This is a genomic window from Aestuariivita sp., assembly GCF_021404545.1.
Classification (GTDB): domain Bacteria; phylum Pseudomonadota; class Alphaproteobacteria; order Rhodobacterales; family Rhodobacteraceae; genus Aestuariivita.
The window spans coordinates 1-106,146 of the sequence record NZ_JAAWWD010000038.1; the positions used below are offsets into that span (position 1 = coordinate 1).

The window sequence follows — 106,146 nt, forward strand, 5'->3', positions numbered from 1 at the left end:
TCCGTGTTGCCGTTCTCAACAAATACACAGTTCTTGGCATACCTATTGCTGAGGTCGTAGGCTAAATCCGTCCGGGGAAAGGGGAAGTGCAGGCATGCCCCGATTTGTGCAACAAAGCCCTTTGCAGATGCCAAGTACGATGTTCTCGGCCCGGATGATCTCGCCGCCCAAGAAACCAGTGGACAAGTTCTTGATCTCACCGCTGCCCTGCAGGCTGCTGTGGCAAACTCTGAGAATAACGAGCGCCATGCCGAAGAGGAGGAGGTATGAGCACGATCAAAGCCCTTATCTACTGTCGGGTGTCGTCCAAGGGGCAGGAAAACGAAGGCCACCGACTCGAGTCCCAAGAAAGCGCTGCCGCCAGCATGCCGAATCCAAAGGCTATGACGTGGCGGCCGTCTTCCCCGACACCTTTACCGGGGCAGGCAGCTACATGCAGCGCCCTGGTATGGTGGCGTTTCTAAGCTTTATCGATACCCAACCGAGTGAGCAGTTCGTCGACATCTTCGATGATCTCAAGCGTGCGAGCCGGGATACGCGTGCTTTCTTGGATTTGCGCGATGCGTTCCGTGAACGAAACGTCCTCGTCGAGTGTCTTAACTTCAGACTGGAAGACAGCCCGGAAAGCGAATTCCTCGAGACCCTCTTCACCGCACAGGGTGCGCTTGAGCGTAGACAGAACGGTCGGCAAGTCGCACAGAGAATGCGGGCTCGCATGGAAAACGGATATTGGATTCACAATGCGTCCATCGGATATCGGTATGAGACGATCAAAGGTCGCGGCAAAGTGCTTGTGCTCGAAGAGCCCGCTGCCGGGATCATCAGGCAAGCCTTTGAGGGATACGCGTCGGGCCGCTTTGAAACCCAGGCAGAGGTGAAACGCTTTCTTGAGGGTTTCCCTGACCTGTTGAACAAGCGCAAAGGTAAGATCACGCAGCAGCGCGTGACGGATATCCTCACACAGCCCGTCTATACCGGGCACATCTGCTCTGAGGTCTATGATCTCAACTCGCTCAAAGCCGAGCATCAACCGCTCGTGTCGCTGGACGTCTTCGACAAGGTCCAGGACCGCCGCAACGGCACCGCCAAGGCTTCCAAGCGCAAGAACATAGGGGATGCCTTCGCTTTGCGCGGCGTCGTCGTCTGCGCGGGCTGTAACGTGCCTCTGCGGTCTTCCATCACCAAAGGCAATGGTGGAAATTATCATTACTACCTTTGCCAAACGAAAAAATGCGTTCACTACGGAAAATCGATCAAGCGCGACAAGATCGAAGGTGACGTCGGTGAGCTCATTAAGTCACTTCAGCCGTCTGAGGGCCTCATGGCCGCCGCGACGGCCATGTTCCGCCATATCTGGAACGCCAAAGAAGATCAGGCGAAGGACGTTTTACGCATTGGAAAACGCAAGATCGCAGCACTCGACAAAGACATCGACCGTCTGCTCGACACGATCACGTCTGTCAGCAAGGCGTCTGTCATCGCCCGCTACGAAGACAAGATCGATATGCTCGAGCGCGAAAAGACCAAACGTACTCAGGAACTGGCCGAAATGGCCAAACCCAAGGGCAGCTTCGAAGAAAAACTAGAACCCGTCCTCATCTTCCTCGCAAACCCCTTTAAAATATGGGCCTCGGGCAACATCACCCTGCGTAGATTGGTCCTCAAACTAGCCTTCGCAGACCGCATCCGATACGACCGTTTCGAGGGTGCTAGAACCCCGGAAATAGCGTTTCCATTCAAAGCCTTAAGGGGCGTGACAGACCCCAAGCTTTGTTTTGGTGCGGACGGCGGGACTCGAACCCGCACGATCATACGATCGAGAGATTTTCTTACCTGCTACGGCTTTCGCCGCCGGCGCGCATACGCCGTTTGTGGTCTGGACTATCCCTTCACCATCACCGGTCGCCCGGTTTTAGGTGCTGCCCGTCTAGTCTCTACACCTTCTGCCCTGGAGCAGCTTGGCTCGGGATTGGCATAGGCTGTCATATGGGCCGTTAGCTTTCCCCGAATTTGAGCAGTTCTACTCCCGGAGTTTCCCCCGAGGCACTCAAAACATGGCTTAAGTCTCTTGTGTCTACCGATTCCACCACGTCCGCGTATCTAGCGAAATTTGCCTCACACATGCTGTCGGGACCACAACCATTCAGCTGATCGTCCTGCGTAAGCTCGGGTTTGGCATCCGTTTCGCGCGTCTTCCGTTCCTCCTTGCCCTCCTTTCGGCGATCTCGCTGAAACCGCGTCGAAAACTCTCCCCCGACATACCGCGCCCCCTTTTTGCAAACAAAGAGGGTTTCAAGTCAATCAGCTCAGCCATTCCATGCGCGCGGCCGTTCCGCCATCCAAAGCTCCCACCGCATCGCTGTCCTACCGCCGAAAACATCCGAAAACAATGCGCATCACCGACCACAGGATCCGATTTTGGCCGCGCTGCCTCTTTGTTCGGCGGCGCGCGGTCATAGCAACCGATGGGGGCGGATCGGGACCGGCCTAGATATCGTCACCCAACGGTGCAAGCGGCCCACCGGGCGCGGCCAAGCTGCGTTCGGGCAACCAGGGATTCAGCGCCAAGGCCTGCGCCAGAACATCGCGCGCCTCCTCAATCCGACCCAGCGCGTACAACGATAGCGCCTTGCCGGACAGCGCGCCGGTATGGCGCGGCGACCGCTCGAGTGTGAGTTCAAGATCGGTCAGTGCGGCGTCGAAATTCTGGCTGAGATAATGCACAAAGGCGCGCTGATTGTATCCTTCGGCATAATCGGGGCAATATCGCACCAGCCGGTCAAACGCCTCCAGCGCACCCAGAAAATCATAGGTTGAACGCGCCCGCATGCCCCGATCCAGCAGGGCCTGCGCGGCCTCATCGGGGGCCTGGGTCCACAACTCCCACATCCGGTTGGACAGGCCGCGCGCCTCCATTTCCGTGTCCGAGCGCTGTATCTGGTCGGTCAAAGCACCCAACGCGGCGCGGTGATCGGGCGCGGCAGGGCAGGTCTGGGCCCAGCCGGGGGCCGCCAGCAGGATCACTCCGATCCCAGATATCATCCTATTGCGTATCATGGGTCTAGGCTGGCGCAAGATTGTCCTGGGTCAAGGCCTAATCTGGTAGGCCGCCCCTTGACCCGGACCGGCGGCAACGCCAGCTTGTCGGTCATGTTTCCGATCCGCGATCACAACCCGTCTGGCCGCACGCCATATGTCACCTATGGGTTGATGGCGCTCAACATCCTGATTTTTCTAAGCTATCTGCCGCTTCAGGCGGATCAGCGCGCGCTGTTTGAGCTGTATGCGGCCTGGGCCATCGTACCCTATGAGGTCAGCGCGGGGCGGGAACTGCACACGCTCTTTACGTCGATGTTCCTGCATGCCGGTCTGTTGCACCTGGCGGGAAACATGCTGTTTCTTTATATTTTTGGGGACAATATGGAGGACGAGATGGGCCACCTGCCCTTCTTCGTCTTTTACGTGCTGACCGGGCTTGCGGCGGGGATGTTGCAAGTGGTGACAGACCCGTTTTCCAGTGTTCCGACCATCGGCGCCTCTGGCGCGATCGCCGGTGTGATGGGGGGGTATCTGCTGCTTTTTCCAAAGGCAAAGGTCGATATTCTGATTATCTTTCTGGTATTTTTTCGCATCCTGCCAATCCCTGCATGGATCATGCTGGCGCTGTGGTTCGGCATGCAGTTTCTGGGCGGGATTGCCAGCAGCGGTGCAGAGGGCGGCGTGGCCTATTGGGCCCATGCAGGAGGGTTCATCGCGGGCTTTGTCGGCACTGTCCCGCTCTGGCTGAGGCGCGGCGGACCCCAGCATTGGAACCGTACGGAGGGGCGACCGCCGCATCCGGATGCGACATACCGATTTGCAGAAAGCCGGATCCCAAAAATTCGGAAATGAGAATCTGGTTCAACCGCGGATGATCTTGGCGAATCCGTCAAAAAGCGGCTCGTTTGCCGCGATAACCTCGCCATCCTCAACGATATCGCCCGCCGGATCCAAGGGCTGAACCAGCCCCCCGGCCTCGCGCACGATGACCAGGCCCGCCGCCAGATCCCAGGGGTGCAGCCGCCGTTCCCAGAACCCATCATACCGGCCCGCGGCAACATAGGCCAGATCGAGCGCGGCCGAGCCCCAGCGCCGGACACCCGCACAGACCGGCATCAGCCGCGCCAGATCCTGCAGGGTCTCAGGCAGATCGGACCGCCCGCCAAACGGCACTCCCGTGGCAAAGATACTTTCGATCATCTTGGAACGGCCCGACACGCGCAGCCGCGTCTCATTCATCCAGGCGCCCTGCCCCTTTTCCGCTAGAAACAGCTCATCCTTGCTGGGATCATAGATCACACCGGCCACGATCTGGCCCTTGTGTTCCAACCCGATGGAAACTGCCCAATGCGGCAGCCCGTGCAGGAAGTTCGTTGTCCCGTCCAGTGGATCGACGATCCAGCGTCGGGTGGGATCGGTGCCGGGGATCTCCTCCCCTTCCTCGGCCAGCCAGCCATAGGTCGGACGCACGCCAAGCAGGTCTTCCTTCAGGATCTCTTCAGCGCGCAAATCGGCTTTGGACACGAAATCCCCGGCGCCCTTGACCGACACCTGAAGGTTCTCGACCTCGCGGAAATCCTTCGACAGCGCCCGTCCTGCCTTGCGCGCCGCCTTGATCATGATGTTGAGATTTGCGCTGCCGACCATTGCCCTGGCTCCTTGTCATCAGGCCGCGCGTATACGCGCCACGGCATCGGTTGCCAAGGCCCCCACCCCCGCCGCGCTCCTCTTTCTGGATGGGCACGGAAAACCGGTGCCGCCGCAGGCAAAAAATCACAATGGAACGCGCGCTTGCGCGCTCAATTGGATCACATCAGGCGTTTTGCAGGCGTTCTGCTTCGACGCGGGCCAGTGTGATCAACTCCTTCACGAACGGCTTTTCGCAATCATCGCTGCGCACGGCCGCATAAAGCGTTCGGGTGACCCCCGTCTCTGTCAGCGGCCGGGTGACATAGTCCGAACTGTACTTGACCTCGCGCACCACCCAGTCGGGTAACACCGAAACCCCCCGGTTCGACGCGACCAACAGCAAGATGACCGCCGTCAGTTCCACCTGCCGGATCGCCGCCGGTTCCACCTTGGCCGGGATCAGCACCTGGCTGAAGACATCCAGACGGGATCGTTCCACCGGATAGGTGATCAGCGTTTCGCCCCGGAAATCCGCTGCCTCGACAAACGGTTTTGCGGCCAGCGGGTGCTGTGCGGCGGCCACGAAAACGGGTGCATAATCAAACAGTTTGATGAACTCGACGCCAGGCAGGTCCTCGGGATCGGAGGAGACGACAAGATCGACCTGCTCTTTTTGCAGCGCAGGCAGCGCATCAAAGGCGAGGCCGGGCCGAATATCCACATCCACATCCGACCAGGTCTTGCGAAACGCTTCGAGAACCGGAAACAACCATTCAAAACAGGCGTGGCATTCGATGGCGATATGCATCCGCCCCGCATGCCCGTCCCTGAGATTTGAGAACTCCTCCTGAAGTGCCTCGATCTGCGGCAGGATCTGATCGGCCAGCCGCAAAAGGCGCAAACCCGCCGCCGACAGCTTCATCGGCTTGGATCGGCGCACAAAGAGCTCGACACCCGCCTGATCCTCCAACCCTTTGATCTGATGGCTCAGCGCCGATTGGGTGATGTGCAACTGATCCGCCGCCCGGGCCAAACCACCCGCCTGATGAATGGCCTTGATCGTACGCAAATGGCGGAATTCGATGTGCAACTGTTGCCCTGCTCATGTTGTTGTTGAGGATTATGAAATTGTCTCACAATGCTGCACATGCGACAAGAGCGAAACTCAAGAAAGGTCGCGCCGATGCCTGTCCCCTCTGTGTCGTTTGAATTCTTCCCACCGCAATCGCTGGAGGCATCCTTTCGGCTGTGGGATACGGTACAGACACTGGCGCCGCTGGAGCCGCGGTTTGTGTCCGTCACCTATGGTGCAGGCGGCACGACCCGCGATCTGACCCGCGATGCGGTGGCAACGCTGCACAAGTCCTCCGGCCTGCAGGTTGCCGCGCATCTGACCTGTGTGAACGCGTCACGCGCCGAGACACTGCAAATCGCCCGGGATTTCGCCGAGGCGGGCGTGCGCGACATCGTGGCCCTGCGCGGCGACCCGCCGAAGGGCGAAGGGCATTTCACCCCGCATCCCGACGGCTTTGCCGATGCCTGCGAGTTGATCGGCGCGCTGGCCGATATGGGCTGCTTTAACATTCGCGTGGGTGCCTATCCCGACATCCACCCCGAAGCCGCCAGCGCCCAGGCCGATATCGACTGGCTCAAGGCCAAGATCGACGCCGGCGCTGACGAAGCCCTGACCCAGTTCTTTTTCGAGGCCGAAAGCTTCTTCCGGTTCCGCGACGCCTGCGTCAAGGCGGGCATCGACGCGCCGATCACGCCCGGCATCCTGCCGATCGAGAACTGGGCAGGTGCGCGCCGCTTTGCCAAGCGCTGCGGCACGGCCATTCCCAAATGGATCGAAGATGCCTTTGAAAAGGCCACCCGGGACGGGCGCGAGGATCTGCTGGCCACGGCGATCTGCGCCGAGCTGTGCAGTGATCTGATCGATGGCGGGGTCGAGGCGCTGCATTTCTATACGCTCAACCGGCCCGAGCTGACCCGCGATGTCTGCCACGCGCTGGGGGTTCAACCCAAGGTCCGGCTTGAGAACGTCGCGTAACGATTGCGGGCGCGCGACGCGCTGATAGCCTTTGCGTCACCTATGACCGGAGGCTCTCCATGACCATCGCCCATTCGCCGTCTGATCTCCTGAGCCAGGATGAAGTTCTGTCGCTCTCGGGCCTGGAATTCATGACCGGCATTCTGGAAGGGCGCCTGCCCGGCCCGCCCATCGCCCAAACCATGGGCTATACCCTGCACGCGGTCGAGGACGGGCGCGCGGTCTTTCGCGGCGCCCCTGCCTTCGACGTGACCAATCCCATGGGCACCGTGCATGGCGGCTGGTACGGCACCCTTCTGGACAGCGCGATGGCCTGCGCGGTGATGACCAAGGTGCCGCGCGGATCAATCTACACCACGCTGGAATACAAGATCAGCATCATCCGCCCGATCCCGTTGGGGATGCAGATTGATTGCGAAGGGGTGGTCGACCACTCGGGCCGGTCCACCGGCGTCGCCCACGGAGAGATCCGAGGCGTCGAAAACGGCAAGCTTTACGCCACAGGCACCACCACCTGCATCATCATGAAAATCGGCTGACCGCGGCCCGCGGATCTTGAGACCGCGCGGGCACCGACCGATGCGCGGCGAAGCTGCGAACACCTGGGCCCGTCCTCTTGCGTGCATCACGCACTCGTGCCCTGCCAGGGCTCGGGTCATCTCATGAACACCCGGCGTCCGACCGCGTTCATCCTGCGCTGCCGGTTCGGCGGGATTCTCGTCTCAACAGCGTAGCGCAGTGCGCACGCTATATCCAATGGTCCCAATCGCCCCTCGCGACAGTGCGCAACGATCCGGTTAGGGTCGCGTATCGGGCAGACAACACAGCCCATCCGAAAGAGGATACATCCCGATAGGCTCGGGGCGTCGGCACATATGGACGACGAAGGCAAAGCTTGCGTTAACACATTGATATCAAGAAAACTGCATGTCTGGGGCAGCAGACGAACACGCCCGACCCCTAGGGCGCGGGGGACGACTGTCTCGGGGTTCCGACAAACGCGCCGAGTTCGGGGCGGTTCAACGCCGTATCATGCAGCCGCTCGGAGCGGTCTTGTCCGACCAAGCGGCGGCGCCGGAGCAGGAAGATCTTGCCCCAGCCCCGCCAGGTACTGACCGATGGCGCATCGACGTCGCAGTAAAACCGTGCCGACCACCCCACAGGCAGGGGCAGACCACAGGCCTGCGCCTTATCAAGCATCCAGACAAGCGAAATATTGGCCAGCGGGCGCGCCGCCTCGAACCCGGCCAGTTGCCCCCCCACATCCCCATGGGTGCCGGCAAACCAGACCTGTTCCACACGCCGACCCGGCCATCCGTCGGGACAGGTCCACATGACCGGCGTATAGACCTCGCGAGTTTCATCCAACGCCAGCGCGTGAAAACCATGGCGGATACTGTCGCCAAGCTGGTGATTGTGAAACCCGTGACGCGCCTCAGCATGGCGCCACAGGATCGGCAGCCGCAGACCCAGCGCCGCGACCGTATCCCAGACGCCCACCATCTCGATCGGGGTTTGGTCATAACAGAACCGTTCCTCGAAAACTTGGGCGGCCGGGCTTTGCGGCGTGCATTGGTAATGCCGGTAAGCGGTGCGGATGTTGCGTTCTGTCGCATGTTCGGCGCGCAGAAGGCCAACCTGGTCGATCACGCCTGCCAGCGACCGCACCGCATAGGCCCCACGCGAATACCCGATGAGAAAAATCGTGTCGCCTGGCCGGTAGCGGGACGCAAGATAGCCATAAGCGCGCCGGATCTGACGGTTGATCCCGCGCCCCATCATCACGTCGAGGGTGGACCGCCATCCGGGCCATTGCACCCCGGCCTCGTAATAGACCGAGACCTTGGGCCCCATCTCCTGGCATAATCGATAGGTCATGCCGGCATGGGTTTCGTGCCCTGGCTCCAGCGTCGAGAGCGTGCCATCGAGGATGATCACATGGGCCTGCGGCCCGCGCATCGGCACAGCTTTGGAATGGCGGGAGGCGAACCGGCCCCCCAGCCACCCAAAAATCCGTTCACTCAGCCGCGATAGCGTCATCCTGTAAGAGTTCCCAAACTTTCAGCGGGGTGAAAGGCATGTCCGCCTGCCGCACCCCACGATCCCAAAGCGCGTCCTGAACCGCGTTGGCGACAGCGGCCAGCGCACCAACCGTGCCCGCCTCCCCGCAGCCTTTCATGCCCATGACATTGGCGGTGGACGGCACCGGCTCGGACGTGAACCCAATCATGGGTACGTCATCGGCGCGCGGCAAGGCATAGTCCATGAACGATGCGGTGAGCAATTGGCCATCCTCATCGTAAACCACATGTTCGGTGATCGCCTGCCCAATCCCCTGGGCGACGCCGCCATGCACTTGACCTTCGGCGAGCATCGGATTGATAAGGTTACCGAAATCATCGACAACCGTATAGCGATCGACGGTCACCACACCGGTTTCCGGATCAATCACAACCTCCGCCACATGGGCACCATTGGGAAAGCTGCGCGCATCCAGCTTGGCGCGGGCCTCATGGGTCAAAAGATCGTGACGGCCGTCTGCCCGCGCCATCTCTGCCGCCTCGACAAAGGTCGGGGTCAGGTTCGATCCCGGCGCGCGGAACGTCTCATCGTCAAACCGGATCTCTGCCGCCTCGACCCCCATCTTGTCGGCCAGATAGGGGGTGAACGCGTCGATCATCGTGGAGACGGTGGCCAGCGTCGCATTGTTCTGCACCGTGACAGAGCGCGACCCCCCGGTGCCGCCACCCTGCTTGATCAGGTCACTGTCGCCCTGAACAACGGTAATGCGTTCGGCCGGTATGCCGGTATGATCGGACAGAAACTGGCCATAGACGGTTTCGTGCCCCTGACCGTTCGATTGCGTGCCGACAAAGATTGTCACCGTGCCATCCTCGTTAAAGGCCACCTTGGCCCCTTCCGAAGGATCGCCCAAAATACTTTCGATATAGTAACAAAGCCCCTGCCCGCGCAGCAATCCACGCGTCGCATCCGCCTGGACCCGCGCGCCATAGCCGGTCTGATCGGCCTCAACACCGGCGCGCGAAAGCACCTTGTTGAAATCGCCCACGTCATAGGTCTCTCCCGTGGCGGTCTTATAGGGGAACTTGTCCGGCGCGATGAAGTTACGCCGCCGCAGCTCCCACGGGTCCACGCCCAGCTCGCGCGCGGCCCGGTCCATCACCCGTTCGAGCACATAGATCGCCTCGGGCCGCCCCGCCCCCCGATAGGCATCGACCTGAACGGTGTTGGTATAATACCCCTCCACCTGAAGCCAGGTGGTCTGCACATCATAGACCCCCATCAACACACGGCTGAAAAGCTGGGTCTGGATCGGCTGGCCGAATTGCGAGTTGTAAGCCCCCAGATTGCACCGGGTTTTCACGCGATACGCTGTGATCTTGTTGGTCTCGTCAAAGGCAAGCTCGGCCACCGACACCAGATCGCGCCCGCCATTGTCGCTCAGCATCGCCTCGGACCGGTCCGACATCCAGCGCACCGGACGGTCAAGCGCGCGGGCGGCATGGGCCACGGCATAATACTCGGGATAGGCCATCGCCTTCATTCCGAACCCACCGCCGACATCCGGGGTTGTGACGCGCACGGCCCCCGCCTCCAGCCCAAAGGCCTTGGACAGGCGATCCTTCATGCCCCAGACGCCCTGACCATTATACGACAGGTGCAGCCGACCGTCTTCCATCTGGGCCCAGCAGCCACGCGGCTCCATCGAATTGACGATAACCCGATTGTCGCCGACCTCCAGCGAGACGGTGCGCGCAGCAGCGGCAAAGGCCGCCTCGGTTGCCGCCTCATCGCCCAGACCCCAATCAAAGGCGCGGTTTTCGGGCGCCTCGGCATGGATCGTCTCACCCCCCGGCGCGACATCAACTTTCGCCGGTAACTCATTGGTGTCGAAGAGGATCAACTCGGCCGCATCGCGTGCCTGGCCGAGGCTGTCGGCCACGATCATCACAACCGCCTCGCCCACGAACCGCACCCGGTCCTTGGCCAGCATCGGACGCAGCGGGGCCGCGCCATTGCTGCCGTCGCGGTTCTTGACGACCGTGCCGCCCATGGCGATGTCGATACCTGCCGCCTCCAAATCGGCGCAGGTCACCACCAGATGCACGCCATCCGCCCCGCGCGCATCCTCAACGTCCAACTCGGCGATCTCACCATGAGCCACGGGGCTGCGCAGGAAATAGGCATGCAGCGCATCTTGGGGCGCGATATCGTCCACATAGCGCCCGGCCCCGGTCAGGAACCGCACATCTTCAACGCGTTTCACCGGCTGACTTTTTCCGAACTTTTCCATGACCGCCCTCGCATTTGCTTTCGTGCGCGACACTAGCCCTGGCGGCGCCAATGTCCAGCCGTCTAACAGCGCAGGCCAAGCCAGCCGCGACCCAGGCCGAGGATTTGACCAGACCCCGATCCCCGCACCCATCGCAGGGTACAAGAAATCCCCGGCCCTCTCTTTCCCTTGGGCTCATCCTTCGCTAGATGAACGGCCAAGATAAAAGGGATCCACTCAGATGACGATGGACAAGACCTTCGACGCGGCCGAGGCCGAAAGCCGTCTGTATCAGGCCTGGGACGAGGCCGGATGTTTCAAAGCGGGCGCCAATGCATCCCGAGCCGAGACCTTTTGCATCATGATCCCTCCGCCCAACGTCACGGGCTCACTGCATATGGGACATGCGTTCAACAACACGCTCCAAGACATCCTGATCCGCTGGCACCGCATGCGTGGGTTCGACACGCTTTGGCAGCCGGGGACCGATCATGCGGGCATCGCCACCCAGATGGTGACCGAGCGTGAGATGGCTGCCAACCAGGAACCTTCACGCACCGAGATGGGGCGTGAAGCCTTTATCGACCGCGTCTGGCAGCAGAAGGTCAAGTCGCGCGGCACCATCATCGGGCAACTCAAGCGGCTGGGTGCGTCCTGCGATTGGTCGCGCGAAGCCTTTACGATGGGCGGCGCGCCGGGCGACCCGAACAAGGGTCAGGGCCCAGATTTCCACGATGCGGTGATCAAGGTCTTTGTCGATCTGCACGACAAGGGGGTGATCTATCGCGGCAAGCGGCTGGTCAATTGGGATCCGCATTTCGAGACCGCAATCTCGGATCTTGAGGTCGAAAACATCGAAACCGCCGGGCATATGTGGCATTTCAAGTACCCGCTTGCGGGGGGCGAAACCTATACCTATGTCGAGAAAGACGCCGATGGAACGGTCGTGCTGGAAGAACAGCGCGACTATATCTCCATCGCCACGACGCGACCCGAGACCATGCTCGGCGACGGCGCCGTTGCGGTTCATCCATCCGATGAACGATACGCGCCAATCATCGGAAAACTATGTGAAATTCCGGTAGGTCCGAAAGAGCATCGCCGCCTGATCCCGATTATCACTGACGAGTATCCCGATCCCGATTTCGGATCGGGCGCGGTCAAGATCACCGGTGCGCATGACTTCAACGACTATAGCGTGGCCAAACGCAACGCGATCCCCTGTTACAGGCTGATGGATACCAAGGCCGCCATGCGCGCCGATGGCGCCCCCTATGCCGAAGCAGCGGCCATCGCGCAGTCGATCATTGACGGAGCCCAGCTGTCGGAGGCCGAGATCGACATCATCAACCTGGTGCCCGACGCGTATCGCGGGCTCGACCGGTTCGAGGCGCGCAAAAGGGTCGTGGCGGATGTCACCGCCGAGGGGCTTGCGGTGATGGTGCCCAATCCCAAGGCTGACAAAAACGAGGCCGCCCCGCCCACCATAGCCCTGGTTGAGAGCAAGCCGGTCATGCAGCCCTTCGGCGACCGCTCCAAGGTGGTGATCGAGCCGATGCTTACCGATCAGTGGTTCGTCGACACCGCGCAGATCGTCCAGCCCGCCATCGATGCCGTGCGCAACGGCGACACCAAGATCCTGCCCGAGAGGGATGCCAAGGTCTATTTCCACTGGCTGGAGAATATCGAGCCCTGGTGCATTTCGCGCCAGCTGTGGTGGGGGCACCGTATTCCGGTCTGGTATGGTCCGCGTATCGATACAGTGAACGGCAAGCAGACGCTGGACTACACGCCGGGCAACCTGATGCATTTCACCGCCGTCAGCCAGGATGACGCGCGTGCGCAGGCCGCCGCCTATTACGGTGCCGACGACCCCGCGCGCATCCAGTTCGTGCGCACCGCGGACCAAGCCCATTTGGGCAGCCCCGATCCGCTCAGTCGGGCCGCTCAGCTTTCGGGGCGGGAAGGCATCGACGAGACGGCAACCATTCCGATCTGGCGCGATACGGACGTTCTGGATACCTGGTTCTCGTCCGGACTTTGGCCGATTGGCACGCTGGGTTGGCCTGAAGAAACACCCGAGATGAAAAAGTACTTCCCAAGCAGTACCTTGGTGACCGGCTTTGACATCATCTTCTTCTGGGTCGCCCGGATGATGATGATGCAGTACGCGGTGGTCGGGCAAAAGCCCTTTGATACGGTCTATGTCCACGCGCTGGTGCGCGACGAGAAGGGCAAGAAGATGTCCAAATCGCTGGGCAATGTGCTCGACCCGCTTGAACTGATCGATGACTACGGCGCCGATGCGGTGCGGTTCACACTGACGGCCATGGCGGCGATGGGGCGCGACCTCAAGCTTTCGACGCAGCGCATTGCAGGCTATCGGAATTTCGGAACAAAGCTGTGGAACTTCGCGCGCTTCGCCGAGATGAACGGGGTCTTTGACGTCACCGCGGATAGCATTCCACAGTCGGCCCAGACACTGAACAAATGGATCATCGGTGAAACTGCCAAGGCTCGGGCCGAGGTGGATGAAGCGCTGGAGCACTATCGGTTCAATGACGCGGCCAATACACTTTACGCGTTTGTCTGGGGCAAGGTCTGCGATTGGTTCGTTGAGTTCTCAAAACCGCTCTTGCAAGGCGACGATGCCGCCGCGCGGACAGAGACCCGCGAGACCATGAAATGGGTCCTCGATCAGTGTCTGGTCCTGCTGCACCCAATCATGCCCTTTATCACCGAGGAGCTTTGGGCGCTCTCCGGTCGGCGCGCCAAGATGCTGATCCATGCGGACTGGCCCGACTACCTGCCCGCCGATCTGGTGGACCAGAATGCCGATCATGAAATGAACTGGGTCATCGGCTTGATCGAGGCTGTGCGGTCGGCGCGCGCACAAATGCATGTGCCTGCGGGCGTCTACGTGCCCATGTTGGTGGCCGAGATTGACAGCGCGAAACAGGCGGCCTGGGATCGCAACGATGTTCTGATCAAGCGGCTGGCACGCATTGATACGCTGACCGCTGCTCCGGATTTTCCCAAGGGAACGATTACGATTGCCGTGGGCGGCGCCCGCTTCGGCCTCCCGCTTGCCGATGTCATCGACATCGGGGAAGAGAAGGCGCGACTGGAAAAGACGCATGGCAAGCTGATGAAAGAACTTGGCGGGCTGCGCGGCCGGTTGAACAACCCGAAATTCGTGCAAAGCGCACCAGAGGACGTGGTCGAAGAGACCCGGGCCAATCTTGCCGCGCGCGAAGAAGAAGAAACCAAGATCAAGGATGCCTTGAAGCGATTGGCAGAGCTTGGCTGATCTTGATCGCGGATTGGGGCGCGTTGTGCTAGGCTGGCACACTGGCATGGCAATGGCATCGGCTTACCGAACGGCAAATCCACAAGGCGCTGTCGGAAGGCAGGCTTTCGGGTCTTGCGGGCGAGGGCAAACCCCTGCCCGAGCGGAGCGGCGATGCGCTGATTGATCCAGGTCTTGCGGGCGGCCATCGTATCATGGCCGAGGCCGGTGTGCGGCCCGAAGAGTTTGATCTCAAAGAAAAACAGACCGCCGCGCGGCAAGTCTATGGCACGCTGACGGGCCCAGATGAAAACGCTGCGGCGATGGCCCGCATTGCAGAACGGGAGATGCGCTGTAATCTCTCACGAGACGCCAGGCGCGCGTTTTACCGCTGAGCCGGATGGCCCCATTCTGGGCACGATCCCCAGTCACCGGCCAGCAAATTTTTGATCTAAAAATTTGCCAGAATTTGAGTCAAATTCTGCCAGCGCTCACTTGAACACTGGGGCCCGGTTCTGCATCTGCGCGGCAATCACTTCCATCTGGTCGGGTTTGCCCACAAGATTGGCCTGTTCCCGGCTTTCGGCCATCAAGACGTCTTCGCGATCCCCGTTTTCGGCAAGCTCAATCAATCGCTTGGCCGCGCGTACCGCGCTTGGGCTCTTGCCTGCAATCTCTGTCGCCAGATCCAGTGCCGCGGCCAGCGGATCGTCGGCCAGCGAGGTCACCAGCCCCCAGGCCTCGGCCTGTGCGGCCGGGATCGGTCGGGCGGTATAGGTCAGTTGCCGGATCACGTCCGAGCGCGCCAATTGCGGCAACAGGACCATGCCGCCCATATCGGGGATCAGGCCCCATTTCATCTCCATCACCGCCAGCTTGGTTTCAGGTGATGCGATGCGGATATCGGCCCCGACCGCCAATTGAAACCCCGCGCCATAGCACACCCCGTGCAGAGCGGCGATCACCGGCACCGGAACGCGGCGCCAGACCAGTGCCACCTCCTGCCAGCGATTGGTATCGCCGTGACTGCGCGGCAGGATGAGTTCCTGCGGATCCTGACCGGCCATCGCACCAAAGCTCATAACATCAAGCCCCGCGCAGAAGCCCTTGCCTTCACCCGACAAAACCACTGCGCGCGCGTCAGAGGCCGCGACCTCCTGCCCCGCATTGATAATGGCATGCACCATCTCGTCATCGACAGCGTTCATCTTGTCGGCGCGGGTCAAGGTGACCCGGGCGATATGCGCGTCATAGCTTACCGAAACACGGGCCATAGGCACCTCCCTTGCGTATCGGCCTATCTCAACGCATCACCAGCGCAAAAACCAGCGCGACGTGAGGTTACTTGCGTGGCGGCAAGCCCGCGACTGGCATCCGGCCAAAGCCAGCGCTGTCGAGGGTCATGACGTAAAACAGATCCCCCACCACACGGCCACCCGTGGTAATCCCCAGCCGTCCGTCCGGATCCTGCAAGGATCGCAGCACACGGCCCTGCATGTCGATCTCGATCATGTGCCCCTGCTCAATCGGTGCCGGTCGGACCATCGGTCCCAGCCGCCAGATGACCTTGCGCAGAAACGGATAAGGCATCAGCACCTCTGCCGGCACACGCGGGCTGGCAAAGGCGATCCAGAACGTGCCATCGCCCATCGCCTCGATATTGTCGGGATAGCCCGGCAGGTTGTCGAGGAGGATCTCCTGCTCTCCCGCGCGCGCTCCGCTCAACCACAGACGGTGAATGCGTGCGCGCCCTGTCTCAGCGATCAGCAGGAAATCCTCATCCGGGGACAGCGCGACACCGTTGGTATAGACAAACCCGTCGGCGATCCTGGTCACTGTGCCGTCCGGATCGATCCGTCCGACATAGCCGGTGGCGGATTGTTCCCAGATCGTCAGGACCGAGGTTGGCCGCGTACCGCCCATGGTTTCGGGGTCAAACCGGTCAGTTGAGTTTGAAAAGAACACCGTCCCGTCACGCGCCACATCCAGTTGATTGGCATAGAGAATGGGCCCGCCGTCAATCTCTGTCGCGATCGGCTCTGCGCCGCTTTCCGGCGACCAGGCGAAAATCCCGCGAAAGCTGTCGGCGATGTAAAGCCGCCCGTCCGGCCCGGCATCCAGGCCCAGAGGCCGCCCTTCAAGCTGGGCAACGGGCTCGGGCGCGGCCCCGTCGATACGGTAAAGCGTTCCCGCCAGATCAGCGGTATAGATCACGCCACCGGGCATTAAAGCCAGATCTTCCGGTCCCACCGCACCCTGGGGCAGCGGAACAAAGCTTGCCCCGGCCAGCGCGCTGTTTGTGGCGAAGGGCCCTTCTGCTCCGGGAGGCTCCGGCAGGTTCGCGGCCACCGGCTCCACCGGCACCGGCCAGAAGATCAGATAGGCCGCCCAAAGGCCTAGAACCGCCAACAAAAGCCGCATCATGATCTGTGTCCCTCCGCCCGCTCAACCTGCCCCAGTCTCTGCCCCGCTGGCAAGCCTTGCAGCACACCACCGCTTTGGATTATCTCACGGCCATGACCACGCATCCCCGTTACACCCGGCTCGCCCAAACCCTGCCCTCCACCGTGCCCTTTGTCGGCCCCGAGGCGCAGGAGCGCCTGGGCGGTTCCCCCTTCGCCGCGCGCATCGGCGCGAATGAGAATGTCTTTGGCCCATCGCCAGAGGCGATCCGCGCCATGCAAGCCGCATCAGCAGATATCTGGAAATACGGCGATCCGGAAAGCTATGATCTGCGCCATGCGCTTGCCGCGAAACACCGCGTCGCGCCCGAAAACGTTATGGTGGGCGAAGGGATCGACGGTTTGCTGGGCTATCTCGCACGGCTGATCGTGGAACCCGGCGATGCGGTCGTGACCTCTGACGGGGCCTATCCGACGTTCAACTATCATGTCGCGGGTTTTGGGGGCGTGCTGCATAAAGTACCCTATCGCGACGACTACGAAGACCCCAAGGCGCTTTTTGCCAAGGCCGCCGAGGCGGGTGCCAAACTGGTCTACCTCGCCAATCCCGACAATCCGATGGGTAGCTGGCACAGCGGTCGGGCCATTGTCGAGGCGCTGGAGTATTTGCCGACGGGCTGTCTGCTGGTGCTGGACGAGGCTTATGTGGAATGCGCGCCGGAGGGGACGGCTGCCAAGGTCGCGGCTGACGACCCGCGCGTGATCCGGATGCGCACGTTCTCCAAGGTGTACGGCATGGCGGGCGCGCGGGTCGGCTATGCGCTGGGAGCGCCCGATCTGATCGACGCCTTTCACAAGATCCGCAACCATTTCGGCATGAACCGGGCGGCCCAGGCCGGAGCACTCGCGGCGCTGGCCGATGACACCTGGCTGGCGCATGTCAGAGACCTGATTGCGGACTCGCGCAACCGGATCGGCCAGATTGCGCTGGAACATGGGCTCACGCCGCTGCCGTCTGCCACCAACTTCGTCGCCATAGATTGCGGCCGCGACGGTGCCTATGCCAAAGCGGTGCTGGACGGGCTGGTGGCGCGCGGTATTTTCGTGCGCATGCCCTTTGCCGCGCCCCAGAACAGATGCATCCGCGTAAGCTGTGGCACCCCGGCCGATCTGGACGCGTTTGCAGCTGCTCTGCCCGAGGCGCTGACCGAGGCGAGGACCCGCTGAGCAAGAGGATCGCGGGCAATTTACCTGACATTCATCTATGGTGCGTTATACTGTCGCGGGCTAGACAGGAGTACTCAGCTATGGATGATCACCAGATCGGACGCGCGCCGGATTACACCAACGCCGCCATCACCATGATGGGCATCAATTTGATGTGGGTCTTTTTTGTCGTCTGGATGCTTTGGGGTTTTGTCCCCGTCATCCTGCTTGCCCTCATGGTCAACCACTTTGCCGAGCGGGTGGCGGAACGGCGCGGCATTACGCCCGCTTTTGCCCGTATCCGCCTGTCCCGCCCCAGGGGCCACGACGTCTAAGGGTGCATATCTAAGGGTGCATGTCGGCCAGAACGGCGGCAGCGGCCTCAAGCGCGCCATGCCCGTGCGGGATCTCAAGCGCGGTCAGCCCGGCCTCGACCCCGCCGAGCAGGCCCATAATCATCTGCCCGTTCACGTGGCCCATATGGCCAAAGCGAAAATGCCCGTGTGAGGCATAGTCGCCAGGCTCGGCCATTCCCAGACCGATCCCCAGGGTCAGTCCAAGGTGCCCCTCAACCCATTCGCGCAGCGCCGTGCCTTGCGGCGGATCAAGGCTGAGCGATGTGACCGCGCGGGACCGGTGCGCCGGATCGGCGACATTCAATCTCAGCGGGCCCTCGGCCGCCCAGCTATCGCAGGCCGCCCAGATCGCGCGCGCCAGCCGGTCGTGGCGGGCCCAGATCGCCTCAATCCCTTCGGCTTTGATCATGTCGAGCGCTGTGCGCAGCCCATAGAGATGATGGGTCGGCGCGGTTCCACCGAAATAGTGAAAGAAAAGGTCGGGCTTGGCACGCGGCGCCCAGTCCCAATAGCGGCTGACACGTGGCAGCGACTGGCGCACCGCCTCTGCCCGATCATTGAAGTAAACAAACGCGACGCCCGGCGGAACCATCAGCCCCTTCTGGCATCCCGTGACCATCACATCGACACCCCAGCGATCCATCTCGAACCGGTCACAGCCAAGCGACGCGATGCAATCTGCCATCAAGAGCGCGGGATGACCAAGCTCATCAAGAAGCGCCCGCATCGCGGGCACATCGTTCAGGATCGAGGTCGACGTGTCCACATGTACCGCGAGCACCGCCTTGATCCGGTGCCCGGTATCTGCACGCAGGGCGGCGGCGACACGCTCCATATCCCAAGGCGATTGTTTGCCGAAGTCGAGGATTTCCGCGGTGGCGCCTACCCCTTCGGCCATATCAGCCCAGCCATGCGCGAACCGTCCCGTGGCAGGCACCAGCACCCGATCGCCCGGTGTCACTGTATTGGCCAGAGCGGCCTCCCATGCCGCATGTCCATTGCCGATATAGATCGCGACCTGATGATCGGTCCGCGCCACGTATTTCAGATCGGCCACCAGCGCGGGCATCATCTCGACCAGCTCACCGTCATATATGTTGGGTGCGGCGCGATGCATGGCCTGCAAGACCGCATCGGGAATGACCGATGGGCCGGGGATCGCCAGATAGGCGCGTCCGCTGGGGGCTGTCATGTTTATACTCATCTCTCTGGGGCCTTCCGATGGTCTTGGGACGGCACACTATCCTGCGTGCCTGCCGCGTCAATCCGGGCCGACGGCCACGCATACCCTATCGTGACGACACGCTTGCGCAGGCGGGCCCGCCGCACTACACCGCTGCAACGATGATCAAGAAATCCGCCGGAGCCTTGATGCCAACGGACACCGCGTCCCATTCGCCCTTTGCCGAAACGGTCCCCGCCAAATCCAGTGTTCTGCTGGCCTGGTTGTGGCGGTCCTATCTGCACAAGCATATGCGGCTTTTGGGTGTTGCGCTGGTGTTTATGGTCATCGAGGGATCCACACTGGGCGCGATCAGCTACATGATGCAACCGATGTTCGACAACGTGTTTGTCGAACGCAATACCGACGCGCTCGGGATTGTGGCGATGGTCATTCTGGCGATCTTCGTGATCCGCGCGATCTCGGGCGTGATCCAGAAAGTGATCCTGACCCGGATTGCGCTGCTGACGGCGGCCGATCTGCGGCTGAGTCTGCTGGATCATCTGATCAAGCAGGACGGTGCCTTTCATCAATCCCATCCGCCGGGGTTCCTGATCCAGCGGGTCCAGGCGGATGTGGATGCGGTGAATTTCGTCTGGCGCATGCTGATCACCGGCGCGGGGCGCGATACGATCTCATTGATTGTGCTGATGGGTGTCGCAATCAGTATCGATTGGCGTTGGGCCGCGATTGCCTGTATCGGCACGCCGCTGATGCTCGCCCCCGCGTTTGGCGCGCAACGCTATGTCCGCAAGAAAGCCCGCTCCGCACGCGATTTGGGGGCCAAGCTGGCGACCCGCCTCGACGAGGTGTTTCATGGCATCGTGCCCGTCAAGCTGAACCGACTTGAGGGCTATCAATCGCGCCAGTACCGCGCGCGTACCGAAGAATTCATCCATTCCGAGACCCGTGCCGCAATTGGCACCGCGGCCATTCCGGGCATGGTCGATCTGATGGGCGGCATCGGGTTCATGTGTGTCCTTCTGTTCGGTGGGGCCGAGATCATCGCCGGTGAAAAAACCGTCGGCCAGTTCATGGCGTTTTTCACCGCGATGGGGCTGGCCTTCGATCCGATGCGGCGCCTGGGTGCGCTGTCGGGGTACTGGCAATCCGCCGCCGCCGCCATAGAACGGCTCAAAGAGCTGATCGACACGCCGATCCGACTGACCTCTCCGGAAAATCCGGTGGCGCCGCCCACCGGTCTGCCGAAGGTAGAGATTTCCGGTGTCACCTTCTGCTATGGCGAGGACGCTGTCCTGCGCGATCTGAACCTGATCGCCGAGCCAGGCCAGACCACGGCCCTTGTCGGGGCATCCGGGGCGGGCAAATCCACGATTTTCAATCTGCTCACCCGGCTGGTCGATCCCCAGGAGGGATCGGTCAAGATCGGCGGGGTCGAAGCGCGCGAGATGTCATTGGAGGATCTGCGCGATCTTTTCTCGGTCGTCACTCAGGAGGCGCTGCTGTTCGATGAAACGCTGCGCGAGAACATCCTGCTGGGCCGCACCGATGTGAGCGATGCGCGCCTGAGCGAGGTGTTGGATGCCGCCCATGTCTCGGATTTCCTGCCCAAGCTGCAGGATGGTCTTGAGACGAAGGTGGGGCCGCGCGGGTCGGCCTTGTCGGGCGGCCAGCGCCAGCGTGTGGTGATCGCCCGCGCGCTGCTGCGCAACACGCCCATTTTGCTGCTGGACGAGGCGACCAGTGCGCTGGATGCGCAGTCCGAACAGGTGGTGCAGACAGCGCTCGACCGGCTGTCGGGGGGGCGCACCACCCTGGTGATCGCGCATCGTCTGTCGACCGTGCGCAATGCCGACAAAATCATCGTGATGGACCGGGGCGCGGTCGTGGACAGCGGCACCCATGAGGAGCTTCTGCAGCGCGGCGGGACCTATGCGGATCTCTATCGGCTGCAATTCCGAGAGGGAAAGACCGTGATCGATCCGGTCGGGCGCAAGGCGATTTCGGGCGCCACCCCGATCCGCGGAGAGATCAAGCCCGGCTGGTTTCGGCGCATGGGTCAGCGGCTGTTCGGCTAGGCGTCAACGGCGATAGGATTGGGCAAGCCGGTCCGGGCTCACCCCCGCGAAGTACTGGGCAAGCGTCCAGAGGTTGCGTGCTCCGCGCCGCAGCCAGCCTGCGCGCTGATACCGCTCTGCGCTGGTCGTTGCGCAGACCGGCAGACGCGTCAACGGAATTCCGGCGCGGCGCAAGGCCCGGATCAGCGCCACATCCTCCATCAAAGGCTGATCCGCAAATCCGCCCGCGCGCGTGTAGTCCCGGCAGGAGAGGACCAATCCCTGATCCCCATATGGCAATCCAAAGAGCGCCGCGCGCAGATTGGCCCAGCCCGCCACCAGCGCGGGCATCAAGCCCGCCGCCTGGAATCTGAGCCGGAAATAGGCAGCCCCCCGCCCGTGATCGAGATGTGCGGCCAGTGCGGTGCTCCATCCCGGTTCAAGCCGCGTATCTGCATGCAAGACCAAAATCCAGGATCCCCGCGCCTCGGCACAGGCACGGCGCAATTGACCGCCGCGCGACGCAGACCCCTCGATCAGGCGCGCGCCCGCCTCATCTGCGATGCGTGTCGTGGCATCGGTCGAGCCACCGTCGGAGATGATCAATTCGCGGATCAAACCGGCATGCAGCCCTTCCATCAACGCCTCAAGCGTCGCTGGCAGCGATGCGGCGGCGTTAAGCGTGGGAATGATGATGCTGATCTGCGCGCGCATACGTATTGACCCCTGTTTCGTCGGTTCGTGGCATCTATATCTAGGGGCAGATAACAAGGGAGCCAGATCATGACCACCCGCCGCATACTAAAGCTGACAGGAGCTGATGCCGAGACGTTTCTGCAAGGGCTGACCACCAATGATCTGGGCGGACTGGATCTGGGGCTGGTCTATACCGCGATGCTGACGCCGCAAGGCAAGTATCTGGCGGATTTTCTGCTGTCCCGCCGGGAGGGCGCCATTTTGCTGGATGTGGCCGCCGACCTGGCGGATATGCTGATCAAGCGCTTGACGATGTATAAGCTGCGCGCCGATGTGACACTCGAAGAGGCCGGGCTGAACCTACAGCGCGGAACGGGGCCCGCCCCCGAAGGGGCGCTGACAGATCCCCGGCACAAAGCCTTGGGCTGGCGGGCCTATAGCGACGCACCCGAAAGCGATGACGGCAGCGATTGGGACGCGATCCGTGTGGCGCATCTGATCCCAGAAACCGGCATCGAACTGACCCCTGACACGTTCATCCTGGAAGCGCGGTTCGAGGCGCTCAACGGCGTGGATTTCCGCAAAGGCTGCTATGTCGGACAAGAGGTCACCGCCCGGATGAAGCACAAGACCGAGCTGCGCAAGGGTCTGGCACAGGTGCGTATCGACGGGTCCGCGCCTGTGGGCACGCAGATCACCGCAAATGGCAAACCCGCCGGGGTGCTCTATACCCAGTCCGGCGGGCGCGCGATCGCCTATCTGCGATTTGATCGCGCGAACGACCAGATGGAAGCCGCAGATGCTCGCCTCTGGCGCGAGGCTGAGCCGGTCAGTTGAGAGGTTTCACCGCGCAAGGCGCGGCGACCGGGGCTGCGCGGCTGGCGCCGCGCAGCCCTGAGACGGGATGATGAGGCTTGGAAAAAGTGCCGCGCGGAGGCCTTCCCCGGTGCGGATGGCCGTGAAAGCACAGCAATTGCGCCGCTGAATCAGGCATCCAACAGATCCCTCGCATTGGCCGCGCAATATTATTGCGCAAAGGGCTAGACTGTCGGGATTGAGATGCTATGTGTCGCAAACAGAGCGTTTCCCATCGGAAACTCTGGTGAGCCATAGGAGCAGCCCCATGCCACGCTACAACACCTCGTTTGATCTGGATGTTCAGGACCTCGAATTGATCGAGGACGCGTTGCGCGCACGTAAGTCCGACCTGTCGCTGGAGCGCTTGGCGCTGCTGGGCGGTGATGGTGGGGCGCCGGATCCCGAAGCCCTGGCCGCCCTTGATGCCACGATCAGCGCGACCCACGTACTGCTGGGACGGCTGCATAACCAAAAGGTGTTCTACCGGCCCGAGACGGTGCAGAATGCGCCCTATATCAGCGGCTGAAACAGGATAGCGCCCAGCCTCAGAGCTGGGCCATAACCTCGTCGCTGGCGTCGAAATTGGTGGTCACGCGCTGCACGTCGTCATCGTCTTCCAGCGCATCTATCAAACGCATCAGCTTCTCCATACCCTCCAGATCCAGCTCGGTCGTGGTGGTGGGCTTCCACACCAGGCGTGTCGCCTCGCTTTCGCCAAGCGCGCTCTCCAGCGCTGTGGCAACATCGTTGAGATCGGTATCCGCACACCAGATCGTATGGCCCTCGTCCGAGCTTTCGACATCTTCCGCACCGGCTTCGATCGCCGCCATCATAACGGTATCTGCATCGCCTGCGTCGGCGGGATACACCACCTCACCCTTGCGCTCGAACATGAAGGCGACCGATCCCGTCTCACCCAGATTGCCGCCGCTTTTGGTAAAGGTGGAGCGGACGTTCGAGGCGGTGCGATTGCGATTGTCGGTCATCGCCTCGACGATGACGGCGACACCGCCTGGCCCATAGCCCTCATAGCGGATTTCCTCGTAATCGTCCCCCTCGCCGCCGGAGGCCTTCTTGATCGCGCGCTCGATATTGTCCTTGGGCATGGACTGGCCGCGCGCCTCTTTCACGGCAAGACGCAGGCGCGGGTTCTTTTCGGGATCGGGATCGCCCATCTTGGCGGCAACCGTGATCTCTTTGGACAGTTTCGAGAACAGCTTGGCCCGCAGCTTGTCCTGACGCCCTTTACGGTGCTGAATATTCGCCCATTTGGAATGCCCTGCCATTGTGATGCGCCCTTCATCTGCCCCTCTGTCGCGCTCATATAGACGCGGGGGGCGGCAGTGTTCAAGGCGGCGCGGGGTTCACCGGACCTTGAGGGTCACGCTGAACGTGGCGTCGGGGCGTGCGTCCGGCTCCCAGGCCTGTCCGCGCGACAGCGTCAGGTCGGTATCGCCGCCGCGCAGCCGCAGACGAATGACCCGCTCGGACGCGGCCCCGGGTGCATTGGCGCGGGGCTGATCGTTGCGGTCCTCAAGAATGTCGACGCCAGCCTCGCTGTCCAGCATCCAACGCATTCCTGTCGTGGGGTTTTCCGGCAAGCGCAGCTCGATCACCTGACCGGCAGAGACAGGGACCTCACGGCCCCTGTCCTGTTCTGACAAGATCAGATCACCAGACATAGATCTGATGGATTTCATTGTCGGTGCCAATCTCGACATTCACGGTGGCATTGGTCTGTTCGGCATGCGACGCCAGCATCGTCAGAGACAGGAACGTGCTGTCATTCGCGTTCGACAGCCGTTTCCAGCCCAGCCCCGGGATAGCCGCATAGGCGTTGCGGTTCGAGGCGTTGCACCAGGTGGCGGTGATTTTCTTGCCATTGTGCCAGGCGGTGATGCCTTCGGCTTCGGCCTCGACCGTGATGTCGTTGGGCGGTGTCATCGCGGGGCGGTCGATCCGCTCGACGATTGTGTCGCCCAGCAGGGCCGCGACATCCATGGTTGGGGCATCGGCAGGCTGGGCCTGGCTGTCGTCCCGCACCAGGTCCTGCACCTCGCCGGGGGCGTCTTGGGGTTTGCGTTTGGCCATTGGAATGGTCCTTTCTGAAAAAAGTCATTTGATTTGAATGGAAAAATCACGATCAGGTCACATAGACTTCCTTGACCTGATTACCGTCGATCAGGGCGCGCACATTGCGGTTGCCCGACTTGGCTCCGATAAGGCACGACAGCATCGCCTGCTGCTGCACGTCGCTGGTGGTGACCAGCTTGCGCCATCCGGTGCCCTGGAAATGCGCCCAGGCATTGCGCGCGCTGTCATTGGCCCACAGGCCATTGACCTTGAGGTTGTTGGCCCAGGCCTTGAGCGTGACCGAATTGGCGCCGTATGGCCCATACCAAGTGTCGATCTGGCACTGCCCATAGGCAATGCGAAAGAACCCGCCTTCGCCCCAGTTGGCACCCCAGCTGTTCTTGCAGATCCAGCAGCCCTGGGCATCGTTGTAACCGATGATTTCCACGCAATGCCCGCCCGCCGATCCGCCTGACACGTGGCGATAGACACCCGAGCGGTAGCTGAAGAAATCCTGATAGACGATGAAACAGCCGGTGACAGACCCCTTGGTCGCGATCCAGTTCTTGATCGCCGCGCGCCCGGTCAGTTTGGTCTTGCCGGTGACCTTGGCGATGTTGTTCTGCCAGCCGCCGGGAACGGCACACGCCTGTTGGGTCCCGGTATAGGGATAGACCGACTCCAGCGTGACGCCCTTTTGCTTGGCCTTGTCCAGCGCCTGATCGGGGAACCAGCCGTTTTGACAATTACGCCCTTCCTCGCCGCCATGGCAGTAGAACAGATGCGCCTCGGAAAGATCGAGGTTCAGGTTCGGATTGGCGACCGAGCGTTGATAGGTCGTCTCCATCACCGCTGCCACGCCATGCGCCACGCAGGACCCGCACGAGCCCTGGTTCTTGACCGCCGTGGTATAGTTCTTGCCGCTCACGTTGCGGTGGTCAAAGGCCGCAGGCGCGCCAATGCTTTCGGACGCGATTATCTCCGAGGTCACCGCCGGGGCAGCCTTGTCCGCTTTGACGGCCTCTTGCAGCGTCATGGCGCCCGGCGGGGGATTAAAGCCCAGGCGGACCCGGCGTTCATCCTCGGTCATCAACGCCATATCGGTGCCAGGGTCCATTTCCCACGGCTGGCCCGCGTCTTCCAGGTCGGATTTGAGGGTTTTGAGATCAAGTGCATCAGTCATGTGTTGCCTCCTTTGCGCAATTCGACTGGTCCGGGGCCGCAGTAATTGCGACGGGTCCGGCTTTGCAGTGGGGACAGGTGCCCCGGTCTTGGTCTTGAAGCGCGCCCATAAAAATGAAGCGGGCGCTGAGCCGCAGAAAAATACGAGTGCGGCATGGGTTTGAGTGTATCAACGAAACGTGAATTCGCCAAATACACGAAATCCTCCATTGATTTTTGCCAAAGACACAACTTATGGGCGAATCGTACACATGACGACTATTCACATGCGTATCGCTTGCCCCAGCCCGCCCCGTCGTTAGAGTGGCGCGATGACCACCGACCAGATTATCCTCTTCTGCCTCTTTGGCGCCGTTTTCGCTCTGCTGATCTGGGGACGGTTCCGATACGATCTGGTGGCGTTCTCGGCGCTGATGGCCGGCGTGGTGCTGGGCGTCGTGCCCACCGATCAGGCGTTTTCAGGATTTGGGCATCCCGCGACACTGGTGGTGGCACTGGTCCTGGTGGTCTCGGCCGGGCTGGTCCGGTCGGGCGCGGTGTTCCTGATCACGCGGACGCTGGTGGATCAGTCGCGGTCGCTGGGCGCTCACATCACGCTGATGGGCGGGATCGGTGGTGTGCTCTCGGCGTTCATGAACAACGTTGCGGCTCTGGCGCTGTTGATGCCCGTCGATATGCAGACCGCGCGCAAGGCGGGACGCAGCCCGGGCCTCAGCCTGATGCCGCTGTCGTTTGCCACCATCCTCGGGGGCATGGTCACGCTGATCGGCACGCCGCCCAATATTATCATCGCCTCGATTCGCGAGGACGCGCTGGGAGAGCCCTTTGCGATGTTCGATTTCGCCCCCGTGGGCGGGGTCGCCGCGATTGCGGGTCTGGCTTTTGTCGCGCTGGTGGGCTGGCGGTTCATCCCCGCGCGCGAAGACACCGGCGGTACCATGGGCGCGCTCAACGACTATGTGGCCGAACTGACGGTACCAGAGGCCAGCAAACAGATCGGCCGGAGGTTGGCCGAGTTGGAGGAAACGGCCGAAAAAACCGATGTCGCCATTCTGGGACTGATGCGCGACGGAAAGCGCCTCTATGGCCGGGCGCGCCATTCGCGGCTGCGCGCGGGCGACAGTCTGGTGCTTGAGGCTGCACCCGATGCGCTGGATGAGTTTCGCAGCGCGCTCTCGCTGGCCTTTTCCGACCCCTCCCGCCAAGAGGCGCTGACCGCCGAGGGTGACGGCGTCGACGTGATCGAACTGGTGGCCACCGAAACCTCCCGCATCACCGGCAAGACGGCGCAAGGCGTCGGCCTGGCTTGGCGGCAGCGCGCGGTGTTGATGGGGATCTCACGGCAAGGCAGGCAGATCACCAAACAGGTGCGCAAGACCGTCGTCAAACCGGGGGATATCCTGCTGGTGCTGGTGCCGCGCGACACTGCGGGCGATGTGGCAGGATGGCTGGGCTGCCTGCCGTTGGCCGAACGCGGTCTATCGGTGACGGCGGATGAAAAGGTATGGATGGCCATCGGCTTTTTCGCCGCAGCCGTGATCGCGGCCAGCCTTGGACTGCTCTATCTGCCGATTGCACTGGGGCTTGTCGTGGTGGCCTATGCGTTGACCAAGATCGTGCCCCTGTCAGAGCTTTATACCCATATCGAATGGCCGGTGGTGGTGCTTCTGGGCTCCATGATCCCGCTGGGGGCCGCGCTGGAAAGTTCGGGCGGGACCGAGCTGATCGCGGGCAGCCTTCTGGGGTTGACCGATGGGCTGGCACCTTGGGCGATCCTGACCGTGCTGATGGTGGTGACGATGACGCTGTCGGATGTGCTCAACAACACCGCGACCGCAATCGTGGCGGCCCCTGTGGGCATCCAGATGGCGCAAAGCCTTGGCGTATCGCCCGATCCGTTCCTGATGGCGGTCGCGGTCGCGGCCTCGGCCGCGTTCCTCACGCCCATCGGGCACAAGAACAACACGCTGATCCTGGGTCCCGGAGGATACCGCTTCGGGGATTACTGGCGTATGGGCCTGCCGCTGGAAATTCTGGTGATTGCGGTCTCGGTGCCTGCTATCTTGATCTTCTGGCCCCTCTGACGCAAAGGACCCACATGTCTGAAAACCAAGATCCGACCCTGATCAGCCGCACCTTGGGGGCCAGCCGGTTTCTGATCATCCTGGCCGTGCTGGGATCGCTCCTGGCCGCGGCCACGCTTTTGATCTATGGCGTGCTGGAGGCGGGACAGCTGATCCTTGCGACCCTCGAAAAGGCCGAGATTTCGCGCAAGGGCGCCAAGGCGCTGGCGCTGGAATTCATCGAGATCGTCGATCTGTTCCTGCTGGGCACGGTGTTCTACATCATCGCTCTGGGCCTTTACGAGCTGTTTATCGACACCAATATCCGCGTGCCCGAATGGCTGGAAATCAAGACGCTTGACGATCTCAAGAACAAGCTGATCGGCGTGGTGATCGTGGTTCTGGGCGTGCTCTTTCTGGGTCAGGTCGTGGGCTGGGACGGCGAAAGGGACCTGTTGGGATTTGGCGCCGCAATCGCGCTGGTGATCGCCGCGCTGACCTATTTCCTGGGGCTCAAGACCAGCGGGAAAGAGCCCAAGACACCGCCCTCAGGCGACGGCCCCTGAACGGCCTGCATTGCGGCCCGAAAAGATGCAGCCACCCAGAAACGTGCCCTCCAGCGCGTTGTACCCGTGGTATCCGCCGCCGCCGAAGCCCGCAACCTCGCCGGCCGCAAAAAGCCCGGGCACCACCTGTCCGTCCGCGCCCAGCATCTGACTGTCGAGATTGGTCTGCAACCCGCCCAGCGTCTTGCGGGTCAGCACATGCAGGCGCACCGCGATCAGCGGCCCGTTGGCGGGGTCAAGGAATTTATGCGGTTTGGCGGTGCGGATCAGCCGATCGCCACGATAGTTGCGCGCGGCATGGATCGCCATGATCTGCGCATCCTTGGAAAACGGGTTGTCGATCTGGGCATCGCGCGCCTCGATTTGGGCGCGCAGGCGGGCCTCGTCGATCAGCCCGCCGCCCGCGATCTGGTTCATCCCCGCGACCAGCCCGCCCAGATCGCGCGAGACCACGAAATCCTCGCCCTTGTCCTTGAACGCCTCGACCGGACCGGTGGCCTTTGTGCCCGACAGCACCCGCTGCCGGATCACCTCCATCCATTTGGCAGAGGTGAAATCGGGGTTCTGTTCCGACCCCGAGAGCGCGAATTCCTTCTTGATCACTTTCTGGGTCAGCACGAACCAGCTATATTCATAGCCTGTCTCCAGGATCATTTTCAGCGTGGCCAGGCTGTCGAAGCCCGGCAAGGCGGGAGGCGCAAAGCGGTTGCCTTGCGCATCGAACCACATTGAGGACGGCCCCGGCAGGATGCGAATGCCGTGCCCGGGCCAGATCGGATCCCAGTTCTTGACCCCTTCGGTATAGTGCCACATCCGGTCACCATTGATCAGATGCCCGCCCGCCGCGCGCGCGATATCGATCATCCGCCCGTCCACATGGGCGGGCACGCCCGCCACCATCTCCTTGGGCGCGGGTCCCAGCCGGTGCGTCGGCCAGGCTTTGCGCACCATCTCGAAATTGCCGCCGATCCCGCCGGAGGTGACGATAACCGATGGCGCTTGGATCTCGAACTCCCCTGCCGGATCGCGGTTGGTGGCCTGCCCGCGCACCGCCGCGTCCTCGGCCAGCAGTGTCCCAGCGACACCCTTGGCCGCACCGTTTTCCATGAGGATGCGATCCACCTGATGGCGATACCGGATCTCGACCAGGCCGGATTTGATATGCTCGGTGACGCGCGCCTCGAACGGGGCCAGCGTGCCGGGGCCGGTGCCCCAGGTGATGTGAAACCGCGGCACCGAATTACCGTGCCCGTCGGCAAAGGACCCGCCCCTTTCGGCCCAGCCGACCACCGGAAACCAGCGCATCCCCATCCGGTGCAGCCAGCCGCGCATTCCGCCTGCTGCGAAGTCGATATAGGCCTCGGCCCATTTGCGCGGCCAGTGATCCTCGGGCCGGTCAAAGCCCGCACTGCCCATCCAATCGCGCAGCGCCAGCGCCTTGCTGTCGCGGATGCCCATGCGCCGCTGTTCGGGCGTGTCGATCATAAAAAGCCCACCCAGGCTCCAGAACGCCTGACCGCCCAGGTTCTGCGGGCCTTCCTGATCGACGACGATCACCCGTTTGCCACGGTCCCCCAGTTCGGCCGCGGCCACCAAACCGGCCAGACCGCCGCCCACGATGATGGCATCCGCACTGTCCATGTCACCTCCTCCTGAACCAAAGAACGAACGGCAAAGCCACCAGATACATGGTGATGCCGTAGACCGCCGGGGGCAGCTCCATCGCGGTAAAGCCATCGGCCTGACCGGTGATAATCGTGCCCAACGTAATCCCCAGCGTGGCGTTTTGCACACCCGTCTCGACCGAGATCGTCTTGACCTCGGACCAGTGCAGCCCCGCAGCCAGCGCCAGCGCCAGCCCGATCAGCATCAGCGCCGCATTCATCGAAATCAGCGCAGGCCCCAGCGTGGGCAGGTTGGCCACGAAGATATCCCAGTTGGCCGCAAGCGCCGCCAGCACGATGACGATAAAAAGAACCGTGGCCAGCGTCGACAGCAATGGCTCGATCCGGTCGGCGAACCCGGTGGCAAAGTGCCGGATCAACACGCCGGTCAACACCGGCAGCGTGGTGATCAGGAACATCGCCATGGCCAAGGATGCGACCGACACTTCAGGTGCGGCATCGCCCATGAAATGCACCACCGCCCAGGCCGCCAGCACCGGCACGGTCAAGATCGACAAAAGGCTGATCACCGCCGTCAGCGACACCGACAGCGCCACATCCCCCTTGGACAGCTTGGTGATCATATTCGAGGTCACGCCACCGGGACAAAAGCTGAGCAGCATGAACCCCACCGCGATCTCGGGCGGCAGACCAAAGGCGATGACGATCCCATAGGCGGCAACCGGCAGCAGGATCACCTGACTGATCGCGCCGATGGCAAAGGCCTTCGGACGCCTTGCGACACGCCCGAAATCCGCAAAACTCAGCCCGACACCGAGGCTGAGCATGATGACCGCCAGCGACAGCGGCAGCACCACGTTGATCAGGATGTCCATTCGTCGTCTCCCCCTCTTGGCCAAAGCTTAGGCAGGCGGCAGGGGAGCTGGCAATGCCGCGATCACGGCCTTGCCGTGGCGTTACCCATAGCGCGCCGCGAACCGGCGCAGGATTTCCGCGGGCTGTGTCACCTCCGCATCGTGACATTTCTCGATCAGCGCGTCGGCGGCCTCGGGCGGGAAATAGCCGTGGTTCTTGTAGATGTTGATGCGGTTCTCGAAATCACGCGCATCGGCTTCGGGATGGAACTGTGTGGCATAGATGTTCCGGCCATAGCGAACCATCTGGACAGGGCACGCCTCCGAGCGGATCAGATGCACGCAGCTTTCGGGCAGGATTTGAACGGCCTCCTTATGGCCGACAAACGCTTCGAATTCCGGATCCAGCCCTTGGGTGAGCGGATCGGTCTGCCCTGCTTCGGTCAAGGCGCAAAGCGACGGGCCGACCGGTTCTGAATAGCGGCTTTTGTCGACCACGCCGCCCAGATGATGCACCAAGACCCCCAGACCGTAACAGCACCCCATGAACGGGTGATCGCGCGCCACGATCTGCGGCATCAACCCCATCACCTGTGCTTCGATCCGCGCCTCGACCGGGTCCTTGCCTTGCGCGGGATCGCTGACACAGCCCGGCCCGCCGCCAATCAGGGTCCCGGCATAGCGGGCCAGATCGAGAGTGCCAGGCAGATCGTCGCGGTCGAGCCTGATGCGATCAACCCGTTCGGGCGGCAACTGGCATTTGTCCAAAATCGCCGCGAATTCCTGATCCGAGGCGTCGGTCTCGGGGCGGGCTTGCAGGATAAGGAACGGTTTCATCAATGCGGATCCAACCGGTTTTTCGTGTCAGCCATGTCGGCGCGTCGCTTTGGCAGTCTCGGTGCCCCGCTTCGGAACGGCGCCAACAGGCGATACCCGATGAACCAGTCGGTGTCACGGGTGATCGGGCCTGATTTGCCCCCACCCCGGCACCCGCCGGGCCAGGGCCGTTTCGGTCTTGCGCGATGGCACATGTTTGGCCCGAACCCATGCCACAGCACAATCGAAGCGCCCGCCGCCCCCTCCGGCACTGGATCAAACGGATCGCCGCATCGCTTGACCGGGGCATGCGATCGCGCATCGGGCCACGGTTCATGCCTTGCGCAGCGCCGCGGCGATCGGGCAGGTTCGCAAGAGCGGCTCAGGTCTGCCAAGGATTTGGTCCCGCCACATCCTGTTGCGTTCTTACAGAAAGGTACGATCATGGACCGCCCCGCCGCCCCGAACACCCTTGCGATCACCTTCCTTTATTACCGCGACCTCGCTGCGGCCATGCGGTTTTACGAGGATGTTCTGGGCCTGCCGCTGGCCATCGACCAGCATTGGTGCAAGATCTATCGCATCGCCGAGGGCGCCCATGTCGGGCTGGTGGACGAAGCCAAGGGCATGAACAACTGGAGCGCCGACAAGCCGGTGCAGCTGTGCATCCGGGTGCCGGATGTGGAGGCCTGGTATGCCTATGCGCAGCATCATGCGCTGGACGCGCTGTCGGAGCTTTTTGTGAATGACGAGATCGGCATCCGCGCCTTTGTCTTCAACGATCCCGAAGGCTATCAGGTCGAGATCCAGTCGGCGACGCGGCCCGGCGCCTGACCCGCCTCAGAGCGGCCAGATCAGCGGGATCAGCGCCGACGCCAAAAGCCCCACGCTGAGGTTGAGCGGAATGCCGACACGCATGAAATCGGTGAACCGGTATCCGCCAGGGCCATAGACCATCATGTTGGTCTGATATCCGATGGGGGTGGCGAACGAGGCCGACGCCGCCACCATCACCGCCACCACCAGCGGCCGGGGATCAAACCCCAGCGCCGCCGCCAGCCCGATCGCAATCGGGGTCACCACAACGGCCACGGCGTTGTTGGACACAAGCTCGGTCAACACGCTGGTCAAGAGGTAGATCGCCCAGACGATCAGAAACGGCGGCAAGGTGGTGACGTAGGGCGCCAAGGCCTCGACGATCAGACGCACCGCCCCCGAGGCCTCCAACGCGGCGCCGATGGCCAGCATCGAAAAGATCAGCGCCAGCAGTCGCCCGTCGATAAACGAGAACGCCTCGTCAGCATCAATGCAGCGGGTCACCAGCACGACCGCGACAGCCAGCACCGCCAGGAAAAAGATCGGCGCCACGCCCAGCGCCGCCAACAGAACGATCCCGCCCAGTGCAGCGATGGCAATCGGCGCATGACCGCGCCGATACTCCCTCTGGGACGGGTGCGAGACATCGACCATCTCCATCTCGCTGGCCAGCCGCTGAATATCAGCGGGCGCCCCCTCCAGAAGCAGCGTATCGCCGACCCGCACCACCAGATCGTCAAGCTGCCGCCCGATATTCTGATTGCGCCGATGCACCGCCAGGACATAAACGCCATACCGCCGCCGGATCCGTAACGAGCCCAGGCTGCGCCCGATCATCTTGCACCCGGGCGTGATCAGCACCTCGACCGTTGTTGTCTCCACCGCCGAGACCTGATCGACACGTTTCAGCGATTTGTTGCGCTGAAGGCTGAGCAGCTCGGCCATGCGCGTGCGCAGCACCACCCGGTCGCCCACTTGCAGCGCCACCCCCTGCAGGTTGCGCCTGAGCGACATGTCGCCCCGCAGGACGTCGATCAGCCGCACGCCGTCGCGTTTGAAAAGCTGCACACCCAGCACCTCGCGTCCGATCAGGTTCGAGTCGGGCGGGATCACAGCTTCGGTAAAGAACTTCATCTGCGAGCGGTCGCTGAGCAGCATGGCCATGCTGTCGCGATCCGGCAAAAGGCGCGGCGCGATATAGCGCAGATAGATCATCCCCCAGACAACCAGCACGATCGCCAGCGGCGTCACCTCGAAAATACCAAACGCCGCAAGGCCCTGCGCCCGGGCCACACCATCGACCAGCAAGTTGGTCGAGGTGCCGATCAGCGTGAGCGTACCCCCCAGGATCGCGGCATAGCTCAGCGGGATCAAAAGCTTGCTGGCCGAGATCCCCAATGTGCGCGCCAGCTGGACAAAGACCGGGATCATCACCACGACCACAGGCGTGTTCGACACCACGGCCGAGGCCAAGACGACAAAGGCCATCAACAGCGCGATTGCCAGTTTGGGGTTGGTCCCGGCCTGTTTCTCGGCCCTCCGGGTGAAGGAATTGAGCGCGCCTGTGCGCACCAGCGCGCCCATGATGATAAACATCGCCGCAATGGTCCAGGGCGCGGGGTTCGACAACACGGCCAGCCCCGCATCATAGGGCAGCACTCCCAGAACCAGCATCATGGCCACACCGCTGAGCGCCACGACCTCTGTTGGCAAGGTCTCGCGCAGGAACAGCACGAACATGCCCAGCACAATGCCCAGCGTCACCAGCGCGGCGGCGGTTTCGCCCAATTCCAAGATGCCCATCTATGTTCCGATACTGGCCCGTCAGGGTATATTCTTGCTCAAGCGTTGTCTCGCATCAAGCGCATCCTCCCCGCGCGGCTCAACCACAAGCAGGCCAAAAAGCCGCAACCGGCTCATGGACGCGCTTCTTGCAACCGCCCCCCCACCCGGATCATCGAGACGGATTGCGCCAGCCCGGTGCGATCGTCGGTCTCGACAAACACACCCGACAAGGTCGCCTCACCCAAGGCGGGCGCAAAGCGGGCCTTGGGCATCCCGGTGATGAACCGGCGCAGCGGCTCGTCCTTTTGCATGCCGATCACCGAGTTGTAGTCGCCACACATGCCCGCATCGGTCAGATAGGCAGTGCCGCCCGGCAGGATCTGCGCATCCGCGGTCGGCACATGGGTGTGGGTGCCCACCACCAGACTGACGCGCCCGTCGCAATAATGCCCTATCGCCATTTTTTCCGAGGTGGCCTCGCAATGCATGTCGATGATCGCGGCCTGCACCATCCCGCCAGGGGGATGGGCCTTGAGCACCGGATCCAGCGCCGAGAACGGATCGTCAAAGGGCCGCTTCATAAAGACCTGGCCGAGAACCTGTGCGACCAGAACCTTGCGCCCGCCGGGCGCGGCAAACACACGATGCCCGCGCCCTGGCGCGGCCTTGGCAAAATTCAGCGGGCGCAGGATCCGCGTCTCTGCCCCGATCGCCTGCAACATGTCCTTTTGATCGAACGCATGATCGCCCAGCGTCACGCAATCCGCCCCGGCTTCAAAAAGCCCCTTGGCATGATCGGAAGACAAACCCATGCCATTGGTCGCGTTCTCACCGTTCACGACCACGAAATCGAGCCGCCATTCAGCGCGCAATCGCGGAAGATGAACTGCCACCGCATCGCGGCCCGCGCGCCCCATCACATCGCCCAAAAACAATAGTCTCATGTGACCCGTCTAGGCCGCAATCGCCCGACCGACAAGCCGGGAAATCCCGGCCTGCTTCTTCTGGCCAAAAATAGTCCCGGGGGGTCCGGGGGGCTGGCCCCCCGGGAGGCGCGGACCTTACCGCATGCCCAAGGCTTCCTTGTACATGTCCAGAACCGCCTCTTCCTCGGCGATGTCGTCCTGATCGCGCTTGCGCAGCGCAATCACCTTGCGCATCACCTTGGTGTCATAGCCGCGCCCCTTGGCCTCGGCCATGACCTCCTTTTGCTGGTCGGCAATATCCTTTTTCTCGGCCTCCAGTCTCTCGAACCGTTCTATGAACTGGCGCAGCTCATCCGCGGTAACCCGGTAGGTGGCATCGGTCGAGGTGTCGGTCATCAAATAGTCTCCGTCTCGCGGGTTTGGGGAATAACGCCCGTTCGTACCCGCCCCCCCGCTGCCCCGCAAGACGCAGAATGCAGCACGCGCACCGCAATCACATCTTGATCGGCCCGCGCGCGGGGGGTACGCATAAAGCGCTTTGGTTCGACGAGGCGACTCGTCGTTAAAGGGAACGTGGTGCGGTTTTTGTAAGACCAATGCCACGACTGCCCCCGCAACTGTAAGCGGAGAGCGAGGCCGGAATATACCACTGGGCGCCCGGACGGGGCGCACGGGAAGGTCCGGCCAAGCGACGACCCGCAAGTCAGGAGACCTGCCAGAGCGATCACCTTCACCCGGCGCGGGGCGCGCAGGGATGGACGGCGCTTTAGCCCGGAATGGTGACGCAACACGCACCGTTTGGGCAAGGGCGATCCTTTCCAAACATCTCTGAAAAATGTCTGGAAAGGACACCAAAGAACATGAAGGCCTGTCTCAGTTCTGCCTCCGTATTGGCACTCATTCTCTCCGCCCCGACTGTGCTTGCACAAACCTTCGATCTTGGCGAGATCGTCGTCTTTGCCAACCAAACCGAAACCGAAGCGGACCGCGTTGGCGTCACGGTCGAGGTCCTGGACGCGCAGGAAATCGCCACCAGCCCGACCGCCAGCGTCGCGCAAACCCTCAGCCGCCTGCCGGGTGTCGCGACCAACAGCAATGGCGGCCAGGGAAAGCTGACCCAATTGCGCATTCGCGGCCTGAACGATCGCTATATCGGCGTGCGCATCAACGGCTTTGACGTGTCCGATCCTGGAAGCACCCAAACCGCCTATAACTGGGGCGGTCTGTCGGGGGCGGGATTGTCGAGCATCGAGGTGCTCAAGGGCACCCATTCGGCCCTTTACGGCTCCGAAGCCATCGCGGGCGTGATCAATATCACCAGCTACCGGCCGACTGAAAACGGCACGTTTTATCGGTATGGCCTTGAGCTGGGCAGCTTTAACACACGTCGCGCCGATTTCAGCGTCGGTCAAAAAACCGATCGCGCAATGGTTGCCCTGACGCTCTCGCGCGTGGTGACCGACTCCTTTTCATCGGCCGATGAGAACCAGGGCAACACGGAAACCGACCCCTATCGCGGCACAACGGTGCTGTTGTCGGCACGCTATGCGCTCAACGACCAGGTGACCGTCGGCTTTGAGGGGCTCTATGAAGAGCAAGAAACCAATATCGATGCCGGAGGCGGCGTTGGCGGGGATGCCAACCGTCCCTTCTTTACCGACCGTGCGGGCGCCCGGGTCTACGCGGAAATCGACGCCGGGGCCTTCCAGCACGAAGTCGGTATCAGTTACTTCAAGACCAAACGTGCCGATCCGCTCACAACCTTCGGCAGCCCCAATTTCGAAAGCCGCCGCACCGAGGTGCGCTGGACCGCTACCACGGATCTTGACCGCGGCCCCCTGACATTTGGCATCGAGTATTCACACGAGGAGGCCGATTTCTCCAACGGCACGGCCGACTATGACACGATCTCGCTCTTTGCCGAGCATCAGATCGCCCTCTCCGAGCGGCTCGATCTGACGCTGTCCGCGCGGGCCGATGACCACAGCGAGTTCGGGTCGGCGGTGACCGGTCGGATTGCGGCCGCCTGGCGCCCCAGTTCCGACACCGTGATCCGCGGATCGCTGGCGACGGGGTATCGCGCGCCCTCGTTGAACGAGCTTTTTGGCCCCTTCAACACCGCCGTAATCAACCCCCAGCTTGAGCCCGAAGAGAGTAGGAGCGCCGAAGTCAGCATCGAGCGCCGGTTTGCGGGCGGCGGACGTGTCCAAGCGGCGGCGTTTTATACACAGATCGACGATGTCATAGACTACATTTCCAGCCCAACGCCCCCGTTCCAAGGCGCATACACCCAGATCCCCGGCACCACGACCGCCAAGGGTCTCGAGCTTTCGGGTCGTTTTCCCGTGACCGGCGCGGTGTCTGTATTCGGCAGCTATACCTTCACCGATTCCGAACGGCCCGACGGCACCCGCGAGCGCCGCGTGCCCGAGCATGATATCGTGCTCGGCATCGACGCGGATTTCGACAACGGTTGGGGAGGACAGTTCGTGGTGAACCGCGCGATCGGACGCGTAGACGGGTTCTTTCCGGTTGACGTTCCCGATTACACGGTTGCGAGTCTGCAAATCAACTATGACGTGACCGACGCCGCAAATCTCTATCTGCGTGTCGAAAACCTCTTTGATGAGGAGTATCAGACCGCGATCGGTTACGGCACCTCCGACCGGGCGGTCTATTTCGGGGTCCGTGGCAGTTTCTAGGATCATAGCGGCCATGGTGGCGGTGCTTTTGGGCCCCGCTGCCTGGGCAGACCAGAGGCCCGAACGGGTTGTGTCTGTCAATCTGTGTACTGATCAGCTGGGCCTCCTGCTTGCCGATAGCGGCCAGCTGATCTCGGTCAGTCGTCTGGCCCATGAGCCCGACAGTTCGGCCATGGTGGAGGCCGCGCGCGCCCTGCCCGCCAATGGTTCGGGCGCCGAGGAGGTCTATCTGCTCACTCCCGATCTGGTGCTGGCAGGCACTTTCACAGACAGCGCCACGGTTCAGATGCTGCGCGATCTTGGTATCCGGGTCGAACTGTTTGCGCCTGCCCGCTCGCTGGAGGATGTGCCCGCCCGCCTGCGCCAGATGGGCGCCGCACTGGGCCGCACGGCTGTGGCCGAGGAGATGGTGGCCCGGTTCGAGGCAGATCTGGCGGCGCTGACCGTGACGCTGACACCCAGGCCGCGTGCCGCGCTTTACTATGTGAACAGCTACACCTCCGGCGATCGCTCGCTGGCTTCCGACATTCTGGCGGTCGCGGGGTTCGACAATGTCGCGTCTGAGGTGGGGCTGGACTGGGGCGGTGTGCTGCCGCTCGAAAAACTGGTCATGTTGGCACCGGATCTGATCATTCAGGGGCGCGATTATCCCGGGCAGGCCCGCGCCGAGGACACGCTCGATCACCCCGCGCTGCTGGCGCTGTCCGATACGCTGCAAGCCGGACAGTTGACCGACCGGGACTGGATCTGCGGCACGCCGCAGGTTCTGAACGCGATCCGGGCGATGCGTGATCTGCGCCTGTCGATGGAGGCGGACAGGTGAAGCTTGCCGCCCTCCTTGTGGCGCTCTGCGCGGCGCTTTTTGTCGTGTCGCTGACCAGTGGTCAGGTCAACGCATCGGTTGGTGAAAGCCTGGTCGCGCTCTGGCGCGACGATGGTCTGCCTCTCTCGGTCGTGATGCAGGAGATCCGGCTGCCGCGCGCGCTGCTGGCGGTGATGATCGGCGCATCGCTGGGCATGGCGGGTGCCGCGATGCAGGGGTTTCTGCGCAACCCGCTGGCCGAGCCGGGGCTGATCGGCGTCTCGGGCTCGGCGGCATTGGGGGCGGTGCTGGCGATCCAGACCGGGCTGACGCTGTTCTTTCCGCTGGCCTTGCCGCTGGCCGCACTGAGCGGGGCGGTGCTTGCCGTTGTGTTGATCCTGCTGCTGGCCGGTCCACGCGGCGCGTCGATCACGCTGATTCTGGCCGGGATCGCAATATCCGCGCTGGCGGGCGCGCTGACCTCGCTGGTGCTGAACCTCTCTCCCAACCCGTTTGCCGCAGCCGATATCGTCTTTTGGATGATGGGATCGCTGGCGGACCGGTCTTTTGACCATGTCTGGCTGGCGCTGCCCTTCATGATGCTGGGGTGGGCCTTGCTGGCGCTGAGCGCGCGCGGTCTGGATGCATTGACCCTGGGCGAAGATGCGGCCCAAGCGATGGGCATCAATCTGGCACGACTGCGCCTGATGCTGGTGATTGGCACGGCGTCCTGCGTCGGGGCGGCAACCGCGGTGGCCGGAGCCGTCGGCTTTGTCGGTCTGGTGGTGCCGCATCTGCTGCGCGGATTTGTCGGCGCGCGGCCCTCGTCCTTGCTGTGGGCGTCGGCTCTGGGAGGTGCGGCGATGGTACTGGCCGCCGATATCGCGGTGCGTGAAATCCTGCCACAGCGGGATCTCAAGCTGGGCGTTCTGATGGCGCTGGTGGGCGCGCCGCTGTTCCTGCATCTGATATTCAAGACGCGCAAGGAGATGGCATGACCCTTCTTGCGCTGGATCGGTTGACTGTGCGCCGGGGCGATTGCCCGGTGGTGGACGCGGTGACTGTATCGGTCGCGGCGGGCGAATGCGTCGGTCTGATCGGTCCCAACGGCGCAGGCAAAACCACGCTTTTGCGGGGCGCGCTGGGACTTTTGCCACATCAGGGCCAATCGTCGCTGACCAGCATGCCAGGCGCCCAACGCGCACGCCATGCCGCCTGGATGCCGCAATCGCGCGAGATCGCCTGGCCCGTCACGGTCGAGACGCTGATCGCCCTGGGACGGATCCCGCATCTGCCACGGGGTGCCAAACCCCGCCCCGACGATCAGCGGGCCATTGAGGCCGCGATCGCCCGGATGGGGCTGGAGGCGTTTCGCCACCGCACCGCGACCCAGCTTTCGGGGGGCGAACAGGCCCGTGTTCTGATTGCCCGTGCGCTGGCTCAGGACACCCCTCTTTTGCTGGCCGATGAGCCGATTGCCGGTCTGGATCCGGCCAGCCAGATCGCCACCATGCAGGTCTTTGGCCGCTTGGCGCGTGAAGGCCACGCGGTCATCGTCTCGCTTCATGATCTGGGGCTGGCCGCGCGACACTGCACGCGGCTCTTGATGATGAGCGCGGGGCGCCTGATCGCCGATGGCGCACCACGTGACGTGCTTACACCGGATCATATCGCGCAGGTCTTTGGCATCACCGGATTTTGGGCCGACACCGACCATGGCCCGGTGTTTCAGCCGCTGGAGGTGACCGGATGAGGATCACCCTCGACCATCCCTGGCTGACCCTCGATCTGGGAGCACCGCAGCGCATCCTGAGCTGGTCATTGAACCGGCCCGGCTTTGTCGATGCCCAGCAGATCCTGTGGCGCGAAGTGCGCAATGCCGATCTGCCCCAGGATTTCGATGTCGCGGGCTGGCTGTGCCGAGAGCTTGCGGCGCGTGGCGCAAGCGAGGCGGTGACGATGCTCACCTCGCGCGATCTGGATGCCTATGAGGTGGCCCAAGCCACGCTCGACGGGGTCACGGCGCATTGCGTGGCCACAGTGGGGCTGTCGAATGCCGAACGGATCGGTACCCGGTTGGATCGGTCAGGCCACGATTGGGGCACGATCAACATCGCCCTGTGCGTCGACCAGCCGCTGGCCGATGCCGCCCGGGTCGAGCTGGTGTCAATCGCCGCGCAGGCGCGTACCGTGGCGGTGGCCGGGATTGGCCATGACCTGCCGACCGGACGCGCGACCGGCACCGGAACCGACTGCATCGCCATCGCCGCACCGGCAGGCGCCCTTGCGTTTGCCGGGATGCACACGCCGGTGGGCGAAGCCGCCGGACGCGCCGTGCACAGCGCGGTGCAGGCAGGCGCGCGGATCTGGATGGACCGCGTGCGCCGAAAGCCCGGCCCCTGATGCCCTATCCCCCCGAACGCATTGTCTGCCTGACCGAAGAGACGGTCGAAACCCTCTACCTTCTGGGGCAGGATCACCGGATCGTGGGCGTGACCGGCTATGCCGTACGCCCCGCACGGGTCCGCCGGGAAAAACCGCGCGTCGGCGCGTTCACCTCGGCCGACGTGCCCAAAATCCTTGCATTGCAGCCCGATCTGGTGCTGACCTTTTCAGATCTCCAGGCCGATATCGCCGCCGACCTGATCCGCGAGGGCGTCGCGGTGCATGCCTTCAACCAGCGCTCGGTCGGCGAAATCCTGGATATGATCCGCACCCTTGGCGCCCTCACTGGCACACAAGGCAGAGCCGAGGCGCTGGTGCGTCGGTTCGAGGCGCGCGCGGCCGCCCTACGCGCCACAGTGCGCCCCACCCGCCCCGCCGTCTATTTCGAGGAATGGGACGATCCGCCGATCTCCGGTATCCGCTGGGTGTCGGAACTGATCGAGTTGGCGGGCGGGCGCGATGTGTTCGCTGGACTGCGCCGGGAACAGGGCGCCAAGGCGCGGATCCTCGACCCGCAGCAGGTGATCGAGGCGCGCCCTGATGTGATCCTGGCCTCCTGGTGCGGCAAGAAAGTCCGCCCCGAAAAGATCGCCGCGCGCCCAGGGTGGGATGTCATCCCCGCCGTGGCGACGGGACGGATCGTCGAGATCAAGTCGCCCCTCATCCTCCAGCCCGGGCCCGCGGCCCTGACCGATGGGCTCGATGCGATCGAGGCGGCGCTTTGGAAGGTAAGGAAGGACACATGATCCCCCCATTTTGCGCGTCGAACAGTCGCGCTGAAAACGGTGAGGCCTACCGGGCGTCACCCAAGCCCGCCCAAAGACCCAGGTGCCCCCGCAAAACAGTGCGTCCGCCGCCGCTTGCACCCCTGCCTCCGATAGGCTAGCGACGAGCGCGTCTAAGAGGAGCCATGGCCATGATATTCGAGCTGATCATATGGGTCGGAGTCGCGCTTTCCCTCGTCGGTCTGGCGGGGCTGATCTGGTCGATCGTTCGCGTAGCTCGCGCACGGCGCACCCTGACCGAGGACGCCGCCTTGCGCGCGGAGATACAAAAAGCGCTCCCACTGAATTTGGGAGCGCTGCTCTTGTCGGTGCTGGGTTTGATGATGGTTGTCCTGGGGATCTTCCTGGGCTGATCTCAGACCGGTACGTTGTCGAACCGGGCTTCGATCACTTCATCAATCAGTTCCGCATTCAGCTTTTGCAGGCGGCGCGGCACCGCCACGCCATCAGCCTCGAGATGGATCAGGATTTTCTGCAACTGAGGCTGCAAAGACAATCGGCCAGTCGGACTGGCATTCGCGATCTTTGCTTCGAGCGATTCTGCGTGGACTGTAAGTTCATGCGTCGTCATACGGTCATCCTCCCAGATGTGTGAACCTTACTAGACATGCCAACATCACAAAGATAAGACGGACGCCGCCGATTTGGAGAGTGATCTGCCCTTTCGGCAGGACTCTGCCCGAAATTCCCGCACGAACGCTCCGTCCTCCTAAAAATACATCTATCCGAGAATGGCGGATCATGCATTGATATGTGTCAATGCGGTGCATCGGGCCGCAAGCTACGCATCCGGTCGCGGCACAATGCGGCTCCGAAATTCAGGGAGAATCCAATGACCCCACTCGTCAAGGCATTTTTCGATCCGGCCACCAACACGGTATCGTATGTGGTCCGTCCGCCAGAAGGGCACGCGGCTGCGGTGATCGACAGTGTGCTGGATTTTGATCACGCTTCGGGCCGGACCAACACTGCGTCGGCAGATGCAATCGTCGCCTATATCGAGGCCGAGGGCCTCAAGACCGAATGGGTGCTGGAAACCCACGTCCACGCCGATCACCTGTCGGCCGCGCCCTATCTGCAAGAGAGGCTGGGCGGCAAGATCGGCATCGGGCATCAGATCACCGTGGTTCAGGACACCTTTGGCAAGATCTTTAACGAAGGCACCGAGTTTCAGCGCGATGGCTCGCAATTCGATGCGCTGTTCCGCGAAGGCGACATCTTTCATATTGGCCAGATGCGCGCCGATGTCATGCACACGCCCGGCCACACGCCCGCCTGCATGACCTATGTGATCGGCGACGCGGCATTTGTGGGCGACACGCTCTTTATGCCCGATTTCGGCACCGCGCGCTGCGACTTCCCGGGTGGATCCTCCGAGGATCTCTATCGTTCGATCCAGAAAATCCTGGCCCTGCCCGATCAGACTCGGATTTTCGTTGGCCATGACTACAAAGCGCCCGGGCGCGATGAGTTCGCCTGGGAGACCACCGTGGGCGAGCAAAAGGCGTTGAATGTCCATATCGGTCAGGGTCGCCCGATCGAGGATTTCGTGCATATGCGCGACGCGCGCGACGCCACGCTGGGCATGCCGCGGCTGATCCTGCCGTCGTTGCAGGTGAACATGCGCGCAGGCCACATGCCGCCCGCCGATGAACACGGCGATGTCTTTCTCAAGGTGCCGGTCAACAAGCTTTAGACCCAGCCTGGGGCGAACGCGCCCGGGCGAACTGCCCGCCGACAGTCGGCACCTCGGCCATGCGCTGCGCGCTGATATCGGACAGACACACACCCGCCCCTTTGGACGGCACCGAGTTCCCGCTGCGCGGATATCTGGGCGTCGTCCTGGTGACTTTGCGGCCCGGGCGACCGGCGACAGCCGCAGCGATGGCTGGACAGCCTTGCCAGGCCCGCTTAAGAAATGCCCATGGATATACGACCGCTCACCCCCCGTTACGCCGTCTCACCCCAAATCGACCCACAGGATCTGACCGCGATCGCTGAGGCCGGTTTCACCACCGTGATCTGCAATCGGCCCGACGCCGAAGTCCCACCAAGCCATCAGGCTGCGGCCATCGCTGCCGCCGCCCAGGAGGCGGGGCTGACCTTCGAGGTCCTGGAAATCACGCATCAGTCCATGACCCCGGACGCCGTGGCGCGTCAGCGCGACATGATCGCCCAATCGGACGGGCCGGTTCTGGCCTATTGCGCCTCGGGCACCCGCTGTTCCGTGATCTGGGCCCTTGGGGCCGTCGGAGAGATGCCGGTCGATGATGTGATCGAGACCGCCCGACGCGCAGGTTATACGCTCGACAATCTGCGCCCCACGCTGGAGCAAGCGGCCAAGCACGGAACGTAGGGCGACGGCATCGCACGACGCCGAACCTCACCCCGAACCCCGCTCTGGCTGACGCCATGACCTGGCGAAATCGGAGCCCCAAACCCCAATTGCATGCTGGGCGTCATAGGTCTTGTGCAAAGTCGGTATGACCCCCAGGTCTGGCGCGTGCCTGCTGACGACGCACCCCATAACGGGGTCGGCTTTGTTGGCACCGCTGGAACGGACTTTAGGGTCCGGTTGATCATGCGGCATTGGCCGACCTGGACACCTACAGCAGATCTCGGGCCCGCAACAGGGCTCAACAAAGCGGCTGTTCGGAACATGACTGCCCGCCTCCCGGCGTTCAGCCATGTCCGTCCTGTGGCATTTTGCGATCTGCTCTATCCCGTAGAACCCGGATCGGCCTCCGCGCGCGGGATATCGGTGATCAGCCAGCCGTGCCGCCAGCGTGTCAACGACAACTGCCGCCAGTTCCGCGACAGGCATGGGGTGATGAACCAGGTGACTGACCTCTGACCTCTGACCTCTGACCTCTGACCTCTGACCTCTGACCTCTGACCTCTGACCTCTGACCTCTGACCAGCGCAGTATGCGGGTGCTGTCAACTGCCGGCGGAGCGCCACCCCTGCTCATTTCACATCAAGAACTGCGGCCTCTCTCAGCCCTCCCCCGTTTCGTCGGGTGTCGCCAAATCCGCATTCAGATCGAGTGGCGCCGACGCAAACTCCGACATGTCGAGACCGGAGCCCGGGAAATCGGAACCCGGACCCGAGGCCAGATCGTCGGCAGAGAGGCCCGCAAGCTCGGTGATCTGCTCGGCCGCCTCTTGGGGTGAAAGACTGGCCAGGGCGTCGGCGTCAATGTCGCCGTCCAACGGTGGAAAGGCCGCCCCATCCGGCTGGGTGTCCATCATCGGGAATCCGCCATCCGGTTGGGTGTCCATCATCGGGAGTCCGCCATCCGGCTCTGCCAGGTCGGACGGGAGCGGCGCGCCCGCACCTGACGGAGAGGCCAGCGGGTCGAAGGCCAGCTCGCGCGCCTCGGAGGCGGCGCGCGGGATCGACTGGGCCGACATCAGACGCACCGCGCGGCTGCCATTCATCTGGCCCAGCCGTCCACGCGCAACGGGCCGTCCGCCGATTGTGACCAGCGCGGTATCGTCGAGCCTGTCGCGCGGCAATGGCAGGCTGTCACCGACACGCAGCGCGTTGAGTTCGCTGACCGGCAGGCTGATGCGGGCCAGAACCGCCTGAACCTCGGCGGGCACCTCCAGCATGGGGCTTTCGGCGGCGCGCTCCGCATCGGCGTCGGTTCTGGCTCCGGGGGCGGCATGCTCCTCATCCGCGTCCGGCAAAGCCAGCACAATCTCGGCCTGGCGGCGGCCCAGCGCGATGTCCAGCGTCAGCCAAAACAGCCGGTATCGCTGTGCGCGCAGGCCCAGCATCATGCTGCGCACATCCTCCCCACGGGCGCCGAACCGGATTGCACGAAAACAGGTCTGATCGATCTCGGCCTCGGCCAGAGCGGCCGCCCGTGACAGCACCCCTTCAAGGAGCGGCGCGCACATGGCCGCATCGGTATCCGTGAACGGGCGTGGAACCGGAGTGCTGTCGGAAACCATCCCCATCGTCTGTTGCTGGATGAGCGAGGAGACCAGCGGCAGCGAGACGGTCGCCGCACCGGTCTGACCCTCCGGGCAATCCAGCACAATCAGCAAATCGTCATCCGACATCACATCGGCCATATCTTCGGGCACCATCCTCTGCTGACGGATCCCGGCGACACCGAGCGCCATATCAAACAGATCGTCGCCCGCGCGCGCCACCGACAAGCGCAATGCCCTGAGCGCCGTCATCTCGCGACCGGCGCTGTTGCTTTGCGCTTCGGCCAGCTTGCGCTTGAGTGTCGCGGTCACGCCCGTCCGTCCTGCTTTCTGGGTCATACTCATCCGGTCGGCGCCCGCCATCGTCGACGCGCGCACCAGCTCACTTCCGAGAGATAGCGCGGAATTGGTTAAGAATGCCTCTACACCAGAGCGGCCAGACCTGAATTGGGCGCCCATGCCCGCTGCCCCAAGCGGTGCCCGGCCAAAGACTTGAGCGCTGGCGCCGCTATTGCGCGGCCATGGCCCCTTCCATCGGCAGGATCACCCGGAACGCACCGCCGGAATGGCCGTCCAGATAGAGAATATCGCCGCCCAGACGCTCCATGATCTCGCGGCAGATGGCCAATCCCAGCCCAGCGCCCCCGGCCTTGTCACCACTGACCCGGGCGAATTTTTCAAACACTAGCGCACGGGCATCGCGCGGCACACCACTTCCGTTGTCGAGAAAATCCACCGTCAAACGGTCTCCCAGGGCGCGTACGCGAATCGTCAGTTCAGGCTGCGGCGCATCGCAATACTTGCGCGCGTTCGAGATCAGGTTGATGAATACCTGTGCCAATCGGTCGAGATCGGACCGGATGGCGATGCCCTCGTCTTCGGCGCGCCGATGCACCGTGATCCGGTCCGACGATCCCGCAAGTGCCGCCGACAGCGCCCGGTCCAGCACATGGCCCAGAGTGCCGCCCCGGGTGTTGAGGCTGACCTGTCCGCTTTCCAGCACGCTGAGATCCAGCAGATCGTCCAAGAGCCGCGTCAGGCGCAGCGCCTCGTCGTGAATGACACCGGCATAGCGCTCCTTTTCATCGCCGCTCAGCCCCGCCTCGTCGCGCAAAATCTCCGAGAAGGCGCGGATCGAGGTCATCGGTGTGCGCAGCTCATGGCTGACCTGGCTCAGAAACGCATCTTTTTGCAATGAAATCTGGGTGAGTTTTTCATTGGCCTCGCGCAGCTTGGCGGCGGTGCGGGTCAACTCGGCCGATTTGGTCTCAAGCTGGCTGGAATACTCCAGCATCTGGGCGGATTCGTCGGCCACAGCCATAAGGTCCTGGACCGACACTGCCGAGCCGCCGACGATCTGCCCAACCATCGCATGCGCGGTCGCGGTACCGACCGATCCGCTCAACTCCCGCTCCAGCGTATCGACAAAGGACGGCGTCGGTTCGGGCAATTGCCCGCGTGCGCCCTGTTTGGCGGCCTCGCGCTGAAACAGGGCGCGGGCCTCTTCGGGCCCCAGTATCCGCTGCGCCATGATCATCAGATCCTCGCTCTGGGCCACCGATCCGGTCCAGCCGCGCGGCCCCATGGAATGATCGAACACATTCACGAACTGGGCGCCTTGCAGACGCTCGACCGGATTGGGAAAGGTCATCATCGACACCGCGATAAAGGCGGCAGTGTTCAGGCTCAGGCTCCAGAGTGCCGAATGCACGATAGGATCCAGGCCTGTGATGCCGAACAAGCCATAGGGCCTCAACCAGCCAATCCCAAAGGGGCCGTCGGTCATCACCGAGGCGGCCAGCGCCCCATCCGCGCCAAACCCCGGCAGTAAGAGCGTATAGATCCACAAGGCAAACCCGATGCTCAGCCCGGTCAGGGCCCCCGCCCGCGTCGCCCCGCGCCAAAACAGGCCCCCCACCAGTGCAGGCAGGATCTGGGCGATCCCGGCAAAGGCGATCAGACCGATCGCCGCCAGCGCCGCACCGCCGCCGGAGAGGCGATAATAGAAATACCCCAACATCAAGATAACGACGATTGCCACCCGGCGGGAGATCAGCACCACATTGCGGACATCCCCGGAAATCGAGGCCCCACGCCCGACCTTCGTCGACAGATAGATCGGCATCACCAAATGGTTCGACACCATGATCGACAGCGCCATCGCCGCCACGATGACCATCGACGTGGCCGAGGAAAACCCGCCGATAAAGGCCAGCATCGCCAGCCCTTCATTCCCCTGGCTGAGCGGCAGGCTGAGAACAAAGAGATCAGGGTTCGACCCGGCAGGCATCAGATCGAGCCCCACAACCGCAATCGGGATCACAAAGAGGCTGATCAAAAGCAGATAGAGCGGAAAGGCCCAGGCCGCGACGCGCAGATGCCGCTCATCCTCGTTTTCAACCACCATCACCTGGAACATGCGTGGCAAGCAGATAATCGCGGCAGCGGCCAGGAGCGTAATCGCGGTCCAGCGGCCGCCATCGACCTCCCATTGCCCGATTTCCGAGGCGTCTATACGCGCGAGCGTATCGGAAATCCCTCCGGCCAGCCCCCAGACCACAAAGATGCCAACCGCCAAAAGCGCCAAGAGCTTGACCACCGCCTCAAGCGCAATGGCGATGACCACGCCGTGGTGGCGCTCATTCGCGTCCAGGTTTCGGGTGCCGAACAGGATCGCAAAGACACCCAGGCCAATGGCCGCCCAAAACGCGCTCACCGCCTTGGTGCGGGCCACATCGCCTTCGGCAAAGACCGACATCGACAGCGCGATGGATTGCAGTTGCAGCGCGATATAGGGCGTCACGCTCATCACGCACAGAATGGTCACGCCAATGGCCAGTAGGTTGGATTTGCCATAACGCGAGGACAGCAGGTCGGCGATCGAGGTGACCCTTTGACTGCGTCCGATGCGCACCAGTTTGCGCAGCCCCCACCACCAGCCGATCATCACCAGCGTTGGGCCGATATAGATCGTGACATATTCCAGCCCCGAGCGCGCGGCATAACCCACCGCGCCATAAAACGTCCAGCCCGTGCAATAGACCGACAGCGACAGCGTATAGATCAGAGGGGAGCGGAGCCATTGGCCACGCCCCATGGCGGCCGCCCGCTCGGCCAGAGCCGCCACCACGAACAGCAGGGCCACATAGCCCAGGCAAATCGCGACAAGCGTGTTGAGCGACGCCATTTATCCCCCGCCATCCCTCTTGGGCGGCGATTGGGCAGAGGACGCCCGATCAGGCCCCCAGCCGCGGGATTTCAGACCGAACAGGCAGGCCAGCACGATCAGCCCGGCCCAGACCCCAAAGATATAGAGTACCGCAACCGACATGGGCACCGGATCTCCGGCTGTCGCCGGATCACCGGGCTTGGGCCATAAGAGCGGGATTGCAAACAGCGCCACGCCCAGTATCGGTAACAGCCGGGCTGCGTCCATGATACGGCGGCGGCGATAGGTTTCACGCTCAAGAAACACCGATGTGCGCCGCGCGCTCACTCCTGCCGCGCCTCGGCCAGAAGATCGCGCACAGTCTCCAGCACCTCACTGTTGGAAAACGGCTTGGTCATGAAGCGGTTGACCCCGGCCTTTTCAGCCATGTCTCGATCCCGGCTCTGGCCTCGCGCGGTCAGCATCAGCACCGGCAGGTCGGAGGTGGCGGGGGCGGCGCGCAGATCACGCAGGATGTCCATGCCCGACCGCCCCGGCAGCATCATGTCAAGAACCACCAGATCGGGCGCGACGCGGATCACCTCTTCGACCGCATCGGCACCATTGGCATGGGTGTGCACGGTCCATCCATCCCGCGAGAGCAGAAATCGGATGGCTTCGATGATGTTCAGCTCATCTTCGATCAGCAACACCTTGCGGCTCATTCGCGTGGTCCCTCCCCTGTTTTCTGGCTGGTTTGCCGGTCTCCTCCCCGGCGAACCACATCCGTTTCTCGGCTACGGACGGTCAGCAATTTATCTCCAGTTTTCGGTGCCCTGTCAAAACTCTTCGCTCAAGACCGATGGTTCGCGGCGCGCGTCGCAATGGCCACGCGGGCAAACCCGGCAGGTGCTGCCGACTTCTGGTACATCCGTCTGGGCGGGCTGCGCCACCGGCACGATCAACATGGTCGACAGATAGAGCGGATCGCTATCGAACCCTGGCGCGGCACGCGGCTGCGCGACCGCAAAGCAATCGAAATGGGCCACGCTGCGCCCGACCTGCGCCACGGTGCGGCGCAACGGGACATGCGGACGGTTCAGCGCCGCAAAGACCGGCCACAGCGGGCAGGACGCCCCGAACCGGGGCAGCGCAAAACCGGTCACCTGCTTGCGAAAGACGATGCTGCCGGAAGCATCGCAGACCAAAAGGCCAACTTCGGTGCCCAAGGCCGCCTCGGGCATCGCCGCGATCCGGCGCAGAACCATCGGCAGCGCAACGTCAAACCGGTCCGCCAGGGCTGCCGGGTTCAGTCCCCATTCGCTCAGAGCCGCGCTCATCTCGGCCAATGGCAGTGCTGCGGCATCGCGCGCATATTGCTCCAGGACCGTCGTCGCAATGCTGCGGGCGGCGTCGGTGGTCAGACCTGGCTCTCCGCGCACCACCTGTTCCGGGCTCAGCCGGGCATGCTCCAGCACGTCGAAATGATGGTGCCGCCCGGTAAAGAACGCCTCGACCTCTTCCTGCGGGGTGGCGCGGCGTTCGGTCGCCTTCTCGGTATCGTCGAGATAATCGACCAGCAGCTTGGCACTGTCGGCCAGCCGCAGGCTGTCCTCGTTGAGGTTGCGATGAAACCGGGTGCGCCATTCCGGTTCGATCTCGTCGTTTTCCGCCAGGATCGCGGCGGTGGATCGGATCGCCGCCGCCGTGGACAGCACTTCGTGCAGGGAGGCGGCCAGATGCGGATCGTGGGTCAGCCGATCCGACAAGGCCTCGACCGTACGCTCCAGCGAGGCCGTGCGCCGATGCGCCGCCGTAAGCGCCCCGGCCCAGCCGGGAAACCGGCCCGCGAACTCATCGACGCGGTCGATCTCAGCCCCTGCATTGCCCAGATCTGCGGCCGCTTCGCGAAGCGCGGCAATCATCGCGGCCTCGGCCCCATCGGTCAGCAACGAGGGCTCCACCTCCAACACTGCGGCGATATCGACCAGAAGTTTCCCGCCGATTCTGCGGCGATTATGTTCAATCAGGTTGAGATAGGAGGCCGAGATACCCACCTGTCGCGCCAGATCGGCCTGACGCAGCCCGGCAATGGATCGCCGTTCGCGGATGCGGCTGCCGGTCAGAGTATCGCGTACCATTGTCTACGGGCACCTTTTGTCAGTCATATCAACGGCTTTCTGCGGTGCATTGAAACAGAATTTACAAAACCCCCGTTCACGCTTTTCAGTTATTTACAAAATTAATGTGCGCCACAAGGGGCTTATTGCGCAATTTTCCGATCCTCGGCGATAAATGATTTGCACGAAACGTGCCCGCATGCCGCGGAAAAGAGGAGCCGCGGCCATGCCTTTCACGAAATGGGAGGATTTCATGTCCAAATCAGATGTCACACGTCGTGGCGTATTGAGAACCGGTGCTGTCGCTGGCGCCGGTCTGGCCGTTCCGACACTCTTTACGGCGTCATCCGCAGCGGCCTTTACAAACGAACCGACGGGAAGTTCGGTCACGTTGGGCTTTAACGTGCCCCAAACCGGCCCCTATGCCGACGAGGGCGCCGATGAGCTGCGCGCTTATGAACTCGCGGTCGAGCACCTCAATGGCGGTGGCGATGGCGGCATGATGACCACGTTCAGCTCGAAAGCGCTGCAAGGTAACGGCATTCTGGGCAAGAAGGTCGAATACGTCACAGGCGATACCCAGACCAAATCGGACGCCGCGCGCGCCTCGGCCAAATCCATGATCGAAAAGGATGGCGCGGTGATGATCACCGGCGGCTCGTCTTCAGGCGTGGCGGTGGCGGTTCAGGCGCTCTGCCAGGAGGCGGGCATCATCTTCATGGCCGGCCTTACACACTCCAACGACACCACCGGCAAGGACAAGCGGGCCAATGGCTTCCGCCATTTCTTCAACTCCTACATGTCCGGCGCGGCTCTGGCGCCGGTGCTCAAGAACGCCTATGGCACCGACCGCAAGGCATACCATCTGACGGCGGATTACAACTGGGGCTATACCACGGAAGAGGCGGTGAAATCCTCGACCGAGGCGATGGGTTGGGAAACCGTGAACACGGTCCTCACACCGCTGACACAGACGGACTTTTCGTCCTATATCGCGCCGGTGCTGCAATCGGGCGCGGATGTGCTGGTGCTGAACCACTATGGCGGCAACATGGTCAACTCTCTGACCAATGCGGTGCAGTTCGGCCTGCGCGACAAGCAGGTGAACGGCAAGAATTTCGAGATCGTTGTGCCGCTCTACTCGCGGCTGATGGCCAAGGGTGCGGGCGCCAACGTGAAGGGCATCTTCGGGTCCACCAACTGGCACTGGTCGCTTCAGGACGAAGGCTCCAAGGCATTCGTGCGCTCGTTCGGCACCAAATACGGCTTTCCGCCCAGCCAGGCGGCGCATACCTGCTATGTTCAGGCGCTGCTCTATGCGGATGCGGTGGAACGCGCGGGATCGTTCAACCCCTGCGCGGTGGACGAAGCGCTTGCCGATTTCGAGTTCGACGGGATGGGCAATGGACCCACGCTCTACCGGGCCGAGGATCACCAGTGCTTCAAGGACGTTCTGGTGGTGAAAGGCAAGGAGAACCCGAGCTCCGAGTTCGACCTTCTGGAAATCGTCGAGGTCACGCCGGTCGAGCAGGTCACCTATGCGCCCGATCACCCGCAATTCGCGGGCGGAGCACTGGGCACCTGTAACCCCGGCGCCTGATCGCGCGCCCCGAAAGCCTTCGGCGAAGACTTTCACCGACGCTGATTTTTCGACGAAAAATCACCGCAAACTCACGCGTTCCGCCTGATCCCAAGGCGGAGCGCCCTCTCCCAACATCTCCAAGGTGGGCACAATGGAAGCCATCATCCTGCAAATCCTCAACGGGCTCGACAAGGGGTCCGCCTATGCGTTGATCGCCCTTGGCCTGACGCTGATCTTCGGCACGCTGGGCGTTGTCAATTTCGCCCATGGCGCGCTCTTCATGATCGGGGCCTTTTGCGCGGTGACGCTCAGCCGCATCCTGACGCTGAGCCACGAGGTCATCGACCCGACCAGAGTTGATTTTCTGGGCAACCCGCTGAAGGTGGATGTGCCCTATCTCTACGATTGGTTCGGAGTCGAGACCGGAGATATGATCATCGACTGGGCGGTCCCGCTTTCGATCCTGTTCGCTATCCCGGTGATGATCGGCATCGGCGTGATCATGGAACGCGGGCTGATCAAGCATTTTTACAAGCGCCCCCATGCGGATCAGATCCTTGTGACATTCGGCCTGGCCATCGTGCTGCAAGAGATCATCAAGTATTTCTATGGCGCCAACCCGATCCCCACGCCTGCGCCCGATGCCTTTGTCGGCAGCTTCGATTTTGGCGTGTTGATCGGTTTCGAAGCCAACCAGATCATCTATCCCTATTGGCGGCTGGTTTACTTCGCCTTTGCCTGTCTGGTGATTGGCGCCGTCTTTGCCTTTTTGCAATTCACGACCTTCGGGATGGTTGTGCGCGCGGGCATGGCGGATCGCGAAACGGTTGGGCTGCTTGGCATCAATATCGACAAACGCTTTACCATCATGTTCGGACTTGCCGCCGCCGTCGCGGGGCTGGCGGGGGTGATGTACACCCCTATCAACTCGCCCAATTACCATATGGGCATGGACTTTCTGGTGCTCTCCTTCGTGGTGGTGGTCGTGGGCGGCATGGGGTCTTTGCCCGGCGCGGTGCTGGCGGGCTTCCTTCTGGGAATTCTGGAGAGCTTTGCGTCGATGGCGCAGGTCATCGACCTCATTCCCGGCATCAATCAGGTGATCATCTATCTGGTGGCCATCATCATTCTGCTGACGCGTCCACGGGGCCTGATGGGCCGCAAAGGCGTGATGGAGGACTGACCCATGTTCGGATTGAACAAGAAAGACACAACCCTTCTGATCATCGTGGCGGCCCTCTGCGCCTTTGCCCCGTTCCTGCTCAACCCCTTCCCCGAAGGCTCGGACATGGCGCAATTCAATGCCGGCTATCCGGATCTGATGCAGCGGTTCGTGATCTTCGGGATTTTTGCCATCGGCTTTAACATCCTCTTTGGCCTGACCGGGTATCTTTCCTTCGGCCACGCCGCGTTTCTGGGCGTGGGCAGCTATGCCGCCGTGTGGATGTTCAAGCTTTTGAGCATGAACATCATCCCCGCGATTATCCTCGCGGTGGTCGTGTCCGGCCTTTTCGCCCTGCTTATCGGCTTTATCAGCCTGCGGCGGTCAGGCATCTATTTCTCCATCCTCACGCTGGCTTTTGCACAGATGTCCTTTGCGCTGGCCTATTCGGTGCTGACACCGATCACCGGTGGCGAGACCGGGCTGCAACTGGCCCTGGATGACCCGCGTATCCTAGGCATCAGCCAGACCGCCCAAGGCAACATCCCCGTACCGGGCCTTTTCGGAATGGAGATGCGCGACAGCTTTGAATGGGCCGTGGGATCGTGGCTCTTTACCTTTAACTTCGGCTATTACATCTGTGCCCTGATCATGCTGATCAGCTTTTATGTCTCGATCCGTATCTTCCGCTCTCCGTTCGGGATGATGCTGCGCGCGATCAAATCGAACCAGCAACGGCTGAACTATACCGGGCTGAATTCACGCCCCTATACGCTGGCGGCTTTCGTGATCTCGGGCATGTATGCCGGTCTGGCCGGTGGGCTGATGGCGTCGATGGACCCGCTGGCAGGCGCCGAGCGGATGTTCTGGACCGCAAGCGGCGAGGTCGTGCTGATGACAATCCTCGGCGGCGCAGGCACCTTGATCGGTCCGATCCTTGGGGCCGGCATGATCAAATACATGGAGAATATCATCTCCAAAATCAACGAAACCATCCTGCATGAATGGTTCTACTGGATGCCGGACGGGATCGAGGACCTCCTCGTCGCGATGGTCTATCCCTTTATCGGAAAGGGCTGGCACCTGACGCTGGGCATCATCTTCATGCTGGTGGTGATCTTCCTGCCCGGTGGCCTGGTCGAAGGCGGACAGCGCATCGCCAACCTCTTTCGCCGCCGCAAGGCCAAAAAGGACGACACCAAAGGCACAACCGAGCCTGCGGAATAAGGAGAAACGATATGGGTATTCTCGAGGTCAAGAACGTCGGCAAGCGGTTTGGAGGTCTTCAAGCGTTGGGGGATGTGAACCTCAGCGTGGCCGAGAACTCGGTCCATGCGATCATCGGGCCGAACGGGGCGGGCAAGTCCACGCTGCTCAACTGCTTTGTGGGCAAGCTGATCCCCGATACCGGATCGGTGATGTTCGATGGGCAATCGGTACTGGGCCGCTCGCCGCATGAGATCAACCAGATGGGCATCAGCCGCGTCTTCCAAACACCTGAAATCTTCGCCGATCTCAGCGTGATGGAGAATATGATGATCCCCTGCTTTGCCAAGCGGGACGGGGCGTTTGAGATGAACGCGATCAGCTCGATCGGGTCGCAAAAGGACATCCTGGAGCGCGCGGAGCATATGCTGGAGGACATGAACATGGCCGACAAACAGCATATGCATGCCGGATCGCTGTCGCGCGGCGACAAACGGCGGCTGGAGATCGGTATGTGCCTCAGCCAGGAGCCACGCCTGCTGCTGCTCGATGAGCCCACCGCCGGGATGGCGCGGGCCGATACCAACAACACCATCGACCTTCTCAAACAAATCAAGGACACCCGCGACATCACCATCGCGATTATCGAACACGATATGCATGTGGTGTTTTCCCTGGCCGAGCGGATTACCGTTCTGGCCCAGGGCACGCCGCTGGTCGAAGACACGCCCGAGAACATCAAGGGCCATCCGAAGGTCCGCGAAGCTTATCTGGGTGAAAGTGCCTGAACGGGTGGCGGGACAAGTCCCGCCCTACCCCATCGCCCGTAGGGCGGGACTTGTCCCGCCACCCGCCTGAAAAGGACGCATGAGATGAACGTCAAACCCGATTTCTCCAAAAACGCCAATATGGCCTCGACCGCGCCGGCCTTTCTGTCGGTCTGGGACATGCACGCCTATTATGGCGAAAGCTATATCGTGCAGGGCATTAGTTTTAATGTCCATGAGGGCGAGATCCTTGCCCTTCTGGGCCGCAACGGGGCCGGCAAAACCTCGACCCTGCGGTCCATTGCGCGGCTGGGCGATCCGCAGGTCACCCACGGAGAGATCTGGCTCGACCATCAACCGCTGCACAAGATGTCGAGCCACGAGGCCGCCTCCGTGGGCCTCGGTTTGGTAGTTGAGGATCGCCGCATCATCCAGGGGCTCACGGTCGAGGAGAACCTCAAACTCGCCCAGATCGCGCCGCCCGTCGGCTGGTCGCTTGAGCGGATCTATGACCTCTTCCCCCGCCTGGGCGAGCGCAAGAGCCAGGAGGGCACGACGCTTTCGGGCGGCGAGCAGCAGATGCTGTCGATCGCCCGCGCGCTTGCGCGGGATCTCAAGGTCTTGCTGCTGGACGAGCCGTATGAGGGCTTGGCGCCGGTGATCGTGGACGAGATCGAAAAGACCCTCATCCACATCAAGGAACAGGGCATGACCACCGTCATCGTGGAGCAAAACGCCGTGCGCGCGCTGGAACTGGCCGACCGCGCGGTGATCCTTGACACTGGCGGGATCGTGTTCGACGGGACCGCAGCGGAAGTGCTGGAAAACGCCGAGCTGCGCGCGGAGTATCTGGCGATCTGACGGCTGCTGCGGGTCGGTTGCGTTGGGCGACGCGCCGCGCAACCCGGCCCGCAGAGCGAAGAGACCGCTTGCCTATCGCGCGGTCAGGCGGGAAGCTGTGCCAAAGCACCGATCATGAAAGCCCGCTCTGCGAGATGACAACCGATACCCTCAGACAGGTCTGGCTTCAGGATGCGCGGGCGGCGGATTTGGCGTCCTGGCTGATAGATGCGGCCATTGTCGGTCAACCCCAGCTGGCCATCCTCGAGGCCTATTGCGAAAAGCTCGTCGAGATGGGCGTCCCGCTGATGCGCGTGCACGTGACACAGACCGCGCTTCATCCTGTTTACGGCGGCGTCGGCTTTGACTGGCACCAAACCCAGGCCCCGGTGCGCCACGAATATGCCCACACTGAAGAGGCGCCGGAAAACTGGCTTGTCAGCCCTTTCTTTCACATGATGTCAAACGGACTCTCGGTCTATCGCGAGCGGATCGGCGACGCGACCGCGCCCAGCCGGTTTCCCGTGCTCAATGAGATGCGCGCTTTGGGCGCCACGGACTATCTTGCGCTTGCCCGGCTTTTCGACGATTCGGAGGACGGCGAGCCCGTGGGCCTCGACGACCGTCGCGAGGGCGCGATTGTCTCGTGGATGTCACAGGCCGCCGACGGCTTTTCCGAGGCCGATATCCTGCTCATTCGTGCCACCTTTCCGTCGCTGTGCCTGACCTTGAAATCTGGCACACACCAACAAACCGCAGAGGATTTGCTGGGGATCTATCTGGGGCGTGACGCGGGGCGGCGCGTGCTGTCAGGGGAGATCCAGCGCGGCTCCTCGCGGTGGATCGACGCGGTCATCTGCTATTTCGACCTTGAAGGGTTTACCAGCATGTCACGCCGGATCGAAGGTGAGGCGCTGATCGCGATGCTGAATGACTATTTCGGGCTTGTTGTGACCCGCATCGAAGAGCATGGCGGCAATGTCCTGAAATTCATGGGCGACGGGCTGCTGGCGATCTTTGATCGCGAACTGCTGTCGGACGCATCGGACCGCGCTTTGCGGATGGCCACTGCCCTGGATGATAAGATGGCCGGGCACAGCAGCGCCCGCTCGGCCAAGGGGCTGCCCATATTGGGCTATACGATGGCCTTGCATGCAGGCCGTGTGCTTTACGGTAATATCGGCGCGGATGAACGGCTCGACTTTACTGTCATCGGCCCTGAGGTGAACCTGGCCGCCCGTCTCGCCGACATGCATCGCCCGCTGGGACAGCATGTGATCGTGTCCGAAACGCTGGCCCACGACGTCAAGGACCCACCGGTCGATCTGGTCTCTCTGGGGCGCTATATGCTGCGTGGCGTGGATCAGCCCCAAGAGCTGTTTACGATCTACAAGGGCTGAACCCAAACCTCGCTGGCGGGCCGGAGGCAGCTTTTGGGGCCTTACTGCGCGGTCCACCCGCCATCCACGGGAATCGCGGTGCCCGTCACGTTATGGGCAATTGGCGCACAGAGCCACAGCGCAAGCGCCCCGATCTCCGCCGGTTCCGACAGCCGACGGCTGGGTTGTTTCTCCGACAGAAGATCGGCAATGCCCGCCTCCAGATTGCCGCCAAAGGCCGCAGCGCGGGCGTCGATCTGCGGCTGGATAATGGCCGTTTCGGTCCAGCCCGGGCAGATGCAGTTCACCGTCACACCGCCCAGATCGCGCTTTCCCAAAGCCGCATATTCCAATGCGGCCACCCGGCTGAGACCCACCAGACCGAATTTCGCCGCCACATAGGGCGCCTTGTCCTTTGAGGCAACGAGTCCATGCACCGAGGCGATGTTGATCACCCGTCCATATCCCCTCTCGGCCATCCCGGGCAGAGCGCCTTGCATTGTGTGAAAGGCGGCCGACAGGTTGACGGCAAGGATGGCGTCCCAGGTCTCGCCCGGCATCTCGGCCAGCGGAGCGGTGTGCTGGATCCCGGCGTTGTTGACCAGGATATCCGGCCCGCCCCAGGCCGCGACCGCCGCCATCAGCTCAGCAATCCGGTCGGCATTACGCAGATCCCCCGCAAAGAACTCGGCCTGCGGCGCGCCCTTGGATTTCAGATGGGCGCAGACCTCCTCGATCTGCGCATCGCCCGCGATCCCATGCACCGCGATCCGCGCCCCGGCCTCGGCCAGCGCTTCGGCAATGGCCAGGCCGATGCCTTTCACCGATCCGGTCACCAGCGCGGTCTTTCCCGATAGATCCGTCATGTTTTCTCCTCCAGCCGTTTGCGCAGGTCCGTCTTGAGCACCTTGCCGTAATTGTTCTTTGGCAGCTCAGCGATCTTGATGTAGTCCTTGGGCCGCTTGAAGCGCGCGATATGGTCGATGCACAGCCGGTCCAGATCGCGCGGATCGGCATCGCCCACGACAAAGGCGACAACCTCTTCTCCCCATTCGGGGTGCGGACGGCCCACGACAGAGACTTCGCGCACCTGATCGTGGGTCAGCAGAACCTCCTCAACCTCACGCGGATAAACGTTGGAGCCACCGGTGATGATCATGTCCTTGGAGCGATCCTGCATGGTCAGATAGCCATCCGCGTCGAGAAACCCCATATCGCCCGTCATCAGCCAGCCAGCGACAAGGGTTTTGGCCGTGGCTTTCGGGTCTTGCCAATAGCCCGGCATCACGGTGTCGCCGCGCACCATGATCTCGCCATGCGTGCCCGCAGGCAAAGGGATCCCTTCGGCGTTGCCAATCGCCACCTCCACCGCCGATTGCGCGCGGCCCACGCTGCCCAGACGCGCACGCCAGCGCGGGTGTGTGCGGTCGGCCACGTCGTGACGGCTGAGCGCGGTGATCCCCATGGGGCATTCGCCCTGGCCATAGATCTGGACAAAAACGGGGCCGAAACGGTCCACCGCTTCGATGATATCGGCGGCGTACATCGGACCACCCCCATAAACGACGGTGCGCAACCCCTCCCCTGTCTCGCCCGCGGCCTTGGCCGCCTGGGTCATCCGTTTGACCATGGTGGGGGCGGCGAACATCTGAACCGAACCGAAATGGCGGGCCAGATCGAAGATCTCTGCGGGCTCGAACCCGCCCGAGGGCGGGCAGACATGGCGCGCGCCTTTGAGGACGTGCGCCATGTTATAGATGCCCGCGCCATGGCTCATCGGCGCGGCATATAGAGTGGCGTCCCCGGACCGCACGGTGTCGCAATCGGTCTCATAGCACAGGCTCATGGCAATCATCATACGGTGAGTGATAATCACCCCCTTGGGCCGCCCGGTGGTCCCGGACGTATAAAAGAGCCAACACAGATCATCGGACGCCCGCCGCGCCACGCGTGTCATGGGGGGCGCGTTCTGAGCGAAAATCCGGGACCAGTCCGGGCCCGTGATATCGACAGCCCTGCCAGGCGCCTGAGCCTCCGAGAGCGCCTCGGTGAGGCCAGGTGAGGTGAAACTGAGCGTGCTACCCGAGTCTTGGAGAATGAACGCCGCTTCACGGCCATGCAGCTTGGCATTGATCGGCACCACCGCGCCGCCTGCATACCAGATACCATATTGTGCGATCAGGTATTCCGGGCAGTTCTTCATGAAAATCGCCACACGGTCGCCCGGCACTATGCCTTGCGCCGCCAGCCAGCCCGCGACTTGCAGGGCACGATCATGAAACGCACGATAATCCGCCACCCTCTGGCGCCCGAGATAAAGCGCGGGGCGATCCGGGCTCAGTGTCGCCCGCCGCTCCAGCCATTGGCCGATATTCATTTCGCGGCCTCGAGCACGCTGGCATAGCTTGCCACGCCCGATCCGCCCATATTGAAAACCAATCCGGTCTCGGCACCGGGATGCTGCATACCGTCCGCCTGGCCCAGCACCTGCCGCGCGATCAGCGTGTGCATCGACACGCCGGTGGCGCCCACCGGATGCCCCTTGGCCTTGAGCCCGCCCGAGAGGTTCACCGGCAACCGCCCACCTGCGTGCACGACCCCGCCTTGCAGCACATCCGCACCATGACCATGGGCAGCCAGGCCCATCGCCTCGTAAATCAAGAGTTCCGCGATAGTGAAACAATCATGTACCTCGGCCACGTCGATATCGTTGACCGTGACGTCCGCGCGTTCATAGGCCTGATGAATGGCGCGGCGCGGCCCCTCAAAGGCCAAGAGGTCCCGCTGCGACATCGGCAACAGGTCGCTGACCTGCGCCACACCCCGCATCCGCACGGCGCGCGGCGCGTCACCCAGCAACGCCTCACCCACCAGAACCAGCGCCGCCGCCCCGTCGGAGACCAAGGAGCAGTCGGTTACTTTCAACGGCGGCGCCACTATCGGGTTTTTGTCCGACACGGCCGCGCAATAGGCCTCGTCCAGGGGTTTTTGCATCTGGGCCAGCGGGTTGCGGACCGAGTTGCCGTGGTTCTTGGCGGCAACCCTGGCCAGGGCTTGGGTATGATCACCGTATCTGTCGAAATAGGCCTGGGCGAACTGCGCGAACACCGCCGGAAAGCTCAGCCCTGCTTCCTCTTTCTGATAGGACGCATGCCCCAGGCAGGTCGCGACCTCCCGCGTCGGCAAGTGGGTCATCTTCTCGGCTCCGATCACCAGCGCCGCGCGCACCTCGCCTGACAAAATCGCCTGGCGCGCGGCAAAGATCGCCGCCGCACCGGACGCGCAGGCGTTCTCGACCCGTGTTGCAGGCTTAAATCGCAGCCCCCGGTCGATGCCCATGGCGAGCGAGGACGGGAACCCGTCGCCGACCATGCCGCCATTGAAATGTCCCAGCCAGATCCCGTCGATCACATCCGCGCCCAGCCCGGAATGCCCAAGCGCCTCGCGCCCGGCTTCGACAATCAGATCCTCAAGGCTCTGATCCGTCAGCTTGCCGAATTTAGTGTGGCCCCAACCGGTGATATAGACCATGTCTCCGCTCCCTCATTGCCGAGCCCAATAGAGCACCATCCCGCCACCCTCTTCAATTCCGTAGAAATACCCGGCAGGGTGGACCCATGTCCGATCCCGGTTTTGAACATGCGCCCCTTGGTCTGGCGGAACTGGAAAACCGCATCATCATGCGGTGCAACGCGCGGTTCGCGGCGATATTCGGCGCCACCGCGCAGAGCTTTGCGCATCAGCCCATCGCGGAGCTTTATCCCAGCCACGAGGAGTATGAGCGCGTCGGCGCGCGCGGGCTTGCCATGATGCAAGACAGTGGCCGCTATACCGACGAGCGGATCATGCGGCGCAGGGACGGAGGGCTGTTCTGGTGCCGTGTCCGGGGGCAGTCGCTGACCCCTGACGATCCGCTCCGTCATGGGATCTGGTCGTTTTCCGATATCTCCGAGGACCGCCCCGTGGTGCAGCTGACCGCGCGCGAACGCGACGTGGCCCTGCTGACCGCGCGCGGTCTTTCGGCCAAGGAAATCGGTCGGGCGCTGAACCTGAGCCACCGCACGATCGAGGCGCATCGCGCACGCCTTCTGGACAAGTTCGGCGCCCGAAAACTGGCCGAACTGGTCGCGAAACTCTCAGGCATGCCGATCTGAGGGGGAATTGGCGCGCGCTTTCCCTCTGGTCATTTGCGGCAAAAACCCCCATCTAGATCACACAAAACGGAACGCTTTTCCTGGAAATGCGCATACCCTATAACCCACAGGATGAACGCCCGCACACAGATGGGCGCAAGACAGGAACCGGTCGAGGACACCCATGGCAAACAAATCGCATGACGCGGATGTGGCATTCATCAAGGCTCTGGCCGAGCTGTTGCATGATAACGACCTGACCGAATTGCAGGTCAAACGCGACTATGACGAAAACGACAGCCTGAATGTCCGCGTCAGCCGGGTCGGCCCGGCCGTATCGGTTCAGGCGCCCGTTGCGCCGCCCATCGCGGCAGACCCCGCACCGGCGCCAGCCGCGGCCCCCAGCGCTCCGCCCGTGGCCGAGGATCCCGCCAGCCACCCCGGTGCCGTGACCTCGCCCATGGTGGGCACCGTCTATATGCAGGCCGAGCCGGGCGCGCCCGCGTTCATCAGCGTCGGCGCCAGCATCAGCGAAGGCGACACGCTGCTGATCGTCGAGGCGATGAAAACCATGAACCATATCCCCGCCCCCAACTCGGGCACGATCAAACGGATCATGGTCGAAGACGGGGCCGCGGTGGAATACGGCACACCGCTGGTCATCATCGAGTAAGGCCCCCTGATGTTCCAGAAAATCCTGATTGCCAATCGCGGAGAGATCGCCCTGCGCGTGGTGCGCGCCGCGCGTGAGATGGGGATCGCCACGGTCGCCGTACATTCCACCGCCGATGCCGACGCGATGCATGTACGTATGGCCGATGAAAGCGTTTGCATCGGCCCCCCACCCAGCCCCCACAGTTACCTCTCGGTGCCCGCAATCATGTCGGCCTGCGAGATCACCGGCGCCGAAGCGATCCACCCCGGCTATGGTTTTCTCAGTGAAAACGCGCAGTTCGTCCAGATTGTCGAGGATCACGGGCTGACCTTTATCGGGCCCACCGCTGAACATATCCGCATCATGGGCGACAAGATCACCGCCAAGGACACGATGAAGGCGCTGGGTGTGCCATGCGTGCCCGGCTCCGAGGGCGGCGTGGCCACGCTGGACGAGGCCAAGCGGCTGGGCGCCGAGATGGGATACCCGGTCATCATCAAGGCCACCGCAGGCGGCGGCGGGCGCGGCATGAAAGTGGCCAGTTCCGCGGCCGAGATGGAAAAGGCATTCATGACCGCCAGGGCCGAAGGCAAGGCCGCCTTTGGCAATGACGAGGTCTATATCGAGAAATACCTGCAAAAACCGCGCCATATCGAGATCCAGGTCTTTGGTGATGGCAAGGGGCGTGCGGTGCATCTGGGGGAGCGGGACTGCTCTTTGCAACGGCGCCACCAAAAGGTCTTCGAGGAAGCCCCCGGCCCCGCCATCAGCGCCGAAGAACGCGCGCGCATCGGCAAGGTCTGTGCGGATGCGGTGGCGCGGATCAACTATACCGGTGCCGGAACCATCGAATTCCTCTATGAGGACGGGGCGTTCTATTTCATCGAGATGAACACCCGGCTTCAGGTCGAGCATCCCGTGACCGAAGCGATCTTTGGTGTCGATCTGGTGCGCGAGCAGATCCGCGTCGCCTCGGGCTTGCCGATGTCGTTCGAGCAGGACGACCTGACGATCAACGGCCACGCGATCGAAGTCCGGATCAACGCCGAGAAACTGCCCGATTTCCGGCCCTGCCCGGGCCGGATCACGCAGTATCACGCGCCGGGCGGCCTGGGTGTACGGATCGATTCCGCGCTGTATGACGGCTATACGATCCCGCCCTATTACGACAGCCTGATCGGCAAGCTGATCGTGCATGGCCGCGACCGGCCCGAAGCACTTGCCCGGCTCAACCGCGCGCTGGGGGAGTTGATTGTGGACGGGGTCGATACGACCGTGCCGCTCTTTCATGCGCTCTTGCAGGAAGACGACGTTCAGTCCGGGGCCTATAACATCCACTGGCTGGAGAAGTGGCTTGATCGCGCTCTGGCTGCGGACTGAGTTTGCCCCCAGGCCTGCCTCCGCCATGGCGATGCGGTCTTTCGCCGCTGGCCCCGATCAATGAGCCTGACACCCGACCTCCTGCTGCACGGGTATTCCATCGGGATTTTTCCGATGGCCGAGCATCGCAACGATCCAGAGGTTTTCTGGGTCGATCCGCGCAGGCGGGGCGTGATGCCGCTGGATCGGTTCCACCTGTCGCGATCCTTAAAGCGATCCATCAGGAACACCCCCTATCGCATTGCGGTAAATGACGATTTCTCGGCGACGGTCGAAGGGTGCGCAGACCGGGTGGAGACCTGGATCAACGACGAAATCCGCACGCTTTACGTCGGTTTGCACCGGATGGGGCATGCTCATTCGCTGGAGCTGTGGGAGAGCGATGAATTGGTCGGAGGCGTTTACGGCGTGACATTGGGTGGCGCATTTTTTGGGGAAAGCATGTTTTCGCGCCGACGCGACACCTCAAAAATCGCCCTTGCCTATCTGGTGGATCGCTTGCGGCAGGCGGGCTTTGTCCTGTTTGACACACAGTTCATCACCCCGCATCTCGCCTCTTTGGGCGCGGTAGAGATCAGTCGGGCGCAGTATCACAACGCCTTACAGCATGCCTTGGAGATTGAGGCGGATTTTATGGCGCCTGCCCTGCCGGACGCTCAGGAATTGATACAGCGCAGCACCCAGACGTCATAACGCGCGTGATCCAGCGCGCTGAGCGCGGGGGAAGACGCCACCATCCAGCCGGTAAAGGCCACGCCCTGCTCCTGGCCGATCTCGCGGATCACCAGATAAGCAAACGCATCACCTGCTGGATTGCCCGCGGGATAGCGGCATTCGGTCAACCCCACTTCCAGGCCGAACATCTCTCCGCTGATGCCTGCGGTCAGTTCCAGATCGGTGGTCGCCCCGCTTACCTTGTCGAGGGCGCGCAGCACAACACCGGTGCCGCGCTCGCCCTGCTGGGCGCTGATTTGTGGCGGGCCCCCCTGAGGTAGATCGGTCAAGGGGGTGGTTTCGATCACGATGGATTGGGCCGGGGCCATTCCCGGCACCGCCAACCAGGCCAAGACCAGAAGCGTGCGCAGCACTTACTCGCCCCCGTTATCGCCGCTGACAAACCTGAGCAGCAATGTCATCAGGCTGACCGAGCTTTGCGTGTCGAGAACCTCGTCCCCTTCGGCAAAATAGAACGGCGATCCGCCCGGCATAATCTCGACGAAATTGCCGCCCAACAGCCCTTCGGACGAGATCACGACCGCGCTGTCATCGGGAATCTCGATACCGTTGGCCACGCTAAAGGTGGTGTCGGCGCGAAACGTCTCGGCGTTCAGGGTGACATCCGTAACGGTGCCGATCTTGACGCCAGCGAGGCGCACATCGGTGCCGACATTGACCCCCTCGATCGACCGGAACGAGGCGGTCAGCGGATATCCGGCCGCCCCCGGCGAAAAACCGGTCGCCTGCCCGGCATAAACGGCAAAGGCAATAGCGGCAGCCAATACTGCGCCACCAATGGCCACTTCGGTTTTGGAATGGGTGGACATGAGCCCCTCTTTCGCACGGGTTCAGGGATGGTTTATCGGATCTATTCAGGTGTCCAGGCTTCGTAATCCTTGCGCGGCGCCGGGTCGGACCGTCGGATCGAACCCGCAGGCGCATAGGCCAGGGCCGTGCCGGTCAGATTCTCCTGATGCGGCTTCTGCCAATCTTTGCGCGGCAACGGTTTCTCGGTGGGCGGCTCGTCCCAGGTACGGTGCAGCCAGCCATGCCATTCGGGGCTCACCCGGCTCGCCTCGGCCTCGCCATTGAAGATCACCCAACGTTTGGAATCGTCCTTGTTGTGATAGAACTGATTGCCCTGATCGTCTTCGCCCACTCTGATGCCCTTGCGCCAGGTGAAAAGCTGCGTGTTCAGCGTCTGGCCGTTCCACCAGGTCACGCTGCGCAAGAGAGTGTTCAGGATACCCATTGGCGTCTCCGCTTGTTGTTGGGTGAGATATGACCGATTGGCGCGCAGAGGTCCAGCGGCAAGGCCGGGACATGACCGCGCGGCACGATCTAGCGCAGAACGGCCGTCACCTCGATCTCGATCCGGTATTTGGGGTCCAGAAGACCGCATTCGATCATGGTGGCGGCTGGCGGGTTGTCCCCGAAAGCCTCTGCCAGCAGCGGCCAACATGGCTCAAATTCCTGCCGGTCCGGCAGCATATAGGTGACGCGCACCACATCGGCCATGCTGGACCCGGCCTCGGTCAGGGCCGAGCGGATCGTGGCGAGCGCTGAGCGGCATTGACCTACAACATCCTCGGGAATGTCGGTTCCTTGCGCGGTCGTGCCTGCCACATGCACGAACCCGCCCGCCACCACGGCCCGGCAATAGCCGACCTTGTCTTCGTAGAGACCACCGGATTTGAACCTGTGAATGGACATGTTCCACACTCTCCCTGTCTGAACGGCAAACGGCGCAGGACCACCCCCGCGCCGTATCTCTCTTGCAATGCCCGTGCCGGATCAGCCCGCGCTGGCTTCTTCCTTGTCGGTCTCGGCATGGATCATCAGCGGACCTGCGTCCGAGGTCACCGCCTCTTCATTCACCACGACCTTGGTCACACTGTCGAGGCCGGGCATCTCGAACATGGTGTCGAGCAGGATATCCTCAAGAATGGACCGCAGCCCGCGCGCGCCGGTCTTGCGTTCGATGGCGCGTTTGGCAATCGCGCTCAGCGCGTCTTCGGTAAAGCTCAACTCGGTGTCTTCAAGCTCGAACAGGCGCTGATATTGCTTGACCAGGGCATTCTTGGGCTTGGTGAGGATAGTGACCAGCGCATCCTCGTCCAGATCCTCCAGCGTGGCCAGAACCGGCAGACGACCGACAAATTCCGGGATCAGACCGAATTTCAACAGATCCTCGGGTTCGAGATCCTTGAACACTTCACCCACGCCGCGATCGTCATTGTCGCGCACATCCGCGCCAAAGCCCATGGCCGAGCCCTTGCCGCGCTGCGCGATGATCCGGTCAAGACCGGCAAACGCGCCGCCGCAGATAAACAGGATGTTGGTCGTGTCCACCTGCAGGAATTCCTGCTGGGGATGCTTGCGCCCGCCTTGCGGCGGAACAGAGGCCACCGTGCCCTCCATCAACTTCAAGAGCGCCTGCTGCACCCCCTCGCCCGACACATCGCGCGTGATCGACGGGTTTTCGGATTTGCGCGTGATCTTGTCGACCTCGTCGATATAGACGATGCCGCGCTGCGCGCGTTCGACATTGTATTCCGACGACTGGAGCAATTTCAGGATGATGTTTTCGACATCTTCACCGACATACCCCGCCTCGGTCAGCGTGGTGGCGTCAGCCATCGTGAAGGGCACATCGAGGATGCGCGCCAGCGTCTGCGCGAGCAGCGTCTTGCCGCAGCCGGTGGGGCCGATCAGCAGGATGTTGGATTTGGCCAGCTCAATATCGTTCCCGGCTTTTTGCGCGTGATTGAGACGCTTGTAGTGGTTGTGGACCGCCACCGACAGAACCCGCTTGGCCGTGGCCTGACCGATCACGTAATCATCCAGAACCTCGCAGATATCGCGGGGCGTGGGCACACCGTCGGTGGCCTTGAGACCGCTGGCCTTGGTCTCTTCGCGGATGATGTCCATGCAAAGCTCAACGCATTCATCGCAGATGAAAACGGTTGGCCCGGCGATCAGCTTGCGCACTTCGTGCTGGCTCTTGCCGCAAAAACTGCAATAGAGCGTGTTCTTGCTGTCGCCGCTGGAGTTCGTTGCCATGATTTCCCTTTCAGGCTTCGAGTATCGCAGTCGTCCCGTCCACCTGGCCAGAGGTTGGAGGACAGTCCAGAATTCCCGCTCAGCTTAGGACAGCCGATTGGGGTCCACAATCGCAAAATGTGTCCCCGGTGCGGCGCACCGGGGCAGGCTCTTCAAGATGGCGTGCGTTTACGCATCTTCGGTCTCGGCTTTGCCGCGGCTCTCGACGATCTCGTCGATATGCCCCCATTCCTTGGCCTCTTCGGGGGACATGAAATTGTCGCGATCCAGCGCCTTTTCAACGGATTTCTTGGTCTGCCCGGTATGCTTGACATAGATATCGTAAAGACGGTCTTTCAGCTTTTGCGTCTCGGCCGCGTGGATCATGATGTCAGAGGCCTGACCCTGATACCCGCCCGAGGGCTGGTGGACCATGATCCGGCTGTTGGGCAGCGAAAAGCGCATGCCATGCTCTCCGCCCGCCAAAAGGACTGATCCCATCGAGGCCGCCTGACCGATCACTAGCGTCGAGACCTTGGGCCGGATATACTGCATCGTGTCATAGATCGACAGGCCAGAGGTCACAACGCCACCGGGGGAGTTGATGTAAATGCTGATCTCTTTTTTCGGGTTGTCCGCCTCAAGATGCAGCAACTGAGCCACAACCAGATGGGACATGCCATCATGAATAGGACCGTTGATGAAAATGATACGCTCTTTGAGAAGGCGAGAGAAGATATCATAGGCGCGTTCACCCCGGCTGGTCTGTTCAACGACCATGGGGACAAGGTTCATATAGGTTTCGACTGGATCAAACATGTAAGGGGCCTGCTGATGGTTGACCGGGACCATACCCGGTGGATGGTTAAGGGAGTCTTAGTGTCGGCCACTGTGGGCTGCAAGGGGCGGTGCGGTTGAAGGCCTCTCTTGGCACACTAGCTGGCCGCCCATGACCACAGATTTTCCCCCGACCCGAACCGCCGCGCTGGAGCGGCTGGCGCGCTTTGTGCCCCGTGCCGGGGCTGACTATGCGCGGGGGCGCAATTTCGATCTGGGACCGGGGCGGCATCACAGGGTCTCGACCCTGTCGCCCTATCTGCGGCACCGGCTGATCACCGAAGCCGAGGTGCTGGAGGCGGTGTGTGCGCGCCATTCCCTCAAGGCCGCCGAGAAATTCGTGCAGGAGGTTTTCTGGCGCACCTACTGGAAGGGCTGGCTTGAGCTGCGGCCAGGCATCTGGGACGACTATCTGACACAGCGCATGGCGGCCTGGAACGCGGTTCAGACCCAGGCGGGTCTGCGCGCGCAATGGGAGGAGGCCTGCGCCGGTCGCACCGGCATCGACGGCTTCGACGCCTGGGCGCAGGAGCTGGTGCAGACCGGCTATCTGCATAATCACGCACGGATGTGGGTTGCCTCGATCTGGATCTTTACGCTGCGCCTGCCCTGGGCGCTGGGGGCTGATTTCTTTCTGCGCCACCTGCTGGACGGGGATCCCGCGTCCAACACGCTGAGCTGGCGTTGGGTTGCGGGGCTGCACACCAAGGGCAAGACCTATCTGGCGCGCGCCGACAACATCGCGACATACACCCAAGGCCGGTTTGCGCCCAAGGGTCTCGCTGCCTGCGCGGTGCCGCTTCGGGGCCCGGACCATCCGCGGCCCCGGCCGCTGCCCGCGCCGGATAGGGTTATGCCCGGCCTGCGCACCGGCCTGTTGATCACGCCCGAAGACCTGTCTCCGGAACATGTGGCAAAGGCCCTGCCAAACCCGGTGGCGACCGCGATGATCTCTCATCGGTGCAGGCTCAGCCATCTCGAGATGGCGCCACGGGTCCTGAACTGGGACTCCGCAGTCCTGGAAGATATGGCCACCCGCTGGTCCGGGCGTCTGGGTCCAATCATACCCATCGTCAATCCCGTCGCCTGGGTCGAAGAGCATGCGCTGGAGCAGATCGTCACCCCCTATGCCCCGGTTGGCACAGAGGCCACTGCCCTCGATCAGTTGCAGGCCGCTCTGCCCGGTTTGCGCATTGCGCGTCTGCGCCGCGCCTATGACAGCGCGGCCTGGCCCCATGCCACCCATGGGTTTTTTCGTTTCAACGAGGTCCTGCCCCGTCTGATCGCCGGGCTGAAAGGCATCCGGGCCGCATGACCGCCCCCGCCCCTGTCCGGCGCGCAAACCCCGCCCTGCTTCATGTCCATGTCATATTCCCGGGACAGGCTGCGCCCAGCGGCGAGCCGAAAGGATTCGCCCTGCTTTCATGATTTCAGGAGACCCACGCAGATGGATCGCAAATCGATCATCCACGAACCCGAGTATGGCAACAAAGCCGAAGCCTTTGAAGCATTCGACGATATTCCGACCAACCCCAATCTCAGCAACACCATCGGCGATGTCATCAACGCCCGTTATGGCCGCCGTGACGTGTTGCGCGGGATGCTGGGTGTCTCGGCCACGACCGCGCTCTTTGGGACGTCCGCACTGGTCGCACCCGGCGAAGCCGCTGCCGCAACGGCAAGCCGTTATGTGTTTGACGAGCTGACCTGGGGCAATGACGAACGCCACCACATCGCCGACGGCTACAGCGCCGATGTTCTGCTGCGCTGGGGCGATCCGATCACCGCGGACGCGCCCGATTTCGATGTGATGAACCAGACGGCCGCCGCCCAGCTCAAGCAGTTCGGCTATAACAATGACTATGTCGGTTTCTGGCCGCTGAATGACGATCCCTCACGCGGTGTGCTCTGTGTGAACCATGAATACACCAACGAAGAGGTGATGTTCCCCGGCCTTGGCCGTCAGGACCGTGCCGGATTCGAAGGCATGACCAAAGAGCTGGTCGACATCGAAATGGCCGCCCATGGCGGCACCGTCGTCGAGATCGCCAAAGGCGCGGATGGCAAATGGGCCCTGGTCAAGGACAGCGCGTTGAACCGCCGTGTCACGGCCTCGACCACGGCCATGTCTTTTTCCGGCCCCGCCGCGGGCCATGACCGGCTCAAGACATCCGCCGATCCCACCGGAACCACGGTGATCGGCACCATCAACAACTGTGCCGGCGGCATGACGCCCTGGGGCACCTATCTGATGGCCGAGGAGAACTTCCACGGATATTTCTGGACCGATGTGGTGGATGCCGACGGCAATCCCGACATCTCGGAGCAGCCCGAGGCCGCCTCGATGAAACGGTACGGCGTGCCGGGCCGCTGGTATGCCTGGGGCCAGTATCACGACCGGTTCAATATCGACAAAGAACCCAATGAACCCAATCGCTTTGGCTATATTGTTGAAGTGGATCCGTTCAACCCCGATGCCACCCCGATCAAGCACACCGCCCTGGGCCGGTTCCGCCATGAAGGGGCCGAAACCACCATCGCATCGGACGGTCGGCTGGTGATTTATTCGGGCGACGACAACCGGTTCGATTACCAGTACAAATGGGTGTCCGCGGCGGCTGTGACCGAGGAAAACTCGGTCTTCGGCTCGTCCCTGCTGAGCGAGGGGACGCTTTATGTGGCCCGCTTTGATGCCGATGGCACCGTCGATTGGATGCCGCTGATCCATGGCTATGGCCCGCTGACGGCCGAAAACGGGTTCAACTCTCAGGCCGATATTGCCATCGACACCCGGATGGCGGCCGATCTGCTGGGCGCGACCCCGATGGACCGGCCCGAAGACGCGCAGCCGCGCGGCGACGGAACGGCCTATATCATGCTGACCAACAACTCGCGCCGCCAGGCCGATCAAGTCGACGCGGCCAACCCGCGCGCCGAAAGCCGCTTTGGTCACATCATCGAGATCAAGGAAGATGGCGGCAATCACGCGGCGACCCAGGGCACCTGGTCGATCCTGGTGCTGTGCGGAGACCCCGAGATCGCCGAGGTCGGCGCCCAGTGGAACCCCGAAACCTCGGAAAACGGCTGGTTCGGCTCGCCCGACAATTGCGCGATCGACACCGATGGACGGCTCTGGATCTCGACCGATCAGGGCACCGGCTGGGGCCGCACGGGCAAATCCGACGGGCTCTATGCGCTCGAGACCGAAGGCGATCTGCGCGGGCATTCCAAGCTGTTTTTCCGCTGCCCGGTTGGTGGTGAGCTTTGCGGGCCCTATTTCACGCCCGACAGCGAGACGCTGTTTCTGGCGGTCCAGCACCCCGGTACGGACGGCACCAAGGATCTCAAAGGGTTCGAGCGCGACTCGACCTTCGAAGACCCGGCCACGCGCTGGCCCGATTTCGATCCAAACATGCCCCCGCGCCCCTCGGTCGTGGTCGTGACCAAGGATGGCGGCGGCAAGATCGCGGTCTGACGCCGTGTAGAATGGCAAAGGGGGCTCGTGTCATGCGGGCCCCTTTTTTTTGCAGGCGCCAGGACCTTTGGAAGGCTACGGATCGCGCGGCGCGTCCTTATCGGACGTCTCGCCGGGTTCAGGCTCGAGGCCATAGGGCGCCACCAGCGCCCAGACATGTTTCGGGATCATATGCTTCATCCGGCGCGGCACATGGCGGCGCAGATGCAGCACGGTTTCGGCCGCCTTCATCTCTACCCGGGCGCGCGCAAACTCCAGCCCGCGCGGCCCGATCCGGGGTTGCAGCCAGGCCATCAGCGGGCGCAGCCAGTCGGGCATCCGGCGCAAGGGCAGCCCACCTGCCGCCAGCCTGGTATTCTCGATAAACCCCTTGACCGCGCCTGCCCGTTTGCCGCGGCTGCCCACCGGGTTCAGCCGCACCTCATCCCCCAGCATCTCGACCAGTTCGGCGCCGCGCGCATTGCGCACGATCAGCCATTGCTCGCCCTCACCGGCCATATAGCCAACGGTCAGATCGGCCAGCACATTGGTGTAATCCACACATGTCCGGCAAGTCAGCGGAAAGAAATCCGCCGGCAGATCCGAGATCGGCAGTTTCAGAAACGGGATCTCGCGTCGCGATCCGTCGTCAAAGCGCAGCTCGACCCGATAATCGGCGCGGAACTCCAGATAGCTGACCGCCTCGGGCCGATCGGTGAGACGGTCGAGGAACAGATGGAAATTCTCGGTCGTGGTGTTGTCGGAACAGGGCGTGCCGATCACATAGAGCCGCTCGAACCCCAGTTCCTTTTCGATCGCTCGCAGTGCGTAGACCTGACAGGGAATGCCGATCACCGCCAACCGGGTGATGCCCTGATCGCGCGCAGGCTCCAGCAAGGCCAGAAGCGGCGCATAGCCCATGCGCATGCCGCGCGCGCGGGCCATGTCCTGGGCTTGGGTGATCAGCGTGGGCACCGGGCGCCAGCGATCCTCCGGGTCAGGCACAACGGTCAAGACGGCCTCAACTGCGCCGGTCTCCAAAAGCTTCTGCGCAATCCGCGTGGTCAGACCGCTCCATTGCGCGCCCTCCGCCGGTTTGCGCGCCCAGGCGCGATACATCTTCTTGTAGGGACCGAAGAACCGCTCATCGCCCTCCTCGGGGTTGCGAGCCCGGCCGTGGACTTGGGCCTCGAGCCCGGGATAGTCGGGGCGGATGAACTGACAGGCCTGACCGCAGCGTCCCGGATCATCGGTGCGCGACAGCCCGCAATCGGTGCAGAGCGTGCGGGGAACTGCGTCGCGGAACGTGTCCTTCGCCATCAGATAGTCCCGATACTAACCGCGCGCGGCACCGGACTGCGCCGACACACTGTCATGAAAATCCTCCATAATAGCGCGCAACGTATCAAAATCGTTGGATACCGCGTCAGCATCGGTCAGCTCTTGCAATCGCGGCTCGACTTCGGCAAGCCGTCCGGCGATCACGATCCGCACATGCGGTGTGCTGACCCGTACCGCGGCGGTCAACCGGACCAGTTCGGGCAGGCAATCGGCATGGGCCGCCGACAGCCCCAGAATGGCATAGTCGGTTTCGACAAGCTCCTCGACCAGTTCGTCATGGCTGCGCCCGACCTTCAGGTCAATCAGCCAGCCGTCGTGCCGGAACAGATCGGCCGCCATCGACACACCCAATGTGTGCCGCTCTCCCGGGGTGCAGGAGAATACCGCATGTCGCCCGTCCGGCCAGGCATCCGGTGCAAGGTTCGCGCTGATGCCCCGCATGATCGCATAGATACGGGCCGCGGCAATCGTTACCTGAGCCGAGGTGAGCACATCGGCGGTCCAGCGTTCTCCCAACAGGCGGGCAGCCCCCGTCAGATGGGTCAGATAGATCGTCTCGATATCGGTCCCGTCGGAAATGGCCCGCATCACCTTGCGCAAAGCGGTCCGTTCATCGCGCGCACACAGCGCATCGGCCAGGGCCGCGGCCATCTCGGTCTCGTCCGGCGAGGCGGTGTCATCCACCTTGGCGGCAAGCCGTGCGATCACTTCCTGCGCCAGCACACTGACTGACGGTTCGGGCAAAACCGTTCTGAGCCTGTTGAGCGATGCTGTGGCCCGGCGCGCGGCCGAGCGATCAATGGCATTGCCGGGAAACGCGGCAATGTCCGCAGTGGAGGGTCTTTGGTCTTCGGCCATCAGCGGTCCTTTCCAGATCGCTGGGTGAGACCGAGAAAGAGGCTTAGCGGCAGCGCAGGCTCGGTCCAGTCAGAGAAGCTGACTCCCCATAAATACCCTGTCGCGGGGCACAAAGATACGCCTCTGGGTTGTGGCAAAGCGAAGCGGCTGTGAACCATACGCCAGGGCAGACCGCAAAACGTCGCTGAGTTTCATAAATCTGTTACAAAAGTATTACATTGGCTTCATGCAAGCTGACTACTCGGGCACCAAGGCCGCTGTCAGTGGCCGGGAATCATCCAAACCCAGGAGACATCATGTCCTACGCGAAACTGACCGCCTCCACTCTGGCGATCGCTGCCCTTTCCGCATCTGCGGCCTATGCACGTGACAACGTGCAGGTCGCAGGCTCCTCGACTGTTCTGCCCTATGCCTCCATCGTCGCCGAGGCGTTTGGCGAAAACTTTGAATTCCCGACACCGGTTGTCGAATCCGGTGGCTCATCCGCGGGCCTCAAACGGTTCTGCGAAGGTGTGGGCGAAAACACCATCGACATCGCCAACGCCTCGCGCGCCATTCGCGAGCGCGAAGTCAAAGCCTGCGCCGAGAACGGCGTCACCGACATCATCGAAGTGCGCATCGGCTATGACGGCATCGTCTTTGCCTCCGACATCGACGGCAACAGCTTTGAGTTTACCCCCACCGATTGGTTCAACGCCCTGTCGCCCACCGTGTTGGTAGACGGCGCGCTGGTCGACAACCCCCATACGAACTGGACCGACGTGAACGCCGATTTCCCCGATCAGCCCATTGCGGCCTATATCCCAGGCACCAAGCACGGCACCCGTGAAGTGTTCGAGGAAAAAGTGCTGGCCGCAGGCTGCGAAGCCACCGGCGCGATGGACGCGATGATGGCCGCGGGCATGTCCGAAGATGACGCCGAAGACGCCTGCATCTCGGTGCGGACCGATGGCGTGTCGGTCGATATCGACGGCGATTATACCGAAACGCTGGCCCGTATCGACAGCAACAAGGACGGTATCGGCGTCTTCGGTCTGGCGTTTTACGAGAACAACACCGACAAGCTGCAAGTGGCAACCATGAACGGCATCGTGCCGACAACCGAAACCATTTCGGCTGGCGAATATCCGGTGTCGCGCCCTCTGTTCTTCTACGTCAAGAAAGCGCACATCCCCGTCATCCCGGGCCTGAAAGAATTCGCAGAGTTCTTTGTCTCCGATGAAATCGCCGGCCCCGACGGACCGCTGGCCGCCTACGGTCTGGTTTCTGACCCCGAACTGGCCGACACTCAGGCCATTGTGGCGGACGAACAGGTCATGGGCTCGAACATGTAAGCCTGACGGCTTTCTCAGGGCGGCGCCGATTTCGGTGCCGCCCGACCTTTTTTCTGCGCTGCTCCCTCTTTCAATCAAATCGGAACTCTCATGCCCGTTCTCTGGCTTGTGATCGCGATCCTGGCGCTTTCGGCGATCGGGTACGTGATGGGTCGCTCCCGCGCGCTCAGCTCGGCAGGCGGCGATACCCGCGCCCTGCATTCTCTGCCCAGCTATTACGGCGCCAATGTCGGCCTGACGATCCTGGCGCCGGCTTTTGGCGTTCTGATCGTGTGGCTTCTGGTGCAACCGTTCTTCATCGACCGGTCCATCGCGTCCCAGCTGCCCGACCGCGCCGTCAGCGCCGACACCACGATGGATCTGGTGATGAGCGATGTGCGTCGCGTTGCCGAAGGGCTGGACGTGGCCGTCAGCGAAGGGGCCATGACCGCCCAAGAGGCCCGCTCGATCCGGACCGAGTTCACCGATGTGCGCCAGCGCCTCGGCGAGGTCGGCGTCGCCTTGGGCTCGAACGTCTCGGCCGAGGTCTTGTCGGCCGCGCAACGCTACAGGTCGATGTCCCGGATCGGCAACCTCTTGATGGCAATGGCGGTTTTGGGCGCGGCCATCGCGGGCTTCGGGATCAGTCTGAGCCGTACCCATAGCGAGTTTCGCGCCCGCAACGTGGTCGAAGCAGGCGTCCGCCTGATCCTGATCGGCGCGGCGTGCATCGCGATCCTGACCACTTTGGGTATCATCCTGTCGCTGGTCTTTAACACGATCGAGTTTTTCCGCCTCTACCCCGCGCGCGACTTCTTTTTCAGCCTGACCTGGAGCCCATCCTTTGGCGGCGGATCCGAGCTGGGGATTATCCCGCTGCTTTGGGGGACGCTTTACATCTCGTTCATCGCGCTGGCGGTGGCGGTGCCGATTGGGCTTTTTGCCGCGATCTACCTGTCGGAATATGCCTCGCCCAGGGTCCGGTCCTTTGCCAAGCCGCTGCTCGAGATCCTGGCCGGGATCCCGACCATCGTCTACGGCCTCTTCGCGCTGTTGACGGTGGGCCCTCTGCTGGTGTCCGTCTTTGGTGACGAGGGGGTGGGCTGGATGCAATCGGGCACGGCAGTGATGACCGCGGGGCTGGTCATGGGGGTGATGCTGATCCCCTTTGTCAGCTCGCTCTCGGACGATATCATCAATGCGGTGCCGCAATCGCTGCGCGACGGCTCTTACGCGCTGGGCGCTACGCAATCCGAAACCATTCGCCAGGTGATCCTGCCGGCCGCCCTGCCCGGCATCGTCGGTGCGATCCTGCTGGCCGCCTCGCGCGCCATCGGCGAGACGATGATCGTGGTGCTGGGCGCAGGCGCGGCTGCGCGGCTGAGCATGAACCCCTTTGACGCGATGACCACGGTCACCGCAAAGATCGTCAGCCAGCTGACGGGGGATGCCGATTTCGCCAGCCCCGAAGTGTTGGTCGCCTTTGCGCTCGGCATGACCCTTTTCATCATCACACTCGGGCTGAACGTCATCGCCCTCGCCATTGTGCGCAAATACCGGGAGCAGTACGAATGACTGATGCAACCGCCCCTGCGGCGCCTGCCCGCGGCTCTCTCAAGGCCGCCGACGAGCGCACCCGCAAGCGCAACGCGGCCGAGAAACGGTTTCGCCTTTATGGGCTGACAGCCGTTGGGATCGGTCTGATCCTGCTGGTCACGCTGTTAAGTGCGATCGTGTCAAACGGGGTTGGCGCGTTCCAGCAGACCTTTATCTCGGTCAATGTTTTCCTGGACCCGGAAAGGCTGGACAAGCAAGGCAATCGCGATCCTGCCGATCTTCGCAAAGTGTCGACCTTCGGCTATACCCCGCTGATCCAGAACGCCATGCTGGCCACGGTGGCCGATGCGGGTGTCCAGACACCGTTGACCAAGGGCACCGACATGCGGCCCATGTTTTCGGCCGGCGCTGCGGCGCAGGTGCGCAACTTCGTTCTGGAGAACCCCGACCGGATCGGCGACACGGTTGCATTTCGCATCCTCGCGGCCAGCCGGGTCGATGGCTATCTCAAAGGCCGGGTCCAGCGCGAAGATGTGGCGCGCGACAAGAATATCGACGCCGAACACCTGGATCTGACCGATGCCCTGGTCGAGGCGGGCGTGGTCGAAAAAACCTTTAACCTCGCCTTCATCACGGGCTCGGACGCCTCCGAAAGCCGCGCCGAACAGGCCGGGATCGGGGTCGCGATGATCGGCTCGTTCTTTATGATGCTGGTTGTGTTGGGCCTGTCTCTGCCCATCGGGGTCGCCGCGTCGATCTATCTTGAAGAGTTCGCGCCGAAGAACCGTTTCACCGACCTGATCGAGGTGAATATCTCGAACCTCGCGGCGGTGCCCTCGATCGTGTTCGGGATATTGGGCCTTGCGGTCTTCATCCAGTTCGCCCACCTGCCCCAGTCAGCCCCGCTTGTCGGGGGTCTGGTTCTGACATTGATGACCCTGCCGACGATCATCATCTCGACCCGGGCCTCTCTCAAGGCCGTGCCACCGTCGATCCGTGATGCGGCCCTGGGGGTTGGCGCGTCGAAAATGCAGACCGTGTTTCACCACGTGCTGCCCCTGGCGATGCCGGGCATTCTGACCGGCACAATCATCGGATTGGCCCAGGCTTTGGGTGAAACCGCCCCGCTGCTGCTGATCGGGATGGTGGGCTTTATCGCCTCGAACTATCCCGATGGGCTGGCCTCGGGTTTTCTCGATCCCAACTCCGCGATGCCCGCGCAGATCTATGAATGGGCAAAACGCGCCGACCCCGCCTATTACGAACGCGCCTGGGGCGGCATCATCATCCTTCTGGTCTTTCTCCTGACCATGAATTTCATCGCCATTCTGCTGCGCCGCCGGTTCGAGCGCCGCTGGTAAACCCCGAGGGATTCCACATGTATGACCTTCCCCAAACCGACAGCCACGTGATCCACGAGGATCTCAAAGTGCGCGCCCGCGATGTTCAGGTGTATTACGGCGCGACCCATGCCATCAAGGATGTGAGCGTCGACATCGCCGATAAGACGGTGACGGCCTTCATTGGTCCTTCGGGCTGCGGCAAGTCGACTTTCCTGCGCTGTATCAACAGGATGAACGACACAATTGATGTTGCCCGGATCGAAGGGGACATCCTGCTGGACGGCGAGGATATCTACGACCCCGCCGTCGATCCGGTGCAGCTGCGCGCCCGCGTCGGCATGGTCTTTCAGAAGCCCAACCCGTTTCCGAAATCCATCTATGACAATGTCGCCTACGGCCCCAAGATCCACGGCATGGCCAAGACCAAGTCCGACCTGGACGATATCGTCGAGCGCGCCCTGCGCCGCGGCGCCATCTGGGAGGAGGTCAAGGACCGCCTGTTGGAGCCGGGCACGGGCCTTTCGGGTGGCCAGCAGCAGCGGCTGTGCATCGCGCGCGCGGTGGCAACCGAGCCTGAGGTCTTGCTGATGGACGAGCCCTGCTCGGCGCTCGATCCTATCGCCACCGCCCAGGTCGAGGAACTGATCGATGAACTGCGCCAGAACTATTCGGTGGTGATCGTGACCCATTCGATGCAGCAGGCCGCACGGGTGTCGCAGAAAACCGCGTTCTTCCATCTGGGCAATCTGGTGGAATATGGCGATACCGGTCAGATCTTCACAAACCCCCAGGACCCGCGCACCGAAAGCTATATCACCGGGCGGATTGGGTAAACATCATGGTTTCTGAACATATCGTAGCCTCTTTCGACCGCGATCTCGAAGGCATTCAGGCCAAGGTCATGCGCATGGGTGGACTGGTTGAAGTTGCCTTGCGCGACGCTGTCCAAGCGCTCGAAGAGGGAGATCTGGATGCCGCTGACAGGATCCGTCGTGACGATCAGGCCATTGACCGGCTCAATGAAGAAATCCGCTCCGAAACCGCACAGCTTTTGGCCTTGCGTGCGCCGACCGCGATCGACCTCCGCGTGGTCCTTTCGGTCATGGCAATCAGCGCCAGCCTTGAACGGATTGGCGATTACGCCAAGAACATCGCGAAACGCTCACATGTCGTCGCCGAGGGCGCCAGGATCAACGGCTCCATCGGGGCGCTCAAACGGATGTCGCATTTTGTGATCGCGATGATCTCGGATGCGCTTGATGCCTATATCCAGCATGACACGGCGCTGGCATCGGATGTGTTTGAGCGCGACCGCGAGGCGGATCAGATGTATAATACCCTTTTCCGGGCGCTTCTGACCCATATGATGGAAGATCACAGGAATATTACGGCGGGGATGCATCTGCATTTCATTGCCAAGAACATCGAACGCGCGGGCGATCATGCAACCACGATCGCAGAGCAGACGATCTATATGGTGACCGGTGAAACGCCCGATGACGACCGGCCCAAGGGCGACACGACGCCGATGCACGGAATGGAGGCTGGGGATTGATGGCGGTTGATCAACCGACAGTTCTGGTGGTCGAGGACGAGCTCGCGCAGCGCGAAGTGCTGTCCTATAACCTAGAAGCCGAAGGGTTTCGTGTGGTCAAGGCCGCCGATGGAGATGAAGCGCTCTTGCAGGTCGAGGAGCAGGTGCCGGATGTCATTGTCCTCGATTGGATGCTGCCGGGAGTGTCCGGGATCGAGGTGTGCCGCCGGATCAAGATGCGCTCGGAGTTACGCCGTATTCCGGTAATCATGCTGTCGGCGCGCTCCGAAGAGGTAGACCGCGTGCGTGGGTTGGAAACGGGCGCGGATGACTATGTCGTCAAACCCTATTCGGTGATCGAGTTGATGGCCCGCGTCCGGTCACAACTGCGGCGCGCGCGGCCATCCAGCGTTGGCGAACGCCTTGAGTTCGAGGATATCGTTTTGGACAGCGAAACACATCGGGTCACCCGCGGCGGCAACGATCTCAAGCTGGGACCAACCGAGTTTCGTCTGCTGAGTACCTTCATGGAAAAGCCCGGCCGGGTCTGGAGCCGGGAGCAATTGCTGGACCGGGTCTGGGGGCGTGACATCTATGTGGATACCCGCACGGTCGATGTACATATCGGGCGGCTCCGCAAGGCGCTTTGCCGAAACGGTGGGGACGACCCTCTGCGCACGGTGCGTGGTGCGGGGTACGCTCTGGGCTAATCAAGCCCGCCGATCAAGGGGTCAGGAGCGGGCATCGCGATCCGCCCATTTGACGATACAGACGGGGTCCTGGTGGACCCCGCCCATAGTTTCAGAGACCCGCAGAACCAGACCGGTCGCGGATCAACCCGCCTCTGCGCTCTCACCCGAATGCCTGGTTTGACGTCCCCGCCCAGGCATCGTCCAGCCGGGTTTCCGGGTCTCGGCTTGAGGCAAATGTCGCCCCCGCGCCACCAGTACGGAAGCCATCGGTGATCCGTGTCAGCTCTTCGGTATTTCGGCTCAGATCATGGCTGGCGGCCGTGGTTTCTTCGACCATAGCAGCGTTCTGCTGCGTCACGCTGTCAAGCTGGGAAACCGCAGCATTGATTTCTTTCAACCCGTCCGACTGATCGCGCGTTGCCGCGCTGATGGTTTCGACCAATTCGCTGATCTCGGTGACCATCCCGACGATCTTGCCCAGCGCATCGCCGGTCTGATCAGCCTTCACCACCCCTTCGTCGACTTGGGTGACGGATGTCTCGATCAGGTCCTTGATCTCCTTGGCCGCCTTACTGGCACGTTGCGCCAAAGCACGGACTTCGGAAGCCACAACGGCAAACCCTTGACCAGCGTCGCCCGCGCGGGCCGCTTCGACCCCGGCATTCAGTGCCAGGAGATTGGTCTGGAAGGCAATATCGTCGATCACGCCGATGATCTGTGACACCTCCGCCGAAGTGGTCTGGATTTTACGGATCGCCTCGACCGTGGAGGACACCACGACCAGGCTTCCTTCGGCTTCCTTTTGTGCCGTATTGACATAGCTGTTGGCCTTTTCGGCGCCACTCGCCGTGTCGGTCACGCTATCGGACAATTGCACGATGGTCGCCGCAGTTTCCTCCAAGGCCGCCGCCTGCCCTTCGGTACGCCGTGCCAACTCGTCGGCAGCCGATGACAGGTTTTCGGCACCGCCCTTGATGTTGTGGGTCTCTTGCATCACACCGGACATCGCCTGCTCCAGCTGCTGGATTGCCCCGTTGAAGTTCTGGCGCAATGGCTCAAACTCATCCGAAAACTTGCTATGCATGCGCACGGTCAGATCACCTGACGCCATGCCGGCCAGACCGTTGGAAAGTGCGCTTACAACCGCCTCGCGCTCCCGGCTTGCCTCTTGCTCCCGCTCTTCTTGTCGGCGCGCCTGATTACGGTTGTCCCGGAAGACGACCAACGCCCGAGCCAACCGACCGGTCTCATCCGTCCGATCTTGCCCCTCGATCAAGACGTCAAGGTTATCCTTGGCCAGCTGGTCGGTTGTATCGGCCAAGCTCGTGATCCGCCTGGTCAGAAAGTTCGACACCGCGAACGCGATCAGCGCAGCCAAGGCAGCCGATACAATGCCAGCGGCCCCCATGACCCAATGCGTCCTTTCAACCAGTTCAAGACCTTTGGGTCCGACAGCGGCAGAGGAGCTGATCAGATTGTCAAGCGCGGCTTCAACCTGATTCTGAATGGCCGCCCCGTCACGATCGAGAACGTCAAAAGCAATGCGATCACGTTCCTGCAGATCCGCCTGAACTTCTGGCTGGGTGTTGACGATAACCGACAGCATCGCAGACACATTTGCAGCCTCATCCAAAAGCGCGCGATCCGACAGGTTTCGATTCAAGATTTGCACATCGTCTTCAGCCCGGACCGCAAAGTCGATCGATTGAGCCATGTGCTCAACATCCCCCGATTGGATAAAGCGCGCTGCATAATAGAGCGACAGAAGGATCTCCTCTTTGACTTTAGAGGCATAGAATACGGCCTGTGTATTGCCCCCCTGCAAGGACCGCTGGCTGACCGTGTTGAGCGATTCCAGCATCTCGCGCCCAGCCGTCGTCATCTTGGAATAGCTTTCTTGCAACTTTTCGTTCTTGGCGACAAGCACGCGGAAGCTGTTCCCATATGTGCCGAGTACATCCAGGATATCGCGCTGAATGCGATTTGCATTGGGCAGCGTGGCCAAAAGCCCGAAGCCACGGTCCGGCGCTGTTTCATTGGCGACGTCCAGCACTTCTTCGATGTTGGAATCCACATCGGCAATGTGGGATCTATTGCCCGACGCACGATATTTCAGGGCGGCAATGCGCGCCTCGAACACATCCTCGAACACTTCATTCAAAACCTGCTTTTGTCGTGCGGCAAGCTGATTTTCCTTGAACGCCTCTTCAATCAGATCGGTGGCGTGGAATGCGCCAAAGGCCAAGAGAGCAATCAGGGCGGTGACAAGGCCAAATCCGCCGCGGATCAAGCCGGTCAGGGACAGCCGATTGACCAGCCCTGCATTTTCTGAAGTCGTTGTGTTCATCGCTGCGTTCCTTCAAACAATCCAATTCCGACATGCGGAATGAGGCGAGCTGCGCCATTAGGGGGTGTGTGGGTGTTAAACCGGGGAAGTTTTGAATCCGTAAACGGCGACCCACAGCCAATCGGTCTGTCCAACAACGCGGCATCGCACGCGGCTTTGCGTCGCCAAACGCGACTCGATCAAGCTGCTTGGACGGGCCAGGTCTTAAGGTGTTGATATGTATTTGGGTTCCGCCCTGGGGCGATGCAGCAGACGCCGCGTCACTGCCATCAGCAGGGTACCTTGTCGCAATCAACGATCCAGATTGGCCATGTCCTCGCAAGGATTTGACGGAGATACTGCCGACAACTTTATCAAAAAAGGGTCCGTCTGGAGGCGGAAGGCCGGTTCATGCTGCGGCGCGCGTCCGGCGCCGGATTGCGAAAACCCGTCCGATGGCCGAGATCTGCATGGCAGAGCATCGCCTGTTCGTCGCCAGGGTTCTTGGAACCAAAGGCGGCAAAAACGCAAGCAACCGGTCTTGATCCACACGGATCAAGGATCCCAATGTACCAGTGGACACTGCGCGGCGTTCTTACGGGCCCCTAAGATAGAGTGTTCCATGTGCAGGGGCGGCACGTGCCATGACAACACGGTTGCGGAAGGCTTCTTCAATCCGCTCAAACGTGACCGTATTCGCCGTCGCATCTCCAAAACCCATGAACAGGCCAGACAGGACATCTTCGACCACATCGAACTATTCGATAACCCGAAACACAAACGTGACAGGACCGGGATTTTGTTGCCCGACGAGCTCGAAAACACACAGCGCGACACGAACCAAGAAGGTATTTAGGAAACGAGCGGCAATTCACGGCTTTGTCGGCATAGTCGTCGAAGCTCTCGAAGCAGAGCCCGGCTGCTGGCAGATCATAGGGATGCGCATTTTTTTCTGACCCGGCTGCTTGAAACACTCGGGTTCCGGGACTGACTTGTTCAGGACATGATCCGGATTGCACACAGCTAAGGCAGCCTCGGACCGCATCGCAAGCCGGGTCCTGCCTGATGCGCCGATGTTCGACCGACCGCGCCTGACCTTGGGGTGTGGACCAGTTCGGCATGATACTGCCCACGCCCGCGGGCGCGGCAGACATGGTGGAACTGCACCCGGGTCTTGCGGGTTTGGCTTCAGAACTGTGCAAATCGAAGGAGGATAAAATGACCCTGTTTCACTCAGGCCCCATTCAGCAAATCGAGACAAGCGCGCCCAACCTGTACGCGTTTCGCATCAATGGCCGCATCGACGACGACGCCTCCGAAGATCTGGCGAAATTCATGAACGATGTGTTTGACCGGCACCCAGAAAAGGTCGACATGCTGCTGGATTTGACGGGTTTCACCGGCAGTGACTGGGACAGCCTGTTTGACGGCGACGTGATCAGGTCCCGGTTCCGCGCGCTGAGCGAAGTGCGGCGCTATGCGGTGATTGGCGCCCCGGAGAAGGCGCAGAAAATGATCGGTGTCTTTAACACGTTCATCTCGGTGGAAGGCAAGGCGTTTGGCGCGTCAGAAGCCTCAGACGCTTGGGCCTATGTCGGCGAAGCTCACCAAGCTACTTGAGGCCTGAAAACGCGCCAAGCTTGCGGTGCGTTGGCAGACAGCGTTCGTCATCAAGCAGGCGGAAGACGGCCCGTCGGTCGCGGAAATCTGACGGAAGGCTATAGCTTTTCGAGTTTAACTTGAGGCATCTAACATCATTTTTCGCGTTCGACCGAAGGGAGAGGCAGCGACAAAGGGGGGCAAGTTTTATTCGAAATGCTTTACGACAAGCTCGGCAGTCTTCTTCAACCGGCAAAGAAGGTAAGCCGGGCTCAGCCGCCGCAGTGTCGGGCCAGCTCAATCATGTCGGCCACGAGCGGCTCTTCGTCTTCTCGGCCTTTCGCATCATGTCCACCAGCCCTCAAACCACTATCCGCCGCTATGAGGGCAAGCTGGTTACGCCGGAGAAAGACACGGCGCTCATGCTGGAAAACCTGGCCAAACAGGCCCGGTCGAGGGGCGGGTTCGGGCAAACAACCAGACCTCGCGCTGCAATGCCCCGCAAGTTTTCGGAAGCCACAGGAGAATGGCGGCACCGCGGCCCGCAGATCTGTGCTGAAACCGGCCTCTGCGGCCACAGCAAAGACCTGCTGGAATCAGGGCGCAAGAATTCCGGAAATATCGTTTTTTTTCAACGCATTACAGCGGATTTTGGAGAATGGTGTTTGTTATGGTGGGTGATAAGAGATTCGAACTCCTGACATCTTCGATGTGAACGAAGCGCTCTACCACTGAGCTAATCACCCATACAGTGCGATCGGTATTTAGCCGCCTGTTCCCGCATTCGCAAGGGGTTTGCAGCACGAATTGAAACGGATTGGTATCAAGCATCCAGGGCCAGCCGCTGGGCTGCGGGTTCCTGTGAAGCAGGCTGCTATTGCGCGGCCCTGACCGCTCCGCCGGTGCCCTTGACCGAAACCGGGCGCGGTTGACGGATACGGCAGACCATAACGGTACCGTTGGCCTTTTCCTCTTGGCGCTGCACCTTGAGTTTGCCCATGGGGCGCAAGTTCAACTCACGCCCATCGGCCAACGCCTCTCCCAGCACCGAGAGGATCGCCTCGACTGCGGGCTTGACGTCTTTCTTTTTTAACCCAGACCGTTCGACTGCCAGATCGATCAGTTCTTTTTTGCGCAAGTCAGGTTGGCCGACCACCGCCTCTTTGACCTGAACCAGCGTCGGGGCCACCTTGGCCGCCGCGGGCGCCTTGCCACGGGTCGTCGTGGCCTTGGCCGCAGAACTCTGGCGCGTGCTGGGTCCCTTGGCGGCGGTTTTTTTGGCCCGGGTTTTAGCCGGGGTTTTGGCCGGGGCACTGCGGGGCGGTTTGGTGCGGGGGGTGCGCGACTTTGTACTCATGACTGCTCACTTCGTTATTGTTGTTGAGAAAGCTTAGCCCGTGACAAGGCGCAAATCCATTGTCTTTGGCCATATGTCGGGCCAACCGGCCATTTGTTGCGCTGTTTGACCTCGCCCAATATGGCTCCCGATGGATCGCAACTCCATGATCTGAGGACATGGCGGCCGGTTCTTGGGGTCTGAGAAATGACGCGGCTATCCTGGCGGCCATATTGGTCAGTGGCCCAAGGACAGCGCGCCTTATGCCCGAAACCGCAATCATACCCGAACATGAACGGGGATGAAGGTCGCACCACACTGCCCCCGCAAGGGGCAACCGCTTGGGGTCCGTTCCGGTGGTCCTCATGTTCGGTCTGATCGCCGTCAAACGCGCGCGCGAATGTGACAGCGACACCGTCTATGGGGCGCCATCTGGCTGAGCCTTCGACGGATCACAGGGGCCGAGGGCCATACCAGACCTGTTCAGTGACGCCCCCAGACCGGTCGAGCGGGCTTGTGGCTTTCGGCAAGCTGGTTTGGGCATCTGCCGACCCCGCACCAGGCGCGGCCCCGGCAATGGCTGCCACGGGCGGGTCCGATCCACAGCCCAATCGGGCGATGCCCCCCGAAAAAAGGCCGCCCCCTGTTCGGGAACGGCCTTTCCTGTCTCCAGCAGACAGTGGGATCAGTGCGCTGTGGCGCCGGTCCCGCTACCTGCCCCCTTGGCTGCGGCAGCAGCGGCGGCTTCCTCGGCGGCCTCGTCCCATTCGATCGCGTCGGGCACCGCCAAGAGCGCAAGCTTGAGCACTTCTGAGACGTGGCTGACCGGAATGATATCCAGACCCGCTTTGACGTTGTCGGGGATCTCGGGCAGATCCTTTTCATTCTCTTGCGGAATAAGAACGGTCTTGATGCCCCCTCTCAGCGCCGCCAACAGCTTCTCCTTGAGGCCCCCGATAGGCATGGCATTGCCGCGCAGGCTGACCTCGCCCGTCATGGCGATGTCCTTGCGCACCGGAATACCGGTCAGCACCGACACAATAGAGGTCACCATTGCCAGACCGGCCGACGGCCCGTCCTTGGGTGTGGCCCCGTCCGGCACATGGACGTGGATGTCCCACCTTTCAAACTGCGGCGGCTTCACCCCGATCTTGGGGCTGATCGACCGGACATAGCTTGAGGCGGCGTCAATGCTCTCTTTCATCACGTCGCCCAGTTTGCCGGTGGTCTTCATCCGCCCTTTGCCCGGCAGACGCAGCGCTTCGATGCTCAAAAGCTCGCCCCCGACCGAGGTATAGGCAAGCCCGGTCACGACACCGACCTGATCCTCTTTCTCGGCAAGGCCAAAGCGATACTTAGCCACGCCAAGAAATTCGTCCAGATTTTCGGGTGTCACCACGACTTCCTCAACCTCTTTGCGGATGATCTTGGTCAGCGCTTTACGGGCCACCTTGGCGATTTCACGTTCCAGGTTCCGCACCCCCGCCTCGCGGGTATAGGTGCGAATGATGGTCGTCAGGGCCTCATCCGTCAGCTCGAACTCACCCTGTCTCAGACCGTGGTTCTTGACCTGCTTGTCGATCAAGTGCTGCCGGGCGATCTCGCGCTTTTCATCCTCGGTGTAACCGGCAAGGGGAATGATCTCCATCCGGTCCAGGAGGGGGCCGGGCATGTTGTACGAGTTCGAGGTGGTCAGGAACATCACGTTCGAGAGGTCATATTCGACCTCCATATAGTGATCCACGAAGGTGCTGTTTTGTTCGGGATCAAGCACCTCCAGCATGGCCGACGCGGGATCGCCCCGGAAATCCTGGCCCATCTTGTCGATCTCATCCAACAGGATCAGCGGGTTCGTGGTCTTGGCCTTTTTCAGAGCCTGGATGATCTTGCCCGGCATCGAGCCGATATAGGTCCTGCGATGTCCGCGGATCTCGCTCTCGTCGCGCACACCACCAAGGCTGATGCGAATGAACTCGCGCCCGGTGGCTCTGGCAACGGATTTACCCAGCGAGGTCTTACCCACGCCCGGAGGGCCCACAAGGCACAGGATCGGGCCTTTGAGCTTTTTGGACCGCTGCTGCACCGCGAGGTATTCCACGATCCGTTCCTTGACCTTTTCCAGGCCATAGTGATCGTCGTCGAGGATCTTCTCGGCGCGGCCAAGGTCCTTTTTGACACGCGATTTGACACCCCACGGGATCGACAGCATCCAGTCGAGGTAGTTGCGCACGACCGTGGCCTCGGCCGACATCGGGCTCATATTCTTGAGCTTTTTCAGCTCACCTTCGGCCTTTTCTCGGGCCTCTTTGCTGAGCTTGGTCTTGGCGATGCGCTCTTCAAGCTCAGCGATTTCGCCTTCGCCATCCTCGCCATCGCCCAGCTCTTTCTGAATGGCCTTCATCTGTTCATTCAGATAATATTCGCGCTGGGTCTTCTCCATCTGCGTCTTGACGCGGGTCTTGATCTTTTTCTCGACCTGCAAAACGCTCATCTCGCCCTGCATCAGGCCATAGATCTTTTCCAGCCGTTCGGAGACAGACAGCGTTTCCAGCAGTTCCTGTTTCTGATGCACCTCGATGCCCAGATGGCCCGCGACCAGATCCGCCAGCTTGGCAGGTTCGGTGGTCTCACCCACGGCCGAAAGCGCCTCTTCGGGGATGTTCTTGCGCACCTTTGCATAGCGCTCGAACTCGGTGCCGACGGTGCGCACCAGAGCCTCGGTGGTGGTCAGGTCTCCGGGGATCTCCGTGAGATACTCGGCACGCGCCTCGAAAAAGAGGTCATTGTCGAGAAATTCTGTGATCGACACACGCGCCTGGCCCTCTACCAGCACCTTCACGGTGCCATCGGGCAGTTTCAGCAATTGCAGCACATTGGCCAGCACACCGGCCCGGTAGATCCCATCGGTATCGGGATCGTCCATGCCTGGATCCACCTGGCTGGACAGCAGGATCTGCTTGTCGTCGGCCATCACCTCTTCGAGGGCACGGACCGATTTTTCCCGACCCACGAAGAGCGGCACGATCATGTGAGGAAACACCACGATATCGCGCAGCGGCAGCACCGGGTACGAGGAATTGAGGGGGTCTTGCATGCTCTATCCTTATCATTGGCAAGACAGCGCCGTCCCTCTCTGAGGCGACATCGGCTGTCTCCTTTATGGAGTGATAACTTGTGGCTCCGACCGACCGGTTTCAAGCCGAAATGTAAACAGACAATGCCTGTGCGCCGACACAGGTGCAATCGGCCAATCACGGTAAAGACGCGTTTGGGGATCAAAACTTCGTTGAATGGCCGCGTTTGAAGGGAATTCGCGCAGGCCGGACCGTCTGGACACCGGGAAGGTGCAGCCGCAGGGACCCGCGCACATTCCAGAAGTCGACCCGGATTCTGGTTAGGTTTTGACACAAAATCCGAGCGCTTGCAGTCAAACCGGGCGCCAGAAACTGCGTCAGTTTCTGGCCAGAATGTGTGTCACATTCTGCGCCCCGGTCAGGTTAGCGCAACGGCCACCAGTATCGCCGCACACCCCCAACACATGGTAAACACCGCGAAATGCATTTCGTTCTCCCCAGATGACCAGGACCATCTTAGGATCCCGCACCCCTCCGGGATACTCCGGTATTCCTTACCCAAAGCTAAAGCGGGTCGATATCGCCCTGCAAACGGGTGCTGTGGAACTCGGATTGCCAGGCCGCGAACCGCCCCTGCCCGATTGCCGCGCGCATGCCTGCCATGATCTGCTGATAATAATGCAGGTTATGCCAGGTCAGCAGCATCGAACTGATGATCTCCTGACTGCGAAACACATGGTGCAGATAGGCGCGCGAATAGTTGCGGCAGGCCGGGCATTCGCATTCCTCATCCAGCGGGCGCGGATCGTCCTGATGGCGCGCGTTCTTGATGTTGAGCACCCCATAGCGTGTAAACACCTGCCCGGTCCGGCCCGAGCGCGACGGCAAGACGCAATCCATCATGTCGATCCCGCGCGCCACAGCGCCTACGATATCATCCGGCTTGCCGACCCCCATCAGATAGCGCGGCTTGTCCACGGGCAGTTGATCCGCGGCAAAGTCCAGACACCCAAACATCGCCTCCTGCCCCTCCCCCACGGCCAGACCGCCCACGGCATAACCTTCGAACCCGATCTCGGTCAAAGCCTGGGCGCTCTGGGCGCGCAAATCCTCCTCCAGCCCGCCTTGCTGGATACCGAAAAGCGCATGGCCCGGGCGGTTGCCGAAGGCTTCGCGCGACCGGGCCGCCCAACGCATCGACAGGCGCATGCTTTGGGCAATCCGATCCCGATCCGCAGGCAGAGCGGGACATTCGTCAAAACACATCACGATATCCGACCCCAACAGGCGCTGGATCTCCATCGAGCGTTCTGGCGTCAACGCATGTTTGGAGCCGTCGATATGGGATTTGAAAGTCACCCCCTCTTCGGTCAGCTTGCGCAAGCCCGCCAGGCTCATCACCTGAAAACCGCCCGAATCCGTCAGGATCGGGCCGGACCAGTTCATGAACCTGTGCAGCCCGCCCAAGCGATCGATCCGCTCGGCTGTGGGCCGCAGCATCAGATGGTAGGTGTTGCCCAAAAGGATATCGGCACCCGTCGCGGCCACGCTTTCCGGCATCATTGCCTTGACGGTCGCCGCCGTCCCGACGGGCATGAAAGCCGGGGTGCGAATCCGGCCCCGTGGAGTGGAGATCACGCCGCTGCGCGCCCGGCCGTCGCCCGCGTTCACCTGAAATGCAAATGGCCCGCTCATGATACCGCCCCCTTACGCTGCGTCCCGGGCCTTGTGGTTCAAATCCGACGCCTTGCCAAGCCCGTCCGCCAAAGGTTAAACAACGGCGAGGTTTCATAACCTCTTACAAAATCTTCATAAAACCTTAGGATCCGTGTCCCAAAAACCTGATAGTTTTTTGGTGATACATGTCATCGGAGAGACTGCTTCCATGCCCTCGAAAACCACGCCCCGTGTCCTCGCAGCATCGCTATTGACCGCGATGGGCACCGCCGCTGTTGCCGGCCCGGTCTATGAGACCGGATCCGGCGGTACATTCACCTATTACGGCCAGTTCAACCCGTCGGTCCTGTCCTTTGACGACGGCACCACGACAACGGATGACGTGGCCGACAACGCCGCATCCGGCAGCCGGGTCGGATTCCTGATCACCCAGCCTTTCGGCGGGAACGAGCTGCGGTTCCGCTTTGAGACCGCGCTTGGGTTCCGGGGCACCGATGGCATCAGCCAGACCAGCACGCCAAAGGGTGTCGACTGGGACCGCACGCGCTTGCGCCATGTCGATGTCCAGTTCCAGACCGCCAGCTACGGCACGTTCTATTTCGGTCAGGGCAGCATGGCGTCGGACGGAATCGGCGACCGATCGCTGGCAGGCACCGGGCTTGCCACATCCGTGTCCATCGGTGATACGGCCGGGTCATTCGAGTTCCGCACCACAAGCGGGGCCCTGTCAGGCATCGAAATCGGCGATGCATTCGCCAATTTCGACGGCAGCCGCCGCGGTCGGATCCGGTACGACACGCCTGAGTTCAGCGGATTCACATTCAGTATCGCCTATGGCCAGGACATCCTGAGCGAGGGCAACGATGACGATTTTTACGACATCGGCCTCGGCTACGAGAATGAATTCGCCAATGGCATCGAAATGGAAGCGGGCCTGGGTTATCAGGTGCGCGAACGCGACGGCGCGCAAGACCGCGAAGACACATTTGCCTCGATCTCGTTCTTGTTGCCGTCCGGCGTCAACGCGACATTCGCCGCGGGTGATCGCAACACCTCGGGAAACTATTCCTATATCAAGCTGGGCTATACCTTCGACGTGCTGGCTGTCGGCTCCACTGCGGTCTCGGTCGACTTCTATTCCGGGTCTGACAATGTCACAAACGGGGACGAGGCCGAGGCCTGGGGCTTGGCCATCGTTCAGGATTTCGACACTGCGAATGTCGAGGCGTATTTCGGCTATCGCAACTATTCCTATTCCGACACCACTGCCACATCCTATGAGGATGCGGATGGGATGATCTTGGGCGCCCGTTGGCGCTTCTGATGGCCTGACGCGATTGCCTAAACCGGCGCGGCCCGTCACGGAGATGGGCCGCGCTTTTTTGTGCCGAATGCCAAACGGTACGCGGATGATTGTGCTTGGCTTTCACAGCGGCTTGAAACCGCGCAATGTATTGCACCGGGTGCTATACTGCCCCAGCTATTGTGCACGCAATCGTTTGCAAAAACAGGATCACAGATGACCGAAACCCAGATTTTTGACCTGCTCGCCGCCAATCTGCCCTTTATTCTGGCCGCCATCCTGCTTGTCGCGATTGTCTTCGCGGGGCTCAAGATCGTCTCGCAATCCGACAAGTTCGTTGTCGAACGGTTTGGCCGATTGCATTCCGTACTGGGGCCCGGCATCAACCTGATCGTGCCGTTTCTGGATCGCGTGGCGCACCGCATTTCGATCCTCGAACGTCAGTTGCCGAATGCCAGCCAGGATGCGATCACCAAGGATAACGTGCTGGTGCAGGTCGAAACATCCGTGTTCTACCGCATCACCGAACCGGAAAAGACAGTCTATCGGATCCGCGATGTGGACGCCGCGATTGCCACCACCGTCGCCGGGATCGTCCGCGCCGAGATCGGGAAGATGGACCTTGACGATGTGCAGGCCAACCGCTCGCAGCTGATCACAACCATCAAAAGCTCGGTCGAGTATGCCGTGGACGCCTGGGGAATCGAGGTGACGCGCGCGGAAATCCTGGACGTGAACCTCGACAAAGCCACGCGCGAGGCGATGCTACAGCAGCTCAATGCAGAGCGCGCGCGGCGTGCCCAGGTCACGGAGGCCGAAGGCCAGAAACGATCCGTGGAACTGGCCGCGGACGCCGAGCTTTATGCGGCCGAACAGGCCGCCAAGGCGCGCCGCGTCCAGGCGGATGCCGAAGCCTATGCCACACAGGTTGTGGCCGGGGCGATCGCGGATAACGGGCTGGAGGCCGCGCAATATCAGGTTGCCCTCAAGCAGGTCGAGGCCCTCAATGCCCTGGGCGCGGGCGCGGGCAAACAAACCATAATCCTGCCCGCGGCAGCGCTTGAGGCCTTCTCCGACGCCTTCCGGCAACTCAAAGGGGGAGATAAATGATGTTGTGGGTGTCGGTCTGGTGGGTTTGGCTGGCCGCCGCCCTCATTCTCGCAATCGCCGAGGTCGTGGTGCCAGGATTTCTGTTCCTGGGCTTTGCCTTGGGCGCGTTCGCGGTGTCGATGTTGCTGCTCAACACCGGGCTCACACTGTCACTGCCGGTCTTGCTGTTTTTGTTCGCGGGCCTGTCGCTGGTCGCGTGGATCGTGCTGAGGATGCTGTTCAAGGTCCCGCGCGGGCAGGTCAAGCATTTCGACCACGACATCAACGACTGATCTTTCAGGCACCGCCAACCGGACGCGCCCTTTACGCAACAGCGTCCTTTCCCTATATATTTTCTCAGGAACGTGACGAGGCCCAAATGAACCAGCCCATGGAACCGCTTGAAGGGGCGCCGCTGATTGCGCCGTCCTCTACGGATCATCCGCTTTATGATCAGATCGTCGAGGCGTGCCGCTCGGTCTATGACCCGGAAATTCCCGTCAATATCTACGAGCTGGGCCTGGTCTACACCATCGACATCTCGGCCGAGAACGAAGTGCGCATCATCATGACGCTTACAGCACCCGGATGCCCCGTTGCCGGTGAGATGCCCGGCTGGATCGCCGATGCGATCGAACCGATTGCCGGTGTCAAACAGGTCGATGTGGAGCTGACATGGGAACCGCCCTGGGGCATGGATATGATGTCGGATGAGGCACGGCTTGAGCTGGGCTTTATGTAAGGTCTGACAGAACGCAACAGGTTGACCCGCCGTCCTCTGATCAGGGCGGCGTTTCTGTTGGCAAGGACGCTGTACGTCACAGGAGGCGTTTTTTGCGGGCATGCGGTCCGCTCCGGCAAATGTTAGGATCCGTGCTTTGGCCTGGGGACGACAGCCATGGTGCGGGCAACCTGGCCTCTGGGTCGCCAGAACCGGCCACGGTTATCCACACCCCATCACACAGCTTTAACAAAACCATCACGCAGACATCATCCATCTGTCGCATTGCGCGCTCATCACAGCGGTACATCGAAATCTGACTGGAGTTACCCTGATGCGTGTTGTCCCCGTCTGTGCGCTTGCATTGCTCGCACCCGTGCTGGCCGCCACCCAGGCCATGGCAAATGGCCCTGCGATTGATTATGGTCCGCGCCCGGCCTTTCTGATCGATCAACTGCCCGACGGAGAGCTGAAGACCAAATTGCAAAGCTGCGAAGGTCAGACGCCGATGAAGACCGATTTCTCCATCGGTCACAGGGGCGCCCCTTTGTTGTTCCCCGAGCATACGGTCGAATCGAACCGGGCCGCCGCACGTATGGGGGCAGGCATACTGGAATGCGACGTCACCTTCACTCAGGATCTCGAACTGGTGTGCCGTCACGCACAAAACGACCTGCACACCACAACGAATATCCTGCTGACCGATCTGGCCGACACCTGTGTCACCCCCTTCACCGCCGCAAGTGGTGACACGCCCGCCGGGGCCGAGTGCCGGACCTCCGAAATCACGCTCGAGCAGTTCCGCACGCTCACGCCCAAGATGGACAGCGCCGACCGCACCGCCACCACAGCCGAAGCGTACCAGGGAGGCATCGCCGACTGGCGCACCAACCTCTTTACCGATGGGGCCACGCTGATGACCCATGCGGAATCGATCGCGCTCTTCGCGTCTTTGGGTGCGAAATTCACGCCCGAGCTGAAGACACCCTCGGTCGAGATGCCGTTCAACGGCTTCAGCCAAGAGGACTACGCGCAAAAGCTGGTCGACGAGTTCAAGGCCGCGGGCGTGCCCGCCTCGGATGTCTGGCTGCAAAGCTTCAACCTGGAAGACGTCCAATACTGGATCGAGGCCGAGCCGGAGTTCGGTGCCCAGGCCGTCTATCTGGTCGATCACTACAACTTGGATGGCTTTGACCCGCAGGACGCAACCACCTGGCCGATGCCGCTGAGCGATTATGCCGAGATGGGCATCAACTACATCGCGCCCCCGACCTGGGTTCTGGTGGCCACCGAAAACGGCGAGATTGTCCCCTCGACCTGGGCAAACCAAGCCAATGACGCCGGGCTGAACATCATCACCTGGACACTGGAACGCTCGGGCCAGTTGACCGACGGCGGTGGCTGGTATTTCCAAACCATCGCGGACGTGACCACCAATGGCGGCGCCTATTACCAGCTGCTGGATGTGCTGGCGCAGGATGTCGGTGTCGAGGGCGTGTTCTCCGACTGGCCCGCGACTGTCACCTATTACGCGAACTGCTTGGGCCTCTGACATCCCCTCTGCCGTCCCCCCGGCTGTGCAGGCCCTGCCCCTCCGCCCGGTCCCATGTGGTCCGGGCGGTTTTTTGTGATGCGACGTGACACCTTACCCCCTTGAGGCATGCGGTACAGAGACCTAGATTAGCGACAAAGGAGATCCGCTTATGTTCGGCATTCCAGGCAAACAGGCTGTCACATTGACCGACCGCGCAATTGCGCAGATCGTCAGACTGATGGAAAAAGAAGGCCATTCCGGCCTACGGATCGGCGTCAAGAAAGGCGGCTGTGCGGGCATGGAATACACCATGGATTACGTGGCCGAGCAGGACCCGAATGACGAATTGGTCGAGGTTGACGGCGCCCGTGTGATGATCGCGCCCATGGCGCAAATGTTTCTCTTCGGGACCGAGATCGATTACGAGGTCAGCCTGCTGGAATCGGGTTTCAAGTTCAACAATCCCAATGTTGAAGATGCCTGCGGCTGCGGTGAATCGATCAAGTTCAAGGATGTCGACGAACTGACGGAAGAGCGCGCCGATCACGGCTGAGGCCATGATCCTGACGGCGATCACTCTGTTGGTGCTTGTCGCCCTGTCGTTGGCGGCCGATAGCCGCTTTCGCGCTTATGATCTCTTGCCGATGCAATTTGGCCCGACCGGCGGGGTCGGATGGTCGGCACCGCGTGCCCTTGCGCTCAGCTTCATGCCGGTCTTGAGCGCGCTGATGATGATCCCGGCTGTATTTTTGACGGATGACCCGAGTGTCATACCGATCATGGCCATCGGGTGCCTGGTCGGACATCTTCTGCACCTGGGTCTGATTGCGCGCCACCTGCGCCGCTGACCACGATCCGGTGCGGCATGACCTTGATCCATCCACCACACCAGAGCGCCAGCGTTTCAACGAAACTGATCCCGAAAAACACCCCGCGCGGCGGCCACGGGCGCCCGGGCATCCCCGTATCCCGGCCTCGTCGGCCCAGACGACCCCTCAGCCGCAGTCGGGGACGGGCAGCCATCATCCCGCTGCGCCGCACTCCCGAAATTCCGCGCGCCAGCCACTTTAGGCCCGGTGAGGTAATCCCCTCTCCGCGACAGCGCGATGGCCATGTCGCGTGCGGCAAAGAAAGCCGCCTCCGCCTCGCTTAATGCACTCAAGACGGCACGCGGACCCTCTGTCGCCACGCAGGCTCTCCGGCATCGCGCTGTTGCATGAAGCGGAGGCTCAGTTTCCGCATCTGCTCCGTCCCGCTCTCCCGGATCGCCGATTGTCTCGGCCTCAGGCCGATGCTACGACAAGCCTCAATCATCGAACAGGGGACAGCGATGCGACGCAGACTGGCGGCCGGAAACTGGAAAATGCACGGCGGGACCACGTCCCTGACCGAGATCCATGCGCTCACCCGCGCCCACCCCGCTCCGGCCGTCGATATCCTGATCTGCCCGCCCGCCACACTGATCGAACAAGCCGCACGCACCGCCTCGGGCAGCGCCGTCGCAATAGGGGGTCAGGACTGTCACCCCGCCCCCTCAGGCGCCCATACCGGCGACATCTCCGCGCCGATGCTAAAGGAGGCGGGCGCAACCCATGTTATCTTGGGCCATTCCGAACGCCGCACCGATCACGGCGAGCATGACACCGATGTGCGCAAAAAGGCCCATGCCGCGCAGACAACAGGGCTCGTCGCGATCATCTGCCTGGGCGAAAGTCTGGCCCAACGCGAAGAGGGCTCCACCCTCGGCGTGATCTCTGCCCAGATGACCGGGTCCATCCCCGACAACCCGACGGCGGGCAAACTCGTGATCGCCTATGAACCGATCTGGGCGATCGGCACAGGTCTGACCCCCACGCCCGCGCAAATCGGTGAGGTGCACGGCCACATGCGCGCCGCGCTCACCGCGCGTTTCGGCGCGGAGCTGGCTCAGGGCGTCCCGCTGCTTTATGGCGGGTCGGTCAAACCGGGCAACGCGGCCGAGATCTTCCGTGTCGCCGATGTCGACGGCGCGCTTGTCGGCGGCGCGTCTCTCACCGCCGAAGATTTCTCCCCCATCATCAGTGCCCTAGAAGCGTCCTGATCTTCTTCTCGCTGCAAATACGCCCCACAACGCCTGCCCTGGGGCGCGGCTTTCCAACTCCAGGACAATACCGTGACCGCACCAAAGACACCGCCCCGATCATGTCCCTGAAAACCCGCGATTGACCACGCCCGCGCAAAACGGTCAGAGCAGAACCTGCCAGGCCTTGCACTTGCCCTGATCCCTGCCCCACGGTGCGCTCATGCAACGCCTGTCCCAATCTCCCACCGATCCCGCGTTCGTTCAGGATCCCTATGCCTTTTACACTCGCGCCCGCGCGGCGGGCGAACTGATCTGGTGGCAGGATTACGCCATGCCTGCGGCACCGACACATAGGGCCGTCCACGCCATTTTGCGGGACAAACGGTTTGGCCGCGAATGTCCGTCCGAGCTATGCGCCCCCGTGCCGGACCATCTGGCACCCTTTTGGGCGATCGAGCAACATTCCATGCTCGATGCCGAACCGCCGCGCCACACCCGCCTGCGCGGCCAGGTTCTGCGGGCCTTCACCTCGCGCCGGATTGCAGCACTGGCGCCCGAGATCGCGGCGCTTTGCGATCAGTTGATCGACCGCTTCCCCGCAGGTCCGTTCGATCTGCTGCCCGCCTATTGCACAGATATTCCCGTCATCATCATCGCGCGGTTGCTGGGCGTGCCCGACACCGACGCACCGCAATTGCTCGGATGGTCCCATGCAATGGTCGCGATCTATCAGGCGGGCCGCGACCGCACGATCGAAGAGGCCGCCGCAAGCGCCGCCAAGGAGTTCGCCGACTACCTTAAGCACCACATCGCCCTCAAACGCCGCAGCCCCGGGCATGATCTGCTGTCAACCCTGGTCCAGGCCACCGATGCCGACGCGCAGCTGTCCGAAGACGAACTGATCGGAACCGCCATCCTGCTCCTGAACGCGGGGCACGAGGCGACGGTTCATGCGCTCGGCAACGCCGTCCGCTGCCTGCTGTCACACAACGTGCCGCAGGACCTTCTCGACCCCGAGCGGATCGCCACCACAGTCGAGGAACTCTTGCGCCTCGATCCGCCGCTCCACCTCTTCACGCGATACGCCTATGAACCGCTGACCCTCTTCGGGCACGGCTTCGCCCGCGGCGACCAGGTGGCGCTGCTTCTGGCCTCCGCCAACCGCGATCCGATCATTTGGCCTGACCCGGATCGCTTCCTGGCGGACAGGCCCTCCAAAACCCATCACAGCTTTGGCGGCGGTCTGCATTTTTGCGTTGGCGCCCCGCTGGCCAGACGTGAGATGCAGATTGCCCTGCCCCGTCTGTTTCAGCGCTGCCCCAAGCTGCAACTGGCCGGGCCTGCGACCTATGCCGATACCTATCACTTCCATGGCCTGAAGGCCCTCATGGTCCAAACCTAGCGCAATCGCGGCGCGCCGGTCTTCCGTGATCTTAGACATGCGCGGTAGCGCGCCTTTGGATCACCGGCCCTGCAAAGGCAGCATGGTGGTGGATTTGATCTCCTCCATCGACAAAAGCGCCGTCACATTATAGATCCGCACCTCCGAGATCAGCGCCTGATAGAACACGTCATAAGCGCGTGCATTCTTCACCCGCACCTTCAGGATATAGTCGATTTCTCCGGCCAGCCGATGCGCCTCCTGCACTTCGGGCCGCGCGCGCAGCGCTTCCAGAAACCGGTTCTGCCAATCCGCCTCATGCTCGGAGGTGCGGATCAGGACAAAGAAACACGCCTCGAACCCCAGCGCCTCGGCATCCAGCACCACGGTGTGCTGCCCGATCACACCGCCCTCGCGCAGCTTGCGAATCCGGTTCCACACGGGCGTCTTGGACGAGCCCACCGCGCGGGCGATCTCATCGAGAGACTGGCTCGCGTCCCGTTGCAGTTCGGCCAGGATGTTCCGGTCCATCTCATCTATGCGCACCGACATTCGCGATTCCTTCAATTCATGGGCATTCCGTCCTACGACATCATCTACTTAGAACAAACGTCCTTATTTTTGCAATGGGATGGCGTACTTTCGGAAAAATTTCCTATATTTCACATCAGAAAGCACCGAACCGGCAGGATCCCATGCAGCATTTTCCGATCTTCCTCACCGTCGCGGGCCGCCGCATCGTGCTGTCGGGCGGCGGCGATGCCGCCCGTGCCAAGCTTCGGCTGCTGTTCAAGACCGAGGCACATCTGACCGTGTTCGCGGCACGCCCGGATCCGCAGATCGAAACCTGGGCAGTCGAAAACCGCCTCACTCTGATCCGCCGACCGATGGAGGCGGGCGACGCGCTTTGTGCGGTGCTCTTTTATGCGGCCGACGAGGATCCCGCCGAGGATGCCCGCACCACAGCCCTTGCGCGCGCCGACGGTGCGCTCACCAACATTGTCGACAACCTGCACGACAGCCAGTTCATCACCCCCGCCATCGTCGACCGCGATCCGGTGACCATCGCCATCGGTACCGAAGGGGCGGCCCCCGTGCTCGCCCGTGCCATCAAGGCCGATCTGGAGGAAAAGCTGCCCACCGCCCTGGGCACCCTGGCGCGCATCGGCAAAACCTTTCGCAAGGCCGCCGACGCGCTGCCCTTCGGCCGCCCCCGGCGCGATTTCTGGCGCGCGTATTACTTCAACGCAGGCCCCAAGGCGATCCAGACCGGGGTCGAGGCCGTTCAACCCGCCCTTGACGCCCTGCTTGATACCCATCTGACAAAACCGCAACGCGCGGGCCATGTGGCCTTTGTCGGCGCGGGTCCGGGCGATCCCGAGCTTCTCACGCTCAAGGCGCGGCGCGCGCTCGATGAGGCCGATGTGGTCATCCATGATCGGCTGATCACGCCCCAGATCCTCGAACTGGCCCGGCGCGAGGCCATCCTGATCGACGCGGGCAAGGAGGGGTTCGGCCCTTCCATGAGCCAGGCCGAGATCAACGCGCGGATCGTCGAGCATGCCCGGACCGGCGCCCAGGTCGTGCGCCTCAAGGGCGGCGACGCCACCCTGTTCGGACGGCTCGATGAAGAGATCGACGCGGTGACCGAAGCCGGGATCGGCTGGCATATCGTTCCGGGCATCACCGCCGCCTCCGCCGCGGTGGCCTCCATCGGTCAGTCGCTGACCAAGCGCGGGCGCAACGCGTCGGTGCGCTTTCTGACCGGGCATGACATGAAGGGCTTTGCCGATCACGATTGGAAGACGCTCGCCCAGCCGGGCCAGATCGCCGCGATCTATATGGGCAAAAAGGCCGCCCGATTTATCCAGGGGCGCCTCTTGATGCATGGTGCAGCCGCCGACACGCCCGTGAGCGTGATCGAAAACGCCTCGCGCCCCGACCAACGGATGCTGGACACCACGCTGGCCCGGCTCCCCGCCGATCTCGCACAGGCCGGTCTGACCGGCCCCGCGCTCACCTTCTATGGCCTCGCCCCCCGCGCCACTGCGGCCGAACTGGACGCTGTGCCGCCGTCTTATCTGCAAACACCCGCCACCGATCTGCAACAGGAGGCTCTGTAATGCCGCGCGCCTTTACCCCCAAAGTCGTCACCGCCAACCACCTGCTGGAGGGCGATGTGATCTACCTGACCGCCCAGGACGGCTGGACCCGCGATCTGGCACAGGCCGAGGTTCTCACCGACGAGGCCGACGCCCAGCTTCGTCTGCTTTTTGCCGAGCAACAGCCCACCACGGTGGTCGGCGCTTATCTGGCCGATGTGACACCAGGTACAACAGGCCCCGAGCCTGCACATTTCCGCGAAGACTTCCGCCGCAAAGGTCCCTCCAATTACGCCCACGGCAAACAAGAGGCAGAGCGCCATGTATAATTACACCGAGTTCGACAAGAGCTTTCTGGCGGAACGCAACGCCCAGTTCCGCGCCCAGGTCGAGCGCCGCATCGCGGGCGCGCTGACCGAGGATGAGTTCAAGCCGCTGCGCCTGATGAACGGGCTCTATCTGCAACTGCACGCCTATATGCTGCGGGTGGCGATCCCCTACGGCACGCTCAATTCGGCACAGATGCGCCAACTGGCGCTGCTGGCCGAAAAATGGGACAAAGGCTATGGGCATTTCACCACGCGCCAGAACATCCAGTATAACTGGCCCAAGCTGCGCGACGTGCCCGATATGCTGGACGCGCTGGCCGAGGTCGGGCTGCATGCGATCCAGACCTCCGGAAATACGATCCGCAACGTCACTGCGGATCATTTCGCCGGTGCCGCCGCCGACGAGATCGCCGATCCACGCCCTTATGCCGAGTTGATCCGGCAATGGTCCACCGATCACCCGGAGTTCCAGTTTCTGGGCCGCAAGTTCAAGATCGCCGTCACCGGCGCAAGCGAAGACCGTGCAGTGATCAAAGCGCATGATATCGGCCTGCAACTCGTTCGGCAAAACGAGCAGACCGGGTTCCGCGTGCTGGTGGGAGGCGGTCTGGGCCGCACGCCCATGATCGGCAAGGTGGTCCGCGATTTCCTGCCCGAGGCGGACCTGCTGCCTTATCTCGAAGCGATCCTGAGCGTCTACAACCTGCTGGGACGCCGCGACAACAAGTATAAGGCGCGCATCAAGATCACCGTCCATGAAAACGGGATCGAGACGATCCGCGCCCTGACCGAAGAGCGTTTTGCGCGCATCCGTCCCAGCTTCTCGGGCGTTGATCAGGATCTGTTGCCGGGTATCGCCGCCCAGTTCGCAACACCGTCGTTCAAATCTGCTGACACCGCCGGGTTCACAGCCGCATATGCCGCCGATCCGGTGTTTCAAAGCTGGGTCGACACCAATACTGCACCCCACAAGGCGGAGGACTATGCCATCGTGTCGATCTCGCTCAAGGCGCATGGCGCCACGCCGGGCGATGCCACGGCCCAGCAGATGCGCGTGATGGCCGATCTGGCACACCGCTATGCCCATGATGAGCTGCGCATCAGCCATGAGCAGAACGTGATCCTGCCCCATGTGCACACATCCGATCTGGCGGCGATCCACGCCGCCTTGCGCGATCACGGGCTCGCCACCGCAAATATCGGCCTGATCTCGGACATTATCGCCTGCCCGGGCATGGACTACTGTGCGCTGGCCACCGCCCGCTCGATCCCCATCGCGCAGGAGATCGCCACACGGTTCGAAGAGCTTCAGATCGAACACGATATCGGCCAGCTCAAAATCAAGATCTCGGGCTGCATCAATGCCTGCGGCCACCACCATGTGGGCCATATCGGGATCCTGGGCCTGGACCGGGCCGGGGTGGAGAATTATCAGATCACCCTGGGCGGCGACGCCACCGAAACCGCGTCTATCGGCGAGCGCGCAGGCCCCGGGTTTTCCGCGGATGAGATCATCCCGGCCATCGAACGGCTGGTCTATGCCTATCTCGATCTGCGCGAAAACCCGGAAGAAACCTTCCTGCAGGCCTATCGCCGCCTGGGTCTGGACCCCTTCAAATCCGCGCTCTACCCCGCAGCAGCGGTCGCGGCCGAATGACCGCCGTTCCGCGTCCTCCCACCAATGCCCTGCCGGTCGGCCAACCCGCCGACCACAGGGAGAAGGTGCGCGCGCTCAACAGCCGCTACCGCCACCACAGCGCCACGGATGTGCTGCGCGGCGCGCTCGACGATCTGGGCAGGACGGCTCTGGTATCGTCGTTCGGTGCGGAATCAGTTGTGCTTTTGCATATGGTGGCGATCACCGACAAACACCTGCCGGTGCTCTTTATCGATACCGAGATGCTGTTTACCGAAACGCTCGTCTATCAGCAGGAGCTGACCGAACGGCTGGGCCTGACCAATGTCCAGATCGTTCGCGCGAACGACAGTGCGCACCATGACCCAGATGGCACCTTGCACCAGCGCGATACCGATGCCTGTTGCGCGTTGCGCAAGACCCGGCCCCTGCATGGCGCGCTTGCGCCATACGGTGCCTGGATCACGGGGCGCAAACGCTTCCAATCCGGAACCCGGGCGCAGCTCGACTTCTTTGAGGTGGAGGACGCCACCGATCGGATCAAGATCAACCCTTTGGCCCATTGGACGCCCGAAGACGTGCGCAACTATATGGATGAAAACCGCCTGCCCCGGCACCCGCTTGTGGCCCAAGGCTATCCCTCGATCGGCTGCGCACCCTGCACCTCGCCGGTTCGTGACGGCGAAGATGCACGCGCGGGCCGTTGGCGCAATGACACAAAGGACGAATGCGGCATCCATTTCGTGGATGGTCGGCTCGTCCGCATAGGAGCATAAAGATGACCGTCATCGTCACCGACCAGGGTTTTCAACCCGACGACTGGACCCAAGGCTACACCCCTCTGTACGAGGCCGCAAATGACGTACCCGCCCTCGACATCCCCTCACAAGCAGATCCCGATACCGTTCCGCTGTCGCCCGGCCTTGCGATGATCCGGGTTGATTTCCCCAGCTTTGCCGATGGGCGCGGGTTCACAATCGCCCGCCAGCTCAGGCTGCGCGGATACCGGGGCCGGCTGCGCGCATCGGGGCACGTGATCTCGGACCAGTATGCGATGGCCCGGCGCGCGGGCTTTGACGAAGTCGAGATATCCGACGACCTTGCCGCCCGCCAGCCCGAGGCCGACTGGCGTGCCCGCGCCAGTTGGCAGGCACATGACTACCAGGCCCGGCTGCGCGGGTGATCGCAATCGACGGCGGGCAATCCACCTAAAGCGCTTTTCTTGATCCAGATCACAGCCTAAAGAAGGAAGGCGCGTGTAAGCGTGCCCTGACAGAAACGATGACCGAGCCTCAAACCGTGACCGAAGCCAAACCCGTCAAGCTGCCCACGCTGCCTGATGCGCAGATCGTCACGGACGTGACGCATTGGACCGACCGTCTGTTTTCCTTCCGCGTCACGCGGCCTGCCTCGCTCAGGTTCCGCTCGGGGGAGTTCGTGATGATCGGCCTGATGGGCGATCCCGATCCCAAGACCGGCAAGCAAAAGCCGCTGCTGCGCGCCTATTCGATTGCCTCGCCCAGTTGGGGTGAGGAACTGGAGTTCTATTCGATCAAGGTACAGGACGGCCCGCTGACGTCGAAACTCCAGCATATCCAGCCCGGAGACGAGATCATCCTGCGCCCCAAACCGGTGGGCACGCTGGTGCATGACGCGCTGCTGCCGGGCAAACGCATCTGGTTTTTTGCAACCGGCACCGGGTTTGCGCCCTTTGCGTCGCTCCTGCGCGACCCGCAGACCTATGAGGACTATGACGAGGTCATCATCACCCATACCTGCCGCGAAGCAGGAGAGCTGGAATACGGCCGCCGCCTGATCGAGGATCTGAAATCCGACGAGATGATGATCGAGCTTTTGGGCGCCGACAATCTCGCCAAGATCCGCTATTACCCGACCACCACCCGCGAGACGAGTGCAAAAATGGGCCGGATCACGGATCTGATCCGCTCGGGCGAGGTTTATGCCGATCTTGGTGTCGAGCCGATCCATCCCGAATCCGACCGCGCGATGATCTGCGGCAATCTGGCGTTCAATCTGGAACTCAAGGCCATGCTGGAGGAGTATGGGCTCGAAGAGGGCGCCAATTCCAACCCCCGGCATTACGTTGTCGAAAAGGCGTTTCTCGACTGACGCGATGGTCTGAGCGGGCGGCGGGACAAGTCCCGCCCTACTGTCTGGCCCGTAGGGCGGGACTTGTCCCGCCGCCCCTGCAATACAGACCGGGTTGACAGTGAAGGTTCTGCATGCGGCACCCAGCAGTCTTGCTCATACGTGCCCCTCGATCCAACCACGATTGCCGCAGAGCATCTCCACTCCTCTGCCCGGATGGCATCCCATGCGACCGGAGGCGACGCCATTGACGGAGCGCGTGCCGGACCATGTGCCATCCCACTGCGCGCAGGTCAGGTCTACCCCGCCCCGGTTTGATCGCCCGCCCAGGGGCCCCTTCTGCCCTTTTTACCATCCCCCAGCCCACC

The 106,146-nt window shown here is 62.1% G+C and carries 100 protein-coding genes, 1 tRNA gene, 1 pseudogene and 1 riboswitch; of the genes and pseudogenes, 60 read left to right on the forward strand and 42 right to left on the reverse strand.

All coding sequences use genetic code 11. From position 1 onward, the window contains the following. The first annotated feature begins 94 nt into the window (after nt 1-94). Nucleotides 95-1,978 carry a recombinase family protein gene (locus HEP69_RS12610; protein ID WP_290558895.1) on the forward strand — a complete coding sequence of 628 codons (1,884 nt, stop codon included), beginning with the start codon at nt 95-97 and terminating at the stop codon, nt 1,976-1,978. Between the two features lie 509 nt (nt 1,979-2,487). Here HEP69_RS12610 and HEP69_RS12615 read toward each other — a convergent pair. Beyond that, on the reverse strand, nt 2,488-3,042 hold the full coding sequence (locus HEP69_RS12615; RefSeq protein ID WP_290558896.1) for a tetratricopeptide repeat protein: 555 nt from the start codon (nt 3,040-3,042) through the stop codon (nt 2,488-2,490). Nucleotides 3,043-3,150: 108 nt separating this feature from the next. Between HEP69_RS12615 and HEP69_RS12620 the strand changes: the two genes are divergently transcribed. Next, nucleotides 3,151-3,891: a rhomboid family intramembrane serine protease gene (locus HEP69_RS12620; protein ID WP_290558990.1), complete on the forward strand. Its 741-nt coding sequence runs from the start codon at nt 3,151-3,153 to the stop codon at nt 3,889-3,891. A 9-nt stretch (nt 3,892-3,900) separates the two neighbouring features. Here HEP69_RS12620 and HEP69_RS12625 read toward each other — a convergent pair whose 3' ends face one another. Beyond that, a complete protein-coding gene (locus HEP69_RS12625; protein ID WP_290558897.1) occupies nt 3,901-4,686 on the reverse strand; it encodes an inositol monophosphatase family protein in 786 nt (261 codons plus the stop codon). Between the two features lie 166 nt (nt 4,687-4,852). After that, on the reverse strand, nt 4,853-5,758 hold the full coding sequence (locus HEP69_RS12630; protein ID WP_290558898.1) for a LysR family transcriptional regulator: 906 nt from the start codon (nt 5,756-5,758) through the stop codon (nt 4,853-4,855). Nucleotides 5,759-5,851: 93 nt separating this feature from the next. Here HEP69_RS12630 and metF point away from each other — a divergent pair, with 93 nt between their 5' ends. Both metF and HEP69_RS12640 read left to right on the forward strand, forming a co-directional pair. After that, nucleotides 5,852-6,718, forward strand: a complete 867-nt coding sequence (gene metF, locus HEP69_RS12635) for a methylenetetrahydrofolate reductase [NAD(P)H] (protein ID WP_290558899.1) — start codon at nt 5,852-5,854, stop codon at nt 6,716-6,718. Between the two features lie 59 nt (nt 6,719-6,777). Beyond that, complete coding sequence (locus tag HEP69_RS12640) at nt 6,778-7,257, forward strand: PaaI family thioesterase (protein WP_290558900.1); 480 nt, start codon at nt 6,778-6,780, stop codon at nt 7,255-7,257. A gap of 421 nt (nt 7,258-7,678) precedes the next feature. Here HEP69_RS12640 and HEP69_RS12645 read toward each other — a convergent pair whose 3' ends face one another. Next, the gene (locus tag HEP69_RS12645; protein WP_290558901.1) at nt 7,679-8,758 is read right to left on the reverse strand and encodes a DUF2235 domain-containing protein; all 1,080 of its coding nucleotides are present in this window, start codon (nt 8,756-8,758) and stop codon (nt 7,679-7,681) included. Continuing rightward, nucleotides 8,736-11,033 carry a xanthine dehydrogenase family protein molybdopterin-binding subunit gene (locus HEP69_RS12650; protein WP_290558902.1) on the reverse strand — a complete coding sequence of 766 codons (2,298 nt, stop codon included), beginning with the start codon at nt 11,031-11,033 and terminating at the stop codon, nt 8,736-8,738. Before HEP69_RS12650 ends, HEP69_RS12645 begins: the two co-directional genes overlap by 23 nt. A 220-nt stretch (nt 11,034-11,253) precedes the next feature. Here HEP69_RS12650 and HEP69_RS12655 point away from each other — a divergent pair, with 220 nt between their 5' ends. Then, nucleotides 11,254-14,322 (forward strand): valine--tRNA ligase, encoded by a 3,069-nt coding sequence (locus HEP69_RS12655; RefSeq protein WP_290558903.1) that lies wholly within the window; start codon nt 11,254-11,256, stop codon nt 14,320-14,322. Between the two features lie 77 nt (nt 14,323-14,399). Beyond that, the gene (locus HEP69_RS12660; RefSeq protein ID WP_366111412.1) at nt 14,400-14,696 is read left to right on the forward strand and encodes a DnaJ family domain-containing protein; all 297 of its coding nucleotides are present in this window, start codon (nt 14,400-14,402) and stop codon (nt 14,694-14,696) included. A 96-nt stretch (nt 14,697-14,792) separates the two neighbouring features. On the opposite strand, the gene HEP69_RS12665 is transcribed toward HEP69_RS12660, so the two are convergent. Further along, nucleotides 14,793-15,575: a crotonase/enoyl-CoA hydratase family protein gene (locus tag HEP69_RS12665; RefSeq protein WP_290558904.1), complete on the reverse strand. Its 783-nt coding sequence runs from the start codon at nt 15,573-15,575 to the stop codon at nt 14,793-14,795. A 67-nt stretch (nt 15,576-15,642) separates the two neighbouring features. Then, nucleotides 15,643-16,725, reverse strand: coding sequence for an SMP-30/gluconolactonase/LRE family protein (locus HEP69_RS12670; protein ID WP_290558905.1), 1,083 nt, complete (start codon nt 16,723-16,725; stop codon nt 15,643-15,645). A gap of 92 nt (nt 16,726-16,817) precedes the next feature. On the opposite strand from HEP69_RS12670, the gene HEP69_RS12675 reads away from it, so the two are divergent. Next, nucleotides 16,818-17,930 carry a pyridoxal phosphate-dependent aminotransferase gene (locus tag HEP69_RS12675; protein WP_290558906.1) on the forward strand — a complete coding sequence of 371 codons (1,113 nt, stop codon included), beginning with the start codon at nt 16,818-16,820 and terminating at the stop codon, nt 17,928-17,930. An 80-nt stretch (nt 17,931-18,010) separates the two neighbouring features. Beyond that, nucleotides 18,011-18,244: a hypothetical protein gene (locus HEP69_RS12680; RefSeq protein WP_290558907.1), complete on the forward strand. Its 234-nt coding sequence runs from the start codon at nt 18,011-18,013 to the stop codon at nt 18,242-18,244. Between the two features lie 10 nt (nt 18,245-18,254). Here the strand turns inward: HEP69_RS12680 and HEP69_RS12685 are convergent, their stop codons facing one another. Continuing rightward, a complete protein-coding gene (locus tag HEP69_RS12685; RefSeq protein WP_290558908.1) occupies nt 18,255-19,457 on the reverse strand; it encodes an aminotransferase class V-fold PLP-dependent enzyme in 1,203 nt (400 codons plus the stop codon). 281 nt (nt 19,458-19,738) lie between these two features. Between HEP69_RS12685 and HEP69_RS12690 the strand changes: the two genes are divergently transcribed. Continuing rightward, a complete protein-coding gene (locus tag HEP69_RS12690) occupies nt 19,739-21,526 on the forward strand; it encodes an ABC transporter ATP-binding protein (RefSeq protein ID WP_290558992.1) in 1,788 nt (595 codons plus the stop codon). Between the two features lie 3 nt (nt 21,527-21,529). On the opposite strand, the gene HEP69_RS12695 is transcribed toward HEP69_RS12690, so the two are convergent. Next, nucleotides 21,530-22,219, reverse strand: a complete 690-nt coding sequence (locus HEP69_RS12695; RefSeq protein ID WP_290558909.1) for a TIGR04283 family arsenosugar biosynthesis glycosyltransferase — start codon at nt 22,217-22,219, stop codon at nt 21,530-21,532. A gap of 69 nt (nt 22,220-22,288) precedes the next feature. Here HEP69_RS12695 and HEP69_RS12700 point away from each other — a divergent pair, with 69 nt between their 5' ends. Next, nucleotides 22,289-23,038 (forward strand): folate-binding protein, encoded by a 750-nt coding sequence (locus HEP69_RS12700; protein ID WP_290558910.1) that lies wholly within the window; start codon nt 22,289-22,291, stop codon nt 23,036-23,038. Nucleotides 23,039-23,324: 286 nt separating this feature from the next. Further along, nucleotides 23,325-23,585, forward strand: coding sequence for a hypothetical protein (locus HEP69_RS12705; RefSeq protein WP_290558911.1), 261 nt, complete (start codon nt 23,325-23,327; stop codon nt 23,583-23,585). Between the two features lie 19 nt (nt 23,586-23,604). Here HEP69_RS12705 and HEP69_RS12710 read toward each other — a convergent pair whose 3' ends face one another. The 4 genes from HEP69_RS12710 to HEP69_RS12725 form a co-directional block, all read right to left on the reverse strand. Beyond that, on the reverse strand, nt 23,605-24,345 hold the full coding sequence (locus HEP69_RS12710) for a YebC/PmpR family DNA-binding transcriptional regulator (RefSeq protein ID WP_290558912.1): 741 nt from the start codon (nt 24,343-24,345) through the stop codon (nt 23,605-23,607). A 78-nt stretch (nt 24,346-24,423) separates the two neighbouring features. Continuing rightward, nucleotides 24,424-24,741 carry a protease inhibitor I42 family protein gene (locus tag HEP69_RS12715; RefSeq protein WP_290558913.1) on the reverse strand — a complete coding sequence of 106 codons (318 nt, stop codon included), beginning with the start codon at nt 24,739-24,741 and terminating at the stop codon, nt 24,424-24,426. After that, the gene (locus HEP69_RS12720; RefSeq protein ID WP_290558914.1) at nt 24,731-25,150 is read right to left on the reverse strand and encodes a hypothetical protein; all 420 of its coding nucleotides are present in this window, start codon (nt 25,148-25,150) and stop codon (nt 24,731-24,733) included. The genes HEP69_RS12715 and HEP69_RS12720 overlap by 11 nt, the downstream gene beginning before the upstream one ends. Nucleotides 25,151-25,202: 52 nt before the next feature. Continuing rightward, entirely contained in the window at nt 25,203-26,315 is a 1,113-nt protein-coding gene (locus tag HEP69_RS12725; protein ID WP_290558915.1) for a C1 family peptidase, read from the reverse strand. 310 nt (nt 26,316-26,625) lie between these two features. Between HEP69_RS12725 and HEP69_RS12730 the strand changes: the two genes are divergently transcribed. Both HEP69_RS12730 and HEP69_RS12735 read left to right on the forward strand, forming a co-directional pair. Continuing rightward, nucleotides 26,626-28,398 carry an SLC13 family permease gene (locus tag HEP69_RS12730; RefSeq protein ID WP_290558916.1) on the forward strand — a complete coding sequence of 591 codons (1,773 nt, stop codon included), beginning with the start codon at nt 26,626-26,628 and terminating at the stop codon, nt 28,396-28,398. 14 nt (nt 28,399-28,412) lie between these two features. Next, on the forward strand, nt 28,413-28,943 hold the full coding sequence (locus HEP69_RS12735; protein WP_290558917.1) for a YqhA family protein: 531 nt from the start codon (nt 28,413-28,415) through the stop codon (nt 28,941-28,943). Here the strand turns inward: HEP69_RS12735 and HEP69_RS12740 are convergent. From HEP69_RS12740 to HEP69_RS12750, 3 genes are all read right to left on the reverse strand, one after another. Next, nucleotides 28,926-30,584, reverse strand: coding sequence for an FAD-binding dehydrogenase (locus tag HEP69_RS12740; protein ID WP_290558918.1), 1,659 nt, complete (start codon nt 30,582-30,584; stop codon nt 28,926-28,928). The genes HEP69_RS12735 and HEP69_RS12740 overlap by 18 nt on opposite strands. A gap of 1 nt (nt 30,585) precedes the next feature. Beyond that, nucleotides 30,586-31,443, reverse strand: a complete 858-nt coding sequence (locus HEP69_RS12745; protein WP_290558919.1) for a bile acid:sodium symporter family protein — start codon at nt 31,441-31,443, stop codon at nt 30,586-30,588. An 81-nt stretch (nt 31,444-31,524) separates the two neighbouring features. Next, nucleotides 31,525-32,259: a glutamine amidotransferase gene (locus HEP69_RS12750; protein WP_290558920.1), complete on the reverse strand. Its 735-nt coding sequence runs from the start codon at nt 32,257-32,259 to the stop codon at nt 31,525-31,527. 423 nt (nt 32,260-32,682) lie between these two features. Between HEP69_RS12750 and HEP69_RS12755 the strand changes: the two genes are divergently transcribed. Further along, nucleotides 32,683-33,072 (forward strand): VOC family protein, encoded by a 390-nt coding sequence (locus HEP69_RS12755; RefSeq protein WP_290558921.1) that lies wholly within the window; start codon nt 32,683-32,685, stop codon nt 33,070-33,072. Nucleotides 33,073-33,078: 6 nt separating this feature from the next. On the opposite strand, the gene HEP69_RS12760 is transcribed toward HEP69_RS12755, so the two are convergent. The 3 genes from HEP69_RS12760 to HEP69_RS12770 form a co-directional block, all read right to left on the reverse strand. Continuing rightward, nucleotides 33,079-34,857, reverse strand: a complete 1,779-nt coding sequence (locus HEP69_RS12760; protein WP_290558922.1) for an SLC13 family permease — start codon at nt 34,855-34,857, stop codon at nt 33,079-33,081. Between the two features lie 113 nt (nt 34,858-34,970). Beyond that, nucleotides 34,971-35,783, reverse strand: coding sequence for a TIGR00282 family metallophosphoesterase (locus tag HEP69_RS12765; RefSeq protein WP_290558923.1), 813 nt, complete (start codon nt 35,781-35,783; stop codon nt 34,971-34,973). A 117-nt stretch (nt 35,784-35,900) separates the two neighbouring features. Continuing rightward, entirely contained in the window at nt 35,901-36,161 is a 261-nt protein-coding gene (locus tag HEP69_RS12770; protein ID WP_290558924.1) for a DUF2312 domain-containing protein, read from the reverse strand. A gap of 126 nt (nt 36,162-36,287) precedes the next feature. Continuing rightward, nucleotides 36,288-36,500, forward strand: a riboswitch (cobalamin riboswitch). Nucleotides 36,501-36,625: 125 nt separating this feature from the next. Here HEP69_RS12770 and HEP69_RS12775 point away from each other — a divergent pair. The 7 genes from HEP69_RS12775 (at nt 36,626) to HEP69_RS12805 (ending at nt 42,852) form a co-directional block, all read left to right on the forward strand. Further along, the gene (locus HEP69_RS12775) at nt 36,626-38,467 is read left to right on the forward strand and encodes a TonB-dependent receptor (protein WP_290558925.1); all 1,842 of its coding nucleotides are present in this window, start codon (nt 36,626-36,628) and stop codon (nt 38,465-38,467) included. Between the two features lie 13 nt (nt 38,468-38,480). Continuing rightward, the gene (locus HEP69_RS12780) at nt 38,481-39,290 is read left to right on the forward strand and encodes an ABC transporter substrate-binding protein (protein ID WP_290558926.1); all 810 of its coding nucleotides are present in this window, start codon (nt 38,481-38,483) and stop codon (nt 39,288-39,290) included. After that, on the forward strand, nt 39,287-40,267 hold the full coding sequence (locus HEP69_RS12785; protein WP_290558927.1) for an iron ABC transporter permease: 981 nt from the start codon (nt 39,287-39,289) through the stop codon (nt 40,265-40,267). Before HEP69_RS12780 ends, HEP69_RS12785 begins: the two co-directional genes overlap by 4 nt. Then, a complete protein-coding gene (locus tag HEP69_RS12790; protein ID WP_290558928.1) occupies nt 40,264-41,022 on the forward strand; it encodes an ABC transporter ATP-binding protein in 759 nt (252 codons plus the stop codon). Before HEP69_RS12785 ends, HEP69_RS12790 begins: the two co-directional genes overlap by 4 nt. Beyond that, the gene (locus tag HEP69_RS12795) at nt 41,019-41,672 is read left to right on the forward strand and encodes an adenosylcobinamide amidohydrolase (protein ID WP_290558929.1); all 654 of its coding nucleotides are present in this window, start codon (nt 41,019-41,021) and stop codon (nt 41,670-41,672) included. Before HEP69_RS12790 ends, HEP69_RS12795 begins: the two co-directional genes overlap by 4 nt. Beyond that, nucleotides 41,672-42,460, forward strand: a complete 789-nt coding sequence (locus HEP69_RS12800) for a cobalamin-binding protein (RefSeq protein ID WP_290558930.1) — start codon at nt 41,672-41,674, stop codon at nt 42,458-42,460. The genes HEP69_RS12795 and HEP69_RS12800 overlap by 1 nt, the downstream gene beginning before the upstream one ends. A 170-nt stretch (nt 42,461-42,630) precedes the next feature. Continuing rightward, nucleotides 42,631-42,852 (forward strand): hypothetical protein, encoded by a 222-nt coding sequence (locus HEP69_RS12805; protein WP_290558993.1) that lies wholly within the window; start codon nt 42,631-42,633, stop codon nt 42,850-42,852. 2 nt (nt 42,853-42,854) lie between these two features. Here the strand turns inward: HEP69_RS12805 and HEP69_RS12810 are convergent, their stop codons facing one another. Further along, nucleotides 42,855-43,070 carry a hypothetical protein gene (locus HEP69_RS12810; RefSeq protein WP_290558931.1) on the reverse strand — a complete coding sequence of 72 codons (216 nt, stop codon included), beginning with the start codon at nt 43,068-43,070 and terminating at the stop codon, nt 42,855-42,857. 261 nt (nt 43,071-43,331) lie between these two features. Between HEP69_RS12810 and HEP69_RS12815 the strand changes: the two genes are divergently transcribed. The 3 genes from HEP69_RS12815 (at nt 43,332) to HEP69_RS12825 (ending at nt 45,353) form a co-directional block, all read left to right on the forward strand. After that, entirely contained in the window at nt 43,332-44,195 is an 864-nt protein-coding gene (locus tag HEP69_RS12815) for an MBL fold metallo-hydrolase (protein ID WP_290558932.1), read from the forward strand. Nucleotides 44,196-44,423: 228 nt separating this feature from the next. Then, the gene (locus tag HEP69_RS12820; RefSeq protein WP_290558933.1) at nt 44,424-44,855 is read left to right on the forward strand and encodes a TIGR01244 family sulfur transferase; all 432 of its coding nucleotides are present in this window, start codon (nt 44,424-44,426) and stop codon (nt 44,853-44,855) included. Nucleotides 44,856-45,158: 303 nt separating this feature from the next. Then, nucleotides 45,159-45,353 (forward strand): hypothetical protein, encoded by a 195-nt coding sequence (locus tag HEP69_RS12825; RefSeq protein WP_290558934.1) that lies wholly within the window; start codon nt 45,159-45,161, stop codon nt 45,351-45,353. Between the two features lie 142 nt (nt 45,354-45,495). Here the strand turns inward: HEP69_RS12825 and HEP69_RS12830 are convergent, their stop codons facing one another. From HEP69_RS12830 to HEP69_RS12850, 5 genes are all read right to left on the reverse strand, one after another. After that, nucleotides 45,496-46,779: a flagellar motor switch protein FliM gene (locus HEP69_RS12830; RefSeq protein WP_290558935.1), complete on the reverse strand. Its 1,284-nt coding sequence runs from the start codon at nt 46,777-46,779 to the stop codon at nt 45,496-45,498. Between the two features lie 169 nt (nt 46,780-46,948). Next, complete coding sequence (locus HEP69_RS12835; RefSeq protein WP_290558936.1) at nt 46,949-49,627, reverse strand: sensor histidine kinase; 2,679 nt, start codon at nt 49,625-49,627, stop codon at nt 46,949-46,951. Next, complete coding sequence (locus tag HEP69_RS12840) at nt 49,628-49,936, reverse strand: hypothetical protein (protein ID WP_290558937.1); 309 nt, start codon at nt 49,934-49,936, stop codon at nt 49,628-49,630. Continuing rightward, nucleotides 49,933-50,313 carry a response regulator gene (locus HEP69_RS12845; protein ID WP_290558938.1) on the reverse strand — a complete coding sequence of 127 codons (381 nt, stop codon included), beginning with the start codon at nt 50,311-50,313 and terminating at the stop codon, nt 49,933-49,935. The genes HEP69_RS12840 and HEP69_RS12845 overlap by 4 nt, the downstream gene beginning before the upstream one ends. Nucleotides 50,314-50,427: 114 nt before the next feature. Continuing rightward, nucleotides 50,428-51,729, reverse strand: coding sequence for a helix-turn-helix transcriptional regulator (locus tag HEP69_RS12850; RefSeq protein WP_290558939.1), 1,302 nt, complete (start codon nt 51,727-51,729; stop codon nt 50,428-50,430). Nucleotides 51,730-51,961: 232 nt separating this feature from the next. Between HEP69_RS12850 and HEP69_RS12855 the strand changes: the two genes are divergently transcribed. From HEP69_RS12855 to HEP69_RS12880, 6 genes are all read left to right on the forward strand, one after another. After that, complete coding sequence (locus HEP69_RS12855) at nt 51,962-53,308, forward strand: substrate-binding protein (protein WP_290558994.1); 1,347 nt, start codon at nt 51,962-51,964, stop codon at nt 53,306-53,308. A gap of 133 nt (nt 53,309-53,441) precedes the next feature. Beyond that, nucleotides 53,442-54,473: a branched-chain amino acid ABC transporter permease gene (locus tag HEP69_RS12860; protein WP_290558940.1), complete on the forward strand. Its 1,032-nt coding sequence runs from the start codon at nt 53,442-53,444 to the stop codon at nt 54,471-54,473. A 3-nt stretch (nt 54,474-54,476) separates the two neighbouring features. Then, entirely contained in the window at nt 54,477-55,679 is a 1,203-nt protein-coding gene (locus HEP69_RS12865; protein ID WP_290558941.1) for a branched-chain amino acid ABC transporter permease, read from the forward strand. A gap of 11 nt (nt 55,680-55,690) precedes the next feature. Then, complete coding sequence (locus tag HEP69_RS12870; protein WP_290558942.1) at nt 55,691-56,446, forward strand: ABC transporter ATP-binding protein; 756 nt, start codon at nt 55,691-55,693, stop codon at nt 56,444-56,446. An 84-nt stretch (nt 56,447-56,530) separates the two neighbouring features. Then, on the forward strand, nt 56,531-57,286 hold the full coding sequence (locus tag HEP69_RS12875; protein ID WP_290558943.1) for an ABC transporter ATP-binding protein: 756 nt from the start codon (nt 56,531-56,533) through the stop codon (nt 57,284-57,286). Between the two features lie 134 nt (nt 57,287-57,420). Next, complete coding sequence (locus tag HEP69_RS12880; RefSeq protein WP_290558944.1) at nt 57,421-58,665, forward strand: adenylate/guanylate cyclase domain-containing protein; 1,245 nt, start codon at nt 57,421-57,423, stop codon at nt 58,663-58,665. A 41-nt stretch (nt 58,666-58,706) separates the two neighbouring features. Here HEP69_RS12880 and HEP69_RS12885 read toward each other — a convergent pair whose 3' ends face one another. The 3 genes from HEP69_RS12885 to HEP69_RS12895 are packed head-to-tail and all read right to left on the reverse strand — an operon-like array spanning nt 58,707 to nt 62,175. Next, nucleotides 58,707-59,510 carry a 3-hydroxybutyrate dehydrogenase gene (locus HEP69_RS12885; protein WP_290558945.1) on the reverse strand — a complete coding sequence of 268 codons (804 nt, stop codon included), beginning with the start codon at nt 59,508-59,510 and terminating at the stop codon, nt 58,707-58,709. Further along, nucleotides 59,507-61,021, reverse strand: coding sequence for an AMP-binding protein (locus tag HEP69_RS12890; protein WP_290558946.1), 1,515 nt, complete (start codon nt 61,019-61,021; stop codon nt 59,507-59,509). Before HEP69_RS12890 ends, HEP69_RS12885 begins: the two co-directional genes overlap by 4 nt. Beyond that, complete coding sequence (locus HEP69_RS12895; RefSeq protein ID WP_290558947.1) at nt 61,018-62,175, reverse strand: thiolase domain-containing protein; 1,158 nt, start codon at nt 62,173-62,175, stop codon at nt 61,018-61,020. The genes HEP69_RS12890 and HEP69_RS12895 overlap by 4 nt, the downstream gene beginning before the upstream one ends. An 86-nt stretch (nt 62,176-62,261) precedes the next feature. On the opposite strand from HEP69_RS12895, the gene HEP69_RS12900 reads away from it, so the two are divergent. From HEP69_RS12900 to aat, 4 genes are all read left to right on the forward strand, one after another. Then, entirely contained in the window at nt 62,262-62,798 is a 537-nt protein-coding gene (locus HEP69_RS12900; RefSeq protein WP_290558948.1) for a LuxR C-terminal-related transcriptional regulator, read from the forward strand. A 163-nt stretch (nt 62,799-62,961) separates the two neighbouring features. After that, a complete protein-coding gene (gene accB, locus HEP69_RS12905; protein WP_290558949.1) occupies nt 62,962-63,450 on the forward strand; it encodes an acetyl-CoA carboxylase biotin carboxyl carrier protein in 489 nt (162 codons plus the stop codon). 9 nt (nt 63,451-63,459) lie between these two features. Next, the gene (accC, locus tag HEP69_RS12910; protein ID WP_290558950.1) at nt 63,460-64,812 is read left to right on the forward strand and encodes an acetyl-CoA carboxylase biotin carboxylase subunit; all 1,353 of its coding nucleotides are present in this window, start codon (nt 63,460-63,462) and stop codon (nt 64,810-64,812) included. 60 nt (nt 64,813-64,872) lie between these two features. Then, nucleotides 64,873-65,505, forward strand: a complete 633-nt coding sequence (aat, locus tag HEP69_RS12915; protein ID WP_290558951.1) for a leucyl/phenylalanyl-tRNA--protein transferase — start codon at nt 64,873-64,875, stop codon at nt 65,503-65,505. Here the strand turns inward: aat and HEP69_RS12920 are convergent. The 6 genes from HEP69_RS12920 to HEP69_RS12945 all read right to left on the reverse strand — a co-directional run bounded on the left by HEP69_RS12920 (nt 65,469) and on the right by HEP69_RS12945 (nt 69,390). Further along, nucleotides 65,469-65,900, reverse strand: coding sequence for a DUF2155 domain-containing protein (locus HEP69_RS12920; RefSeq protein WP_290558952.1), 432 nt, complete (start codon nt 65,898-65,900; stop codon nt 65,469-65,471). The genes aat and HEP69_RS12920 overlap by 37 nt on opposite strands. After that, a complete protein-coding gene (gene mlaD, locus HEP69_RS12925) occupies nt 65,901-66,356 on the reverse strand; it encodes an outer membrane lipid asymmetry maintenance protein MlaD (RefSeq protein WP_290558953.1) in 456 nt (151 codons plus the stop codon). A gap of 41 nt (nt 66,357-66,397) precedes the next feature. Continuing rightward, the gene (locus HEP69_RS12930; protein ID WP_290558954.1) at nt 66,398-66,781 is read right to left on the reverse strand and encodes an NADH:ubiquinone oxidoreductase subunit NDUFA12; all 384 of its coding nucleotides are present in this window, start codon (nt 66,779-66,781) and stop codon (nt 66,398-66,400) included. An 89-nt stretch (nt 66,782-66,870) separates the two neighbouring features. Then, nucleotides 66,871-67,242, reverse strand: a complete 372-nt coding sequence (locus tag HEP69_RS12935) for a RidA family protein (RefSeq protein WP_290558955.1) — start codon at nt 67,240-67,242, stop codon at nt 66,871-66,873. An 81-nt stretch (nt 67,243-67,323) separates the two neighbouring features. Next, on the reverse strand, nt 67,324-68,592 hold the full coding sequence (gene clpX / locus HEP69_RS12940) for an ATP-dependent Clp protease ATP-binding subunit ClpX (protein WP_290558956.1): 1,269 nt from the start codon (nt 68,590-68,592) through the stop codon (nt 67,324-67,326). Nucleotides 68,593-68,760: 168 nt separating this feature from the next. Continuing rightward, a complete protein-coding gene (locus HEP69_RS12945) occupies nt 68,761-69,390 on the reverse strand; it encodes an ATP-dependent Clp protease proteolytic subunit (RefSeq protein WP_290558957.1) in 630 nt (209 codons plus the stop codon). A gap of 130 nt (nt 69,391-69,520) precedes the next feature. On the opposite strand from HEP69_RS12945, the gene HEP69_RS12950 reads away from it, so the two are divergent. Both HEP69_RS12950 and HEP69_RS12955 read left to right on the forward strand, forming a co-directional pair. Continuing rightward, nucleotides 69,521-70,723, forward strand: a complete 1,203-nt coding sequence (locus HEP69_RS12950; RefSeq protein ID WP_290558958.1) for an FAD-binding domain-containing protein — start codon at nt 69,521-69,523, stop codon at nt 70,721-70,723. 132 nt (nt 70,724-70,855) lie between these two features. Next, nucleotides 70,856-72,883, forward strand: a complete 2,028-nt coding sequence (locus HEP69_RS12955) for a PhoX family phosphatase (protein WP_290558959.1) — start codon at nt 70,856-70,858, stop codon at nt 72,881-72,883. Nucleotides 72,884-72,958: 75 nt separating this feature from the next. Here the strand turns inward: HEP69_RS12955 and HEP69_RS12960 are convergent, their stop codons facing one another. Together HEP69_RS12960 and HEP69_RS12965 are read right to left on the reverse strand one after the other, a co-directional pair. Further along, nucleotides 72,959-74,182: a Coenzyme F420 hydrogenase/dehydrogenase, beta subunit C-terminal domain gene (locus HEP69_RS12960; protein WP_290558960.1), complete on the reverse strand. Its 1,224-nt coding sequence runs from the start codon at nt 74,180-74,182 to the stop codon at nt 72,959-72,961. Between the two features lie 15 nt (nt 74,183-74,197). Beyond that, complete coding sequence (locus HEP69_RS12965; protein ID WP_290558961.1) at nt 74,198-75,061, reverse strand: cobalamin-dependent protein; 864 nt, start codon at nt 75,059-75,061, stop codon at nt 74,198-74,200. Between the two features lie 296 nt (nt 75,062-75,357). On the opposite strand from HEP69_RS12965, the gene HEP69_RS12970 reads away from it, so the two are divergent. From HEP69_RS12970 to phoB, 6 genes are all read left to right on the forward strand, one after another. Further along, complete coding sequence (locus HEP69_RS12970; protein WP_290558962.1) at nt 75,358-76,395, forward strand: substrate-binding domain-containing protein; 1,038 nt, start codon at nt 75,358-75,360, stop codon at nt 76,393-76,395. Between the two features lie 90 nt (nt 76,396-76,485). Next, the gene (gene pstC, locus HEP69_RS12975; RefSeq protein ID WP_290558963.1) at nt 76,486-77,949 is read left to right on the forward strand and encodes a phosphate ABC transporter permease subunit PstC; all 1,464 of its coding nucleotides are present in this window, start codon (nt 76,486-76,488) and stop codon (nt 77,947-77,949) included. Beyond that, nucleotides 77,946-79,292 carry a phosphate ABC transporter permease PstA gene (gene pstA, locus HEP69_RS12980; RefSeq protein WP_290558964.1) on the forward strand — a complete coding sequence of 449 codons (1,347 nt, stop codon included), beginning with the start codon at nt 77,946-77,948 and terminating at the stop codon, nt 79,290-79,292. The genes pstC and pstA overlap by 4 nt, the downstream gene beginning before the upstream one ends. 17 nt (nt 79,293-79,309) lie before the next feature. Further along, nucleotides 79,310-80,107, forward strand: a complete 798-nt coding sequence (gene pstB, locus HEP69_RS12985; RefSeq protein WP_290558965.1) for a phosphate ABC transporter ATP-binding protein PstB — start codon at nt 79,310-79,312, stop codon at nt 80,105-80,107. Between the two features lie 5 nt (nt 80,108-80,112). Then, complete coding sequence (phoU, locus tag HEP69_RS12990) at nt 80,113-80,829, forward strand: phosphate signaling complex protein PhoU (RefSeq protein WP_290558966.1); 717 nt, start codon at nt 80,113-80,115, stop codon at nt 80,827-80,829. Beyond that, nucleotides 80,829-81,518 carry a phosphate regulon transcriptional regulator PhoB gene (gene phoB / locus HEP69_RS12995; protein WP_290558967.1) on the forward strand — a complete coding sequence of 230 codons (690 nt, stop codon included), beginning with the start codon at nt 80,829-80,831 and terminating at the stop codon, nt 81,516-81,518. The genes phoU and phoB overlap by 1 nt, the downstream gene beginning before the upstream one ends. 142 nt (nt 81,519-81,660) lie before the next feature. Here phoB and HEP69_RS13000 read toward each other — a convergent pair whose 3' ends face one another. After that, nucleotides 81,661-83,847, reverse strand: a complete 2,187-nt coding sequence (locus HEP69_RS13000; RefSeq protein WP_290558968.1) for a methyl-accepting chemotaxis protein — start codon at nt 83,845-83,847, stop codon at nt 81,661-81,663. Nucleotides 83,848-84,343: 496 nt separating this feature from the next. Here HEP69_RS13000 and HEP69_RS13005 point away from each other — a divergent pair. From HEP69_RS13005 to HEP69_RS13015, 3 genes and pseudogenes are all read left to right on the forward strand, one after another. Further along, nucleotides 84,344-84,682: pseudogene (locus HEP69_RS13005) on the forward strand (IS3 family transposase); the annotation flags it as partial. 362 nt (nt 84,683-85,044) lie between these two features. Then, on the forward strand, nt 85,045-85,446 hold the full coding sequence (locus HEP69_RS13010) for an STAS/SEC14 domain-containing protein (RefSeq protein ID WP_290558969.1): 402 nt from the start codon (nt 85,045-85,047) through the stop codon (nt 85,444-85,446). A gap of 263 nt (nt 85,447-85,709) precedes the next feature. Then, entirely contained in the window at nt 85,710-86,126 is a 417-nt protein-coding gene (locus HEP69_RS13015; protein ID WP_290558970.1) for a hypothetical protein, read from the forward strand. Here the strand turns inward: HEP69_RS13015 and HEP69_RS13020 are convergent. From HEP69_RS13020 to tgt, 4 genes are all read right to left on the reverse strand, one after another. Then, nucleotides 86,097-86,171, reverse strand: a tRNA-Val gene (locus HEP69_RS13020). The genes HEP69_RS13015 and HEP69_RS13020 overlap by 30 nt on opposite strands. Nucleotides 86,172-86,299: 128 nt before the next feature. Next, the gene (locus HEP69_RS13025) at nt 86,300-86,782 is read right to left on the reverse strand and encodes an HU family DNA-binding protein (protein ID WP_290558971.1); all 483 of its coding nucleotides are present in this window, start codon (nt 86,780-86,782) and stop codon (nt 86,300-86,302) included. A 664-nt stretch (nt 86,783-87,446) separates the two neighbouring features. After that, on the reverse strand, nt 87,447-89,855 hold the full coding sequence (gene lon, locus HEP69_RS13030) for an endopeptidase La (RefSeq protein ID WP_290558972.1): 2,409 nt from the start codon (nt 89,853-89,855) through the stop codon (nt 87,447-87,449). A 544-nt stretch (nt 89,856-90,399) separates the two neighbouring features. Further along, nucleotides 90,400-91,530: a tRNA guanosine(34) transglycosylase Tgt gene (gene tgt / locus HEP69_RS13035; protein ID WP_290558973.1), complete on the reverse strand. Its 1,131-nt coding sequence runs from the start codon at nt 91,528-91,530 to the stop codon at nt 90,400-90,402. Between the two features lie 190 nt (nt 91,531-91,720). Between tgt and HEP69_RS13040 the strand changes: the two genes are divergently transcribed. The 9 genes from HEP69_RS13040 to HEP69_RS13080 all read left to right on the forward strand — a co-directional run bounded on the left by HEP69_RS13040 (nt 91,721) and on the right by HEP69_RS13080 (nt 99,623). After that, nucleotides 91,721-92,836: a porin gene (locus HEP69_RS13040; protein WP_290558974.1), complete on the forward strand. Its 1,116-nt coding sequence runs from the start codon at nt 91,721-91,723 to the stop codon at nt 92,834-92,836. A 195-nt stretch (nt 92,837-93,031) separates the two neighbouring features. Beyond that, nucleotides 93,032-93,925: an SPFH domain-containing protein gene (locus tag HEP69_RS13045; protein ID WP_290558975.1), complete on the forward strand. Its 894-nt coding sequence runs from the start codon at nt 93,032-93,034 to the stop codon at nt 93,923-93,925. Further along, nucleotides 93,922-94,197, forward strand: coding sequence for a hypothetical protein (locus HEP69_RS13050; RefSeq protein WP_290558976.1), 276 nt, complete (start codon nt 93,922-93,924; stop codon nt 94,195-94,197). The genes HEP69_RS13045 and HEP69_RS13050 overlap by 4 nt, the downstream gene beginning before the upstream one ends. Before the next feature lie 86 nt (nt 94,198-94,283). Continuing rightward, on the forward strand, nt 94,284-94,646 hold the full coding sequence (locus HEP69_RS13055) for an SUF system Fe-S cluster assembly protein (protein ID WP_290558977.1): 363 nt from the start codon (nt 94,284-94,286) through the stop codon (nt 94,644-94,646). Between the two features lie 313 nt (nt 94,647-94,959). Beyond that, on the forward strand, nt 94,960-96,177 hold the full coding sequence (locus tag HEP69_RS13060; RefSeq protein ID WP_290558978.1) for a glycerophosphodiester phosphodiesterase family protein: 1,218 nt from the start codon (nt 94,960-94,962) through the stop codon (nt 96,175-96,177). A 151-nt stretch (nt 96,178-96,328) separates the two neighbouring features. Continuing rightward, nucleotides 96,329-96,712 (forward strand): iron-sulfur cluster assembly accessory protein, encoded by a 384-nt coding sequence (locus HEP69_RS13065; protein WP_290558979.1) that lies wholly within the window; start codon nt 96,329-96,331, stop codon nt 96,710-96,712. 4 nt (nt 96,713-96,716) lie between these two features. Beyond that, on the forward strand, nt 96,717-97,007 hold the full coding sequence (locus HEP69_RS13070; protein WP_290558980.1) for a hypothetical protein: 291 nt from the start codon (nt 96,717-96,719) through the stop codon (nt 97,005-97,007). Between the two features lie 482 nt (nt 97,008-97,489). Next, nucleotides 97,490-98,239 (forward strand): triose-phosphate isomerase, encoded by a 750-nt coding sequence (tpiA, locus tag HEP69_RS13075; RefSeq protein WP_290558981.1) that lies wholly within the window; start codon nt 97,490-97,492, stop codon nt 98,237-98,239. Between the two features lie 202 nt (nt 98,240-98,441). Continuing rightward, nucleotides 98,442-99,623 (forward strand): cytochrome P450, encoded by a 1,182-nt coding sequence (locus HEP69_RS13080; RefSeq protein ID WP_290558982.1) that lies wholly within the window; start codon nt 98,442-98,444, stop codon nt 99,621-99,623. Nucleotides 99,624-99,683: 60 nt separating this feature from the next. On the opposite strand, the gene HEP69_RS13085 is transcribed toward HEP69_RS13080, so the two are convergent. Continuing rightward, on the reverse strand, nt 99,684-100,154 hold the full coding sequence (locus HEP69_RS13085) for an Lrp/AsnC family transcriptional regulator (protein WP_290558983.1): 471 nt from the start codon (nt 100,152-100,154) through the stop codon (nt 99,684-99,686). Nucleotides 100,155-100,297: 143 nt separating this feature from the next. Here HEP69_RS13085 and cysG point away from each other — a divergent pair, with 143 nt between their 5' ends. From cysG to HEP69_RS13115, 6 genes are all read left to right on the forward strand, one after another. Beyond that, nucleotides 100,298-101,725 (forward strand): siroheme synthase CysG, encoded by a 1,428-nt coding sequence (gene cysG / locus HEP69_RS13090; RefSeq protein ID WP_290558984.1) that lies wholly within the window; start codon nt 100,298-100,300, stop codon nt 101,723-101,725. Then, a complete protein-coding gene (locus tag HEP69_RS13095; RefSeq protein WP_290558985.1) occupies nt 101,725-102,033 on the forward strand; it encodes a DUF2849 domain-containing protein in 309 nt (102 codons plus the stop codon). Before cysG ends, HEP69_RS13095 begins: the two co-directional genes overlap by 1 nt. After that, complete coding sequence (locus tag HEP69_RS13100; protein ID WP_290558986.1) at nt 102,026-103,690, forward strand: nitrite/sulfite reductase; 1,665 nt, start codon at nt 102,026-102,028, stop codon at nt 103,688-103,690. Before HEP69_RS13095 ends, HEP69_RS13100 begins: the two co-directional genes overlap by 8 nt. Continuing rightward, nucleotides 103,687-104,445 (forward strand): phosphoadenylyl-sulfate reductase, encoded by a 759-nt coding sequence (locus tag HEP69_RS13105; protein ID WP_290558987.1) that lies wholly within the window; start codon nt 103,687-103,689, stop codon nt 104,443-104,445. The genes HEP69_RS13100 and HEP69_RS13105 overlap by 4 nt, the downstream gene beginning before the upstream one ends. A gap of 2 nt (nt 104,446-104,447) precedes the next feature. Then, nucleotides 104,448-104,852 (forward strand): DUF934 domain-containing protein, encoded by a 405-nt coding sequence (locus HEP69_RS13110; protein WP_290558988.1) that lies wholly within the window; start codon nt 104,448-104,450, stop codon nt 104,850-104,852. 98 nt (nt 104,853-104,950) lie between these two features. Next, on the forward strand, nt 104,951-105,799 hold the full coding sequence (locus HEP69_RS13115) for a ferredoxin--NADP reductase (protein WP_290558989.1): 849 nt from the start codon (nt 104,951-104,953) through the stop codon (nt 105,797-105,799). The last annotated feature ends 347 nt before the right edge of the window (nt 105,800-106,146 follow it).

Excerpts from the sequence above, each read along its gene's own strand:
- HEP69_RS12610 (WP_290558895.1), top strand. The coding sequence starts at position 95 with ATGCCCCGATTTGTGCAACAAAGCCCTTTGCAGATGCCAAGTACGATG.
- HEP69_RS12615 (WP_290558896.1), bottom strand. The coding sequence starts at position 3,042 with ATGATATCTGGGATCGGAGTGATCCTGCTGGCGGCCCCCGGCTGGGCC.
- HEP69_RS12620 (WP_290558990.1), top strand. The coding sequence starts at position 3,151 with ATGTTTCCGATCCGCGATCACAACCCGTCTGGCCGCACGCCATATGTC.
- HEP69_RS12625 (WP_290558897.1), bottom strand. The coding sequence starts at position 4,686 with ATGGTCGGCAGCGCAAATCTCAACATCATGATCAAGGCGGCGCGCAAG.
- metF (WP_290558899.1), top strand. The coding sequence starts at position 5,852 with ATGCCTGTCCCCTCTGTGTCGTTTGAATTCTTCCCACCGCAATCGCTG.
- HEP69_RS12640 (WP_290558900.1), top strand. The coding sequence starts at position 6,778 with ATGACCATCGCCCATTCGCCGTCTGATCTCCTGAGCCAGGATGAAGTT.
- HEP69_RS12645 (WP_290558901.1), bottom strand. The coding sequence starts at position 8,758 with ATGACGCTATCGCGGCTGAGTGAACGGATTTTTGGGTGGCTGGGGGGC.
- HEP69_RS12650 (WP_290558902.1), bottom strand. The coding sequence starts at position 11,033 with ATGGAAAAGTTCGGAAAAAGTCAGCCGGTGAAACGCGTTGAAGATGTG.
- HEP69_RS12655 (WP_290558903.1), top strand. The coding sequence starts at position 11,254 with ATGACGATGGACAAGACCTTCGACGCGGCCGAGGCCGAAAGCCGTCTG.
- HEP69_RS12665 (WP_290558904.1), bottom strand. The coding sequence starts at position 15,575 with ATGGCCCGTGTTTCGGTAAGCTATGACGCGCATATCGCCCGGGTCACC.
- HEP69_RS12670 (WP_290558905.1), bottom strand. The coding sequence starts at position 16,725 with ATGATGCGGCTTTTGTTGGCGGTTCTAGGCCTTTGGGCGGCCTATCTG.
- HEP69_RS12675 (WP_290558906.1), top strand. The coding sequence starts at position 16,818 with ATGACCACGCATCCCCGTTACACCCGGCTCGCCCAAACCCTGCCCTCC.
- HEP69_RS12680 (WP_290558907.1), top strand. The coding sequence starts at position 18,011 with ATGGATGATCACCAGATCGGACGCGCGCCGGATTACACCAACGCCGCC.
- HEP69_RS12685 (WP_290558908.1), bottom strand. The coding sequence starts at position 19,457 with ATGACAGCCCCCAGCGGACGCGCCTATCTGGCGATCCCCGGCCCATCG.
- HEP69_RS12690 (WP_290558992.1), top strand. The coding sequence starts at position 19,739 with ATGCGGCTTTTGGGTGTTGCGCTGGTGTTTATGGTCATCGAGGGATCC.
- HEP69_RS12695 (WP_290558909.1), bottom strand. The coding sequence starts at position 22,219 with ATGCGCGCGCAGATCAGCATCATCATTCCCACGCTTAACGCCGCCGCA.
- HEP69_RS12700 (WP_290558910.1), top strand. The coding sequence starts at position 22,289 with ATGACCACCCGCCGCATACTAAAGCTGACAGGAGCTGATGCCGAGACG.
- HEP69_RS12705 (WP_290558911.1), top strand. The coding sequence starts at position 23,325 with ATGCCACGCTACAACACCTCGTTTGATCTGGATGTTCAGGACCTCGAA.
- HEP69_RS12710 (WP_290558912.1), bottom strand. The coding sequence starts at position 24,345 with ATGGCAGGGCATTCCAAATGGGCGAATATTCAGCACCGTAAAGGGCGT.
- HEP69_RS12715 (WP_290558913.1), bottom strand. The coding sequence starts at position 24,741 with ATGTCTGGTGATCTGATCTTGTCAGAACAGGACAGGGGCCGTGAGGTC.
- HEP69_RS12720 (WP_290558914.1), bottom strand. The coding sequence starts at position 25,150 with ATGGCCAAACGCAAACCCCAAGACGCCCCCGGCGAGGTGCAGGACCTG.
- HEP69_RS12725 (WP_290558915.1), bottom strand. The coding sequence starts at position 26,315 with ATGACTGATGCACTTGATCTCAAAACCCTCAAATCCGACCTGGAAGAC.
- HEP69_RS12730 (WP_290558916.1), top strand. The coding sequence starts at position 26,626 with ATGACCACCGACCAGATTATCCTCTTCTGCCTCTTTGGCGCCGTTTTC.
- HEP69_RS12735 (WP_290558917.1), top strand. The coding sequence starts at position 28,413 with ATGTCTGAAAACCAAGATCCGACCCTGATCAGCCGCACCTTGGGGGCC.
- HEP69_RS12740 (WP_290558918.1), bottom strand. The coding sequence starts at position 30,584 with ATGGACAGTGCGGATGCCATCATCGTGGGCGGCGGTCTGGCCGGTTTG.
- HEP69_RS12745 (WP_290558919.1), bottom strand. The coding sequence starts at position 31,443 with ATGGACATCCTGATCAACGTGGTGCTGCCGCTGTCGCTGGCGGTCATC.
- HEP69_RS12750 (WP_290558920.1), bottom strand. The coding sequence starts at position 32,259 with ATGAAACCGTTCCTTATCCTGCAAGCCCGCCCCGAGACCGACGCCTCG.
- HEP69_RS12755 (WP_290558921.1), top strand. The coding sequence starts at position 32,683 with ATGGACCGCCCCGCCGCCCCGAACACCCTTGCGATCACCTTCCTTTAT.
- HEP69_RS12760 (WP_290558922.1), bottom strand. The coding sequence starts at position 34,857 with ATGGGCATCTTGGAATTGGGCGAAACCGCCGCCGCGCTGGTGACGCTG.
- HEP69_RS12765 (WP_290558923.1), bottom strand. The coding sequence starts at position 35,783 with ATGAGACTATTGTTTTTGGGCGATGTGATGGGGCGCGCGGGCCGCGAT.
- HEP69_RS12770 (WP_290558924.1), bottom strand. The coding sequence starts at position 36,161 with ATGACCGACACCTCGACCGATGCCACCTACCGGGTTACCGCGGATGAG.
- HEP69_RS12775 (WP_290558925.1), top strand. The coding sequence starts at position 36,626 with ATGAAGGCCTGTCTCAGTTCTGCCTCCGTATTGGCACTCATTCTCTCC.
- HEP69_RS12780 (WP_290558926.1), top strand. The coding sequence starts at position 38,481 with ATGGTGGCGGTGCTTTTGGGCCCCGCTGCCTGGGCAGACCAGAGGCCC.
- HEP69_RS12790 (WP_290558928.1), top strand. The coding sequence starts at position 40,264 with ATGACCCTTCTTGCGCTGGATCGGTTGACTGTGCGCCGGGGCGATTGC.
- HEP69_RS12795 (WP_290558929.1), top strand. The coding sequence starts at position 41,019 with ATGAGGATCACCCTCGACCATCCCTGGCTGACCCTCGATCTGGGAGCA.
- HEP69_RS12800 (WP_290558930.1), top strand. The coding sequence starts at position 41,672 with ATGCCCTATCCCCCCGAACGCATTGTCTGCCTGACCGAAGAGACGGTC.
- HEP69_RS12805 (WP_290558993.1), top strand. The coding sequence starts at position 42,631 with ATGATATTCGAGCTGATCATATGGGTCGGAGTCGCGCTTTCCCTCGTC.
- HEP69_RS12810 (WP_290558931.1), bottom strand. The coding sequence starts at position 43,070 with ATGACGACGCATGAACTTACAGTCCACGCAGAATCGCTCGAAGCAAAG.
- HEP69_RS12815 (WP_290558932.1), top strand. The coding sequence starts at position 43,332 with ATGACCCCACTCGTCAAGGCATTTTTCGATCCGGCCACCAACACGGTA.
- HEP69_RS12820 (WP_290558933.1), top strand. The coding sequence starts at position 44,424 with ATGGATATACGACCGCTCACCCCCCGTTACGCCGTCTCACCCCAAATC.
- HEP69_RS12825 (WP_290558934.1), top strand. The coding sequence starts at position 45,159 with ATGACTGCCCGCCTCCCGGCGTTCAGCCATGTCCGTCCTGTGGCATTT.
- HEP69_RS12830 (WP_290558935.1), bottom strand. The coding sequence starts at position 46,779 with ATGACCCAGAAAGCAGGACGGACGGGCGTGACCGCGACACTCAAGCGC.
- HEP69_RS12835 (WP_290558936.1), bottom strand. The coding sequence starts at position 49,627 with ATGGCGTCGCTCAACACGCTTGTCGCGATTTGCCTGGGCTATGTGGCC.
- HEP69_RS12845 (WP_290558938.1), bottom strand. The coding sequence starts at position 50,313 with ATGAGCCGCAAGGTGTTGCTGATCGAAGATGAGCTGAACATCATCGAA.
- HEP69_RS12850 (WP_290558939.1), bottom strand. The coding sequence starts at position 51,729 with ATGGTACGCGATACTCTGACCGGCAGCCGCATCCGCGAACGGCGATCC.
- HEP69_RS12855 (WP_290558994.1), top strand. The coding sequence starts at position 51,962 with ATGTCCAAATCAGATGTCACACGTCGTGGCGTATTGAGAACCGGTGCT.
- HEP69_RS12860 (WP_290558940.1), top strand. The coding sequence starts at position 53,442 with ATGGAAGCCATCATCCTGCAAATCCTCAACGGGCTCGACAAGGGGTCC.
- HEP69_RS12865 (WP_290558941.1), top strand. The coding sequence starts at position 54,477 with ATGTTCGGATTGAACAAGAAAGACACAACCCTTCTGATCATCGTGGCG.
- HEP69_RS12870 (WP_290558942.1), top strand. The coding sequence starts at position 55,691 with ATGGGTATTCTCGAGGTCAAGAACGTCGGCAAGCGGTTTGGAGGTCTT.
- HEP69_RS12875 (WP_290558943.1), top strand. The coding sequence starts at position 56,531 with ATGAACGTCAAACCCGATTTCTCCAAAAACGCCAATATGGCCTCGACC.
- HEP69_RS12880 (WP_290558944.1), top strand. The coding sequence starts at position 57,421 with ATGACAACCGATACCCTCAGACAGGTCTGGCTTCAGGATGCGCGGGCG.
- HEP69_RS12885 (WP_290558945.1), bottom strand. The coding sequence starts at position 59,510 with ATGACGGATCTATCGGGAAAGACCGCGCTGGTGACCGGATCGGTGAAA.
- HEP69_RS12890 (WP_290558946.1), bottom strand. The coding sequence starts at position 61,021 with ATGAATATCGGCCAATGGCTGGAGCGGCGGGCGACACTGAGCCCGGAT.
- HEP69_RS12895 (WP_290558947.1), bottom strand. The coding sequence starts at position 62,175 with ATGGTCTATATCACCGGTTGGGGCCACACTAAATTCGGCAAGCTGACG.
- HEP69_RS12900 (WP_290558948.1), top strand. The coding sequence starts at position 62,262 with ATGTCCGATCCCGGTTTTGAACATGCGCCCCTTGGTCTGGCGGAACTG.
- accB (WP_290558949.1), top strand. The coding sequence starts at position 62,962 with ATGGCAAACAAATCGCATGACGCGGATGTGGCATTCATCAAGGCTCTG.
- accC (WP_290558950.1), top strand. The coding sequence starts at position 63,460 with ATGTTCCAGAAAATCCTGATTGCCAATCGCGGAGAGATCGCCCTGCGC.
- aat (WP_290558951.1), top strand. The coding sequence starts at position 64,873 with ATGAGCCTGACACCCGACCTCCTGCTGCACGGGTATTCCATCGGGATT.
- mlaD (WP_290558953.1), bottom strand. The coding sequence starts at position 66,356 with ATGTCCACCCATTCCAAAACCGAAGTGGCCATTGGTGGCGCAGTATTG.
- HEP69_RS12930 (WP_290558954.1), bottom strand. The coding sequence starts at position 66,781 with ATGGGTATCCTGAACACTCTCTTGCGCAGCGTGACCTGGTGGAACGGC.
- HEP69_RS12935 (WP_290558955.1), bottom strand. The coding sequence starts at position 67,242 with ATGTCCATTCACAGGTTCAAATCCGGTGGTCTCTACGAAGACAAGGTC.
- clpX (WP_290558956.1), bottom strand. The coding sequence starts at position 68,592 with ATGGCAACGAACTCCAGCGGCGACAGCAAGAACACGCTCTATTGCAGT.
- HEP69_RS12945 (WP_290558957.1), bottom strand. The coding sequence starts at position 69,390 with ATGTTTGATCCAGTCGAAACCTATATGAACCTTGTCCCCATGGTCGTT.
- HEP69_RS12950 (WP_290558958.1), top strand. The coding sequence starts at position 69,521 with ATGACCACAGATTTTCCCCCGACCCGAACCGCCGCGCTGGAGCGGCTG.
- HEP69_RS12955 (WP_290558959.1), top strand. The coding sequence starts at position 70,856 with ATGGATCGCAAATCGATCATCCACGAACCCGAGTATGGCAACAAAGCC.
- HEP69_RS12960 (WP_290558960.1), bottom strand. The coding sequence starts at position 74,182 with ATGGCGAAGGACACGTTCCGCGACGCAGTTCCCCGCACGCTCTGCACC.
- HEP69_RS12965 (WP_290558961.1), bottom strand. The coding sequence starts at position 75,061 with ATGGCCGAAGACCAAAGACCCTCCACTGCGGACATTGCCGCGTTTCCC.
- HEP69_RS12970 (WP_290558962.1), top strand. The coding sequence starts at position 75,358 with ATGTCCTACGCGAAACTGACCGCCTCCACTCTGGCGATCGCTGCCCTT.
- pstC (WP_290558963.1), top strand. The coding sequence starts at position 76,486 with ATGCCCGTTCTCTGGCTTGTGATCGCGATCCTGGCGCTTTCGGCGATC.
- pstA (WP_290558964.1), top strand. The coding sequence starts at position 77,946 with ATGACTGATGCAACCGCCCCTGCGGCGCCTGCCCGCGGCTCTCTCAAG.
- pstB (WP_290558965.1), top strand. The coding sequence starts at position 79,310 with ATGTATGACCTTCCCCAAACCGACAGCCACGTGATCCACGAGGATCTC.
- phoU (WP_290558966.1), top strand. The coding sequence starts at position 80,113 with ATGGTTTCTGAACATATCGTAGCCTCTTTCGACCGCGATCTCGAAGGC.
- phoB (WP_290558967.1), top strand. The coding sequence starts at position 80,829 with ATGGCGGTTGATCAACCGACAGTTCTGGTGGTCGAGGACGAGCTCGCG.
- HEP69_RS13000 (WP_290558968.1), bottom strand. The coding sequence starts at position 83,847 with ATGAACACAACGACTTCAGAAAATGCAGGGCTGGTCAATCGGCTGTCC.
- HEP69_RS13010 (WP_290558969.1), top strand. The coding sequence starts at position 85,045 with ATGACCCTGTTTCACTCAGGCCCCATTCAGCAAATCGAGACAAGCGCG.
- HEP69_RS13025 (WP_290558971.1), bottom strand. The coding sequence starts at position 86,782 with ATGAGTACAAAGTCGCGCACCCCCCGCACCAAACCGCCCCGCAGTGCC.
- lon (WP_290558972.1), bottom strand. The coding sequence starts at position 89,855 with ATGCAAGACCCCCTCAATTCCTCGTACCCGGTGCTGCCGCTGCGCGAT.
- tgt (WP_290558973.1), bottom strand. The coding sequence starts at position 91,530 with ATGAGCGGGCCATTTGCATTTCAGGTGAACGCGGGCGACGGCCGGGCG.
- HEP69_RS13040 (WP_290558974.1), top strand. The coding sequence starts at position 91,721 with ATGCCCTCGAAAACCACGCCCCGTGTCCTCGCAGCATCGCTATTGACC.
- HEP69_RS13045 (WP_290558975.1), top strand. The coding sequence starts at position 93,032 with ATGACCGAAACCCAGATTTTTGACCTGCTCGCCGCCAATCTGCCCTTT.
- HEP69_RS13050 (WP_290558976.1), top strand. The coding sequence starts at position 93,922 with ATGATGTTGTGGGTGTCGGTCTGGTGGGTTTGGCTGGCCGCCGCCCTC.
- HEP69_RS13055 (WP_290558977.1), top strand. The coding sequence starts at position 94,284 with ATGAACCAGCCCATGGAACCGCTTGAAGGGGCGCCGCTGATTGCGCCG.
- HEP69_RS13060 (WP_290558978.1), top strand. The coding sequence starts at position 94,960 with ATGCGTGTTGTCCCCGTCTGTGCGCTTGCATTGCTCGCACCCGTGCTG.
- HEP69_RS13065 (WP_290558979.1), top strand. The coding sequence starts at position 96,329 with ATGTTCGGCATTCCAGGCAAACAGGCTGTCACATTGACCGACCGCGCA.
- HEP69_RS13070 (WP_290558980.1), top strand. The coding sequence starts at position 96,717 with ATGATCCTGACGGCGATCACTCTGTTGGTGCTTGTCGCCCTGTCGTTG.
- tpiA (WP_290558981.1), top strand. The coding sequence starts at position 97,490 with ATGCGACGCAGACTGGCGGCCGGAAACTGGAAAATGCACGGCGGGACC.
- HEP69_RS13080 (WP_290558982.1), top strand. The coding sequence starts at position 98,442 with ATGCAACGCCTGTCCCAATCTCCCACCGATCCCGCGTTCGTTCAGGAT.
- HEP69_RS13085 (WP_290558983.1), bottom strand. The coding sequence starts at position 100,154 with ATGTCGGTGCGCATAGATGAGATGGACCGGAACATCCTGGCCGAACTG.
- cysG (WP_290558984.1), top strand. The coding sequence starts at position 100,298 with ATGCAGCATTTTCCGATCTTCCTCACCGTCGCGGGCCGCCGCATCGTG.
- HEP69_RS13095 (WP_290558985.1), top strand. The coding sequence starts at position 101,725 with ATGCCGCGCGCCTTTACCCCCAAAGTCGTCACCGCCAACCACCTGCTG.
- HEP69_RS13100 (WP_290558986.1), top strand. The coding sequence starts at position 102,026 with ATGTATAATTACACCGAGTTCGACAAGAGCTTTCTGGCGGAACGCAAC.
- HEP69_RS13105 (WP_290558987.1), top strand. The coding sequence starts at position 103,687 with ATGACCGCCGTTCCGCGTCCTCCCACCAATGCCCTGCCGGTCGGCCAA.
- HEP69_RS13110 (WP_290558988.1), top strand. The coding sequence starts at position 104,448 with ATGACCGTCATCGTCACCGACCAGGGTTTTCAACCCGACGACTGGACC.
- HEP69_RS13115 (WP_290558989.1), top strand. The coding sequence starts at position 104,951 with ATGACCGAGCCTCAAACCGTGACCGAAGCCAAACCCGTCAAGCTGCCC.